Here is a 115343-nt window from a genome sequence, read left to right as displayed (position 1 = left end):
GGGCCCGGCGGCTGTGCTCGGATCCGTCCACGCCGACGACGACCGGCGGCTCGGACGCGGTGCTCGTGTCACTCATGCGGGAATGACTCCCGCGCCCGGCCCCGCGCCACACCGGTCGTGGCCGGCCCGCGGGAAACGACACCGGACCGGTCCGACGGGGAAACCGTCGGTACCGGTCCGGTGGGAGGCGATCGGGGAGGCGATCAGGCGTTTTGGTCTCCGCGCGCGGCGCGCTCCGCGTCGCGCTCCTTGATGCGGACGGTCTCCTTGCGGACCTCCGCCTGGGTGGCACGCTCCTTCTGCAGCCACTCCGGGAGCTCCTGCCTGAGCGCCTCGATCTGCTCGGTGGTGAGCGGGTCGGTGATGCCGCCGCGCGCGAGGCCGGCGATGGAGATGCCGAGCCGCTGCGCGACCACCGGGCGGGGGTGCGGACCGTTCTTGCGGAGCTCCTGGAGCCAGGCCGGCGGGTCGGCCTGGAGCTCGTTCAGCTCGGCGCGCGAGACGACACCCTCCTGGAAGTCTGCGGGGGTGGCCTCGAGGTACACACCCAGCTTCTTCGCCGCGGTGGCGGGCTTCATCGTCTGGGTGTTCTGGTGCGACGTCATGGTGTCAAGGGTATCGAGCGTGCGGGCGAGTTCCGACCACCGCAGCTACCGGTAACCTGGCGGGGTGACAGGCTCGGACGCTTCCCCCTCAGATTCCTCCCCTTCGTTCCGGCTCGCGTACGTCCCCGGAGTGACGCCCTCGAAGTGGGTGCGGGTCTGGAACGAACGTCTGCCCGACGTACCCCTCACCCTTCTCGCGCTGACGCCCGCCGAGGCCTTCGGGGCCCTTCGGGAGGGCACGGCCGACGCCGGCCTGGTCCGGCTGCCCGTCGACCGGGACGACCTCAGCGCCATCCCGCTCTACACGGAGACGACGGTCGTCGTCCTTCCCAAGGACCATCCGCTCGCGGCGGCCGAGGAGGTGTCGGCCGAGGACCTCGCCGAGGAGCTCGTCCTGCACCCCCTCGACGACACCCTCGGCTGGGAGCGGCCGCCGGGCCGCCCGGCGAACGAGCGCCCCGAGACGACCGCCGACGCGATCGAGCTGGTCGCGGCGGGTGTCGGTCTGCTGGCCGTGCCCCAGTCCCTCGCCCGGCTGCACCACCGCAAGGACCTCACCTACCGGACGCTGACCGAGGGCGCGCAGTCGCGGGTGGCCCTGTCGTGGCAGGCGGCGGACGAGGCTCCGGACCTGGTGGAGGAGTTCATCGGCATCGTGCGGGGCCGCACGGTGAACAGCACCCGGGGCCGTCGCGCCGAGGCCCAGAAGGGCCAGAAGCAGCCGAAGGACCAGAAGGACCGGAAGACGGCCAAGCCCGCAAGGCCGGGGAAGCCGGGCGCGGGCTCCCGTACGACGGGCAAGCCCGCGGCCCGCAAGACCGGCGGCGCCGCCGGCTCCGGCCGGGGCCGTACGAGCGGAAAGCCCCGCAAGAGGTCCTGACCGGCGCCTTCCGTACGGCGGCCCCCTTCCGGACGGTGGACGCAGACCCTTTCCGTACGGCGGACGCCGACCCCCTTCCGGACGGGCGCCCGCGGCCCCGTCCGTACGGCGGACGGCGCTCCCTCCGGTGGGCGGGCGCTCGGCATACTGACCCCTTCTGATATCGAGATCACCCAGGAGGAGCTTTGGCCGCCAGTTTCAGGACCGTTGTCGAGGTGGGACCCGACCATCTCGCGCAGGCCCGGTCCATCGACCGGGTCTTCCAGGAGGCGATCGCCCCGGCGACCGTCAACTTCGACTTCGAGGCGATACGGGAGGCCGCGGCGGCCGTCCCGGACAGCACCGTGGTGAAGATGGTGCGGGGCTGGGGGCTTCAGGAGTACGCCCCCGTCCTGGTCATGGTGCTCTCCCTCAAGGAGGCCGTCCGGCAGGCGCTCCCGCCGGAGTGCGCGGAGGCCGGCTTCTGGGCCACCGTCGAGCGGGAGCTCGTCCGGGCCTTCACCGGACTCGCCGCGCAGGAGGGGCAGCCCGGTCTCTCCTTCTACGAGGAGTCGGGGGAGCGGACCCGGTTCTACCGGGATCTGTTCTTCGCCCTCCAGGACGAGGAGACCGGGGAGCACATGTACGCCCTGGCCTTCTGCGTCGACGTGACGGTCGAGCTGCCGAAGGCGGAGGCCGTCGCGCTGGAGCTGACGGACGTGGTGCCGTTCGCGGTGCGGCTCAACGCGATCGTGGTCCGCCAGGCCCTGGGTCTCGCGGCCTGACGTCCCACGTCGCGGCAGTCCGCCGGCCCGCCGTCCCGGGCCGGACCCCCGACTCCGACGCTTCCGCTCAGCTCTTCGGGCGCCGCCGTCCGCCCCGCGCCGCCGCGACGAGTTCCGGCACCGTCGCCAGTTTGACCCGGGGACGCCCCGCGTCCTGCCCCCTGGCCCGCTCCGTCCGGTCGATGGCTGCGAGACCGCGCGCGTCGACGAGGTGCCCGCTGCGCCTCCGCGCCAGCCGTCGGAAGTCCTGGGCCGTGCCCGTCGGCGCCGGCAGTGTCCCGGCGACCGCGTCCGCGAGCAGGGTCCCGACCGTCTCCTCCGCGCAGGCCCGGTTGGCCCCGATGCCACCGGTGGGACCGCGCTTGATCCAGCCGACGACATAGCCTCCCCGCAGCCCCGTGATCCGCCCGGCCTCGTGCGGCACGGTGCCGGTCGCCTCGTCGAAGGGCAGCCCCGTCAGCGGGAGACCCCGGTAGCCGATCGCCCTGACGAGGAGCCCCGTCCCGATCTCCGTACCGGACGGCGCCCCGTCCTCCGTCACCCGGACCGCTCGTACGGAGTCGGTGCCGAGGGCCTCGACCGGGGCGGAGTGGAAGCGCAGCACGATCCGGCGCCGGTCCGGCGCGGGGGCCCGCGTCCAGTCCACCGTCTCCCGGGCCACGTCCCGCAGCAGCGCGGCCTTCTCGCCGGCCGCCGCCGTGTCGACGGCCGCCCCGGTCCGCGGGTCCTGGTCGTCGACGACCAGCTCGACGCCCGGCAGATGCTTCAGGGCGCGCAGTTCGGAGCTCGTGTACGCCGCGTGCTCGGGGCCGCGCCGGCCGAGCAGCACCACCTCGCGCACCGGGCTGCCGCGCAGGGCCGCGAGGGCGTGGTCGGCGATGTCCGTGCCGGCGAGGGCGTCGGGGTGCATGAGGAGGACCCGGGCGACGTCGAGCGCGACGTTGCCGTTGCCGACGACGACGACCCGTGCGGCGGCGAGCCGGACGGCGTCCGCGCCGGTCTCCGGATGCGCGTTGTACCAGGAGACGACGGAGGTGGCCGAGACGCTGCCCGGCAGGTCCTCGCCGGGGATGCCGAGCCGGCGGTCGGCGGGCGCGCCCACCGCGTAGATCACCGCGTCGTGATGGGCGGCGAGTTCCTCGACGGTGACGTCCTCGCCGATCCGCACGCCCAGCCGCATCCGGACCCGCGGGTGGGCGTGGAAGCGGGCGAAGGTCTCCCCGGCGCCCTTGGTCGCCGGATGGTCCGGTGCCACGCCGTACCGGAGGAGCCCGCCGGCCACCGGCAGCCGGTCGATGAGGGTGACCTCGGCGCTGGTGTGCAGGAGCAGGTCCTCGGCGGCGTACATGCCCGCGGGGCCGGTGCCGACGACCGCGATCCGCAGCGGGGCGAAGTCGGAGGGCAGGGAGCGGGGGAAGGCGGGCGCGCCCCAGCTGTGGAAGTTGGGCGAGGCGAGGACCGGCGCGGGGGCGCGGTCCGCGTAGTACTCCGCGTTGACCGCCTCGTACTCCCTCAGCCGTCCGGTGAGCCGGTCGACCGGGAAGATCGCGTCGACGGGGCAGGCGTCGGCGCAGGCGCCGCAGTCGATGCAGGCCTCGGGGTCCACGTACAGCATGTCCGTGGTGCCGAAGTCGGGCTCCTCGGGCGTCGGATGGATGCAGTTGACGGGGCAGACGGCGACACAGGTCGCGTCGCTGCAGCAGGTCTGGGTGATCGCGTAGGTCATGGCGTCGGCTCTGCTCTGCTCGGCTCGGAGGGGTCAGACGAGGTGGGCGCGCTGGTAGAAGAAGAGCGCGGGCCGGGTCAGCATCCCGACGTCGGCCAGGAACTCCATGAGTCCGGCGCAACTGGCGCGCAGCTGCGCCTTGTAGTGCTCGTTGGCGGCGGCCTCGCGGCGGGCCCGCTCGGGGTCGAGTCCGGCCCGCACGTACACCTCCGGGTTCACCAGGCTGGTGATGATGTAGTACGCGGCGATGGCGACCACGAGGGCCTGGAAGTGACGGCGGGTCCTGCCCGCGCGTGCGAGGTGACGGCGCGTCTCGTCCCGGGCGAACTTCATGTGCCGGGATTCCTCGACCACATGGATGTTGCTGATGGTGCGGACGAAGGGCACGACCCGCTCGTCGCGCATCCAGTCGCGCTGCATGACGTCGAGGACCTCCTCGGCGACGAGGATGCCGGCGTACGCGGCTTCGCCGAAGCCCACGGTCTTCATGAAGCGCCCGAGCTCCAGTACGGCGCGCCGGGGCCGGTACGCGGGCGCGCCGAGCTTCTGGGAGCCGCGGGCGAACATGATCGAGTGCCGGCACTCGTCGGCGATCTCGGTGAGGGCCCACTGGAACCGGGGGTCGGTGTGGTCCATGCGGTAGATGTCGCGGAGCACCATCTGCTGCAGGATCATCTCGAACCAGATGCCGGTGCTGGCGACCGAGGCGGTCTCCTGACGGGTCAGCTCCTTCTGCTGCTCCTGCGTCATCTCGTTCCAGTAGGCGGTGCCGTAGAGGGAGTTCCACTCGGGGCTCTGCCCGTGGAAGTCCTTGTCGAGGGGGGTGTCCCAGTCGACCTCGACGGCGGGGTCGTACGACAGCTTCGCGGCCGACCGGAGCAGCCGCTCGGCCGTGGAGCTGTCGTGCCGACCCTCGTTGTCCGGGCGAACGGTGCTGCTTGCCATGGTGCGGCTCCTCGGGTCACACGAGCGGCTCGGGCGCTTGTTAGACGTCGCGTCTAGCAAGGTTGTTAGACGGAACGTATAGCAAGGGGCATGGGCAGGCCTACCCCCCGGTACGGACTTCTTCCCCGGGCGCGCGCATTCCCCCGGGCATGCGAACGGGGCCGGAGCCCAGTCGGCTCCGGCCCCGTCACAGGGTCGCGTGAAGAGGTGACCCCGGCGTCAGAAGGTCAGGTTCCAGGCGTCGATCTTGCCCGTGTCCTGGCTCGCGTTGTCGTTCACGCGCAGCTTCCAGACGCCGTTCGCGACCTCCGCCGAGGCGTTGACCGTGAACGTCTGGACGATGTTGTCCGTGCCGCTGCCCGTCCGGTTGTGGACCGTGTACACGGTGCCGTCCGGGGCCACCAGATCGACCTTCAGGTCACCGATGTAGGTGTGCTTGATGTCCACGCCCACCTTGAGCGTGGCCGGCGCGTTGCCCGTCACTCCGGCGACCGTGATCGAGCTCTCGACCGTCGCGTTGTCGACGATCGTGACATCGGTGAGGTTCTCGAAGTACGCGCCGGGCGGCGGGGTGGTGCCGCCGACGGCCTTCAGCGCGTCGACCGAGCCCTCGCCGAAGAAGCCGTTCTTGGTCGTGGTGCCCTTGCAGCGGGTGTCCGAGGGGCACGCCTTGTCCGTGGCCTGGACGCCCAGCTGGTCCCGGATCTGCGCCGGCGTGAACGAGGGGTTGGTGCTCGCGATCAGCGCCGCGACGCCCGCCACGTGCGGGGAGGCCATCGAGGTGCCGCTCATGCTGCCGTACTTGCCGCCCGGCAGCGTCGAGTACACCTGGGTGGAACCGTCACCGCCCGGGGCGGCGATGTCGATCACACCGTTGCCGAAGTTCGAGTACGAGGCCTTGGCACCGCCGCTGGCCTGCGCGGCGACGGTCACGACGCCCGGCAGCTCGGTCGGGATGTCGATGCACGCGTTGGTGAGGGTGCGGGTGACCGGCGTCGAGTCGTTGGGGCTCTCGGAGTCGGTCGTCTTGTTCGCCAGGTCGTAGTTGGAGTTGCCGGCGGCGGCCACCTGGAGCGAACCCTTGCCCTCGGCGTACACCTGCGCCCGGCGGACACCCTCGATGATGGCGGCCTGGTCCACGTTGTCCGGGCAGTTGAACTGCCACGGGTCCGTGTAGTAGCTGTTGTTGGTGACCTTGAAGCCGTGGTCACCGGCCCACATGAAGCCGCAGATCGTGTTCTCGGCGAAGAACAGGCTGCTCGTCGGCTCCGCGATGCGGACGGAGGAGATCTTCACGCCCGGCGCGACGCCGATGACGCCCTTGCCGTTCTTGGCGGCCGCGATCGTGCCCGCGACGTGCGTGCCGTGGGTGCCGACGTCACGCCAGGCACCCGCGCGCGTGTCCACCTTGCCGTAGGCGCAGGAGGCCGAGTCGGCGGCGTTGAAGTTGGGCGCGATGTCCTGGTGCTGGTCGTCCACACCGGTGTCGAGGACGCCGACCTTCACGGTCGCCGAACCGGTGGTGACCGCCCAGGCCTGCTCGGCCTTGATCTGCGTCATGTCCCAGCGGTTCGACTCCGTGAGCGTGGTCGCCGACTGCGCGGGGTTGGCCGGGAGCGCCGGGTTGTAGGCGTCGGCGGGGACGTCCGAGGTACGGGTCGCCCCGACCTGCTGGACGCCGCCGACCGCGCGCATCGAGGCGGCGAACGACGAGGACGTCGAGTGCGCCACGATCACGCCGATCGCGTCATAGGTCGCGAAGACCGAACCGCCGTTGCCGGCCACGGCGCTGCTGACCGCCGAGGTGCCGCCGGGCGCCGTGATCACCAGGTACGCGCGGGTGCCCGCGGCCCAGGCGGACGGAGCCGCCGCGGCCTTCGTGGAGCCGGTGGTCTGCGTCGCCCCCGCCGAACGGGCCGCGACGGGCGCCGTGTCGGTCGGTGCTGCCTGGGCGAATCCCGCGGGAGCGGCGAGCGCCACGGTCGTACCGAGCGCCGCGACGGCTATGGCCGACGTTCTCAACCGGCTGGATATGAGGGAAAACAATGCGTCCTCCGATGGCCCGGTGGCGCGTGTGGCGCCCGCCGGGCCCTGTGATGTGTGGGGTGGACGCAAGATCCCAGACTCGTGAGGCGGAAGGAAGCATTCTGTCCGAGAAGCCCGTTCGCGTTACGCACTGTTGACCGAGAACGCCGACTTCCTGGACAGCCGTCCATGTATGCTGGACACCTGTACAGGAAATCCGGGGCGGGCGAACGCGGAGGAGACGACGGTGGAGACGACGGCGAACGTGCTGGTGGGCCTGGTGGCCGCCCTGCACACGTACATCCTGGTTCTGGAGATGTTCCTGTGGGAGAAGAAGCCGGGGCGGGGGCTCTCCGGCTTCGACGCCGAGATGGCGCGCGCCACCGCCCCGCTCGCCGCGAACCAGGGCCTCTACAACGGCTTCCTCGCCGCGGGCCTCGTCTGGGGCCTGATCGCCGACGACCCGACCGGCTTCCGGGTCCAGGTCTTCTTCCTGAGCTGTGTCGTCATCGCCGGTGTGTACGGCGGCGTCACCGCCAACCGCCGCATCCTGGTCGCCCAGGCGCTCCCGGGAGCGCTCGCCCTCGGCGCCGTCCTGCTGAGCCGGTGACCCGGCCGTGACTTCGGAACCGGGAGACCCCCGGGCGGCCAGGACCCGGGCCAAACTGCGCCGGGCCCTCCTCGACGAGTGCGCCGAACGCCCGCTCGCCGAGGTCGCCATCGCCACCCTCGTACGACGGGCCGGCGTCGGCCGCGCCACCTTCTACGTCCACTACGGCGACCTGGAGGCCCTCGCCGTCGACGCCTGCGCCGACGTGGTCCGCGACGCGGTGGACGCCCTGCACGCCTGGCGGGGCGTGCCCGACCCCGCGTCCCCGCCACCCGCGCTGCTCGGCTTCCTCGCCGAACTCGCCCCGCACGCGGGCCTCTACCGGGCCCTGCTGCGCCCGGGAGGCGGTGGTCCGCTCGGCCTGGTCCTCCACGAGGACCTGCGGGCCCGCAGCTTCCACGAGCGCAGTCTGGCCGGGGCCCCCGAGCCCGAGCTGATCGCATCGGCCGTGGCCGCGACCTTCGCCGGGGTGCTCGCCGACTGGCTGCACGGCCTGGTCGAGGGCGACTCCGACCGGATCGCCCGCCAGATCTGGCGGCTCCTCGTCACCCTCCACCGCACGCCGTTGGGGTAGCCGGATCCCCTGGACGCGGTGGGGGGCGGGAGTCTGCGCTCCCGCCCCCCAGGGTGCGCCGGGGGCGGCCTCGCGCCCCCGGCGGTACGACGGCTACTTCAGGTACGGGCCCGCGGCGCCGATCTTGCCGGGGCCGTTCAGGACGTACACCCGCAGGTTGCCCTTGCCGGGTGCGCCGACCGTGAGCGTGCCGTTGGTGACGGTCTTCACGTCACCGGTGACGGCGTCGGTGTAGGTGCCGTTCGGGATGCCCGTGTACGTGGCACCGCCCGAGATCGTGACGAGCGCGAAGCTGTCCGTCCCGCCGGCGGTGTAGCGGCGCTTGAACGCCATGCCGCCCGAGATGCCCTCCGTGGAGTACTGCCCCATCTGGAGGGCGGGGATCGCCCGGCGGATCTGGTTGAGCCGCTGGACGTGCTTCACCAGGGGCTGTTCGAGCGTGGTGGCGACCGCTCCGGAGGCCGAGGAGACCTGGGAGAAGTCGGAGGCCGTGACGGAGCCGGCGACATGGGCGCCGAAGTACGCGCGGCCGGTCGTGGCCAGCGGGCAGGTGGGCCCGCAGTCGATCTTCTTGCCGGCCTGGAACTCGATCTCGGAGCCGTAGTAGAGCGTCGGGATGCCGCGGAAGGTCCACATCAGGGACATGTTCTCGGCCCAGGCGTCGGTGCCGCCCGTGTACCGCTCGCTCGATTTGTTGGGACCGTAGTCGTGGCTGTCGACGTAGACGACGTTGTAGGTGGCGTCGTTGTAACTGTCGTCCGAATCCTTGCCGTTGTAGAAGGCGTTGGACGCGTCGCCGAAGTTCATGTGCATGCGCATGTCGATGACGTTCATGCCCGAGAAGCGGCTGTGGTCGGGGGTGTGGTAGCTGTTCCCGTTCAGGAAGGCGTTGGTGGAGGTGGGCTGGCTGCCGGTGCCCTGCTGCTGCTCGTAGTCGTACATCTCCAGGGCGGCCTTGGTGTCGTCGGCGTCGTACTCCTTGCGCTCCTTCCAGGTGAAGAACTGAGCCGAGTGGTTCACCGAGCCGCGGTTCCACTTGTCGTTCACGAAGGCCGCGACCTCGCCGAAGACGAAGAAGTTCTTCGCGGCCTCGGCGCCGTGGCTCTGTGTCACCCGCTCCTGGATGGCGGGCAGGAAGCGGCGGTTCCAGGTGGTGCGCGGGATGTGTACGGCGGTGTCCACGCGGAAGCCGTCGACACCCATGTCGATGTACTTGTTGTACGCGCCGATCAGGTAGTTCTGGACGGTCGGGTTCTCGGTGTTGAAGTCGGCGAGGTCCTCGTGCAGCCAGCACGAACGGGAGTCCTCACCCTCCCAGTTGCCGATCCAGCACTGGTGGAAGAGTGCCTTCGGGAACATCCCGGACGTCGGGCTCGGCCACTGGCAGTTGTAGACGGTGTAGCCCTCGGCGCTCTTGCCGCCGGTGGGCCTGCCCCAGTTGAGACAGGTGTTGCCGGTCGGCTCGGCCGTCGACCACAGGTCGCCGTTGTAGTACGACTTGCCGGTCTTCGCGTCGATCGTCAGGCCGTCGTACTCGAAACCGGGCTGCTTCTCGTCGTAGTACCAGCTCCACTGGCTGTCCCGCACGCCGTACACGGTCGGCGTGAACAGGCCCTTGGCGCCCCAGCGCGAGGAGTGGTTGTAGACGACGTCCTGGTAGATCTTCATGCCCTTGGCGTGGGCGGCGTCGATCAGGTCCTGGTAGGAGGCGCCGGCCGACTCCAGACGCGGGTCGACCTTGTAGAAGTCGTAGCCGTGGTAGCCGTGGTAGTCGTAGTCCGACCGGTTGAGGACGACCGGGGTGACCCAGATCGCCGAGAAGCCGAGGCCCTTGACGTAGTCCAGCTTCTGGACGAGGCCCTTGAAGTCGCCCCGGAACATGGGGTCGTCGTTGGCCGCGTTGCCCGACTTGGTGTGCTGGCTGCCGCCGCGGTTGTTCGACGGGTCGCCGTCGTAGAAGCGGGCGGTGAGGACGAAGTAGATCGGGTCCTTGCGCGGGTCGGTGCCGAGCGGCTTGCCGGTGGCGGGGTTCGCCGGCTTGTCCCCTGTGGTGGCGGTCGCGGTCGCCGAGGCGGGGGAGACGTTGCCCGCGGCGTCCACGGCCTTCACCGTGTAGGTGTACGCGGTCCGCTCGGCGAGGCCCGTGTCGGAGAAGACGGTGGAACCGACATCGGTCACGACCGTCCCGGCGGCGCCGCCGACCCGGGTGACCTGGTACTTCGTCACACCCTTGTTGTCGGTGGCGGGGTCCCAGGTGAGCAGCACCGAGACGCCGTCGGCGGCGGCGGTCAGCTTCGTGGGGGCGGTGGGGGCCTGGGTGTCGGGCACCTCGGCGGCGCAGGGGTCGGCGGCGTTCGCCGTCACCGCGTTGTTCCGTACGGTGCTGACGCCGGTGCCGACGGTGTAGTCGGCGCCGCCGTTGTTGTCCCAGGTGCCGTTGCCGTTGTTGAAGGCGGCCTTGACGGAGGTGGCCGTTCCGAGGTCGACCTCCCGCTTCCACCAGCCGGCGCAGGCGGTCTGCATGCCGACGCCGGGGGCCGTGGTCCAGGCTCCGCCCGCGGGCTGGTAGTGGATGTTGGCCGTCGTCCAGCCGAGCGCCTCGGTCGAGTAGTAGACGGTGGCCCTGGCGCCGGGCGTCGGGGTCGGGTCGGGTTCGGTGCCGGCGCAGGGGTCCGAGTGGGCGATCACCCCGTCCTTGACGGTGACGGCGCCGGTGCCCAGGGCGTAGTTCTTGCCCCCGTTGTTGTCCCAGGTGCCGCTGCCGTTGTTGAAGGTGGCCTGAAGTCCCGTGGCCGCGCCGAGGCTGACGGTCTTCTTCACCCAGTCCGTGCAGGCGGTCTCCATGGTCACGCCGGGGACGGTGGTCCAGGAACCGCCGTCCGGCGCCCAATGGAGCTTGTACTGCGACCAGTTCCTGGTCTTCGTCCAGTAGAAGACCGTCGCCGTGTTCTCGGCGGCGGCCGCGACCGGGGCGGTGCGCGGTGCGGTGAGCGTGCCGGACTCGCCGGACGGTGCGGTCACCAGGCCGAGGACGCCGGCGGCGACGCCCAGGGCGGCCAACGGCCTCAGTGGCAGCCGTCGGTGCGGGGGCGTCATCCGGCGGGCTGGGGAGGGCCTGCGGGTGGGTGTCATCCGAATCTCCAGACAGAACCGCGCGTCACCGGGCAGACCTCTGCCCCGGCGGGAGGCGAAGCCTTCTGGAAACGCTGTCGGAAACTTGCAGCAACATCTTGCGTGGCCGGAACGTATCGCTGCGCGACTGCCGCGTAAAGAGGTTCGACAGAAGTACGGACGTGCGGACGTGTGGAAAAGTGGTCGTCCCCGTGGCTCGCGCCGCCCGCCGAGGAAGGCATCGAATGAGGCTCCCCACCCCGCTCTACGTGTTCAACGAAGGGCTGGCGTTCCTCCTGGAGTTGGCGGCGCTCGCCCTGCTCGCGTGGTGGGGCTGGGAGAGCGCCGAGGCCTGGGCTCCGCGCCTCCTGCTCGCCGTCGCCGCGCCTGCGGCGGCAGCGGTCCTGTGGGGACTCTTCGCCGCACCGAAGGCCCGGGTACGCCTGCCGGTGGTGGGTGTTCTGGCGGTGAAGGCGCTGGTGTTCGGCGCCGCCGCGGCCGCGCTCCACGGGCTGGGGCGGCACGGCGGGGCGGTCGCCTTCGCCGTCGTGGCCGTGGTCGACACCGCCGTGGCGACGGTGGACCGCCGGGCCCGCGCGGCGGTCCCGAACGGTCGGTGACGCTCCCTCAGGGGCGCGGCCAGGGGCGCCCCTCCAGGCGCTCGATGTCCCGGTTGAAGCGTTCGAGGAAGCTCGCGAAGCGGGCCACGTCCTCGGGCGACCAGTGCTCCATGACCCGGTCGAGGCCCTCGACGTTCGAGGTCCGGTCGGCCTCCAGCCGCCGCTCGCCCTCCTCGGTGATGCGGAACTTGCGGGCGATCCCGCCGTCCGGGTCGGGGATGCGCTCCACGACACCGGCGCGCAGCATCGCCGCGGTCTGCCGGTTGAGGGTGGAGGCGTCGAGCCCGAAGGCCTCGCTGAGCTGCCCGATGGACATCGGCCCGTGCATCCGGATGCGGCTCAGCAGGACGTACGCGCTGCGGTCGAGGTGACCGCCGGCGGCCCGGGAGCGGGGCGCGTACAGATGGGCGTGCCGGCCGAGCAGCATGGTCTCGAATTCGACCAGGTGGAGGGGTTTGTCCTCGGGCTTGTCCATGGGGCCATTGTCTCTCGTCGCGATCATATGTGCATCGTGCATAGTTTGTGCATGAGGCCATCAGTGTGCATGATGCATATCGACCTGTGGTGGACGACACCACGGACGATCTAGGGAGAACACGTGGACGGCTCCAAGCCCGACGCCCGACCCGGAGGCGTCGTCGGCGTCCTCGCGCTCGCGGGCATCGTGGCCGCACTCATGCAGACCCTGGTGGTGCCGCTCATCGGCGACCTCCCGAAGCTGCTCGACACCACCCCGTCCAACGCCTCCTGGGTGATCACCGCCACCCTGCTCGCGGGCGCCGTCGCCACCCCCGTCGCCGGCCGGCTCGGCGACACCCTCGGCAAGCGGCGGGTCCTCCTCGCCTCCGTCATCCCGCTCGTCGCCGGCTCGGTGGTCTGCGCGCTCGCCTCCTCCGTCGTCCCGATGATCGTCGGACGCGGCCTCCAGGGCCTCGGCATGGGCGTCGTACCGCTCGGCATCAGTCTGCTGCGCGACATCCTCCCGCCCGAGAGGCTGGGCGGCTCCATCGCCCTGATGAGCGCCTCCATGGGCGTCGGAGGCGCCCTCGGCCTGCCCTTCTCCGCCGCCGTCGCCGAGAACGCCAGCTGGCGCGTCCTCTTCTGGGTCGCCGCCGGACTCAGCCTCGTGGTGGGCTTCCTGATCTGGCGGGTCGCCCCCGCCGGACGCCGTGCCGCCGCCCCGGGCCGCTTCGACCTGCCGGGAGCCCTCGGCCTCGGAGTCGGGCTCGTCGCCCTGCTGCTCGCCGTCTCCAAGGGCGCCGGCTGGGGCTGGGGCAGCGCCACCACCCTCGGCCTCCTCGCCCTCGCGCTCGTCGTCCTGCTCGCCTGGGGCCGCTGGGAGCTGCGGACCCGTGACCCCCTCGTCGACCTGCGGGTCACCGCCCGGCCGGTCGTCCTGATGACCAACATGGCGTCGGTCCTCGTCGGATTCGCGATGTACGCGCAGTCCCTCGTCGTCCCCCAGCTGTTCCAGCTGCCCGAGGCCACCGGCTACGGACTCGGCCAGTCGATGATGGCCATGGGCCTCTGGATGGCCCCGGCCGGCCTGATGATGATGGTCCTGGCACCCCTCGGCGCCAAGCTCTCGGCCGCCCGCGGCCCCAAGGTCACGCTCTCCCTCGGCGCCCTGGTCATCGCCGTCGGATACGGCTCCTCGCTCGCCCTGATGGGCTCCACCTGGGGCCTGCTCGTCGTGACCCTCATCTGCAACACCGGTGTCGGACTCGCCTACGGGGCCATGCCGGCCCTCATCATGGGCGCGGTCCCGCAGGAGGAGACCGCCTCGGCCAACAGCTTCAACACCCTGATGCGGTCCATCGGCACATCCGTCTCCGCCGCCGTGATCGGAGTCGTCCTCGCCCAGATGACCACGACCCTGGGCGGCCACGCACTGCCGTCCGAGGACGGCTTCCGCGTCGCCATGCTCATCGGCTGCGGGGTCGGCCTGGTCGCCGCCGTCGTCGCCGCCCTGATCCCCGCCCGACCCGCCGCGCCGGCCCCGGCCGAGGCGCCCGGTTCCGGTGCCGAGCCGGGGACCACGCCGCGCGCGGCCTCGGAGGCCACCGCCTGAGGCGAGCGAGCCTCCGACGGGCCCCTTGGGCCCGGCGCCCCTGGACCCTCGGCCCGGGGGCGCCGGGCCCAGCCTTCGCCGGCGCTGACACCGGCCCGCTTGCGGGTACGCGGCGGCAGCGCGCGGCCAGGGCAGCCGGCCGCCGCCGGGCCACCCACCGCCGGGCCACCCACCGCCGGCCGGCGCGGGGACGCGGGAGCGACCCGAGCCGCCCTCGCCCCGCAGCCTTCAGTCCTTCCGCCCCTCCGTCGCCTCCAGCGCGAAGAGCGCCCCCTCCGGGTCCCGCACCACCACCGCGCGGCGTCCCTCGATGTCGTCCGGGCCCCGCACACCGCCCCAGTCCCCGCCGGGCACGATCGAGCCGCCGTGGGACTCGGCCGCCGCCGCTGCCGCCTCCGGGTCGGGCACCCGGAACCGCACCAGCCACCGCGGACGCAGCTGCGGCCGGGGCGAACCGGCATCGACCGGCCCGCTGTTCAGCCGGGCGACCGCCTCGCCGTCGCGCCGCAGCACCACCTTGTCCTGCTCGTAGGACACCTCGAAGCTGCCGGGCTTCCCGTCCGCCCAGCGGAACACCTCCCCGTAGAACACGGCCGCCTCGAAGGCGTCGCGCGTGTGCAGCTCCAGCCAGGCGGGCGCCGATCGCTCGCCGATGTGCAGACGGGTCTCCAGCCGCCCCTCCCACACGCCGAACGCCGCGCCCTCCCGGTCGGCGGCGAGCGCCGCGCGGCCCTGGGGAGGGTAGGCGACCGGCCCGACGCCGACGGTGCCGCCGCGCTCCCGGATCCGCGCCACCGCCGCATCGGCGTCGTCCACGGCGAAGAAGGCGGTCCAGGCCACCTGCACGGACAGCTCGGCCGCCACCGCGGCGATCCCGGCCACCGGCGCGTCGCCCAGCTGGGCCACCGCGTACTCGCGCTCGTCACCGCCCCGCCGGAACGTCCAGCCCAGCACGGCCCCGTAGAAGAGCTCCGCCGCGTCGAGATCCCGCGCCGTGAGACTCAGCCAGCACGGCGCTCCCACCGCCTCACCGGTCGTCGGCCCCGACACCGGCACCACCTCCATGTCGTCCTGCTCGCTGCAAGCGTCGTGCGCCTTTTCCCCACTCCACCGCCCCCCATGCGCGCACTCACCCGAGTGCCGCCGATCACCACACGTCCGGGTGCGCAGGTCCCGGGGACATCGTCCGATCCGGAGGCGCGCCCAGCGCCTCCACGGGGCGGACCCGCGGACCCCGCGCGGGAGTCAGCGCGCCGCGCGGGCCGCCTACGCGCGCATGTCGGCGTCGTCGGTCTCGGAACATCGGAGTGGGGCCTTTCACCGGAGCAGGTAGGGGCATGTTGACGGTGACCGCGCCGGTGGGACAGCGAGCGGCGCACGGGCCGCAGTACCAGCACTCGTCCACGTGCATGTACGCCTTGCCGTCCTCCTGGCGGATCGCGAGCGAGTCCAGCGGACACATGTCGACGCAGAGGGTGCACCCGTCGATGCACTTCGACTCGTCGATGGTCACGGGCACGTCGGCACGCTGGGGGACCAGAGGCATGGCTGTCTCCAGGAAAGGGCTCGGCAGAGCGGGGAGGGGGTCAGAGGGAGCGGCGCAGGACGCCGCCCATGGTGATGCGGTCGCCGCGGAACCGGATGAACTCCAGGTCCACCGGTCGTCCGTCGGGCAGACAGGTCAGCCGCTCCAGCATCAGGACGGCGGCTCCGCGCGGGGCCTGGAGCACGGCGGCGGAGTGCGCGTCGGCGTTGACGGCCTCCAGAGTGATCTCGGCGTGCCCCAGCGGGCCGCCGGTCAGCTGCTCCAGGAGCCGGAACACATCCGTGTTCTCCAGGTCGCAGCCGAGGAGTTCACTCCCGATGTCCATCGGGAGATACGACAGGTCGAGGGAGAGCGGCAGCCCGTTGAGACGCCGCAGCCGCTCGATGCAGAGCACGTCGGTGTGCTCCGGCAGCCCGAGCCGGTGGGCCACCGGTCCCGGCGCGGCGACCGGCCCGACGGTCCGGACCTCGTTGGTGACCCGCCCGTGCTCACGCAGGGTCTCGGCGAGCCCCTGGAGCCGGTCCAGGCCGTGCGGATACTTCTCGCACACCACCACCGTGCCGACCCCGGGCTGCCGTTCGACGAGCTGCTCACCGCGCAGCAGGTCGAGGGCCTGCCGTACGGTGTTCCGGCTGGCCCGGTAGTCGGCCGCGATCTCGTCCTCGAGAGGCAGGATCCCGCCCGGGAAGCCACCCGCCAGGATCTGGTGGCGCAGCAGGTCGGCGAGCTGCCGTGCCCGGTCCGCGCGCAGCCGCAGACGGCGGGCGGCGGCGACGGGGCGGGCGGCGGAAGCGGGTTCGGCGGGCATGGGAAGGAACGTAGCGGCGGGGTGCCCCTGTTGGTGTTGCGGCAGCATTGCGCCACCTGACACATCGTACGCACGGCTCTGACCTGCGGAGACGCCGGGCAGGTGCGGAGATCCGCCACCCCGCCGCCCACCACGTGGACGAAAGACCGCCCACGATGAGGGAAGGGCGGGTCGGCCCGAGCATCGCCCCGTACGCGGAGGGCCGGCAGCCCGTGCCTGCCCCCCCCGTACGGGAAGGGCCGGTCGGCCCGCGCCTCGACCCGTACGGGAAGGGCCGGTCGGCCCGCGCCTCGACCCGTACGGGAAGCCTCAGCCGGCCCGCGTCTCGACCTGGACGTGGAGGGCGACGGAGAGGTGATGGTGAAGGGCGCCGAGGACCGGCTCGCCGGGAGGGAACAGTCCGGCGGCGAGCTTCCAGTAACGGTGGATCACGGGCCCGTCGCTCCTGGCGAGCAGCGGGAGGAGCCCGCGCCGGAAGTCCGGGGAGTCCACCTCCCCGCGCGCGAGCGCGTAGGCGGCGACGAAACAGTCCAACGCCCCGCCGCCCTGCGGCGCGCGCCCGGCCCGTACCTCCGCCGCGGCCAGCCCGTACGCCTCCGCCAGACCGTCGTACAGCACCGCCGGACGGTACTCCCCGTCCGGCAACGGCGGCGCCGGGCGCGACCCCGGACGGTCCACGCGCGGATCGGTCACCAGCGCGTGCAACCGGGCGAAGCCGAGCACCTGCGCGGGGCCGGGCTCCTCCGGCAGAGGGGGCACCACCGAGTCGAGGACCGCGGACACCACGCGCTTCGGCAGCCGAACCGGCAGGATCCGACGCCAGAACCGGGCGAGCGCCGCCGTGTCGGGCGGCACGGACACCGCGCCGATCAGACGCAGCCGCTCGGCCCGCTCCCCGGCCGGACAGTCCTGGAGCAGCCGCAGCGAGGCCTCGCGCCAGCGCAGCACGGCCAGCCGGGAACCCAGCTCCCGCAGTTGCCCGGCGACGACCTCCTCCAGGACCTCGTCCCCCGCGAGCACCCGCTCCACCTCGGGAACGGGCAGGTCGAGCACCCGCAGGGAGCGGATCAGCCGGAGCCGGTCCAAGGCCTCGGGCCCGTACCGGCGATGTCCGCCGGAGCTGCGCCCCGCCTCGGGCAGCAGCCCCCGGTCCGAGTAGTACCGCACGGTCTTCACCGTGGCGCCCGCCCGCTCGGCGAGCTCCCCGATGCTCCACAGCCCGTCGGACACCACGGTGTGAGCCCCCTTCCGTCGTCCGGCTCCCTATTGAATCTCCCGCAGGGGGAGTTCCTAGCGTGAGGGCCGGACAGTCCCAGGAGTCGCAAGGAGACGATCATGGCCGTGTTCGTGCTGGTGCCGGGCCCCTTCACCGGTGGCTGGGTGTGGGAGGAGACCGTGTCCCGGCTGCGGGCGGCGGGCTCGGAGGCGTACCCGGTGACCCTGACGGGGATGTCGGGGGCGTACGCGGAGCCCCTGACGGGGACGGGGGACCGGCAGAGGGGCGTGGCGCGACCCGCCGTCGATCTGGAGACGCACATCGAGGACCTGGTGCGGCTGATCGACCGGATCGGCGCACCCCGGGTCGTGCTCGTGGGGCACGGGTACGGTCTCCACCCCGTCCTGGGCGCCGCCGACCGGCGCCCCGAGCGCGTCGCCCGGATCGTCTCCCTGGACACGGGGCTGCCCGAGGACGGCGAGCCGGCGGTGCGGTCCGTACCGGACCCGGAGGTACGGGCACGGATCGCGGACAGGGCCGAGGTGGTGGGCGGAGGCGACACGGCCGACGGGACCGACGGACGGGTGCCGCCGCCTGGGCCGGGCCGCTGGTCCCGCTGGGGCAGCACCGAGGGAGTCCCCGCCGAAGCGCTGGAACGGCTGGAGCGCCTCGCGACACCCCAGCCGGCGGGCACCCTCACCCAGCCGCTGAGGCTGACCGGCGCGGCCGCCGCACTGCCGACCACCGGCATCCTGTGCACCGCCGGCGGGGCCGGCATCGACGTGGTGGAGATGCTGGTGGCAGTGGGGCCGCCGCAGTTACGGGCACTCGCCGACGACCGGATGCGCTTCCTGGAACTCGGCACCGGCCACTGGCCGATGCTCTCCGCTCCCGGGGAGCTGGCGGAGGTGCTGCGCCGGGCGGCCGCGGGGGAGGGCCACCGGGTGGTCGCGCCCGAGCGCGCCGACGAGCGGCCGACGCATCTCCTGCCCTTCCTCCTGGACGTACCCGAGGTGCCACGCGAACGGCGGGGACGAGTCGACTTCCACCTGCCGGACGCGGACGGACCCAGGCCCGCCGTCGTCTTCGTGCACGGCGGCCCGGTCGCCCCCGACCAGCGGCCGACCCCACGGGACACCTCCTTCCTCCTCGGATACGGGCGGTACGCGGCGAGCCTCGGCGCGGTCGGCGTGACCCTCGACCACCGGCTCCACGGCCTCGCCGACTACCCCCTGGCCGCCGACGACCTCGCCGAGGCCGTCGCACTCGTCCGCGCCGACCCTCGGGTCGACGGGGAGCGGATCGCGCTCTGGTTCTTCTCCGCGGGCGGGCTGCTCGCCGCGGACTGGCTCGCCGCACCCCCGCCGTGGCTGCGGTGCCTCGCGGCGACCTACCCCGTCCTGGCGCCGCCGCCCGGCTGGGGGACGGTGGAGTCCCGCTTCCGGCCGGCCGACGCGGTGGGTACGGCGGACGGGCCGCCGATCGTCCTGACCCGGGCCGGACGTGAGCACCCGGCCTTCGCCGCGACGGTCGAGGAGTTCCTGACCGCCGCTGCGGCCGGGAACGGGGCCGACATCGAGATAGTCGACGTTCCGCACGGCCACCACAGCTTCGAGCTGGTCGACCCCACCGAAGAGTCCCGTGCGGCCGTGGAGCGGGCGATGCGATCCGTCCTCGGACATCTGCGGTGATCCGTATCGCCGAGACAGGTCGATCGTGCGGACGCCCACCGCTGACATAGGGTCCCGGCATGGTCGAACGCGTGATCCCCGAAGGCAGCCGACGGCGGCGCCGCCCCACCAAACAGGGCGCCGTCCTCTCGGAACGCCTGATCGTCGAGACCGCCCTGCGACTGGTCGAGGAGCACGGCGCGGAAGCCCTCTCGGTACGCCGGCTCGGCGCCGCGCTCGGCGCGGACCCCACCGCCCTCTACCGCTACTTCCGCAACACCGACGCGCTGCTCCTCGCCCTCGCCGACGAACTCATCGGCCGCGCCCAGGACGGCTGGACCGCCACCGGCGACTGGCACGCCGACCTCCGCGCGATGGGCCACCGGATCCACGCCCGCTACCTGGCCCACCCGCAGGCCGCCCTCCTCGCGGCCCATCGCACCACGGGGCGCTCCCACGAGACCCGGGCCGTCGAACGCATCCTCGGCGTCCTGCGCACCGCGGGCTTCCCGGACGCCCTCGCGGTGCGGATCTACCACGCCTTCGTCGACCAGGCCCTCGCCTTCGCCGCCCAGGACGCCGCCGCGCTCGCCCTGCCGGCGGCCGCGAGGGTGGGGGAGGCGGAGGTCTGGCACGCGGTGTACGGCAAACTGCCGCCCGACACCCATCCCCACATCGCCGCGACGTTCCCGCTGCTCGCCGCGGACATGCGCGACAGCGGCTACCCCTTCGCCCTGGAACTCCTGCTGGTCGGGGCGGCGACACTCCACCCGGACGGGACCCCTACGCCTGCTCGGCCCGCACCGCCGGCACCCGCACCCGCGTCGACCGCGCAGCCGACCGCTGAGCCCGGCGCCTGCCCCGTCCCCGATCCCGGCTCACGATCCGACGGCCAGGGCGCGCTCAAGGGATCAGTCCTCCAGCGACCTCTCGAACAGGCCTAGAACCAAGGGCGGGTGTCCTGCGAGGGCAGCGGACGCAGTTTCGGCCAGCACACGAGCAGGCGGTCGGCCAGGGCGGAGCTGAGACGGCCGAAGGCATGCAGACGATCGTGGTCGCGGGTCATGTCGGCCACCACACCCAGGCGGTGGACGAGTCGCTCACGGGCGGAGACGGGACCCCACTCGAAGTCCTCGGTGGGCACCCGGGCGAGATGGTCGACCGTCCCGCGATGGGCCCGCTCGACGAGCGCGTCGCCCTGGATCAGCCAGCCCGCGCACGCGTCGGCGAGGTCACCCGGCACATCCGTCCCGGTGAGGCCGCGCCAGGTGCTCCGGTAGACGTCCTCGACCTCCGCGAGCGGGGCCGCGGAGACCGACAGGGCGCACCAGCAGGTGGGGAAGCCGATGCGGAAGTAGGCGAGTTCGACCAGGCCGTTGCCGAGCGAGGCCCGCTCGAAGTCGACGAAGCGGACGCCGTCGGCGGTGCGCAGATCATTGCCGGGGCACGGGTCGCCGTGCAGCAGCGCATGGTGCCGGGTGGGATCCAACCGCTCCAGGAGACCGGCGAGTTCATGCGAAACCGAGAACGGTACGGGCACCTCGAGCGCCCTGGCCAGGGTGAGGAAGGACTCCGCGTCGGAGGCCGTGGGCCCCGACAGGACCGGCAGCGCGCCCGCGTCGGCCGGCTCGGTCAGGGCGTGCAGCCGGGCGAGGGACTCGGCGTACCCCGGCATCCAGTCGTCCTTCTTGCCGAGGTCGTCCACGTATTCGAGGACCATCACCCGCGAGGACGGGTCCGTGGCAAGCACCTCGGGGGCCACGGCGGGCCCGGAGGCCCGCCCCGCCAGGCGCAGCCCGGCGAGCTCCCGCGCGAAGCGCGTGTCCGCGTCGGCGCCCGCGTCCCCGACGTCGGTGATCTGCTTGACGATCACCGGCCGTCCGTCGGCCGGCGTCACCCGCCACACCCGGGACCGCGGACTGCTGTCCAGGAGTGTGGCCTGCTCAGGAGTACCCACGGCGGCACGAAGCGCCTCATTGAACGGAACACGGTTCGGCATGCCGACGAGCGTATCCGCACCTTCGCACGAGTGAGCGAGCGCCCCGACCCCGCCTCGTACCTCCCGGTGTCGAGCGGCTCGGCCTGGGCGACGGGGTAGCCGACCCTCGCGAAGTGGGCGGCCATCGGAACGTTGGTCTGATCGGTCCCGGCCACGACGCGGACCACCACCTCGGCGGAGAGCATGTGCGCGGCCTCGACGCGAGATCCCCCGTCAGCGCGGCCAGGTGGAACAGGACGAGGCCGTGCGGGTGCAGTCCGCCCACGCGTGGCCCTTGTGGGTGTCGTCGTACGCGTCGATCACGACTTCGGTGATGCCGCCGGAGACCCAGCTGCCGTCGAGAGAGATGTCGCCGTACGAGTTCCACCACCCCGTCGACTGCGCGCACAGCTGACCGGTCTCGAAGGAGTCGACCATCGTGCCGCCCTGCCAGGCCTCGACGGTGAAGTGGGCGCACTCGTGCGGGGCGATGTAGAACTTGACCGAGGTCAGGGTGACCGAGCGGATGTACCAGGAGATCCCGCCCATCGCCTTGGCCCCCGTCGCGCCCGTCCCGCCGCCGTGGACGGACGCGGCGGCGAAACTGCCGGGGGCCGCGTGCGCCGTCGAGCCGATCCCGAGGAGGGAGGTCAGGACCAGGCCGATCGTGAATCCCGCCCGCAGCAACCGTCGTCCCGGCATCGGCCTCGGGGTCGCGCAGGCCGACGCAGTCGAAGGCCCAGAAGACGTCCGAGTAGACGAACGTGCCCGTCATCCACGGCTCGTGGGCGGACAGCCGGGCGACCTGAAACGCGGCTTCGGGGATACGCAGGGACGGCGAACGGAAGCCCACCGGGCCGGCGCCCTCGAAGCCGCGCGTGCCGTAGTAGTGCGGGGAACCCTCCAGGAACACCAACGGCACGCCCCGACGGTCGGCCGCGTCGAGGGCATGGGCGACGAGCCGGGTACCGATGCCCTGGCGCTGGAACTCCGGGACCACGCCCAGCGGTGACAGCGACAGGACGTCCACGACCCGTCGCGGAGCGTCCAACCGCGTCGCGCTCAGCAGGACATGTCCGACGACCCGGTCGTCGACGACGGCGACGAAGGACAACGGCGCCAGCGCGGCCTCCGCACCGCGAAGTGCCTCCACGAGCCCGGGAACCCGCTCGCCGTCACCGAAGGCGCGCGTATGCACCTCGCGCACATCTCGGTGATCGTCGGCGGTCTCTTGCCGGATCACCGGCCCGGCACCACCGGGAGCGGTCCGAGAGCCTTCAGGTGCCTCGTGTGACGTCATGGCCGGAAGGGTAGATCGCGGGGCGGCCCATGCGCGAAGGCAATGACGCACCCGGTGATGACCCGCAAGGGATGAGTACGCGTACTCGAGCGGCGACCGTGACGCGGTGACGTCGGCCCGCTCCGCGGATGGCGGCACCGCGGCGTGGCCCCACGCCCCACTTCCCCGGCTCCCGACGCCACCCACGCCAGGCGCCGCTGGCGGGGCCGGCCAGGCCTGCCCCGCCAGGGCGGCAGACCCGGAACGGGCCGACCGGGATCACGCGCCCCGCGTCTGACCAGCGAAAACGCCGCTCTCACGTGCGGTACGACACCAGCGACTCAGGCCTTCTCACCTTCGCCGCGGGGCTCTGGGCGCCGCAGGACAGGCGCGCCGCCTCCGGAGCCGGCTCTCCCGCCACCGCGATGTCGATCGGTGTGGAGCATTCCAGGATGCCCGAACCGTCGGTGGTCCAGCCGATCGCGCGGCCCGCCGCCCGCTTGCCGCCGCAGGTGTACTGGAAGTCGCCGGTGATCTGCCGAACCCAGGCGTACTCCACGTAGGTTCCGGCGTCGCTGACGGTGGTCGTGTTCGAGACGAGCTCGGGTGCGGGCCTGCGGACGTCCGCGAACCCGTAGCCGTCACCGTCGGTCGCGTTCGTTTCCCCGATGTGGTCGCCGAGCGAGCTGAGCGTGGCGTCCGGGTCGGCCCGTGGGCCCTTCTCGAACGTGACGGCGGTAGCCGGTGTACGGAGCGGCGACAGCCTGTTCGTGAGCGGACCGCCTCCCTTGCCGATCCTCTGCTTCTGACCGACGCCGGTCAGCACGTCCCGCCGGTCGATGTCGAACCATGTGTACGAGCCGCCGCGGCATGCCGTGTCGACGGTGTGCCGGGCGACGTCGGCCGCCCCGGCGCCGTCGGTGGTGCAGGCGACCGTCCCTGTGAGCAGCGCGGCAACGGTGCACGCGGAAAGGCGGATGCGTCCGAACCTCATGTGGTGTCCCCCTGGTACCTCGGGCCATTGGTCGATGGCGCAGCCCACCTTGCCGTCGACGGATTGTTCGGACAAGGGACTTGAGGTACTTCTGAGCTCGGTCGGAAACGCCTGGTCGGGAGAGGAAGGAGCGGTCGGTGCCGCAGCGGTGCTCGGCCCGGAGTCCAGTCCGGGCGGGGAAAGGAGGCCCCTGAGAGGGGCTACTGATCCTGTGACAGGCCTGTGACAGGCCTGTGACCGGCAGGGTGACTTCCGCCATGGACGGGTGGGCCCGGTCCTGATCGACTGTTCGAATGCGCCTCACCCGCCTCACCCGCCCCGCCGTCGTCGTCGCCGGGCTCCTCCTGTGCACCTCTTGTGGAACCGAACAGCAGGGAGCCGGCGGCGGTGAGGCCACAGCGCCGCCGGTGTGCGGGCCCGGCGCGCACACCCCCGCGCGTGACGCCGCCGTACCGGACGTATCCGCCTCACCCGCCCAGGACGGTGTCACGGTCATCGGTACCGGCGGCGGAGGAAGCGGCGCTTCCGCCCGCCCCTGTGCGTCGTACTCCGTCACCAGCCAGGAGACCGAGCCCTTCACGTACGTCGTCACGTTCGGGTTCCTGTCGGAGACGGGCCAGGCGCTCACGAACGTGGAGGAGACACTGCGGGCCGTCGCTCCGGGGAAGACCGTCCGGCGTACCGTCACCGCCGTCGGCATCCCTTCGGACGCGGGCGGCAAGGTGCGGGTGAAGGTCGTGCGGGTGCGGAGCTTCCCGACCTCCGAGGCCCCGAGCGAGGGCGGCGCCTGTCCGCCCGCGGGCGTGCGCGTGTACGCGGACGACGGCGACGCCGCGATGGGGCTGCGCGTCGTCGGTCTCCATCTGGAGAACTGCGGGACCCGGCCGTACCCGCTGCACGGCTACCCCCGCGTCGAGATCCGCGACGAGGAGCGCGACCTTGTCGGGGGCGTGTCGATCGTCCGGGGCGGCGATGCCGTCGCCGGGAGCACCGGGGCCGACGGGCCGCCGGAGCGGCTCGTGCTGAAGCCGGGCGAGCGCGCCCACGCCGGTCTGGTGTGGCGCAACACCGTCGAGGCCGGAGACGGCGACCCCGTGAACGCCCCCTACGCGCGCGTGTGGGCGAAGCCGGGCGCCGCTCCTGTCACGGTGGTCCCCGAGTTCGACATCGGCACGACGGGGAAGCTCGGCGTCGGCCCTTGGAAGAAGGACGATCCGCGCTGATCCACGCCTGCCCGATCCGACGGGCTCCGTTCCGGGGAATCCTCGTCACGGGTGCGAGAAGACACCGACCATCCTGGTGTCCGGGTTGCTGCTCATTCCGACGATCGCGCCCCCGTCGGCGCGGTTGGCCCGCGCGTGCGTGCCCGCGTACCCCTCGTCGGTGAGGAAGATCCCGAGGGCCGCGACCCAGTCGTCGACGGTTCCCGTCACCGGGTCGTACACCGGCTCGGGCCGTGGCACGACCCGCTCCTGCGCCACGTAGCCGCCGCGTTCGACGGCGATGCCCAGCGCCTTGTCCCACGCGGCGTCAGCGCTCTCCCAGCCGACGAACGTGTCCAGTCCGCCGTATCCGGCGCCCGGCTTGAGGATCAGCCGCTCCCTCCGCTCCCGGCAGAGGTCGACGAGATCGGAGGGACCGCCGGGCCCGCGGAGCGCGCGGCTCCACGGCAGGACGCGGTCGACCAGGGCCCGCTCGTCGGCGTCGAACGAACCGCTCCAGCGGGGGTCGGTGAGCAGCGCGAGGGCGCTCTTGTTCGCGTAGAAGCCGCTCTCCAGCGAGGTGAACAGCACCGTCCTGCCCGCCGCATGCGCCCGGAAGAACGGCTCCGCCACGTCCGGACCCACCGGGTCCTCGAACAGCTGGCTCGCCGCGAAGTTCCGCAACACCAGATCGAGCGGGGTGCCGTCCAGGGTGAGTTTGCCGTCGGGCCGGGTCCGTACGTCGCCGATCTCACCGATCCGCACGTCGAGGCCCTGCTCGGCCATCGCCTCCACGGTGGCCCGCATCAGCCGTCCGTACGGGGCGACTCCGCCGCGCCCCTCGATCAGCCCGACGACCGGCTCTCCCCCACCGGACAGTGCGGGCTCGGCCCGGTCGCGCAGGACGGCGGCCGTCCGCGCGGCGATGTCCACATGGCCGAGCCGGTGCACGCGCGCGAAGTCGGCGAATTCCGGCACCCGCAGCAGCCCTCGGTTGAACACGGCCATGTCGAGGCCACCGACCTCACTCCCGAGATTGAACTCCAGGAGCTTGTACGAGGAGCCGTCGTGGTACGCGTCGGCCCGGCCGAACTTTGCGGGGACTCCGGAACCGCCCCGGCGGAGGAGCTCCACGAGCGCCGGTCCGATCCCGACCTCCGACGCGTAACGGTCGAGGTCACCGTCGAAGAGCCGCTGCGGCAGTGAAACGAGCAGGTCGAACAGACCCTCCAGGTCCCGCGCGAAGGCGGCCGTCTCCGGGGCCCGTACGAACCAGGGCCGGGGCAGCAGGTGCGGGCGCCAGGCCGCCTCGAACGCCGGGGGCAACTCGGCCCGGGCCACGGCATCGGCGAGTCCGCCGCCGTCGCGCAGGCACTCGTCCACGTAGGTCCGGCTCAGCTCGGTCATCGGCTCCGCTCGCTTCACTGAAGGGATTCGGGTACGTGTTCGGAAAGGCGAGCAGACTACCGCCCGGCCCCTCGGCGCACCGGTGAACCCGGCACTCCGCATACGTGCGGACGGCTGCATACGGCTGCGGACGGCTGAGGGGGTTGCGCCCAGTGGGGCGAGTGGGTCGGGCCGATGACGCGGGCCCGGCGAGGCCCGAGGCGTTAGCGAAACGTGAGCGATACGTGAGTGGCGGAAGGGAAAGTGACGGACGAGCAGGTCCGACCGCCGCACAGACCGGACCCGGGGCGGGCCGTGGGGGCCCGCCCCGGGTCCACCCCCCCGCAGTGCCCCGAGATCCCGCTCCCGCCGTGCCCCAAGGCCGCCCCGTTGCCCCGCCCCGGGACCCGCTCGCGCCGTGCCTAACTCGTGGCCGCCACCACCGTGGCGGCCGTGACCGCGAGCATCGCGGCCTGCATGTCGCGGATCGCCCGGCGTACGCCCTCGGCGGCCCACTGGCCGGCCGTGAGCTCCTCCAGGCGCGGTACGAGTTCGTCGCGCGGTACGTCGGGGAAGGCCAGACGGTGCAGCTTGGCGCCGTGGATCAGCGCGAGGAGACCCGTGGTGCGGGCGTGGTGGGTGGGGCCGTCGCGGAGCACCGTGTGCAGACGGGTCCGCAGCTCGCGCTCGGCGGAGCCGTCCGCCTCCGGGTAGCGGGTGACGGGGAAGAGGCCCAGCACCCTGTGCTGCTCCTCGCGCACCAGACCGCGCTCGCAGAGGCTCTCGACCGTGGCCTTCACGGCCTTGGTGTGGTCCTTCGTCAGCCAGTCGGTGACCTTCGGCGCCCGGCCCTTCTTGGCGCACCAGGTGTCGAGCTGCCGCAGCCGCTCGTCGAGCAGCGGTATCTCGGTGGGCGTCGCGTCCGTCACGCGGATGCGCCCGTCGTCGACCGACACGCGCCCCGCGAGCACGAGATCGAGCAGCATGCCGCCGGAGACGGCCCATGCGGCGGACTGCCGTTCCTTCGCCGCCCCGGACTCGTCGTCCAGCGACAGCAGCATGATCTCCTCCGCGAGCGTGACCGCCACCCGTACCCCTTGCCTTTCGTAAGTGAGCGTCCTCCGCGCCCCGGACGTCCGACCGTCCATGGGCGCATCCGTACAGCTGTCCCTGCGTGGGCGGACATGCTCGCACACGTCCGTCCGGTGCCCTTCGCCCCTGGGGACGACGGGTGTACCTCGGCGGTTCCCCCGGTGCGGGGCGCCGTCGTCCTTCGTGACCTGGGCCGTTCCCCGCGACCTGAGGGCTCGGCCCGGTGGTCTGCCGCGCCGGCGTCCTCGCTCACGCCCTCCGCCCGGCGGAAGTGAGAGGAGGGGGCAGGCGAGGGGCCCGTGCGCTCGGCCGCGCTTTGGTCTGGACCGCCGGGGGTGGGGGCGTCAAGCTCTCGGTATGGACTTGGAGTTGAGGCACCTCAAGACGATCCGGGCCATCGCGGACGCGGGGAGCCTCACGCGTGCGGCGACCGCGCTCGGGCTCGCGCAGCCGGCGCTGAGCGCTCAGCTCAAGCGGATCGAGCGGGCTCTGGGCGGGGCGCTGTTCGAGCGGGGACGGGAGGGCGTCCGGGCCACGGCGCTCGGGGACCTCGTGCTCGACCGGGCCCGGGTGGTGCTGCCCGCCGTCTGCGAGTTGCAGGAGGAGGCGGTGCGGTTCGCCCGCGAGGGCGCGGAGGGCTATCGGCTCGGTGGTACGCACGGCCCGCTGCTCGGGGGCCTGGTCGACCGCATCGCGCGCACCGACCCGGGGGCCTCGGTGAGCACGTACATCTCGTGGTCGGAGCGTGAGATCGCCGGCGGGGTCGCCGACGGGCGGCTCGACTTCGCCCTGGTCGGCGTCTGCGGGGAGAGCGGCCCGCCCGAGGCGGGACGGCTGGCGTGGACGGAGGTGGCCCGGGACCCGGTGTACGTGATGCTGGCCGCCGACCATCCGCTGGCGCCGCGCACCGAGATCGACCTGGCCGAACTGGCGGCGGAGGCCTGGACCGACGTGCCCGGCGACGGCTGCTTCGGCGACTGTTTCGCGGCCGCCTGCGTACGGGCGGGGTTCACTCCCGCCTGTGTGTACGAGACGGACACCGCCTCCTGTGTGCACCTGGTGCAGGTGGGCCGGGCCGTCGGGCTGTGCCGGGCCACCTTCCCCGTCACCCCGGGTCTCGTCACCCGTCCCCTCGCCGGTGCTCCGCTCATGTGGCGCCACCTGCTCGGCTGGCATCCCGAGGGGCGTGCGGCGGGCCGGTCCGCCGCGGTCCTGGGGCACACCCGGGCCGCCCACGCCGAGGCGCTGGCGACCAGCGCGGGCCGGATGCCCGCTCCTTCGGCCGGGGAGGGCGGCCGCGGCGACGCGTCCCTCGTGCCGCCGGCGGGGGCGCCCCCGGCATGACCCATAACGCCATGGCAGGGGCCGGCCGACAGCTGCCGCCCCCTCGTCGCGATGCCTACGGTTCCAGCAGATCCCCACCCGGAACCCCGTCTCGACGACCGAGGAGACTCCCCATGCTCCGACGACACGCCCGCGCGGCGTGTACCGCCCTTGTCGCCGCCGGAATGGCGCTGGCCGGGCTGCAGGCCGGGGCCGCCGCCGCGGCCCCGGACGACGGACACCGCACCCCGGCCGTCAGGACCGCGGCGCGGGCTCTCGGCGCCGAATCCGCCCGGCCCGAGCTGCTCGACGCCATGAAGCGTGACCTGGGACTCAGCCGCTCCCAGGCCCTGACCCGCCTCGCCAACGAGGCCGAGGCGGGTGCCACCGCCGCCCGGCTCCGCCAGGGCCTGGGCGGTGCCTTCGCCGGGGCGTGGGTGGACGGCGCCGAGGCCGGCACCCTGACCGTGGCCACCACCCGCGCCGCCGACGCGGCCGCGATACGGGCCACGGGCGCCCGGGCCCGGCTCGTGACACACAGTCTGACCGCCCTGGAGCAGGCCAAGACGGCCCTGGACCGGTCGGCCACCACCGACGCGCCCGTCCGCTATGTCGACCTCCGCGCCAACGTCCTGGTCGTCGAGGAGATCAGGGCGGGCGCCGGGGCACGGCTGGTCACGGCCACCGGGGTCCCGCGCGGGCTGGTGCGGATCGTCCGCAGTGGTGAGGCCCCCCGCCCGCTGTACGACATCCGGGGCGGCGACGCGTACTACATGGGGGGCGGCGGCCGTTGCTCGGTCGGCTTCCCGGTGACACGGGGCACCACGCAGGGCTTCGCCACCGCAGGTCACTGTGGCCGCGCCGGCACCACGACCAGCGGCTTCAACCAGGTGGCCCAGGGCAGCTTCCAGGGCTCGGTCTTCCCCGGCAACGACATGGCCTGGGTCGCCGCGAACGCCAACTGGACCTCGACCCCGTACGTGAAGGGCTCTGGCGGCGCGAACGTCCAGGTGACCGGCTCGGTCCTGCAGCCCGTCGGCTCCTCCGTGTGCCGCTCCGGCTCGACCACCGGATGGCACTGCGGCACCGTGCAGCAGCACAACACGAGCGTCACCTACCCCGAGGGCACCATCTCCGGCGTGACCCGTACGACGGTCTGCGCCGAACCCGGCGACTCCGGCGGCTCGTACATCTCCGGGAGCCAGGCCCAGGGGGTGACCTCCGGCGGTTCCGGCAACTGCTCCAGCGGCGGCACCACCTTCTTCCAGCCGTTGAACCCGTTGCTGCAGAACTACGGCCTCACCCTGAAGACCACCGGTGTCGACCCGGGCCCCGGTCCGGGCGAGCCCGAGCCGGGCGGCACGTGGGCGGCGGGCAAGGTCTACGCGGCCGGGGACACGGTCACCTACGGCGGCGCGAGCTACCGCTGCCTCCAGGGCCACCAGGCCCAGACCGGCTGGGAGCCGTCGAACGTTCCCGCGCTGTGGCAGCGCCTGTGACCCTGGCCGAAAAGTGACGGAGGGTGCCGCGTACCCGAGGGGGGTGTCGCGGCACCCTCTCCGCGTGCCCGTATGATCACCGCGATCTTGATCATCGTTCCGGGTCAGCGCCACTTCGCGGGGGAGTCGCCACATGAGCAGGGTTCGGGCCGTCGTGGCCGCGGTCGTTCTGGTGTCCGCCGTGGCGGGATGCGGTTCCGGCGGACAGCCGGACGGCAGACCCTCGGACGGAAGGCCGCCGGCCGGGAAGGCGTCCGCGGGGCAGCCCTCCGCAGGAGAGGCGGGCGGGGCTCCGCCCGCCGGAAAGCTCGCCGCCGACCCGGGCACCCGCTACAAGGCCATCGCCGTCCCGGCCCTGGAGGGCCTCGTCTGCGACGAGGGCGACGGCGGCTTCCACTACGGCAGCGGCCTCGACATGAGGATCAGCGGCGACGACGACCTCAAGGAGATCAAGGTCGACAGCAACGACGTCGCCGACGAGGTGTCCTGCTTCGGCAGCCCGCGGAACGTCCTCCGCAAGGGCACGATGTCCGCCTCCGCGCCCATGTTCACGGCCAGGACCCACCTGTACGAGAAGGTGGCCGACCCCGCCGCCGCGCTGAAGAGGATCTTCGCCGCGTCCACGGACAGCGCGACGAGCGACGGCCGTGACTTCACCGGCGAGGCCCGGACCGTCACGGACACCGCCCTCGTCGTCACCTGCAGACAGAACGTCACCGACACCTTCCCCATGACCACCTGTTTCTGGGCGAATTACGGGGCGGCGGGGGTCGTCGACTTCTTCCCGGCGGACGACCGGTACATCCCGATCGAGTCGGCCGTCCCGTGGACCCGGAACTTCGTCGCAGGCGCGCTGCGGACGTAGGACCGGGCACCCGTACGGCTCCTCAGGCCTCCTTCTCGAGCCCCCCTCTGGCGATGACCTCCGCGTACCAGCGCGCACTGTCCTTCAGGGTGCGGCGCTGCGTCGCGAAGTCCACGTGCACGATGCCGAACCGCTTGCTGTAGCCGTACGCCCACTCGAAGTTGTCCAGGAGCGACCAGAGGAAGTACCCCCGGACGTCCGCGCCGTCCGCGAGGGCGCGGTGCACCGCCGCCAGATGCGCGTGGAGGTACGCCACCCGCTCCGGGTCCTTCACCTGGCCCGAGGGGTCGGCGTAGTCGTCGTAGGCGGCGCCGTTCTCGGTGATCACCAGCGGTACGTCCGGCAGCTCGTCGCGCAGCCGGATCAGGAGCTCGTGCAGCCCGTCCGCGTCCACCGGCCAGTCCATCGCGGTCCGCGGCCCGGGAATCGGCTCGAACCGGACGTGCCGCTCCGCGCCCGCCCACGGTGAGGGCGACTCGGAGGTGCCCGCCGCGGCGACGCTGGGGGAGTAGTAGTTGATGCCGAGGGAGTCGATCGGCGCGGCCGCCGTCGCCAGGTCGCCGTCCGCGACGAAGGACCAGTCCGTGACCGACGCCGTGTCACGGATCAGGTCCTCCGGGAGCCGGCCGTGGAACACGGGGTCGAGGAAGATCCGGTTGCCGACCGCGTCGATCCGGCGGGCCGCGTCCACGTCCTCGGGGGCCTCCGAAAGAGCCCGTACGGCATGGAGGTTGAGGGTCAGGGACACCTCCGCGGCGCCGGGGAGCGCACCCCGCAGGGTGCGCGCCGCGAGCCCGTGCGCCAGGTTGAGGTGGTGGGCGGCCCGCAGCGAGGCGAGGGCGCTGGTGCGGCCCGGGGCGTGGACGCCGTTGCCGTAGCCGAGGAAGGCGGAGCACCAGGGCTCGTTGAGCGTGGTCCAGGTCGCCACCCGGTCGCCGAGGGCCTCCGCCATGATGCCGGCGTACTCGGCGAACCGGTACGCGGTCTCCCGGTGCGGCCAGCCGCCCGCGTCCTCCAGCTCCTGGGGCAGGTCCCAGTGGTAGAGGGTCGCCACGGGGCGGATGCCGGCGTCGAGGAGGCGGTCGACGAGACGCCGGTAGAAGTCCACGCCCTGGCGCACGGCCGGGCCGCGTCCGGTGGGCTGCACGCGGGGCCAGGCGATCGAGAAGCGGTAGTCGGTCACTCCGAGCCGGCGCATCAGGGCGACGTCCTCGTCGAGCCGGTGGTAGTGGTCGGCGGCGATGTCGCCGGTGTCGCCGTTGCGCACCTTGCCGGGCGTACGGCTGAAGGTGTCCCAGATGGAGGGGGTGCGGCCGTCCTCGGCCGCGGCCCCCTCGATCTGGTAGGCGGCCGTGGCGGTGCCCCAGCGGAAGCCCTCGGGGAAACGCAGAGCGGTCGTGGTGTCGGTGCGGGCGTCGAGCGCGGTCATGGGGTGGGAACTCCCTGGAGTGAGAGTGGGATGTCTGGGGAGGCGTGAGGAGCGGGACGGGTCGGGGTCAGCCCTTGACCGCGCCCTGCATGATTCCGCCGACGATCTGCCGGCCGAGCAGGCCGAAGACCAGCAGCACGGGCAGCGTGCCGAGCAGCGTGCCCGCCATGATCACGGACTGGTCGTGGACATAGCCGCCGCCGAGCTGGCGCAGGGCGACCTGGACGGTGGGCTCGGAGGAGGTGAGGGCGACGACCGGCCAGAAGAAGTCGTTCCACGCGGCCATGAAGGTCAGCAGACCGAGCACGGCCATGCCGGGCCGGGCGATCGGTACCACGATCGACCAGAAGATCCTCGCCGTGGACGCGCCGTCCACCCGCGCGGCCTCGATCAGCTCGTCCGGCAGCGACTGCATCAGGTACTGGCGCATGAAGAACACGCCGAACGCCGACACCAGACCCGGCAGGATCACCGCCTGGAGCTGATTCACCCAGCCCAGCTCGGCGATCAGCATGAACAGCGGGATCACCCCCAGCTGCGGCGGGATCATCATGGTGCCGACGGTGATCGCGAGGAGCGCGCCCCTGCCCCGGAAGCGGAGCTTGGCGAAGGCGAACCCGGCGAGCGTGCAGCACAGCACGGTGCCGAGCGTGATCGAGCCGGAGACGATGAGGGAGTTGAGGAGCGCCTTGCCGATGTCCGCCTCTTCGAGGACCGCCTCGAAGTTGCGTATCAGGTTCGGGCCGGGCAGCAGCGTCGGCGGGACCTGCGCCAGCTCGGAGTTGGAGCGGCTCGCGGCGACGATCGTCCAGTAGAAGGGGAAGGCGGAGAACAGCACGGCGACGATCAGGATGCCGTACGCGAGCGGACCGGCGTGCATGGTGCGGCCCGCCCCGGACTTCCCGCGCCGAGGCACGAGCGCGCGTGCCGGGGCCTCGGGTACGGTCGGCCGGTCGACGGGCACGGGCGAGGCCGAGGTCGTCTCCGGGCCGATCGGCGCGGTCATCGGCCGGCCTCCTTGCGGGAACGGCGGCGCGCGATCAGGGCGTTCGCCCCGACCACCGCCACGATGAGAAGGAACATCACCCAGGCGATGGCGGCGGCCCGGCCCAGGTGGAAGAAGCCCCAGCCCTGCTCGTACATGTAGAGGCCGAGCGTCTGGTACTGGTGCGAGATGCCGCCCGAGATCGAGCCTTCGAGCAGCAGCGGCTCACCGAACAGCTGGGTCGCGCCGATCGTCGAGACGATGACGGTGAAGAGGATCGTGGGCCGCAGCCCCGGGAGCGTGACGTGGAAGAACTGGCGCCACCTCGAGGCCCCGTCCATCGCGGCGGCCTCGTACAGCTCGTCCGGGATCGACTGCATGCCGGCCAGGTAGATCAGCGCGTTGTAGCCGGTCCAGCGCCAGATGACGACCGTGGACACGGCGATCTGCGAGGCGACCGTGTCGTTCTGCCAGTCGACGGGGTCGATGCCGATCACGCCGAGCGCGTAGTTGATGAGCCCGAAGTCCCGCCCGAAGAGCTGGGCGAAGACGAGGGTGGCGGCGGCCACCGAGGTCGCGTACGGCAGGAGGACCGCCGTCCGCAGGAAGGTGCGGCCGCGCATCCGGTAGTTCAGCAGGTGCGCGAGCCCGAGGGCCATGACCAGCTGCGGCACGGTGGAGAGCACACCGATGGTGAAGGTGTTGCGCAGCGAGAGCCAGAAGTACTCGTCGCCGAGGAGCGCGGTGTAGTTCCCGAAGCCCCGCCACTCCATGTCGCCGGGCGTCTGGAGCTCCACCCGGTACAGCGAGACGAAGGCCGTGTAGATCAGTGGGAAGAGGCCGAAGGCGGCGAACAGGGTGAAGAACGGGGCGAGGTAGGCGTACGGCGAGAACGTCTGCCAGGCCCGCCGGGCGGAGCCCCGCCGCGTGGGCGGCGGGACCGGCCTCGGCGGCGCCGGGCTCTCGGATGCGGTGAGGGTCACGGTGCGGCCCTTCGGGGAGTGGAGGAGTCGTGGAGAGAGCGGGTCCGGCGGCCAGGGGTCAGCCGATGGTGTTCTCGACGCCCTTCTTGGCGTTCGACCAGGCCTTCTCGGGCGAGGTCCCCTTGCGCTCCACCTCGCTCAGCGCGTTCGTGATCTGCTGCGCGATGTTCTGGTCGTGCACGCCGAGCACCTGGACCGGGGCCGCCTTCGCCGCGTCGCCGAAGATCTGCCCGATGGGGGCGTCGGAGAAGAACGGGTCCTTCGCGGCGGAGACCTTCTCGATCGCGCCGGTGGCGGAGGGGAAGTTGCCCTGCTTCTGGAAGAGCTTCGTCTGCTGCTCGGGCGCGGTGAGCCACTTCACCAGCTCGTACGCCTCCTTCTTGTGCTCCGCGGCCTTCGGCACCGACAGGTAGGAGCCGCCCCAGTTGCCGGCGCCGCCGGGGAGTGCGGCGACGTCCCACTTGCCCTTGCCGGACTCACCGGCCTGTCCCTTGATGTAGCCGAGCATCCACGCGGGGCAGGGGATGGTGGCGAAGGAGCCGGCCGCGAACGCCTGGTTCCACTGCGGGGACCACTGGTCGAGCTTGGCGCTCAGCCCGCCCTGGGCGACCTGGACGGCGTGGTCCCAGGCGTTGCGCAGGGCGGGGTTGTTCTCCCAGATCAGCTTCCCGGAGGCGTCGTAGTACCGCTCCTTCTCCTGCCCGATCATGATCGAGTAGAGGCTGCCGGTGCTGTCGATCCAGGCGCTCTTGCCGGAGGACGCCTTCGCCTTGTACTGCTTGCCGAGGGCCAGGTAGCCGTCCCAGGTGGCCCACTTCTTGGCGAGCTCGTCGCGGTCGGTCGGCAGACCGGCCTTCTTGAAGAGGTCCGTGCGGTAGCACATGGCCTCCGGGCCGACGTCCGTGCCGAGGCCGAGGACCTCGCCGCTCTTGCCGGTGGCGGCCGCCCACTTGGCCGGGGCGAACTGGTCCTTGAGGGTGTCCGCGCCGTACTTCCGCAGGTCCTCGAAGCGCTCGGACTGCTGCTGGGCGACGGAGGCGATCCGGCCCACCTCGATGCCCTGGATGTCGGCGAGGCCGGCGTTGCCGGCGAGGCGGGTCTGGAGGGACTTCCAGTAGTCGGCCTCGTCCTCGGTGTCCGTCTGCTTGATGGTGACGCCCGGGTGGAGCTTCTCGTACTCGGCGTACAGCCCGGCCTCCTTGTATCCGAAGGAGCCGAACAGGTCGACGGTGATCGTGACCTTGCCTCCCGCGCCGTCGGCGGACGTGTCGTCCGACGCTCCTCCGCAGGCGGCGAGCAGGGCCCCGGTGAGCGCGACCGCTCCCAGACGGACAGCGGCTCTCCTGGCGGCGGTCGTGGTGGCGGCTCGGGCGATGGGCATGGGAAGCCTCCTTGGCTCCGGAACGGACGAGAGCGACTGAGAGCGCTCTCAAGCATGCGGGTGGAGCGTGCCCGTGATGGAGTCCATCCGTCAAGGCTCGAAGGCGTAACGGACGAGAAGAGCCGTCAAGTCCCGCCTGTGTTCAATCTCTTGACACACTCGTTTCGGCGGTTTTACGTTTCCGGCGACTTGAGAGCGCTCTCTTGGCGCTCCCCGCCCCTCTCCCCACGCATTCCCTCCGTGCCCCCACTCGTCTCGACGACATGAGGTGCCGTACACATGTCAGCCCCCCGCACCAGGCCGGCCGCAGCGCTGATCCTGGTCTCCTCGCTCGCCGCCCTGGGACTCGGCCCCGCCGCCGCACCCGCGGCAGCGGCCACCGTCCCCACCGGCGCCGGAAGCTACTCCGACACCCGCCCCGCCGGGACCTCCGGCCCCACCACCAACACCGGCGCACCGGTCACCCCCAAGGTCACCCCCGCCGCCCAGGGCAAACCCGTCCCCACCAACGACTGGTGGTCCTCCCTCGCCTTCCAGCGGTACGGGGACAACCCCTACTCCACCCCCATGTACGGCCACCCCCTCACCTACCAGGCCGTCGCCGGCGGCCTCGAGGTCGGCTACCCCACCAGCCCCGCCGTCGTCGGCGACGGGCGGCAGTACGAGTTCGCCCACAAGGCCGACCTCACACTCGGCCTCACCGGGCTCAACTCGCCCGACACCAAGGCCGACGCCTGGTCCGACTGGACCGTCACCCCCTACTGGTCCGACGGCGCCCGCACCCTGCGCACCACCATCGGCCACGGCATGCCCTTCGTATACGCCAAGGGCACCGGCGGCGACGCCCGGATCACCGCCGCCGCCGCACCCACCGTCTTCGCCGACCAGGGCAACGTCCTCGGCATCACCGTCGCGGGCCACCACTACGCCCTCTTCTCGCCCACGGGCACCGACTGGAACGTCTCCGGCTCCACCATCACCGCCGGCCTCGGCGGCAAGGACTACTTCTCCGTCGCGGTCCTGCCGTCCACCGACGCGCTCGCCACCTACCGGAAGTACGCCTACAGCTTCGTCACCGGCTCCACCGTGAACTGGAGCTACGACGCCGGCACCGTCCGCGCCACCTACGCCCTCACCACCGAGGCGAAGGAGGGCACCGAGCGCGGCGCCCTCCAGGCCCTCTACCGGCACCAGTGGCTCCACACCACCGACCCGCTCACCCCGTACACCTACGTCTCGCCCCGCGGCACGATGAAGGTCCGGGAGTCGGCGAGCTTCACCACCACCCAGCAGGCCGCCGCCACCCTGCCCGGACTCCCGGGCGGCACCGGCGCCGACACCGCGCGCCTGCGCGGCTACCTGAACGAGGTCGCGAACTCCGCCGACCCCTTCTCCGGAGCCGTCGACACCTACTGGACCGGCAAGGCGCTCGGCAAGCTCGCCCAGCTGGTCCCGCTCGCCGACCAGATCGGTGAGACCGCGACCCGCGACAAGCTCCTCGGCCTGATCAAGGGCCGGCTCCAGGAGTGGTTCACGGCGGGCGGCGCCACCGAGTTCTCGTACGACAACGCCTGGAAGACCCTCACCGGCTACCCGGCCTCGTACGGCAGCGACACCGAACTCAACGACCACCACTTCCACTACGGCTACTACGTGTACGCCGCCGCCGTCGTCGCCCAGTACGACACGGCCTGGGCCGCCGACTCCGCCTGGGGCGCCATGGTCAAGACCCTGGTCCGCGACACCGCCAACCCCAGCCGCACCGACACCGCCTTCCCGTTCCTCCGCGGCTTCGACGTCTACGCGGGACACAGCTGGGCCAGCGGCCACCAGGGCTTCGCCGCGGGCAACAACCAGGAGTCCTCCTCCGAGTCGACCAACCTCAGCGCCGCCCTCGTCCTCTGGGGCTCGGCCACCGGCAACACCCAGCTCCGCGACCTCGGCACCTATCTGCTCACCACCGAGGGCGAGGCCATCGCCCAGTACTGGTTCGACGCCGACCAGCAGGTCTTCCCCGGCTCCTTCCAGCACGACACCGTCGGCATGGTGTGGGGCAGCGGCGCCGCCTACTCCACCTGGTGGACCGCCAACCCCGAGGAGATCCACGGCATCAACGTCCTCCCGGTGACCGGTGGTTCGCTCCACCTCGGCGGACACAAGGACGCCGTCCGGCGCAACATCGCCGAGATGGAACGCGAGAACGGCGGACCCGCCGTCGAATGGCGCGACATCCTCTGGGAGTTCCAGTCCTTCGCCGACCCCGCCGCCGCCAAGGCCAAGTGGGACGCGGGGAACGCCGGTTACACCCCTGAGGCGGGCGAGTCCAAGGCCCACACCTACCACTGGCTGACCGCCCTCGACACGCTCGGCGCACCCGACGCGACGGTCACCGGATCCATCCCCACGTCGGCCGTCTTCGCCAAGAACGGCACACGGACGTACGTGGCCCACAACCACGGCTCGACGGCCCGTACCGTCACCTTCTCCGACGGCAAGTCCCTCTCCGTGCCCGCGCGTTCCACCGCCACCGGCACCGGAGCGGGCGGCCCCGGACCGGACCCCGAGCCGGAGCCGGGCACCGGGAACACCTTCCAGCTCCGCACCGGCGGGACGCTCACCACGGCCACCGGCGCCACGGCCGGCAGCGACACCGTCGCCTCGGCCCAGGGCGGCAACTACGACGGCGCACCGAACCGGCCGCTCGTCTACGAGGCCAAGGGAGTCAACGGCACGCTCAAGGCGGGCGGCGCCACCGCCTTCCGGCTCCAGGTGGACGCCGGTACGGCCGTCGGGCTCGGCCAGCAGGCCCGGATCAGCTACGACCTCACCGGTGACGGCACCTTCGACCGGACGGAGACGTACCAGTACTTCGCGACCGACCCGGTGACCGGCTGGGAGGAGTACGCCCAGTCCCGCGGCCTCAAGTCCGCGACCGGCACGCTCGGCAACCTGAAGGGCGGGACCGTACGGCTGGAGGTCTGGGGCGCGATCGGGAACGGGGACGCACGCGTCCAGACGGGCACGGACCGGTCCGTGGTCGTCATCCCGTTCGACTGACCCCGATCCTCGGGGGACTCCTTCGGGGTAAGGCGGCGGGTCCGGGTTCCTCCTCACCCGGGCCCGCCGTCCCCGCGTGGTCCCGCGCCTGCTCCTGCTCCGTGCCCTGTGCTACGTGCTGCGTGCTGCGTGCTCCGAGTTCCGTGTTCCGGCCTCGGGCCTCGGGCCTCGGGCCTCGGGCCTCGGGCCTCAGGCCGAGTCGCGGCGTACCAGCGACGTCGGGGTGATCACGGAGGGCGGGATCTCGGGCCCGGTCCCGTCGAGCAGCCGCATCAGGAGCTTCACCATCAGCCGGCCCATGCCCTCGATGTCCTGGTGCACCGTCGTCAGGGCCGGAGAGGTCCTGCCGACCACCGAGTCCATGTCGTCGAAACCGACGACGGCCACATCCTCGGGCACCCGCACACCGCGCTCCCGCAGGGTCAGCAACGCACCCGAGGCCATCAGGTCGTTGGCGACGAACACCCCGTCGACGTCCGGACGCCGGTCGAGGAGTTCCGCCATGGCCCGGGCGCCGCTCTCCTCGGTGAAGTCGCCCCGGCACAGCAGGGTGGGATCGGCGTCGATGAGGACGTCGCGATAGCCGTGGATCCGGTCGAGCGCGGACGTCTGGTCCTCGGGACCGGAGATGTGGGCGATGGTCCGGCGGCCGAGATCCACCAGGTGGCGTACCGCCTCCCGGGCGCCCCCGCGGTTGTCGCAGTCGACGAAGGGCACGGACGGACTCGTACCCGTCGCGGGCCGGCCCCCGAAGACGACGGGAATGCGGGTCCGGTCGATGACGGCCGGCAGCGCGTCGTCGTTGTGCAGCGAGAAGGCGAGCGCGCCGTCGACGTGACCGCCGCCGAGATAGCGGGCGATCCGGTCGTGGTCGCCCGGGCCCTCGACCCACAGCAGCACCAGCTGGGCGTCGTGCGCGGTGAGCTCGCGGCTGATGCCCCGTACCTGCTGCTCGAAGAACGGGTCCGAGAACACCCGGAACTCGGGCTCCGCGATGATCACCGCCACGGCGCCGTTGCGCCGGGTGACCAGGGTGCGGGCGGCGTGATTCGGTACGTAACCGAGCTCCTCGACGGCCTTGCGCACCTTCTCGACCAGCGGAGGGCGCACGCCCGCGCCCCCGTTGACGACCCGGGAGGCCGTGGCGCGGGACACGCCGGCGCGAGCGGCGACGGCTTCCAGCGTGGGGCGGGGCCCCGTGGTCTGCTCGGGCAAGGCGGGCGCTCCTCGGCTGTGTGGGCTCGGCTGGGCTGCGGTGTGCGGTCTGCGGCGTGGAGTGTGCGGCGTGCGATGTACGTTCCGGTGCGGATCAGGATATCTGTAGCCCCCACGCTCTGAGAGCGCTCCCAGCCCGATTGCCTCCCACCGACTCCCGAGGGCCTCGGGAAACCCCGTTGCCGCACCTCCGGCGGGCTGACTACCGTCTGGGCCCTACGACGTGTAGCTCAGCAGCAGAGCGCCGGGCTCGGGACCCGGAGGGCGCGGGGGCGGAACCCGCCACGTCGGCTTATGGACACCAACGCTGACAAGCAGCCACCGATCGTGTCGGGCTCCTACGCCGAGGGGCAGCTGGCCCGTGCCTTCGTCACCGCGCTCACCCACGAGGACCCCGCCACGCGGGCGCGTGCCGAGGCGCGGGCCGGCGGCTGGCGGCGCGTGCTCGCGGGTATGACCGCGGGCACACTGAAGGTCGGCTCGCGCACACCGGTGCGCGATCTGCCCGCCTGGGTGACCCTCGAAGTGCTGCACGGAGGCTTCGCCACGGGCGCCGCCCGGGCCGGCGGCCCGCTGCTGCCGTACGAGGCCGAGGCGGCGCGGAAGGCCGGTGTGCCGGAGGACAGGGAAGCCCTCTTCGCCCACTGCCTCACCGCGGAGGGCCTCGCGGAACTGTGGGCCCTCCTCGACAGCACCTGTTACGAGGTGACCGTCCCCGAGGAGGCCGCGCTGCTCACGGTGGCCTGGCTCGTACGTGCCGGGGAGTCCGACGCGGCTCTCGAACTGGTCCGGGAGATCGGCCCGTTCGCGGCCACCCTGCGGTTCACTCCGCGGCCGACCGCGTCCCCGGCGCCCGCCGCCGACGCCGTGCAGCGCCGTACGGTAGCGGAGGCCGGGGCCACGCTGGCCGGCCGAGGCCCGAACGGCGCCGTGGAGACCCAGCGCGAGGCGCTCGGCGTCTGGCGCCCCTTCGAGGACGAGGTGCTCCGGCACTGGCTGGAGACGGCCGGGCCCGACCACCGGGTCCTCGACCGCGAACCCGGAGACGGGTGGCACGAGCGCGGTGCCGCCCTCCTCGCCCGCTACCGGGTCCTGGCCCGGGAGCACACCCTCTGCGGTGGGCACCGCGACCCCAAGGGCAACCCCGGGATCCTGCGCGGAGCCCTGGAGGAGACGGCGGCCGGGCGGCCGCTCGACGCGCGGCGGCTCGGGCTGCTGCGGCACGCCGTCGCCTCGATGGTCCGCAAGAGGGGCCTGCCCGGCTCGGAGCGGCACACGGCGATACGGAGTGCCCAGGCGGCCCAGGCCGCCCTGCCCTCCCACCGGGACGTCGCCCATCTCGTCGCCCACCGGATGTCCGGCCTCCCGCAGGACTCCGGCGCGACCGATGTGGCCGCGCTCGTCGTCCCGGTGACCGAGGCCGAGCAGCGGCGGTCGGGCCTGCCCGCGGGGACGGCCGTGCCGCCCGCCCTCCGCCGGGTGGTCGAGGCGGCACGCAGCGCGCCCCTCCACACCCTGGTGGAGCTCGGTGTGGTGCCCTCCGCCGAGGTGATGGCCGAGCTGGTTCCCCAGCTGGTCGCCGCCGAGACCGCCGGGGCCTACCCCGACGCGCCGCTGCGCGCCCTGACGGCCGCGAACTACCGGGCGTTCCGCAACCGCCGCTCCCTCCTGATGCTCAACCTGGAGCGGCAGGTCAGGCCCGAGGAACTGCCCTGGGTCCGCGCGGTCTCGGCCCACCGGGTCTCGGACACGCGCGTGCGTGCCTCGGCGCACACGACGCTGCGCCGCCTCGCCGAGGTCGCCGTGGACGGCTTCCCCGGCACGCTGCTGCCCAACCCGCTCGTCCGCGAACTCGCCGTGCTCACCCGCAGGACCGACCTGGACGCCCCCCTGGTCGAGGAGCTGGCCGCGGACATCTTCATGGGCACCTTCAGCCCGAAGTTCCAGGCGGCCGCCGTGGTGGCCGGGGAACTGCTCGGCGGCGGATCGCTGTACGAGCGGTACTACGGCATCGACTACGCCGCCGTGCGTGCGTCGGCCGACGGCAGGGGCGGGCGCGGGGCGGCCCGGAGGCGCGCCCCGCGGGACGCGCCGGAGTTCGCCGCGCTGTGCCACGAGCGGGCCGGAGCCCCGCACTCCTACGGCGTCGCGGAGAACGGCACGGTGATCGAGCAGGCCCAGATCCTCACCACGCACAACCTCGCCACCCTGGTCCACCGGGTCGGCATCGCTCCCGCCGCCGGCTGGGCGGACCTGGCCGGGCGCTGCTTCGTCACGGTGTGCCGCCTGACGGCCCGGGCACAGCACGAGCGGCGCCCGCTCGGCACGGTCAAGGACGCGGCGTACGCCTGGCGCCAGATGCTGTTCCACCTGTCCCTGTGCGACGACGGCGAGGTGGCCGGGGTGCTGGCACGGACGCGTGGGGAGGCGGCGGGCCACCCCGCGCGGGTGGCCGCCCGACTGGCACCGGCCCTGGCGGGTCTGCGCCTGGTCGTCGACGGCGGGTCCTTCGCCGCCGACGGCACGGCGGACTCCGGACGGGCCCGCAGGCTGACCGGCTGGACCGCCACGGGCGACCACTGGCTGTGCGCCGGACCGACGGGGCCGGGGCGCCGCTGAGCCTTCTCCGGCGGGGGCGGCCCGGGGCTCCCGGCGGAGAGGGGCGGCGGTGAACACCCGCCGCCCCGGGCGGTGTCAGTGGTGCGTGCGACGATCCCGTGCATGATCGCCTCGCTCGAAGCCCTGTTGCCCGTCACCGTCCGGACACACGTCTCGACCACGTACGCCGACTGGGCCGCCGCCCACGACCCGGCCGCCGCCGCGGCCGCGCGCGACCTCACGGAGGCCATGGGGTCCGAACTCAGCCGGTCCTGGACCAAGCCCGGCGCGTTCGTCGACTCGATGGCGTGGCACGCGCGACGGCTCCCGACGGCCCACCTGCCGTGGTTCTGGGACACCGTGGGCCACCGGCTGATCGGTTACGGGAGCCGGCCGGGCGGCAGGGCGTACGTGGCGGCGCGGGCGGCCGAGGCCGAGCACGGTCTGCCGGTGGATCCCGCCTACCGCCGGGCCAACGGGCTGCTGTTCGCCGGGGGCGGGGCCATGCCGGCCAAGGAGTTCGGGGCCCATCAGCGCTTCCTCGCCGACACCCTGGCGCCGGTCGAGGCGTACGCGGCCCTGGGCGCGTTCCTGACCGCCTGGGCGGGCTCCAAGGCCGACCTGCCCGCGGACCTGGTGCGCCGGGTGCGGGCCTCCGCCAAGGCCGCCGGACACGGCGACGCCGAGATCGCCCGGGTGGTGGCCGCCATCGTCTCGGTCACCCGGAAGAAGTCGGTGCCGGACGCGCTCCTCATCGCCGCCGAGCCGCTCCTGACGGCCCATCCGCCGACACAGGAGATCGCCGCGGGACTCGTCGAGGTCTTCCCCGAGAGCGTCACCGACGGCGGGGCCTGGCTGAGGGTGCTGACCGGATGCGGCGCGACGGAGGCGATGGAGGCCGGACGGGTGGTCCCGGAGGGCGGACTGCACCACTGGGTCGGGCACTTCGTGCACATGTACCAGTACGCGCAGCAGCCCCGCGGCGGAGTCGGCCGGCAGCAACTCCCGCCGGAGTTCCTCGACCTGGTGGGCCGGCTGGGGCCGCGGCTGCGGGCGGCGGGCGAGCCCGTGACCGTGCACACCACCCGCCACCACTACAAGGGCTTCGACGCGGACGTCCTCGACGCCTGTCTGGCGGCCGGGGTCGCGGTCGTCGACCCGGGTCCCGAGATCCGGATGCGCTTCTGGGGCGAGCGGTCCCGGCGGGACCTCGCCGCGCTCGCCGCCGACCCGGTGTTCGGTCCCCGTCTCGAAGGAACCGTGCACGCCGGAATGACGCCGAACTGGTACGGCGCGCCCCGACGCAGGGCCGGCTCGGCCGTGACGCTGCTCCCGGGCAACGAGGGCATCGCCCAGGAGGTGGCCGGGCGGGTCGGCAAGCTCGTCGACACCGTCGGGGGCGGCGGCATGGCGGGAGCCGAGGAGGCCGTCGCCGAGCTGGAGACGCTCCTCGACCGGCCCACGGTCACGGCACTCGGCGGCGTCGGCGACGCCCTCGCGGACAGCTCCGCCGCAGGCGCGCTGCGGCGCTCGCTGGCGGCCGGCCTGCCCGAGGAACTGGCCTGGCCCGCGCTGGAGGCGGTGTACGAGGAGTTCGCCGCGGACGCCGTGCGCGCCGCGGCGGGAGACGGCACGGCTCCGGACCGGACGGCGACGGCGGACGCGACGGCCACGACGGGCGCGCCGGAGAAGACGGCGGGGACGGACGAGGCGGAGGCGGCCGGCGTGGCCGATCCGGTCGGTGCGGTCGGGCTGCCCGGAGTGGCCGGTGTGACCTCCACCTGGCCGGTGCTCACGGTCTTCGGACGCGACCGGGCCGTGGCCGTCGCCCCCGACGGGGTGCGCGGCTCCTGCCGCTTCACGGTGCCGGAGGACGCGACCATGTTCGCCGTCCACTACGCCGGCGGCTCCTTCCTGGTGAGCTGGAGCCTCAAGCCGAACCCGTACTACTGCGACACGGCCTTCTGGGCCGAGCGGCCCGACGAGGTGTTCACCCCGGAGGAGCACGGCGGTCTGGTGCCCTTCGGCGGCAGCCTGGACGGGGCCTACGGCTTCCAGTTCGAGACCGCCGACGGGGGAGGGCGGCACGGCGGTCTCCGCGTGATGCGTCCGGGCGACACGCAGGGGATCGACCGGGAGGAACTGCAGCTCGGCGACGGCTCCCGCATCTGGACCAACGCCGTCTACGGGCAGGGGTGGCAGGCGGTGGATCCGGTCACCGGCACCCGCACCGGCGCCACGCCACTGCCGGACTTCCCGGGCCGCGCCGCGAGCACCGATCCGTCCGTCCGTCCGGCCGAAGCCGACATGACCCTGGCCCGCGAGGCCCTTCAGCTGGCACCGCTGCCGGCGGGAGTGGCCGACTCCCCGCTCGGCAGCCGGGACGGGCTCGTCGGGACCCGGATCCTGTTCCGCACCCGGTACCGCGGCAACGCTCCCGACCACTACCTCCTGGAGAGCGTCGACGGGCGCACCGCCCGCTTCGGCATCGACCGGCCGGGGCAGGAGCCCTGGGGTCTCTGGGCGCCGCCCGAGGGCGCGGCGGAGGACGTCGTCCTCGCCGAGGCCAAGACCTCGACGGGCGTCCGCGCCTACGCCGCCGACGGCACCCTGCTGTGGGAGTTGGACGGACACCACTCGCCCCGGCACCCCCGGGTCAAGCCGGTACGGCAGGTCGGCGTCTCCCACGGCGTGGCCCTGCCGCCCGCCTTCTGGTACCTCCTGCGGACCCGGGACACCGCAGGGTCCAAGGCACTGCGCTCCGTGGAACGGCACACGGCGGACACGCTCCTGGCCGCCGCCTTCGAGGGCAAGGAGGCGCTGCGCGCCGCCGTGGCACGGGAGCTGCCGGACGTCACCGAACGGGTGCTCGTCGAGGCCGTCGTGGCGGTGACCGAGCGGGCCGCCCGTGTGGAGGAGCGCCGGCGCGCCCTGCACCGGCGCGTCAGCCTGCTCTCCGAGGCGCCGCCGGTCCTCCCGAGCCGCGCCGTGCCGGACACCGAACTGATGCCCGCGCTGTTCGGCCTTGTCGTGGACGGAGAGCGCGACCCCTGGCGCCGTACCCCGGACGGCGCCCAGCCGGCGACGCTCAGCGCGCTCGCAGCCGACGGTGCCTGTCTGGCCGGGACGATCGTCGAGGAGGTGCGGCGGCTCTCTCCGCCCGCCGTGCCGCACGACTGGTCGCAGCTGCTCGGCGCGATCGACGCGGTCGCCTGGCGGGCCGCCGTGGCGCCGACCCCCGACCCGGAGCGGGCCGCCCTCCTCGCGCTCCTGGAGACCTGGGCCGACCAGCCGTTCGCCCGGCCCGGCAGCCGCTGGTGGGTGGGCCGCACCTCCGACGACGGGGCTCTGGACGGGCTGCGGCAGGGCGGTGCGCCCGTGGCGTCGGCCGCGGTGTGGGACGGCGGGAAGACCAGCTGGTTCGTGGCGCCCGCCGGTCACGAGACGGGCGGCGACCCCGTCCCGCGGGCCGTTCCCGAGGCCCGGCTCGTGCGGGTGGAGCGCGATGACGCGGCCCGGCTGCGGGCCCTGATCGCGGCGATCGACGCGCACGGCCCCCTCGCGGTGCCGGAACCGGCGGCCGCGCGCTTCGCCGAGCTGACGGGCGTCCGCCGATCCGTGGCCCGGCTCGTGGTCGCCGGTCTGGTCGGCCGCGACGACCGGGACGCGGCCCGCTCCCTCGCCCGCAAGGCCCCGTACAAGGCGAGCCCGATGACGGCCGAGGCGTACGAGAAGCTCCGCGCACGGCTCGGCGGCGGCGGCCGGCGGGCCGTCCTGGCCGCCGCGCTGCCCGGGGACCCGGCCGAGCTGTGGCGGCCCGGCGGGATCGAGGCGGCCGTGGAGCGGATGGCAGGGGTCTGGCGCGAGCGGATCGGGACGCTGTCCGCCGTGCACGACGAGGCGGCCGACGCCCTGGAGGCCGACCTCGGCCTCTCCGAGGTGTGGGCCCGGCGCCTCGCGGGCGGCTACGAGGCCGCCGAGGACTCGACCGTGCCCGCGGCCGGCTGGGACCTCGCGGCGCCCCGGTACGGCCGGGGGGTGGAGGTGAGGGCCCTGCCGCCGGCGGGACACGAGCTGCGCTACGGCACCCCCGTGGGCCTCGCGATCGGAGAGACCGCGAGCGCGTTGGTGTGGGCGTGGACCGACCGGCCCGTCGGCGATCCCGCGGTGACCGGAGCGCCGGCCCTGTACGCGCGCCTGCGCGCCGAACTGTCCCGTCCGGAAATGCTCCTCGACCTTCCCGGTGGGCGCATCCAGGACTCCACGGTGCCGATCGCCGAGCGGTTCGGGCCCGCCACGCTGCCCGTGTCGCAGGAACGCCGGAAGGAGGAGGGGGAGATGCCTCCGACGACCGCGTACGACTCCGGCCCGCTGATCGTCTGCGTCCCCGGCGGCGACGCCTTCCTGCGGCCCGCCGAGGTCGCCGACCCCGAGGTGTGGCGCCGCGTCCGCGAGATCACCGATCTCGCGGAGGAACTCGACCGGTTCGCGCCGCTGCTCGTCGGCGGCGGACTCCACCGGATGATGCGCCGGGCGGGCTCGGGAGCCGTACCGGACGGCGCGTACGAGGCGGATCCCCGGCAGTCCTGCCCCGAGCTGGTCGCCCGCGTGGCGGAGGAGCTCGGTGTGGGGCCGGACCCGGCCGCCCTGTACCTCCAGCTGGCGGCCCTCGCCGCGCCCACCGACCGGAACGTACGGAGGTGGAACGGCTGGACGACCAAGCGGCACACGGAGGTCAGGGCGGAGCTGCTCGCCACCGGCGCGGTCCTGGAGGCCAAGCGGGCAAGGGCGGGCCGGACCCTGTTCCTGCACGGCGAGTGGACCGAGCTGAAGTCCCCTCACCTGCCGCTGGAGAAGGTGAAGCTGGCGAGCCACCGGGTGCGCCCGATGTACGGCAACCAGCTCCGTGCCCCGTTCGTACGGGTGCTGCCGACGGCGCCGCTGCACGAGATGTTCGCCGAGGCGTGGGAGCGCGAGCGGGGACAGGACGCCTGACGAGGGCCGAGGACCGAGGGCCTCCGGGCGGTGCGGGCACCGTGTCCGCACCGCACCCGGAGACCCCCGCAGGGGTTCCTCCGCTCAGTCCTCGTGCAGCGCGGCGACGAAGGCGTGGGCCAGGGTCCGCGTGTGGGTGAGGGTGATCAGCCAGGACCGCACCCCCGCCTCGTCGGCCAGGGCGGCGGCGCGGCCCGTCAGCCGGACGGACGGGCTTCCGGACGGGGCGCGCACCACCTCGATCTCGGTGAGGACCGAGCCGGTGAGTCCCACGCCCAGGGCCTTGAGCACCGCCTCCTTGGCGGCGAAGCGAACGGCGTACCGCTCGGCGGCGTCGGTGGCGATGTCGCAGTAGGCGCGCTCCTCGGGGGTGAACACCCGTGCGGCGAAGCGCGGTTGGCGGTCGAGGGCGGCTCGCATCTCGTCCACCTCGACCAGGTCCGTGCCCACCCGGAGGACCCGTCTGCCGACCAGCCCGTGCGCCGTGGAGACGGTGGCCTCGCCGATGGCCCCGCCGTCCGCCCCGAGTTCCTCGCAAACCCTTTCGAAGGTCTCTCCGCCGTCCACCGAACCGATCATCATGCCAAGATCCAACTCTCTTGCTCCGTCGAGCGATCGGCCGATATGGTGCCGAGCCGTCACCCATGATGGAGCACGCGCGCGCCGTATTCGAGCGCCGACCGAGAGGGTCCCGCGATGAGTCTGCGGTTCACGCTTCAGCCCAACCCCACCCCCGCGAGTCCCGAGCGGCGCGCGGAGATCCTCGCCGACCCGGGGTTCGGCCAGTACTTCACCGATCACATGGCGCGCGCGGTGTGGACGGCGGACGGCGGCTGGAGCGACGCCGCCGTGGTCCCGTTCGCGCCGGTCCCCATGCACCCGGCGGCGGCGGTTCTGCACTACGCGCAGGAGATCTTCGAGGGGATGAAGGCCTACCGGCACGCGGACGGATCCGTCTGGACGTTCCGGCCGGAGGTCAATGGTGAGCGGTTCGTGCGCTCCGCGCGGCGCCTGGCCCTTCCCGAACTCCCCCTGCCCGCCTTCCTCGACTCGGTCACCGAACTCGTCCGGGCGGACCGGGTGTGGGTGCCGACCGGGGAGGAACAGAGCCTCTATCTGCGGCCGTTCATGTTCGCCTCCGAGCCCTTCCTCGGTGTGCGGCCCGCCGCCGAGGTCACGTACATGGTCATCGCCTCGCCGGTCGGCCCGTACTTCTCCGGCGGCGTGAAGCCGGTCTCGATCTGGCTCTCCACGGACTACACCCGCGCCGGGCGCGGCGGGACCGGCGCCGCCAAGTGCGGCGGCAACTACGCGGCCAGCCTGGCCCCGATGCTGGAGGCCGGCGAGCACGGCTGTGACCAGGTCTGCTTCCTCGACGCGGCCGAGGGCCGGTACGTCGAGGAGCTCGGCGGCATGAACCTGTACTTCGTCACGGACGACGGCCGTCTCGTCACCCCGGAGCTCGGCACGATCCTGGAGGGGGTCACGCGCGCGTCCATCCTCGCCCTCGCCAAGGAGATGGGGCTCGACGTGGAGGAACGGGCCGTCGAGATCACCGAATGGCAGGAGGGTGCGAGGAGCGGCGCGATCCGTGAGGTCTTCGCCTGCGGCACCGGCGCGGTGGTGACTCCCGTCGGGCGGCTCGCCTGGACCGACGGCGAGGTCGTGGCCCCGGACACGGGCGCCGAGGACTCGGTGACGATGCGTCTGCGCCGCCGTCTGGTGGACATCCAGTTCGGCCGTTCGGACGACCCCCACGGGTGGATGCGGCGCCTCGTCTGACCGGACAGGGGAACACCGGGGGCCCGCCCGCCGAACGGCGTGCGGGCCCCTGCCGTCCACTCTCCCGCCGATCGGTTCGGTCCCAGCCGCACGGCCCGCCGCCCCCAGGTCCGTACGCCTCCCGCCCCAGCCGCACGGCCCCGCCCTCAGCTCCCGGACGGCCCCGCCGTCAGCAGACCCAGGCCGACCGCCTCGTTCGGGCACACCCCGCCGCACCCGTCCCCGGTGGACGTGGCTCCCTCGGTGACCGGGAGGCAGGCGTCCGCCAGGTCCTCGGCGCGCAGCGCGCGGCCCTCGCCCACGCCCCGCTGGACGGCGAGCGCCACCACGCCGGCCGCGTACGCGGTCGCGCCGGACGTGCCGCTGGAGACCAGCCAGCCGTCGTCGGGGGCGGTCCCGTCGTAGGCACTGTTCCGCCGGTCGAACAGACAGCCGGGCTGGGTCGGGAAGACGATGTAGTCGCCGTGCGGCAGCGTCCCGCAGGGCCCGGACAGATCGGGGACGTTCCGGCCGGGGAAGACCGCCGAGCGGTAGCTCGACGCCAGGTCGGAGGCGCGCCGCCGCCCGCCCGGACCGACATGGACCCCGCCGACCGTCAGGGCACCCGGGGTGGCCACCGACTGGAACATGGCACTGGGCCGATCGGTGGAACCGTTGCCCGCGGCGAACAGGACGGTGATGCCCCGCCGGACCGCGTCGGCGACCTCCAGGTGCAGATGCGGCTCCTCCCGCAGGGTGCCCCAACTGCACGAGATGACGTCCGGAGCGAGGCCCACCGCCCGCTGGAACGCGGCGAGCGGGAAGGAGAAGGCCTCGCAGGCCATCTTGACCATGGTGAGCTCCGCCCGGGGGGCGACCGCCAGGAGCAGCGCCGACATGGCGGTGCCGTGCCCGCGTTCGTCCGCGGCCGGGTCGAGGCCGGTGACGGCGGGCACCACGGAGGTCGCGTAGCCGTGCGCCCGGTGGTGCGGATGCGCGTACAGCCCGGTGTCGACCATCACCACCCGTACCCCGTCCCCCCGGATCCCGGCGGCGTGCAGCGGCTCGGCGCCCGCCACCCGCACGGCGTCCTCGGGCAGTCGCAGGTAGCGGTCGGTGCGGGGCAGCGGAGGGGCGGTGCTGACGGTCAGCTCGAAGCCGGAGCGGGGGACCAGGACCTCGGCGATCAGTTCGGGGCGCAGCCGTGACCGGAGTGCGCCCGGGGCGGTGAGCTCGTAACGGACTGATCCCCGGATGTACTTGTTGCGCACGGGGACGACGGGGCTGCCGAAGACCTCCGAGAGCAGCGCGTTGTCCCCGGCGACGGTGAGGCCGACGGCCGTCCGGGCCTCGACGTCCAGCCCCTCGCGGGTGAACGCGTCGGCGAGACGGTCGACGGCGCCGGGGGCGGGGAGGAACTCCTCCACCGGCAGCCGCGACAGCTGGGCGGGATCGCCGCCCAGCCGCCGCCCGCCGGCCGAGCGGGGGACGACGGTGACGACGCCGCGCCGCTCGAAGCGGGCGAGCTCCTCCTCCACCATGCGGAGTCTTCCCTTCAGCTGTTGGCGAGTGCCCGCAGGCGGTGCCGGTCGAGCTTCCCGGACGGGGTCAGGTTCACGTCCTCGTCGAGGAGGAACTCGATCCGGGCCGGGAGCATGTAGTCGGGCAGCCGGAGGGCCAGCTCCCGCCGCAGCCCGGTCTCACCGGGACCGGAACCGTCCCCCCGGCCCAGGACGAACAGGGTGATGGCCCTGCCCGTCACAGGGTGTTCGGCGGGCACCGCGCAGCAGTCCGTCACCCCGGTCACGGCGAGCGTCGCCGCCTCCACCTCGGAGAGATGGACGAGATTTCCGTTGATCTTGAGGGCGTCGTCGCGACGGCCCAGGAACACCAGCGCGCCGTCGTCCCGCCGCCGGACGTAGTCGCCCGAGCGGTAGTACCGGCCGCCGGCCGGCCCCGGCAGTTCCACGACCGCCCGGGCGGTGCGGTCGGGCTCGCCGCAGTAGCCCGCCATCACCTGCGGACCGCCGATCAGCAGCTCCCCGGTCCCGCCGTCCGGAACCGGCCGGAGAGCGTCGTCGACGACGAGGAGGTCGACATTCGGCAGGGCGAAGCCGATGGGCAGGAACTCCTCCGTGTATCCGGCGATGTCGTCGGTGAGGAAGAGCGTCGCGCTGTGGGTGGTCTCGGTCGGCCCGTACCCGTGGACGTACGTGAGTCCCGGAGCGAAGGCGGCGAACGCCCGCAGGACCGGGACCGGGCAGGCCTCGCCCCCGAACCAGAGCCGCCGCAGCGAGCTCAGGTCGCGGCGGCCGGCGTCGCTGAAACGTCCCACGAGCATGCGGATCACCGAGGGCACGAGCAGCGTGTCGGTGATCCGCCACTGCTCGACGGCCCGGGTGATCTGCGTGGCCATCCGCAGCCGGGGCAGCAGATGGACGCTGCCGCCGACCAGGAACGTCGACCAGAGGTCGACGACCGAGGCGTCGAAGAAGAGCGGCGCCACGTTCAGGAAGCGCATGCCGTCCTCGAAGCCGACCGTCTTCTGCACGCCTTCGAGGAGGGCGCAGAGCGAGCGGTGGCTGATCACGACGCCCTTGGGCGAGCCGGTCGAACCCGAGGTGAAGACCACGTACGCGGGGTCGTCGGGGCTCCGGTCCACGGGGTCCGCGGCGCGCACGTCGCTCTCGGCCGCCGGGTCCCAGGTCCCGTCCCCGGGCGCGTCCCCGACGGTCACCACACGGCCCGCCGGCGCGCCGTCGAGCAGCCCCCGGTGGTCCTGCCCGGCCACGGTGACGGTGGGCTCGCACAGGCCGAGCAGTACGGCGATCCGCGCGGCGGGCAGCGACTCGTCCACCGGCACGTACCGGGCGCCGAGCCGCAGCGCGGCCCACATCACCGTCACCGAGGCGACGGACTTGTCCAGCACCATCGCGACCGTGGAGCCCCTGCCGACGCCGAGCCCGGCCAGGAGGTCGGTCAGCGTCTGCGTCCGGCGGGCCAGGGTGCGGTACGAGACCACCTCGCCGGTGTCGAGCGCCACCACGGCCGTGGCGTCGCTCTCGCACCGGCGTTCCAGGATCATGTCGGCGAGCGCCGGTACGCCCCCGTCCGGGTACGCGTTCATCCGTCCTCCTGCCGGGTGAGAGGGGACTCGAGCCGCCGCCGGATCGCGTCGAGCAGTTCCGGGAACGTCTCCATCTTCTGGTCGTACGAGCCGAAGTGGCCCATGCCGTCGAGCACCGTGAAGTCGCTGCCCGTCAGCCCGTGCAGCTCCTCGGCGACCTCGAAGGGGACCCAGGGGTCGTCCTTGGAGTGGAACTGCGCGATGAACCGCTGGTTGGCCCGGATGGCGTCCCAGTCCCACGGCCGGTCGAAGAACCCGCTGCGGCGCTCCAGCTCGAAGCCGCAGTCGGTGTGGTGACCGGCCACGGCGAAGGTCCCGAGCAGCGGCGCCGTCTCGGCGTACCGGAACGCGGTGAGCGCGCCCGAGGAGTGCCCGACGATCACCGTGTTCTCGTCGGGCCTGATGACGTCCGTGAGGTACGGCAGCCAGAACCGCATCCGGCCCTTGATCGGGTCCGGAAAGGTCTCGGCCACCACCTGGTGGCCGAGGGCCTCCAACTCCCGTCTGAGGTACGGGAACCAGATGCCCTCGACGCTGGCGCCGGCGTTCCCGTGGATCAGGACGATCCGCACGTCCGCCCGGGGGCGGGGCCGGACCGGCCCCGCCCCCGGCCCCGTCGTGGAGATCTCAGACAGGGGACACCTCGTCGTCCAGGAGCTCTTCGAGCAGCTCGGACAGCGAACCCAGGGTCGCGAAGTTCTCGACGGTCAGCAGCTCGGGTTCGAGCTCGATGTCGTAGTACGTCTCGAAGGCCAGGGTCAGTTCGATCATCTGGGTCGAGTTCAGCGAGAGCCCGCCGTTGAACAGCGGGGTCCCGGAGGACAGTTCGACCTGTTGGTGCGGGAAGATCTCGGCGATGACCTTGCGGAGGTCGTCCTCGATGTCCGCCCGGGTCTTGCGGTCGCTCACCCTCGGTTCAGCTCCTCTCGGGCGCCGCGGTGCCCTCGTCCTGCGTCTTCGCCGCCGTGACCTCTTCCGGCGACTTCGGGCGGGTCTGCAGGAAGAGCGGGGTCCGCGGGATGTTCTGCGCGTCCTGGTGGAACGGGTTGCGCTTGTTCTTCAGCGACAGGTACATGGTGCGGCGGGCGCGCGCCTTCTCCTCGTCGGAGTAGAAGAGGAACGCGATGTTGCCGGCGTTCTCCCGGCCGACCTCGGTGAGGGTGACCTCCTCGTCGGTCTCCACCGCGTAGCCGCCCTCGACCAGCCAGTCGATCTCCCGGCGGTACTTCTCCAGGTTGGCGACGTCCGCCTTCCTCACGGTTCCGAAGACCGGGAAGAAGACCATGACGCGGTTCTCGACCTCGTCCTCGCTGCAGATACGGCCCTGCTCGATCGGGATGATCCCGGCCTCGACCTCGCGCATCCACCGCTCGACGTCGGTGTGGTTGCGGTAGCTGCGCTCGCCCATGTAGTTCTCGGCGGCCGGACCGATGCCCAGCGTGTAGCTGGCGCGGTAGCCGTTGCCGCCGCAGGCGTGGTTGAGGCCGATCTCGCCCGGGTCGTCGAGCCGGGTGAAGAAGTTGATCAGCAGCTGCTTGTCGTAGCCGTACGACGCGAGCCCGTCCTTGATCTGCCGGTACTGCTCGCGCTCGATGGCGCCCGACGGCTTGACGTCGGCGACCTTGCCGGCGCGGATCTGCTGGTCGAGCCGGGTCCCCTCCCACTGGTTGAAGCGGTAGGTCTGCACGAAGCTGGGGCGCAGCTCGGCACAGATGCCCTGCAGGTCCTTGCCCAGGACCTCGTCGTCCTGCCCCGGCAGGTTGTACATCAGGTCGAGCGCGAAGGTGCGGATGCCCGCCTTGCGGATGTTCTCGGCCGTCTGGTGGACCTGCTCGACGGTGGCCTTGATGGTGAGCTTCTTGCGGATCTCCGGGTCGAGCGTCTGCACGCCGAAGGAGATCCGGGTGATGCCGAGCGACTTCAGCATCTCGATGTAGCCGTCCTTGGAGAGCCCGAGCGGGCTGCCCTCCAGGGAGATGCCGTCGACCTCGCTGAGGTCGAACTCGCGGTGCACGGCCTCCAGGATGGTGGCCATGGAGTCCTGTTCGAGCGCGGAGGGCGTACCGCCGCCGAACTGGACGTACTTGATCTTCGTCCCCTGGAAGTACTTCGAGCGCGCGTTCCGCTCGATCTCCTTCACCATCGCCTGGACGAACCGCTTCTGCCGCTCGCCCTGGTACTTCGCCGCGGACTCCTTGAAGCACGCGCAGAAGTTGCAGAACGCCTCGCAGAACGGGATGTGGAAGTAGAGCAGGATGTCCGTCTGCTCCGGGTGCGACTGCCGGTCCAGGAAGGAGAAGTACTCCGCCTTCTTCGCCTCGTCGTCGAGGGAGTCCTGGAAGGCGCAGATCTTGGGGTAGAACCAGGTGACGTTGGTGCGCTTCTCGGGGCTCTCGAACTCGTCCTTCAGATAGAAGTTCGAGTCGAGCCCGAGCATGAAGGGGTTCTCGACTTGGGTCGTCATGGCCTCGGCTCCCGCTCTCTGATCAGGAAGGCTGGCTGGAGGGCTCCCCGTGGGGACCCCGGCTCTCGTGGAGGACCGGGTACGTGGCGCTCATCTCTCCATTGATCTCGATCCACTGGAGCTTGTCCTCCGGCAGGTCGACGTCCGCCCAGATGGCCTCGGGCGGGCACTCGGCGACGCACGCGTTGCAGTCGATGCATTCCTCGGGGTTGATGTAGAGCATCTCGGGGCCCTCGTGGAAACAGGCCACGGGGCAGACGTCCACACAGTCCGTGTACTTGCAGCCGATGCACTCGTCGGTGACGACGTACGCCATGTTCTCGGTACCTCCGCGCTCTGTGTTCCCGGCGATTCCGGCGTTCCCGCCGGGCTCGTGTCACAAGGGGTGTGACGCCCTCACGCGTGGACCGGCGGGACCTCGGTCAGCCGCCGCATCCAGCCGAAGCGGTCGACCGCCTCGCCCCGGTGGATGCCGTCGAGCAGGGCGCCGAAGCGCGCGGTCACGGGACCGGCCCCCTCGCCGGCGAACCGGTACTCCTCGCCCTGGTGGCCGAGCCCGGTCACCGGCGCCACGCCCGTCTCTGTGCCGGTGGCGAAGCACTCGGTGACGGTGCCGTCGGCGATGCCCTTGAGCACCTCCGCCAGTTCCACCGGCCGCTCCACGACCGCGGTCCCGGAGTCCCGCGCCAGCTTGACGACGGAGTCACGGGTCACACCGGGCAGGACCGAACGGTCGAGCGCCGGAGTGGTCAGGACCCCGTCGATCACGAAGAAGGCGTTCAGGTTCCCGATCTGCTGCACGAAGCGGCCCTGCGGCCCGTCGAGCCACAGCACGTGGTCGTAGCCGTAGTTGGCGGCGACCTCGCCGGGGACCACACCCGCCGCCAGGGACCCGGCGTCGTTGATGTCGCCGGTGCCGCCGGGCCAGGCCCGTACATAGCCGTCGAGGGTCATCGCCCGGACCGGCTTCCCGGCCACCCCGGCCGGGTCCCCGACGGAGGCGAGGACGTAGAAGAGGCAGTTGTCGGCGGGGGAGGGGGTGAGCCCCGTGCCGTCGGCGGCGAGCACCGCGCGCAGGTGCAGCGCGGAACCGGCCTCCTCGGGGAGCCACGCCCGGTCGAGCTCGACCAGGGCGCGCACGGAGGTCCACACCCGGTCGAAGTCGACCTGCGGCAGGGCGAGACGGCGGGCGCCGTTGTTGAGCCGCTTGATGTGGCTGTCGGGACGGAACACGGCGACCGTGCCGTCCGCCATGCGGTACGCCGTGAACGCGTCCACGACGGTCTGGCCGCCGAGTACGGCGGCAGCGGTGGGCCGCAGCGCCGGGATCGTGTCCCGGTCGGCCACGGTCAGCCCCTGCCAGGTACGGCGCTTCCCGGTCCGCATGAAGAAGGCGTGATCGGTGAGGACCGGCGCGGTCGACCCGTCCGCCTCCGGCCGCGGTCGGGGGGTGGCGGTGGGTGTGACCACCAGTTCGTTGCTCATGCGCGGACACCTTCCTTGTCCTTGAGGTCGACGCCCTCGATGTCGACCTCGACGTCTCCGATGACCGAGGCGACAAGACGCTCGACCTGGTCGAGGGCTCCCTCGAAGTGGATACGGGCGACCCTGTTGCTGAAGATGTCGTCCGGGTCCAGAACCGCTCCCGGCTCCGCCTCCGGGACGAGATCACGGAACTCCGCGGCCCCGGTGAACGGCTCGGCACCGCTCAGCGTCCCGGCGAACGCCCCGGGCCGGTCGGTGGTGACGAACGCGAGGCCCGCGCTCACCGGAGAGAGGGGCCCCGGCTCGTGCCGCAGCCCGCGCGCGGCGTCCGCCGCCGCGGCGCACAGGTCCACTCCGGGCCCGGCGAGCACGAGTTCGGGGATGTTGTCACCGGCGAGCCGGGCGCCGACCTCGATCAGCACGGGCCCCCGGTCACGGGCGACGCGGGTCTCGATGTGGAAGGGGCCCACCGACAGTTCGAAGGCCTTCACGACCCGCCGGGCGAAGTCCTCCAGGAGGACGCCGTGCGGCGACTCGGCCGGCGCGGTCGCGATGTGGCCCATCTCGAAGAAGTCGGGCTCCGCGGAGAGGAACTTGGTGGTGACGCTCGCGAGATGGGGCCCGTCGGCGTCCACCCAGCCGTCCAGGGAGAACTCCGGCCCCTCGACGTACTCCTCCACCAGGGCGGCCCGGCGCGGGTTCGGATGGAACTTCACCTCGCCGGGGCCGTGCACGGTCGCGCAGGCGCGGGCGTACTCCTCCTCGTCACGGCAGAGGCTCACCATCAGGCTCCCGCCGCAGTCGACGGGCTTCACCACGACCGGGAAGGGCAGCGGAGACGGACCCGCCGCCCCGGGCTCCACGAGCACCGAGCGCGGGAAGGCGACACCCCGCTCGGCACACCAGCGGCGCATCACGTCCTTCTGCCGCACCGCCTCGGCCGCGTCCGCGCCGAGCGCCGGAAGTCCGAGAGACCTGGCCAGCTCCGCGCTCTCCGGCACCACGTACTCGAAGCCCGCGACGACACCGGTCGGCCGGACGCCGGACTCCTCGACGAGACGGAGCAGCTCCGGCACGCCGCGGTCGGGATGCCAGTCGACGACCGTCGCGCCCGCCAGGACCTCCGGCGGCAGCAGTTCGGGGAACTGGGTGGGGATCAGACAGGGCACCCCGGACTCCACCACCCGGGCGGCGAGCCGGACCCCCGCCGACAGGGGCTGGACGACGATCAGCACGGCAGGACCTCCGAGGACGCTCCGGCGAGGAACCGCTCGTCGTCCCCGAGGAAACCCCAGTCGGGAGCGGGAACGGGCGGACGCCGGTCAGAGCGGGACATGAACAGGGTGTGGCGCGCGTGGAGTTCGGCCCCCCGCAGCGATTTCGCACGGTACGAGGTGACACCGAGGTGGACGGCGTCGAGACCCCGCTCCAGGGCCAGCCGCAGCGGTCCGTAGACCGTGGCCTCGAAGTACTCGCCGGAGGAACCGTGCCCGCCCGCGTAGTCACAGCCGAAGACCCGCATGTGCAGGGTGCCGCCGTGGACGATCCCGAGGGCGAAGGCGGCCGGGTGGCCCCGCTCGTCGAGCACCTCGGTGATCACCACGTCCTCACCGGCCGCGCCCTCGCCGCCACCGCCGATGCTCAGACAGCGGTGCAGATAGCGCACCGCGCCCTCCTCGCTCAGCTCCTCGCCGTGCCGGGCCTGCACCTGGACCACGAGCGGCGCGTACCGCTCCAGGTCCGCCGGGTCGGCGGCCACGCTCCGCGACCGGTAGCCGCCGCCGGCGAGCCGCTTCAGATCGCGGCGTACCAGGGAACGGCGCGAGGAGGGCAGCGCCGCCACGTGCTCGTCGAAGGTCGTGCCGCGCGGCCGGACCACCGCCGTCGGCGGACAGGGGGTGGCGACGGTGGCGAATCCGGGCAGTGCGGCCAGCGCGCGGGACTCGTCCTCCGGCAGGTACCACCAGGAGACGTGTCCGGCGCCCCGCTCCTCCGCCCGGTCCAGAAGACGGTCGCAGAGGGCGGTGAGGAGCAGGGTCCGGTCCGCGTCGGACAGTCCGGGGCTGAGGAGCAGCCGGTTGTCGTACCCGGTGCGCGAGCCCGCGAGGACCTGGACGTCCGGGGTGTACCCGAGCAGGGTCGTCTCGTTGTAGAGCGGATTGCTGTCGCCGCCGGACGCCGTGTGGAAGGGCACGAGTCCCCCGGTCCGGCCGCTCGCCCCGTCCCGGCCGACCAGATAGGCGGTGTCGAAGCCCCGGTCGCCCTCCTGGGAGACCGTCCAGCGCCGGGACGAGTAGAACCCGCCCTCGTCGAGCCATGACTCGTCGGTGCCGGAGGGGCCGAGCTGCGACCGCTCTCCCACCACGAAGGGCGTCAGGGTGTCGTCCATGCCTCGTCCTGCCTCTCGGTCGTGTACGTCCCCCTGGCGAGCACCCACGTGGCGACGACGCTCAGCACCGCCACGAGCGAGGCCGCCACCGGGGCCGAGGTGATGAGCAGCAGGAGGGCGGCGGCGCCCGCGCCGATCGGGATGGTCCCGAAGGCGAACGTCCGGTAGACGGCGTTCACCCGGCCCAGCATCCCCTCGGGCGACACCAGTTGACGTCGCGTCAGCGAGTGCACGTTGTAGAACGCCATGGCCGCGCCGTAGACGAGCATGCTCGCCAGGAAGGCCGCCGCACCCCAGGAGCCGAAGCCCAGCGACCAGAGCGCCGCGAGCAGCGCCGCCTGGGAGACGAGCAGTGCCCACACCCAGGACCGGGCGCCGTCCCCGCCGCCGTACCGGGCCGTGGCCCTGGCGCCGATCACACTGCCGACCCCGGCCGCGCTGAAGCCGAAGCCGAGGAACGCGACCGAGTGGTCGGCCTCCTGCACCACGGCGATGAACAGCACGCTCAGGGCGACCTGTTCGGCCAGGTTGAAGAGGGAACCGGCCGCCACGAGCCGGCGCAGCGGATCGGACGCCGCCACGGCCGTGAACCCGGCGCGGATGGAGGCGTTCTCCCGGCCGGCCCGGTTCCGCGAGGGCTTCGGCCGGGCCCGCACGGCCGCTCCGCCGAAGAGATACGAGACGGCGTCCAGGGCGATGGCGAGCGCCGGACCGAGACCGGAGACGACCAGACCGCCGATGGCCGGCCCCGCGGTCTGCGAGACCGCGTTGACCGCCGCCAGCTGCCCGTTGGCACGGGTCAGGTCCTCGGTGTCGACGGTGTCCGGGACGTACGCGAGGAGGGACGTGTCGAACAGCGCGGTGAACGCGCCGAGCAGCACCGCCGCCGCGAACAGCGTCGCGTAGTTCAGCCATGCCGCCGCGGCCAGCGTCACCACCAGGAACAGGACGACGGCCCGCGCGAAGTGGGACGCGTACAGCAGTGGAGCCCGGTCCCGCAGATCCGCCAGCCTGCCCGCGAACGGGGTGACCAGGAGGACGGGAACGAACTGCGCGCCGCTCAGCAGGGCGATCTGCGACGGAGACGCCTCCAGATCGGCGGCGGCGAGGACCGGCAGGGCGACCAGGGTCAGCTGCGATCCGGCCGAGGACACCGCCTCGCTCACCATCAGCGCCTGGAACGCGCCGGGGAGCCTGCCGCGCCCGGCCGCCGGCGCCCCCTTCCGTGCTGTCCCGCGCATCACACCGTCCCGGCGGTGGAACCGGCGACGGGCTTGCCCACGTGCAGGGTGAACACCATCGGGACCGGCCCGAAGTTCTCCAGGACCCGCAGCCCCTCGGCCTGCGCCGCGCGGCCCGTGGTCACACAGGCGTCGAACTCCCCGGCCGCGCAGAGGGCGGCCGCCCGGGAGTTGCTGCTCGCCAGGGTGACGGTCCCCCGGTCGGCCACCAGACAGCTGGGAGCCGGGTGGGAGACGATCGTACGGACGGCCGTGTCGTCGTCCGGCCGGCCCGCGAGGACCATGTCGTGGGTGTCCAGGATGAAGCTGTCGACCATTTCGAGGCGGTGCAGGTTCCCGAAGACGAGGTCGTGCAGCCGGGGATAGACGGCGCACGCCAGGATGGCCTCGCTGCCGTCGAAGCCCATGACGTCGAGCCCGTCCTCCACCTCGGAGTGCAGCAGGACGGTGCCGGCGACCCCCCGCTCGGCGAACCAGTGGTGCGCGGCCTTCTCCAGATTGGTGCCGGAGGGGCCGAGGGTGTGGATTCTGGTGACTCCCGACAGCGCCCCGTCACGGTCGGCCTTCAGCGCCGTGCTCTCGCTCATGCGTGTCGTCCCTCGCCCTCGATCGCGAACGCTCCGGCCGCGCCGGTGACCGGCAGCAGCCAGCCGTGCGTGTCAGGTGTACGTGCGTGCTGGACGTCCAGGAGGGCGCCGCGGAGCCGTTCGGTCACCGGGCCCTCCTTGCCGTCACCGACGAGCAGGTCCCCGCCCGCGGTTCCGAGCCGGCCCACGGCGACGACGACACCGGCCGTCCCGCACGCGAACATCTCGGCCAGCGCGCCCGAGCGGATCCCTTCGTGGACGGCGTCGATCGCGGTGGGTTCCTCCGCGGCCGGCAGACCGAGCCCCTCGGCCAGGGTGAGCAGCGAGTCACGGGTGATGCCGCGGACGATCGTCCCGTCGCACGGCGGAGTGCTCAGCCGGGGCCCGTCCTCGCCGCGCCACACGAAGAACACGTTCATGGTGCTGAGCTCCTCGACCCACCGGCGTTCGACGCCGTCGAGCCACAGGGCCTCGTCGTACCCGGCGGCCTGGGCCTCGGTCCGGGTCAGCAGGCTGGCCGCGTAGTTCCCCGCGCACTTCGACTCGCCCGTGCCGCCCCGTACCGCGCGCACCGTCTCCGTCGCGGCGGTGACCGCGAGCGGACGGAAGTCGCTCCCGAAACAGGGGTCGGCGGGGTAGGCCAGGAAGACGCACCGGTAGCTGCGCGAGGGCCGCAGCCCCATCTCGGCCTCCGTGGCGAGCAGCAGCGGCCGGATGTACAGGCTCTGCCCGTACCCTCCCGGCACCCAGTGCTCGTCCGCGGCGACCAGCTCGGCGCAGGCCCGGGTGAACAGCTCGGGGGGCATCTCGGCCATCGCGAGCCGCGCGGCCGAGCGCCCCAGCCGGCGCCCGTGGTCGGCGGAGCGGAACAGGGACACCGATCCGTCCGTGGCGCGGAAGGCCTTCATCCCCTCGAAGACGGCCTGCCCGTAATGGAGCCCCAGGGTCGCGGGATCCATCGGCAGCCTGTCGTACGGCTCGATCCGCGGCTCGGACCAGCCGCTCCCGGCCTCCCACTCCACGACGGCGACCCGGCCGGTGGAGTGACGGCAGAAGCCGGGGTCCCGGAGGATCCGGTCGAGTCCGGGCGGCGCGGGCTGTCCGGGTATGCCGGACGGCACTGTCTCAGACATGGACCTCGGAACCCCACAGACCGATCGGTGCCAGCGGGCCGCCGTACCGGTCGGGCTTGCTCTCCGGGCGCCGCAGGAGCGTCCCGTAGAGGAAGTCCACGGCGCCCGTGCGGTAGGCGTCGTCGTCCTCGACCGTCTCGATCTCCTCGATCCGCCGGACGAGTTCGCGGACGCACTCCACGATCTCCGCCTTGGACCCCAGGGCGCGCCGGCCGCGGCCGTCGTCCGTGAACAGCCCGTGCGCGGCCAGCCAGGTGCCGAGCGCGAAGCCCGTACCGGAGTCGAAGTTCCGCAGCGGCTCGGGCTGTGCCGGATAGCGGAAGAGCCGTTCGAGCAGGATGTACTCGAAGATCACGGGGCCGTACGGCACCTGCTCCTCGAAGCAGGCGATCGCCGACCTCATGTCGACCTTGAGCTCCTCCAGGAGCCCGGGGCGCCACTTCGTCTTCAGCGACAGATGCTGGTCGAGCGGCCGGGGGCCGGTGTGGTGGAAGTAGTCGTGCATATAGCCCCAGACGCACCGGGCCTGGTACACGTCCTCGGGATCGATCCCGGGCGAGACGAGACCGCTGTCACCGGCGAACGGGGACCCGGGACCGCACAGGCGCTCGGTGATCGCCAGGGTCTGGGCGTAGATGTCGACATGACGGTTGAAGAAGAACCAGGCGAAGTTCTGGTGCGTGCACCGGCTCGCCGCCGGGATGTTCTCGGGGAAGAACACTACGCAGTTGCCCTCCCGCAGCCCCCGCGAGGCGGAGAGCAGCCGGGTGGACTGGAAGACGGCCTTCGGATGCGGATAGACGTCCTGGAGGTACGGCGTGCAGTCGGGGTCCTGGCGGACCACCGAGAACGCCTCGACGTGGATCTCGTGGCGGTCGCTGTTGGGGAGGATCACCGGCCCGATGTACGCGGCGGCCTCACCGTCCTCCGGCGCCGGCACCGCGTCCCGGGTCGCGTCGAAGTCGGGAACGCCCTCGCACCCGGCCTTCGCCCAGTCCGCCAAGTCGGCGAGAGTGGCCGATATCTGACGCTCCGGCAGAAGACCGGAGAGTCCCTCCACGGCCGCGCGGACCTCGGCGAGGGCCACGAGCGGATCGCCACCCCTTTCGCCGCTCCGCACCTCGCGGAGACGGTCCACGGCGGGCACGACCCGCCGTTCGAAATCCAGTAGCTCGGCAACGGTACGCGGACCCACTCCACCCCCCACAGCAATGGCCCCATCCACGGAGCCGCTGGGCTCCGCTTGTCACACCTACGTCACAGCACTGTCGGTCGCCTGGGACGCTAACACTCCAACTCGACAGGAAACAATGGATGTTCGAAGATCGGTGCGTCGACTCCTCGACCTGCATAGATGCGCCGGGGCGCAGCGGGACGCGCCGGTGCTCCACCGTTCGCGGCACCGTCAGCTCCGCGCCGCGGCGCGCAGCGCCGTACGGGCCGCCCGGTACGCCGCGGCGGGGTCCGCGTGCGGGGCGGCGGCCGGTTGCCAGGCGCCGTGGCGTTCGATGTACGGGTGCCAGAACAGGTCTGGCCCGTACCGCAGTTGGACGCGTGCGAGCGCGTCGGTGAGGTGGTTGTGGCGGCGCTCCATGGGGGCGGTGGGGGAGGGGCGGAGCGGCTGGACGGCGTGCTCGGCGGCGGCGAGGACGTCGGGGTCGGCGGGCCGCGGCGCGAGGCAGGTGGCGACGGCGGGCCGGCCGCCGAACCGGTGCGCGATGGCCAGAAATCTCATCTGGCGCACACTCACCCCGAGTTGGCCGGCGGCGAGCTCCAGGTGGATGTCGCCGCCGACAGCGACGAAGCGGACGATGTCGGCGGTGGTGTCGTCCACGCCGTCCGCGTCGGCGACGCCTTCGGAGCCCGCGGCGGCCTCGCCGGAACTGCCTCCGCCGGGAGTGCCCTTCGCGTCGTCCAGGAGGGCGGCCGCACGCCTCGCGGCGTCGGCGGCGAGCGCGCGCAGCACGATCAGGCCCGGGAGCGGCGCCGGCGGCGGATCGGTGAGGGAGTCCAGGACCGGGACGGCCTGGGGGCTGTCCGGGGCGAGGTCGCCGCGAGCCGGCGGACCGGAGGTCGAGGAGGTCACGCGGGGCCTCCCAGACCGACGAGGTCCGCGAGTTCACGGTCGGAGAGACGGACGAGTCCGGTGCCGCCCCCTCCGAGGACCGTGTCCTGCAAGGCCCTTTTGTGCGTGAGGAGTTGGTCGATGCGGTCCTCGATCGTGCCGCGGGTCACGAGCCGGTGGACGGTGACCGTCCGCCGCTGTCCGATCCGGTGCGCACGGTCCGAGGCCTGGTCCTCGACGGCGGCGTTCCAGCTCCGGTCGAAGTGCACGACATGACTGGCCCTGGTCAGGTTGAGACCCGTGCCACCGGCCTTGACGGACAGCACGAACAAGGGTGAGCGGCCCGCCTGGAAGGCGTCGACGAGCTCCTGCCGCTGCCGGGTGTCGAGTCCTCCGTGCAGGAACAGCGGGCGATGGCCGAGATGCGCCAGATGCTCGGTGAGCAGCCGGCCCATCGTCACATAACTGGTGAAGACGAGCGCCGCCTCTCCGCGCGCGGTGATCGCCTCGACGAGCTCGCCGAGTGCCCCCAGCTTGGCCGATCGGGCGGTGAACTCCCCTGCCCGGGAGGGTCCGGGATGTTCCTCGCCCCAGTAGTGCGCCGGGTGGTTGGTGATCTGCTTCAGGGCGGTGATCAGCTTGAACACCAGGCCGGACCGTGCCAGCGAGGGGGAGTGAGCGAGCTGCTCCATCGTCTCGCGGACGACCGCCTCGTAGAGGGTGACCTGCTCGGCGGTGAGCTCGACGATGCGCCGGCTCTCGACCTTCGCCGGCAGTTCGGGCGCGACATGGGGGTCGGTCTTCCGGCGGCGCAGCAGGAACGGCGCGATCAGCCGCGCGAGGGCGCGCGCGGCGGGTCCGTCCGGTTCGCGCTCGGCGGCGGCCGCGTACCGGGACCTGAAGGCCTTCAGCGGCCCGAAGAGGCCCGGGTTGACCCAGTCGAGCAGGGTCCACAGCTCGGAGAGGTTGTTCTCGACCGGGGTCCCGGTCAGGGCGAGACGGGTGGTGGCGGTCAGCGCGTGCAGACTGCGGGCGGTGGACGAGGCGTGGTTCTTGGCGTGCTGCGCCTCGTCCGCGACGACCAGGTCCCAGGTACGGGAGGCGAGTCCGGCGTCACGGCGCAGGACGCCGTACGTGGTGAGGACGACGGTACGGTCCCCGGCGACGTCCAGGTTCCGCCGGGTGCCGTGGTAGACGGTCACGTGGAGACGCGGGGCGAACCGGCGGAACTCCCGCTCCCAGTTGGTCACGAGCGACGAGGGGCACACCACGAGGACCGGGCCGCGATGCCCGTTCTCGTACCGGTGCAGGGTGTACGCGACGGCGGTCAGGGTCTTGCCGAGTCCCATGTCGTCGGCGAGGACCGCGCCGAACCCGGTCCCGCCGGTGTGCGCGAGCCAGGCCAGGGCCCGTTCCTGGTAGGCGCGGAGGGTCGCGTCGAGCCCCGCCGGCGCCGGGACCGGAGCCGCGTCCTCGCCCCGGCGGAGGATGTCGACGACACCGGCGAGGCCGCCGCCCGCGCGGCACGGCACATTCCGGCCGTCGACGGTCACGGTGCCGGTGAGGGCGGCGGTGAGCGCGTCGATCCCGGTGAGCCGGCCGATCTCCCTGCGGCGGACGCGCGCGACCGTGACCGGGTCGAGCAGCACCCACCGCCCCCGCACCCGGACCAGGGGACGTGCGGCCTCCGCGAGCGCGTCCATCTCGGCCTCGCTCAGCACGTGGCCGCCGAGCGCGAGCTGCCAGCGGAAGTCGAGCAGCGCCTGGAGACTGAACCGGGGCGCACCTCCGGCGGCGGAGTCCGTCCCGCCGCCCGGGTCCGCGCCGACCACGGTGTGGGTGGACAGCAGGTCGCGCAGTCCGGCCGGCCAGCGCAGCACGAGACCCCCGGCAGCCAGGGCGGATTCGGCTTCGAGGAGCCGCGCGATCCCCGCCGCGTCCACCACCAGCCGCTCCGGCGAGGAGAGCAGCGCCGACAGCGTCCCGCAGTGCCGGGCCGAGCGCTCCAGCCGGCTCCGTACCCGCTCCCGCAGGTGGTACGGCTCGACGTCCCCCTCCGGCTCCACCAGCAGACGGCCGGTCAGTCGCCCGGTGGCGGCCTCCTCCTCGGTCGGTGCGGCGAACTCGACGACGAGTCCGGGCGGTGGACCGTCGTACAGCCGGTCCTCGACCGCGTCCAGCCACGGCCGTACCCGATCGGCCTCCGCCGCGGGCAGCGGGCTGCCCGCCGGTGCGAGGAACGGTCCGGTGCCGAAGAGGACCGCGGCCGGCGGCCGCAGCAGGGAGTCGGCCAGGGCGTCCAGGAACGCCGGTACGGCCGCCCGCGCGGTCAGGGGGCGTCCCCCGTCCACCACGGCGTGGGCCAGGGGGGACAGACGGCGGGCGAGGTCCTCCACGGCCCGTGCGGTGGCGACCGGCAGCGGGCCCAGCCGCCAGCGGTCCACCCCGTCCGTGGTGAGCGACGGGTGGACGAGCCCGGCGGCGACGGCCCGCAGCCCCAGCCGGGCCGCGTGCCCCCACTCCGCCGCCGTCGGATGCCACCCGGCGGCCCGGTCCCGCCGCAGGAGTACGGGCAGGGCGTGGGCCAGCGGAATCCGCCACCCCACCACCGGGGCGGGAGCGGGCGCCGGGGGAACGAGCAGCGAACGGCGCGCCACGGACAGGGGCGCCGGCAGTGCGGCGTCCGGCATCGGAGCGCCGTCGGCCCGGTGGAGCAGCAGTCCTGCAGGCTCGCCGCCGCCCGGGAGGAAGGAGACGGCGCACCCGGCCGAGAGGGCTTCTCCGAGGACGTCCACGGCCGGGATCCCCTGGGCCGGGATCTCCGGGGCGGGCGCCGGGTGCGGTGGGACGGACGAGGTGGAAGGGGCGGCAGCGGCAGGCCGAAAGGGAGGAGCGGCCGGGGCGGGGCGAGGCCGCGGCAGGGCACCCGGCGTGACGGAGGGAGCCGGGGAAGGCACGGGCGCCGCCGCCGGGGGAGTGCGCTCGGCGTCGCGGGCGACCAGCTCCTCCATCAGCGCCGACGCGGCCGCGCGGCGCGCCTCGGCCCGGGTCTTCGCCCGGCGGCTGACCCCCACCTCCGCCCCGGTACGGACGAGCGTGCAGGTGTAGGAACAGGCGACGGTCTTCGGGGCGGCCGTGAACGTCGACTCGGGCTTGGAGATGACCTCCAGCTGGGTGTACTTGTTCAGGTACTTCACCGGATCCTGGCCCGGCGGCACCGGCTGGATCCGCGCCGCCCGGGAGGGTCCGCCGCTCTCCGACCCCCGTTCCTCACGGGGTTCGGGAAGACCCGTGAGGACCGCCAGGAGCGCGACCGCGCCGAGATGGACGGCCTGCCGCCGGTCGTGCCCGGTGCGTTCGGGGCCGTCGACCGTTCGGCCCTCGTCCTCCTCCCAGCTCCAGCGGCAGGAGAACCCCCCGGTGGACGCGAAGACCGAGTGCCGGGGCTCCGCGCCCCGCGCGTCCGCGTGCCAGCGCAGCAGCGTGGCCGCCGCCGACTGCATGCGCGCGGTGAGCCGAAGGGCGCACAGGCGCAGCTCCTGCCACGCGGGTCCCCGCGCGCCGAACAGCAGGAGCTGGACGTCCCGGTGTCGCAGCCGTGCCGCTCCCGCCCTGCGGACGACCTCGGCCGTCAGCTCCTCGCCCGGTTCGTCCGCCGCCGTCACCCGGGAGTGCAGCAGCGCGGCGAAGGCCTCCGTGCCCATACCGGGCAGGGACAGCCGTCCGCCCCCGGTTTCCCCGTCCGGTCCCTCGGTCCCGGCGAGCCGGAGCAGCATCGCCCGCGCGGCGGACCGGCGGGCCAGGGCCGAGGTCGGCGCGCTGCGGGCCGGGCCGGTCACCTGGGCGTCGCCGGGGCCGATCCGCACCGCGGCCGTGTGCAGGACGTGCCCGTTCGGCAGATGCTCGGCGGACTCCTCGTACGTCGGCGGCGGCCAGAACTCGAGCTGCGCGTGCGCCACGAGCACCTGTTGCGGCACCTCCGGCGTGCTCTCCATCCCCTCGACCGCGAGCCGGCGGGCGGTCCGCCACGCCGGGTGGTCGTCGGTCACCAGGAGCAGCATCCGCAGATCCCGCTGCGTCAGCCGCCCCGACCGCGCCAGGCCTTCGGCCTCGGACACGATCCCGGCGTCGAACCGGCCCGTCACGACAGCCCGTTTGGCCCGCTCGTGCCACGCGGGCCGCGCACCGGCCGTCCTGAGGGCGCCGGACTGCCGGACACCGTCGATCTGCGGGGGACGACCACCCAAGAGGAGACCCTTCGAACGCGTACCGTGATGAGCTGTGTGCGCTCAGTATACGGAGCGGGCCGGACCTTGATCGTCCAACGGTGGCCGGACCGGCCGCAGTTGCCCGGAACGCGGAACCGCCCCGTACGCCGGGGGCGTACGGGGCGGTTCCGCCGGGAGCCGTCCGGCCGGTCAGCCGGGGATCGGCGCTCCGACCGTGGCCGTACTGTCGGCCCCGGAGGGCCGGCCCGCCAGGACCTTCTGGGCGAGGGCGCCGAAGACCACTCCGAACACCGCCCAGAGGACGGCCTGGACGGCCAGCGAGGCCAGTCTGAACTCCCACAGCAGCGCGGCGGGGAAGCCCGCCTGGACCGCGTCGTCGTTCGCCGGGAGCAGTACGAAGGCCACACCCGTCACGACGAGGAACCCGGCCGCGGCGGCGAGGGTCGCGTTCCAGTTGCCCAGACGCGGTGCGAGGCGTCGACCGGCGATGACGGCCGCGAGCCCGAGGAGCACGCTGAGCAGGATCATCAGGAAGAACAGCGTGGTGCGCTTCCCGATCGTGTCCGGGTTGCCGACGGCCGGCGGAGTCGCCGGATACTTCAGGAACGGCACCAGATAGACGGTGGTGAACGCCGCCGCAGCGGTCAGCGCCGCGGTCGCCCGCGGGCTGAACCGCCCGACGCGGCCCAGCGCGAAGGAGAACGCGAGCGCGGCGATGCCGCCGAGCGCCACTCCGTAGACGAGGACACCGGTGGCCAGGCCGAAGGTCGACTGGACGGGGCGGCTGACCGCCTCCTCCTCTTCCCCGGCCGCCTCCGCGCCCGCCGCGCCACCGTGACCGGCGTGCGCCTCCTGGGCGGCCTGCGCCTCCTCCACCGCGATGGAGCCGTTCACGGGAGGCTCACCCACCACGTAGGCGACGGCGAAGGCGAGGAGACCGGCGACCAGACCCGCGAGCATGCCGCGGACCAGCAGGGATCTCACAGTTGAGGCGTGCATGTGCGTATCGCCTCTCAGTGGCAGGGGAAGCCGAGCAGATGACGGCCGTCGTGCACCCACTCGTGGACGTCGGAGCCCGCGATCAGGGACGTGGCGCCCTGCTCGGCTCCCACGAAGTACAGCGCGATCAGCGCGAGAAGGCCGACGAAGAACGCCCAGGGAAGGACGGCTCGTACGGGCAGCGGAGCCGGAACGGCCACGGAAGGGGCGGAAACGGCAGCGGAGACGACAGCCTCGGCCATGATGGAACCTCCTGGGGAACTCGCGTCCCTGACGGTGGTGCAGGACGACGGTCCACGGGTCTGACTCGCCGTGACACCACCCCTGGGGGGTGCCCGGCTCACAGTGGCGCGACCGTGCCGGATTCTCACCGGACTTCCGTCTCGCCGTCGTCACGCTGTTCAAATGTCGCCTGAAGGTACCGCGCACCGGGGCCGCCGCCAAGGGCGTGAGGCCTGAATCACCTTCGCACGCCCCCCGGGTGGGCCGCGGCACGGGGATAGCCTTGCGCCGCCCCAGACGCCGACCGAGAAGGAAGCCGATGACCGTCCGGCTGACGCTGATCTCCCCCGCCGCGAGCGGAGCACTGCGCGACGTCGCGTTCGACGACGACAGCCCGCTCGACCCCGCCGGAATCGCCCGGGCGCGGTCCGTGGCGGCCGCCGTCGACCCGTCCTCGCGCGCCTACTCCTCGCCGTCGGAACGCTGCCGGCGGACGGCGGAGGCCCTCGGGCTGACGGCGGAACCGACGGTCGCCCTCGCCGGCTGCGCCATGGGGCGGTGGCGAGGACAGACCCTCGCGGCCGTGGCCGCCGCCGAGGAGGCGGCCGTCGGTGTCTGGCTGTCCGATCCGGCGGCGGCGCCGCACGGCGGGGAGTCCCTGCGCGAGCTGCGGATACGGGTCGGCGCCTGGCTCGACGCCCTGCGTGCCGGCTCCGGGCGCGTCACGGCCGTCGCCGAACCGGACGTGATCCGCGCGGCGCTCGTCCACGCCCTCGGGGCACCGGACGAGGCGGCCCGGCGTCTGGACGTACGCCCCCTGACCGCCGTCCACCTCAGCGGACGCGCCGAGCGGTGGAACCTGCGCGTCGGCGACCCGCTCGGGCCCGCGTAGGTCCCGCCGCAGGGCGGGACCCACACGGTCAGTCGGGGCGCTTCCCCCACTCGCGGAGCAGCAGGTATCCCAGGTACGCGCCACCGACGGCCATCGTGTACAGACCGACCGGCAGGTTGTCGAAGAGCGGCAACTGCTGGGCGGCGAGGTCGGCGAGGACCAGGAGCAGGGCCCCGAGCAGGGTGGACATGACCAGGTGCGGGCCGCCGCTGCGGGTGACGCGCTTGGCGATCTGCGGCGCCGTCAGGGAGACGAACGCGATGGGTCCGGCCACGCTGACGGCCCCCGCGGACAGGACGATCGACAGCGCGACCGCCCAGGTCGCGGTCCGGCCGGGGCGGGCACCCAGGCCGGTGGAGAGGTCATCGCCCATCTCGCCGATGCTCAGGGGACGCGCGAGGAGCGCCGCGAAGGGCACGGAGACGAGGAGGACCGTCCAGATGACCGCCGCGTCGTCCCAGGAACGGGCCGAGAGGCTGCCGTTGATGTAGGCGGTCAGCGCACTGGCCTTGTCGCGCTCGACGGCGTACACCACGTACTGGGTGAGCGCCGTCGCCATCGCGGCCACGCCGATGCCGGCGACCACGAGCCGCCCGGGGCTGCGGAAGCCGGTTCCGGTCGCGAGGAAGACGACCGCCATCGCGACGACCGCGCCGATCAGGGCGCCGACGGCCACCGGCATGACGTCGGGCAGGAACAGGGCGGCGGCCGCGGCCCCCGCGCCGGCGCCGGCGCCGAGCCCGATGACATCGGGGCTGCCGAGCGGATTGCGGGTCACGGACTGGAACAGCGCGCCGGACAGGCCGAAGGCCGCTCCGGTGGCGATGGCCACGACCAGCCGCGGTCCGCGCAGCCTGTTCAGGACGAAGGCGTTCTTGCCGGTGGCGTCACCCGCGAGGGCCGACGGCAGATCGGGCAGGTCGATGCCGAGCCTGCCCGTCGTCAGCGTGGCCACGGCCGCCCCGCAGAGCAGCAGCAGCGTCACCGCGGCGGCGATCACGGAGGTGCGGCGCACGGGTACGGCGACCCAGGGGCCGATCCGCAGCACACCGCGGCCCGCGGGCCGTACCGGGCGCCGCCTCGTCTCCTGGGGGCTGTCCGGAGTGCTGTCCGGGATGTCGGTCCGGTCGGCGGTCTTCATCCCGCTCCCCTCATACGGCGGACGGCGAAGAGCAGGGCGGGGGCACCGACGAACGCGGTGACGACCCCGACCATCAGCTCCTGCGGGCGCAGCACGATCCGGCCGATCACATCGGCGAAGAGCAGCAGCGTGGGTCCCGCGAGGGAGGTGAAGAGGATCTGGGACCGGAAGTCGGCTCCCACGAGAGCCCGGACGACGTGCGGGACGGCGAGGCCCACGAAGGCGATGGGGCCGACGGCCGCCGTCGCGGCGGCGGCGAGCAGGGTCGCGGCGAGCAGCCCGGCACCCTTGACGCGGGCAGGGCTGATGCCGAGGGAGGCGGCCTTGTCGTCGCCCATCGCCATGGCGTTGAGCCCCGGGGCGAGCAGCAGGGCGAGCACGAAGCCGACGGCGGCGAACGGCAGGACCGCCCAGAACGCGTCGAAGCCGCGGCCGCCGAGCGCGCCCACCACCCAGTAGCGGTACGTGTCGAAGACCTGTGGTCGGGACAGCGCGACGGCCTGGATGAAGGCGGCGAGGACGGCGGAGAGCACCGCGCCGGCGAGCACCAGACGGACCGGTCCGCCACCGCCGCCGGCGGTGCCGACGACATGGACGACGACACCGGTCAGCAGTGCGCCGGCCAGGGCCCACCAGATGGTCTCCCGCTGCCCCGAGGCGCCGAGGAAGGCGGTGGCGGCGACGATGCTCGCGGACGCGCCCGCGTTGATGCCGAGAAGTCCCGGCTCGGCGAGCGGATTACGTGTGATGCCCTGCATCAGGGTGCCGGCGACGGCGAGGCAGAGACCCGCGAGCACACCGAGGACGGTGCGCGGGTAGCGGCTCTCGATGACGGTACGGGTGTACTCGTCGCCGCCGCCGGTGACGACCCGCAGGACGTCGGCCGCGGACGTGGGCCTGCTGCCGAACATCACGCTGGCGAGCAGCGCCAGAGCGAGCAGGACCAGACACAGGACGGCGGCCGTGACATGCCGGGCAAGGCCCCGCCGTGCTACGGCGGGGCCCTGTCCGATCCGGGAGAGAGTGGTCACGCTGGGGACCCGGTGCTACTTCCCGGCCTTGGCGACGGCCTTGTCGATCATGGGCAGGTAGCGCTCGATGCTGTACGGCACCGTCAGCGGGTTGATCATCGACGAGGCGGTGACGAACGGCGTGTCGTGGCTGTAGACGAGCGCGTTCTTCTTCACGGCGGGGATGGCCGCGTACAGCGGCTGGGCCTCGACGGCCTCGCGGGACTTCTCGTCCATGTAGAAGGTGAAGGCGATGTCGCTCTTCGCCAGCTTGTTGGCGTTCTCCAGGCCGATCAGGGCGGAGTCGGTGCCCTCGGTCTCCTTGAAGGTGTTCACGACCGGGTCGACCTTGAGGCCCAGCTTGGAGACCATGGCCACGCGCTGCTCCTCGGGCTTGAAGATGCCGAGGGTGCCGGGGCCGGTGTTGTAGATGTACGAGAACGTGACGTTCTTGTACTGGGGGCGGGAGGCGGCCGCGTCGGCGAGCTGCTTGTCGATCTTCGACTCCAGCTCCTTGGCCTTCTCCGGCTGACCGAGCGCCTTGGCGATGATCTCGATCTGCTGGTCCCAGTTGGTGCTCCACGCCTTCTCGGGGTAGGCGACGGTCGGCGCGATGTCCTTCAGGATGTCGTACTGCTTCTGCGTGAGACCGGACCACGGGGCGAGGATGACATCGGGCTCGAGCTCGGTGATGGCCTCGATGTCGAGCTCCTCGCCACCCTTGAACTGCTTGGGCAGCGTGGCGCCGGACTTGGTCACGGCCTCGTGGATCCAGGGGAGGTAGCCGGACTTGTCGCTTCCCCAGGGGTACTCCTCGATACCGACCGGGACGTTGCCGAGGGCGATGGCGGTCTCGGCGGAGCCCTGACCGAGGGTCACCACGCGCTTCGGCTCGTCCTTGATGACGGCGTCACCGAGGGCGCTCTTGATCGTGACGGGGAAGGCACCGGCCGGGGCCTTGTTCGTCGACCCTGCCGCGTCGTCCTTTTTGTCGTCCGAGCCGCACCCGGTCACCATCAGGCCGAGCGAGACCGCGGCGGCGCCCGCCACGAGAACGCGACGGCGAAGGGGGGTGAACACAGAAGGCATGGTGGATCCTTGTCTCCGGGCAGGGGGATGTACGAGGCCCCGACTGACGGCCCCACAGACGGATGCGTGCGGGGGCGGCGATCAGCTCGGCGCTTGTTAGGTGAGCCTAACCTATTCCTGTCCGTGGCTGAGCACCAGGGGTTCGGTCCCGGCGTGATCGGCGCGGCGCCCGGCCGGAGCCCCTACGGTGCGACGGCCTTCCGCAGGGTCCGCAGGCACAGGGAGAGGGCCGTGTGCTTGGGGGTGCCCTGGTCGCGCGCCCGCATCCAGGCGGCGTACAGCAGCGCCCACATGACGTCCTGGAGCCAGCTGACGTCGACCTCGGGGTCGAGCGTCCCGTCCTTCTGTCCGCGCCGGACGAGGGCGAGCAGGGCCAGGTCGGCAGGGGACTCCTCCTCGATGCCGGACCACGCCACGAACTGCGGCACGTCGTACAACAGCAGCATCCGGTCGCCGAGTTCGAAGTACTCCAGGCAGAGCCGCTCCATCGCCTCGGGCGCCGGCCCGTCGTCGAGCCGCGCCCGTTCGGACGCCGCGGCGACCCGGTCCCGCACGTCCGTACCGATCGCGGCGAGCAGGTCGGAGCGCTCGGGGAAGTAGCGGTGGACGGTGGTCCGTCCCACCCCGGCCGCCTCGGCGACATCGCCGAGCGAGGCGCCGTGGTCGGCGGTGAGCACAGAGACGGCGGCGTCGAGGATCGTGCGCCGGGTACGGGCGCGCGTGGCGCTCTCGCGGGTGACCGCGCCGGGCGCGGGAGTGTCGTCGGACCCCATGCGCACACGGTATCCCTTGATGCCGTTTGGGAAACTCTTTGACCTTTCTGGAACAGAGGTGTTCCATTATAGCTATGGCCGCCTCCCTCATGCCCCGCCTGAGCATCCTGTGGTCCTTCGCCCGCCCGCACCGGCGCACCCTCCTGCACGGCCTGCTCCTCGCCCTGGTCGCCTCCGCGCTCGTCGGCCTGATCAACGGGGCGGTCATGCTCGTGGGCAGCCTCGTCCTCATGGGGGTGCTCGACCTCGTCCTGCTCGCCACCACCCCCTCGCCGCGGCGAACGTGTCGGGCGGCGAGCGGCAGCGCATCGCGCTGGCCCGCGCGCTCCTCGCCGCCCCCGACGTCCTGCTCCTGGACGAGGCCACCGCGCAACTGGACGGGCTGACCGAGGCGGCGGTCCAGGAGTGCGTCCGCGCCCGCGCCGGCACCGGCGCCGTGGTGACGATCGCCCACCGCCTGTCGACGGTGGTCGACGCGGACACGATCGTGGTCATGGAGGCGGGGCGCGTCCGGGCCCGCGGCCGCCACGAGGAACTGCTCGTCTCGGACACCCTCTACCGCGATCTGGTGGAATCCCTCCGGATGGTCGCCGGTTAGGTAAGGCTTACCTGAATCCCTATGGTGGGGTGGAGTCACGCCGGTCGGCGCGCCCCACGGGTGACCCGCCGCCGCCCAAACCCCCGAGAGTGAGAAGCCGTTGACCACAGTCATGCCCCGCCCGGGCCTCCGGCCCGAGCCCGTCGCGGTGCTGCGCCCCGCCGGGACGGCCGACGCCGATGCCGTGCATCGGTTGTCCGTGCCCTTCGTGCGCGAAGGAGCCCTGCGTGACCGTTCCGCCGCCCAGTACGCCCGCGACGCGGCGGACTTCCTCGTCGCCGAGACCGCGCGCGGAGAACTGGCGGGATGCGTGGCGCTGTGCCGCCGGCGGGATGCCTACGGTGGCCCGGCCGCCGTGCTCTACAACTTCTGCGTGGCGCCCGGGAACCAGGGGCGCGGCATCGGCTCCGCGCTGCTGCTGGCCGCCCTCGCCGAGGCCGCGGCCCGGGGCGCGTCACGGGTGTTCACGGCGACCGCCGGCAGTGGACTGCTCTTCCTGCGCCACGGGTTCACCGCGGCCGACGAGGAGGCGGCGCCCCCGGGGTGGCGCTCCTCGCTGGACCCGGCGCGGGGCTCCCGGGTTCTGGTGCGGGCCCTGAGGTGAGTGGGGAAGGGCCGGACGGACGCCGTCCGTCCGGCCCTTCCCCGGATACCGTCGACGCCGGGGGAGTGGTGGTGGGTTCGCTCCCAGGCGCGGGCCGCGAGGCTCGCCGGGCGCATGTCCGACCGGTGGGCGTCGACGTCCACGCCCTCTCCGGGGCCGCCGGGCCGCAGGGGGTCCCTCAGTCCAGGTCGACGAGCACGCCCGCGGCGCGGAAGTGGTCCCGCGCGGGGATCTCGTTTCCCTCCTCCGTGCGGACGAGGGTCGGGACGAGCCCGTGGTTCCCGCCCGTGTGGGCGTCGGTTCCGGCGACGATGACGACGCCCTCCTCCTCCGAGTGGAGCACCAGGCCCGGAGTACCGGCGTACGGGCGCCCGGAGACCGTGGCGGCGAGGATCTCGATCCGGCGCCCCTCGTGGCGGGTGTAGGCGTGGGGACGACGCGATCGCCCGTCGGCGACGAGCCGCGCGATCTCCTCGGCGGGACGGGTCCAGTCGACCCTGCCGTCCTCGACGGAGTCTGCCTGTGCGGGGAGTCCGGGCTCGGAGCCCGGGGTCCGCGTGCCGCCTCGGGCTTCGTGGACCACGCCGGCCGGCGCGGGTTCGAGGTGGCTGTGCACCCGGCGCAGCAGGGAGGCCAGTTGTTCGCGCTCTCCGGCGTCGAGGGGGGCCAGGATCTCGTCGTCCGTCGAGGCGATCTCCGCGCTGAGGCCGGCGAGGTACGTCCTGCCTTCCGAGGTGAGCCGCACGACGACGCGGCGGCGGTCCGTCTGGTCGCGGACGCAGTCCACCTGCCCGATGCGGGCGAGGTCGTTGACGATCTTCACCAGGTCGCTCGCGTTCATGTCGAGCCGGGACGCGAGGGCCGTCTTCATCTGGGGGCCGAGGTCGGCGAGCAGTGTCATCACGGTGAGGTGCCAGAGGCGTAACCCGCGGGCCTCCAGCTTGTCCGCGAGCCGTCGGCGGGCCACCTTGCCGAGCGCGTACATGAGGTAGGCGTTGAGGTTCAGCACACTGGGGGGCGTCATGCTCATGGAGCGCGCGCCGGTGACGGCGGCGGGGCGTGCCCCGCGGTCCGCTCCGGTGCCGGTCGCCTCGGCGACGGCGCTCAGCACGGCCGGATCCGGGCCGGCGGCCGGGTCGAACGTCAGGTCGGTGTTCGCGAGGGACCTGAAGACCTTCGCCCAGTCGGTCGGCGCGTTCGCTATGCCGACGATGGCGAAGGTCGCGCCCGAGGGGTCGCACGCGAAACCGTTGACGACCGGCTGTTCCATCGCTGTTCCTCGCTGTCCGCTGGCTGTGCGGCGTCAACCGCCGTGCCACGCAATCGGGTTGGGTCAACCTACCCAACCACCACGGAGGGGCCGCCACGCATGCGCGCCTGGCGGCCCCGGTCGACGTGTGAGCGGCTCCGGGCCGTCAGGGACGGCCGGTCAGGTAGCCGCCCATGGAGGTGAAGTACTCGGTCGCGGGCAGCTCGCGGCCGTCCTCGGTCCTGACCCGGGTGATGGCCAGACCGTGGTTGCGTCCGGTGCGCGCGTCGGCACCGGCGACGATGACGACGCCCTCGCCCTCGCGGTAGAAGACACGGCCGGGGGTGCCGCCGTACCGGCCCTCGGACACCACGGCGGAGAGGACTTCGAGGCGCTTGCCCCGGTGGAAGGTGAAGGCGCTCGGGTACGGCGCGGACTGGGCCCGGACCAGGCGCTCCAGGACGTCGGCGGGCCAGTTCCAGTCGATCCGGATGTCCTCCTCGGCCCGCTTGTGGAAGAAGCTGGCCTGCGAGCGGTCCTGCCGGGTGAACTCGGCGGTGCCGGAGGCGATGCGGTCGAGGGCGTCGACGGTGACCGGGGCGATGAGGTCGACGGTCTTGTGGAAGAGGTCGGTCGTCGTGTCCTTCGGACCGACGGGGACCGCGTGCTGCTGGACGATGTCGCCGGCGTCGAGGACCTCGTCCATCATGTGGGCGGTGACGCCGACTTCGGACTCGCCGTTGACGAGGGCCCAGATCAGGGGCGAGAACCCGGCGTACTTGGGCAGCAGCGAGTCGTGGATGTTGAGCGTCCCGTGGCGCGGCAGGTTGTAGATGTGCGGCGGGATCCACGTACGCCAGTTGTTGGCGACGATGATGTCCGGGTCGGCCTCCTTGAGGCGCGCGAACAGCTCTTCGTCGTCGGGCCTGTTGCGGATGACGACGGGGACGCCGTGCTCCTCCGCCAGGTCGGCGACCGAGTCGCTCCAGATCTTCTCGTAGGCGTGCTCGCTCTTGGGGTGCGTCACGACGAGCACGACGTCGTGTTCGGAGTCCAGGAGCGCTTGGAGGGTGCGATGGCCCCAGGTCTGATAGCCGAACATGACGACCCGCATCGGGTTCCTCCTCGGAAGAGCGATTGACCGTCAGCAAGTAAAGCAAGCCTTACCTAACAGTGCAACCGGCTTGATTTATGCGCTTGTTCGGACCGCGCTTCTTCGCCTCGTCCGTTATGTCCCGTCGACAGCATCGTCAGATCAGGTTAGCTTTACCTAAGTTCCGCACGGCTGCCGGCACCACCGGTGTGCCCGATGCCCCTTTCCCCCCAGCCTCTTTCCCGCACGATGGGAGTGACATGTCGCAGGTTCCTCCTGGTGACGCACCTCTGGTCCACGACCTCATAGGCATCGGCTTCGGGCCGTCCAATGTGGCCTTGGCGATAGCGCTCAGCGAGCACAACGCACGCGTCGGAAGGCAGGAAGCGGTCACCGCCCACTTCTTCGAGCGCCAGCCGCGTTTCGGCTGGCACCGCGGCATGCTGATCGACGACGCGACCATGCAGGTGTCCTTCCTCAAGGACCTGGTGACGCTCCGCAACCCGACCAGCGAATACAGCTTCCTCTGCTACCTGCAGAGCAAGGGCCGGCTGATCGACTTCGTCAACCACAAGAACCTCTTCCCCCTGCGCGTCGAGTTCCACGACTACTTCGAGTGGGCCGCCTCCAAGGTCGACGACATGGTCTCGTACGGCCACGAGATCATCTCCGTGGAGCCCGTCGAGCGCGACGGCGTCGTCGAATACCTCGACGTGACCGCCCGCTCCGGGGACGAGCTGGTCGTCCACCGCGCCCGAAACCTCGTCCTCGGCACGGGACTTCGCCCGAAGATGCCCGAGGGCGTCGAGCGGAGCGACCGCGTCTGGCACAACTCCGACCTGCTCGCCAAGGTCGAGGGCCTGGAGGGGACGAACCCCGAGCGGATCGTCGTCGTGGGCGCCGGACAGAGCGCCGCCGAGAACGTCGCCTATCTGCACCGCCGCTTCCCCGAGGCCGAGATCTGCGCCGTCTTCTCGCGGTACGGATACAGCCCCGCCGACGACAGCGCCTTCGCCAACCGGATCTTCGACCCCGAGGCCGTCGACGAGTACTTCACCGCCCCCGAGGACATCAAGCGCAAGCTGATGGACTATCACGGGAACACCAACTACTCCGTGGTGGACATCGACCTCATCGACGACCTGTACCGGCAGGCGTACCAGGAGAAGGTCCTCGGCACCGAACGGCTGCGCTTCATCAACATCTCCCGGCTCACCGGCGTGGAGGACGGCCCGGACAAGGTCCGTGCCTTCGTGACCTCCCTCGTCACCGGCGAGGAGTCCGTCCTCGAAGCCGACGTCGTCGTCTACGCCACGGGCTACACCCCCGCCGAACCCCTCGGCCTCCTCGGCCCGGTCGGCGACCGCTGCCACCGCGACGACTTCGGCCGGGTCCGTGTCGAGCGGGACTACCGCCTCGCCACCGACCCCGAACTCCAGTGCGGGATCTACCTGCAGGGCGGCACCGAGCACACCCACGGCATCACCTCGTCGCTGCTCTCCAACACCGCGATCAGGGTCGGCGAGATCCTCGCCTCCGTCCTCGACAGGGCCGGCGCGGCCGGCGCGGACGAGACCGTCGTCACGGCCTCCGCCGAAGCGGTCTCCCTGGTCGACGGCGTCGGAACGTCTCGCTAGCGTCACCCCCCCGTCCCATCCCCCACGCAAGAAACGCCACGTCCCGCCGGGCGGTACCGTCCGCACCCGGCCGGCGCGGCAGCACTGTGCATCCCCGAAAGGAACGTCCGTGTCCGCTGGTACACGTCCCGCTCTGGCCCGGTTCGCCAGATCCGCTCCCCGTGTGGCCGTCCTCGCGGTGGCGGCCCTCGCCCTCGCCGCCTGCGGCGGCGGGACCGAGAAGTCCGAGTCGCCGTCCGCCACCACCTCCTCCGCCGCGGCCGACGGGGGAGCCAAGCCCGCCGCGTTCCCCGTCACGGTCGAGCACAAGTACGGCTCCACGACGATCGACACGGAGCCGAAGACGATCGTCACCCTCGGCCTCTCCGACCAGGACGCCGTGCTCGCACTCGGCGTCAAGCCGGCCGGCGCGGTCGACTGGTTCAAGGAGACGCCGTACGGCAAGTGGCCCTGGACCAAGGACAAGTGGGGCTCGGACAAGCCGCAGATCGTCGGTGAGCGCGACGAGTACAACATCGAGAAGATCGCGGCGCTCAAGCCCGATCTGGTCATCGCCCAGTACTCGGGGATGAAGAAGGAGCAGTACGACACGCTCTCCAAGTTCACCAAGGTCGTCGCCCAGCCCAAGGACCACCCGGACTACGGCGCTCCCTGGCAGACGATGACCCAGCAGATCGGCAAGGCGCTGGGCAAGGACGCCGAGGCCGCCAAGCTGATCGCGGACATCGACGCCCGGTTCGAGGCCGCCCGCGACAAGCACCCCGAGTGGGCCGCCAAGACGCTCGCCGTCGCCGACAGCTTCGAGGCCGGCAAGTACTCGGCGTTCACGAAGACCGACCCCAAGTCGATCTTCTTCCAGGAGCTGGGCTTCAAGCTCAAGCCGGAGATCGACGCCCTGGCCAAGCCGGGCTTCAACGTCGCCGAGCTCAGCGCAGAGAAGCTCGACGTCCTCGACGTCGACCGGCTCGTCTGGGTGACCTCCAGCACCGAGGCCAACGACCGCATCAAGGCCGAGCCGCTCTACAAGAAGCTCAAGGTCAACCAGGAGAAGCGCGACCTGTTCGTGCCGTACCAGAACCCGGACATCGGCGCCGCGTTCTCCTTCAACACCGTTCTGTCGATCCCGTACGCCATCGACGCGATCGAGCCGCTGCTCGCGGCTGTCAAGTGACGCCCACCAGCTGACGCGCCACCAGCCGGAAGACCACCCGACCGACGGCGTGGCGGAACCCTCGCCACGCCGTCGGCGCCTGTGCCGTCACCGCCAGCCACGCACCCCCAGGGAAAGGCCACTTCGTACGATGTTTGACGTCGAGCCGTCGGACCGGAACACCACCTCCGGCCTCCCCGTCACCGGCGGGCAATCCGGCATCTGGCTGGCCCAGCAGATCGAACCGGACAGCTCCGCCTACAACATCGTGTTCGCGCTGCATCTCCGCGGCGCCGTCGACCTCGCACGCCTCACCGCCTCCGTCCGCCGGGCCGTCGAAGAGGCCGAGTGCCTGCACGTCACGGTCGCCCCCGGCGCCGACGGACCCCGCCAGACCTCCCGTACCGCCCCCGTCGTCGTCACCGTCGTCGACCTGCGCGCCGCCGAGGACCCCGAGGAGGCCGCCGCCGCGTGGATGGCCGCCGACCGAGAGCGGCCCGTCGACCTCACCCACGACACCCTCTTCGCCCACGCCCTGCTGCGGCTCGCCGACGACCAGGTCCTCTGGGCCCAGCGCTACCACCACATCGTGGCGGACGGCATGGCCGTCGCCCTCATCACCCGCCGCGCCGGCGCGTACTACACCGCCGCCGAGGAGGTACCCGCGCTCCGCGACGGGTCCCTCGCCGACCTCGTCGCCGCCGACCGCGCCTACCGCACCTCCGAACGGCACGCCGCCGACCGCGCCTGGTGGCTGGAGCGGCTGGCCGGCCGTACCGAGCCCGTACGGCTCGTCGACCGGGCCGCCACCTCCATGACCCGACGGCTGCGCCGCACCACCGAACTGCCCCCGGAGACCGTCGAGCGACTGGACACCGCCGCCGCGACCACGGGCGTCCGAACGTCCCGGCTCCTGCTCGCCGCCGTCGCCGCCTACCTGCACCGCGTCAGCGGCGAGCAGGACCTCGTCCTCGGCCTGCCCGTCGCCGCCCGCGACGACGAGGTCTCCGCCCGCGTCCCCGGCATGGTGTCCAACATCGTCCCGCTGCGCCTCGACGTCCGCCCCGGCACCACCGGAGCCGCCCTCGTCGACCAGGTGCGCGCGAGCGTCGCCGACGCCGTCGCCCACGGGCGGTACCGCGCCGAGGACCTCGCCAGGGAACTCGGCCTCGTCGACGGCGTACCGGAACTCGTCGGCCCCACCGTCAACGTACTGCCCCGCTCCGCGGACCTGGACTTCGGCGGCCACGCGACCGAACTGCGGCCCGTCTGGCTCGGCCCGGTCAGCGACCTCGCGTTCAGCTTCGCCGAGGGCGCGGGCGGCCGGGGCTACGCCGTCCACCTCGACGCGGACGCCGACGCCTGCGACGAGGCCGCCCTCGCCGGCCACGAGCGCCGCTTCCTCGCGCTCCTCGACGCCTTCGCCGACGACCTCGACCGCCCCGTCGGCCGGATCGAGCTGACCACCGACAGCGAACGGGTACTCCTTCTGGAGGAGTTCGGCACCTCCCCCCGGCAGTCGCCGGAGCTGTCCTGGCCCGCCGCCTTCGAGGCCCAGGTCGGCCGCACCCCCGACTCCGTCGCCCTGGTCTGCGAGGACCGCGAGCTGACGTACGCCGAGCTCGACGAGGCCGCCGACCGGCTCGCCCGGCTGCTCCGTACCCGGGGCGTCGGCGCCGAGGACGTGGTGGGTGTGGCTCTGCCCCGCTCGCCCGAACTGGTCGTGGCGCTCCTCGCCGTGATGAAGGCGGGCGCCGCCTACCTGCCCCTCGACGCCGACCACCCGCAGGACCGCATCGCCTACATGCTGTCCGACGCCGGTGCCCGCACCGTCGTCACCGACCGCGAACTCGCCGGGGAACTCCCCGAGCTGGAGGGCGTCGGGCACCTGCTTCTCGACGACCCCGCCACCGTCGAGGCCCTCGACGGGCCCGCCGGCCTCGACCCGGCGCCGCCGGTCGCGCTCGACCAGGCGGCGTACGTCATCTACACCTCGGGTTCGACGGGCCGCCCCAAGGGCGTCGTCGTCTCGCACGACGGCGTCGGCAGCCTCGTCGCCACCGCCACCGACCGGATCGGCATCACCGCCGGGAGCCGCGTCGTGCAGTTCGCCTCCGTCGGCTTCGACGTGACGGTCTGGGACCTGATCATGTCGCTCTGCGTCGGCGGACGGATCATCGTCGTCCCTGCCGAGCGCCGTGTCGCGGGCCCCGCGCTCACCGAGTACATCGCGCGCCACCGCGCCACCCACATGATCCTGCCGCCCTCACTCGTCTCCGCGCTGCCGCAGGAGTGCGAACTCCCCGAGGGCGCCGTGCTGATCGTCGGCACCGAGGCCGTCCCCAGCGAGCTGATCGCCCGCTGGGGCGGCAGGCTCCGGGTCGTCGTCGCCTACGGCCTCACCGAGGCCACGGTCAACTCCACCCTCTGGCTCGCCGACCCCGACCGTCCCGGCCCCGCCCCCATCGGCGAGCCCGACCCCAACACCCGCGCCTACGTCCTCGACGCGGCGCTGCGGCCCGTCCCCGTCGGCACGGAGGGCGAGCTGTACGTCTCCGGCCGCGGCCTCGCACGCGGCTACCTGGGCCGCCACGCGCTGACCTCGGAGCGGTTCGTCGCCGACCCGTACGGAGAGCCCGGAACCCGGATGTACCGCACCGGCGACCGGGTCCGCTGGGGCGCCGACGGCAACCTGGAGTTCCTCGGCCGCGCCGACGGCCAGATCAAGATCCGCGGCCACCGCGTGGAGCCCGGCGAGGTCGAGAGCGCCTTCATGGCCTGCGAGGGCATCGCCCAGGCCGCCGTCCTCGCACGCGAGGACCACCGGGGAGTCAAGCGCCTCGTCGCCTATCTGGTCCCCGAGGCCGAGAGCGCCGACGCCGGCGCGGACACCGAGGCGGCGGTGACGGCCGCACGGGCGCGCGTGACCGACGCCCTGCCCGACCACATGGTGCCGTCCGCCGTCGTCGTCCTCGACGGCCCGCTCCCGCTCACCCCGAACGGCAAGCTCGACGCCAAGGCCCTGCCCGAACCCCGCTGGACCTCCCTGACCGGCACCGACACCCCGAGCACCCCGGCGGAGACGGCTCTCGCCGCCCTGTTCGCCGACGTCCTCGGCCTGCCGGCCGTGGGTGTCCACGACAGCTTCTTCGAACTCGGCGGCGACAGCATCGTCGCCATCCAGCTGGTCAACCGCGCCCGCGAGGCCGGTCTCGCGCTCACCCCGCGCGACGTGTTCCGCGGCAGGACCGTCTCCGCCCTCGCCAGGACCGCGGGGGAGACCGTGGCCGCAGCCGCCCACCGGGAGGTGGCGCTCGACGCGGACGCCCTGCCCGTCTCCCCGCTCCAGGAAGGTTTCTTCTTCCACGCGGAGTACGACCGGCAGGCCGCCGACCTCTACATCGTCCAGGAGCTCCTCGACCTGGGCGGACCGGTCGACCCCGACCGCCTCCGCTCCGCGCTCCAGCTCCTCCTCGACCGGCATCCGCTGCTGCGCGCCTCCTTCCGCCAGCTCCCCGGCGGCCAGGTCGTCCAGCGGCTCGCGGACCGGGTCACCCTCCCGTGGCGGGAGGCCGACGCCACCGTCACGGGCCCGGACGCCATCCTCCGCGCCGACCGCGCCGAACCGTTCGACCTCGACCGGCCGCCGCTCCTGCGCGCCACCCTCGTCAAGGACGGCCGGCGCCACCGGCTGCTCCTCACCCTGCACCACATCGTCGCCGACGGCTGGTCGGTCGGGGTGCTCCTGAGGGAGCTGACCGAGGCCTACCGGGGCGCCGAACTGCCCGCGCCCGTGGCCCCGGAGCCGTACCTCTCCTGGCTCGCCGGCCGCGACCGGGACGCCGCCCGTGAGGCGTGGCGCCGGGCGCTCGCCGGAGTGGAGGGCCCGACCCGGCTCCCCGCGCTCGCCGCCCCGGGCGGCGCCGGCACCCCCACCCGCCCCGAGCACGTCGACACACGCCTCCCGCGCGACCTCACCGACGCGCTGGCCACCTACGCCAGGACCCGGGGCCTGACCCTCGGCAGTGTCCTGCACGGCACCTGGGGACTGCTCCTGGGCGGCCTCACCGGAGGCCGGGACGTCGTCTTCGGCACCACCGTGTCCGGCCGGACCACCGAGGTCGCCGGACTCGACTCCGCCGTCGGCCTCTTCATCAACACCGTCCCGGCCCGGGTCACCCTCCGCCCCGAGGAGACCCTCACCGAGCTGCTCCGCCGCGTCCAGGACGAGCACTCCGCCCTCCTCGACCACCAGCACCTCGGCCTCGCCGACATCCAGCGCGTCGCCGGCGGCGGCGAACTCTTCGACACCCTCGTGGTGTTCGAGAACTTCCCGAGCGGCGGCCAGGGCGGAGACGCGCCGCTCGTCACCGGCGCCGAGGTCCTCGACGCCGTGCACTACCCGCTCGCACTCGTCGTCGAGCCCGCCGAGGCCGGCCTGCTGCTCCGCTTCAAGCACGACGCCGCCCGCCTCGACCAGGTCGCGGTGGCCGTCCTCGCCAACCGGTTCACGGCCCTGCTGCGGACCGTGGCCGCCGACCCCGACCGCCTCGTCGCCCGCACCGGCCTGCTGTCCACCCGCGAGCGCGAACACCTCACGGAACTCAACGCCACCGCGCACCCGGTCCCCGAGGCCACCCTCGCCTCGCTCTTCGCCGCCCGGGCGGCCCGCACCCCGCAGGCCCCCGCCGTCGTCTTCGACGGCACCACCCTCAGCTACGCCGAACTCGACCGGCGGGCCGAGGCCCTGGCCCGGCGGCTCCGCGCCCGCGGCGCGGGTCCCGAGCGGTACGTGGCCGTCGCGGTCCCGCGCTCGGCCGAACTGATGGTCGCGCTCCTCGGCGTCCACAAGGCGGGCGCCGCCTACCTGCCCGTGGATCTCGACTACCCCGCCGACCGGGTGGCGTTCATGCTCGCCGACTCGGGTGCGCGTCTCGTCGTGACGACCGCCGAGGCCGCCGGACGGCTCCCGGCCGTGTCCGGCCTCGAACACCTCGTCATCGGCGCGGGGGAGCCCCGGGAGACCCCCGCCGACAGCCCCGTACGGGCCGCCGGCCCCGACCACCCCGCGTACCTCATCTACACCTCGGGCTCCACCGGCCGCCCCAAGGGCGTCGCCGTCACCCACCGGGCCGTCGTCAACCGGCTCGCCTGGATGCAGGGCGCGTACGGACTCACCGCCGACGACCGGGTCCTCCAGAAGACCCCGTCCAGCTTCGATGTGTCGGTGTGGGAGTTCTTCTGGGCCCTCACCGAGGGCGCCACCGTCGTCCTCGCCCGCCCCGACGGCCACCGCGACCCCGAGTACCTGGCCGGCCTCATCGCCGAACAGGCCGTCACCACCACCCACTTCGTGCCCTCGATGCTGGCCGCTTTCGTCCGGGTCATGGAAGCCGCCCCGGACGCCCCCGACTGGGCGGCGAGCCTGCGCCGGGTGTTCTGCAGCGGCGAGGCGCTCACCGGAGCCGACGCCCGGCGCTGGTGGGAGCTGACCTCACGCTCCGGCCGCACCGCCGTACCGCTGCACAACCTGTACGGCCCCACCGAGGCGGCCGTCGACGTCACCTTCTTCCCCTACGAGGGAGGCACCGAACCGGCGGTCCCGATCGGCCGGCCCGTGTGGAACACCCGGCTGCACGTCCTGGACCCGTTCCTGCGCCCGGTGCCGGACGGCGTGCCCGGCGAGCTGTACCTCGCCGGCGTCCAGCTGGCCCGCGGCTACCACGACCGCCCCGGCCTCACCTCCGACCGGTTCGTCGCCGACCCGTTCGGCGCACCGGGGGAGCGGATGTACCGCACCGGCGACCTGGTGCGCCGCCGCGCCGACGGAGCCGTCGCATACCTCGGCCGCACCGACCGCCAGGTCAAGATCAGGGGCAACCGCGTCGAGCTGGGCGAGATCGAGACCGCCCTCGCCGCACTGCCCGGCGTGGCCCGCGCGGCCGTGACCGTCCGCGACGGCGCCCTCGTCGGCTACGCCGTCCCCACGGCCGGTGCCGCGCCCGTCTCCGAGGCCCTGCACACGGCGCTCACCGAGGCGCTCCCGGCCGCGATGGTGCCGAGCGCCGTCGTCGTCCTCGCCGAACTGCCGCTGACGCCCAGCGGGAAGCTCGACCAGAACGCCCTGCCCGCGCCCGAGGCCGCCCCCCGGACCGGCGGCCGCGCCCCCCGCGACGACCGCGAGCGCGCCCTCCGCGAGATCTTCGCCGAGGTCCTCGGCGTCCCCGGAACGGGCGTCGACGACGACTTCTTCATGCTCGGCGGCGACAGCCTCAGCTCGATCACCGTCGCCACCCGCGCGCGGGACAAGGGGCTGACGCTCAGCCCCCGCGATGTGTTCGAGCACCGCACCCCGGCCGCCCTCGCCGCCGCGGCCGCCCACAGGGACGCCGCGGCACCCCGGACCCCCGACTCGCCCGACACCACCGAGGTACCCGTGCACTCAGACGGTGTGACCGTCTCCGCCTCCGACGCCGGACAGGCCGCAGCCGCCCTCCAGGCCGTTCTGGCGCTCCAGCAGCAGTCCGGCGCCGCCGTCGACCCCGCTCTGCGCGCCCTCCTCGACCAGCTTGCCGCCGCCGCCCCGGCCGCCCCGGAGCCCCAGGCCCCCGCGCCCCTGGGCGGACCGGAGCTCACCGCCGAGGAGACCGCGCGCGTGCACGCCGTCGCCGGGCTCCCCGTCGCGGACGTCTGGCCGCTCTCCCCGCTCCAGGAGGGCATGTACTTCCACGCCACCTACGACGCGGGCGACGCCCTCGACGTCTACCAGTCCCAGGAGACCCTGGACCTCGACCGCCGGATCGACGCCGACCGGCTCCGCGCCGCCTGCCGGACCCTCCTGGACCGCAACACCGGACTGCGCGCCGGATTCACCAGCGACGGCCTGCCCCGTCCCGTCCAGTTCATCGTGGACGGCGCCGAGTTCCCGCTCGTCGAGGCCGACCTCTCCGGCCTGCCCGCCGAGGAACAGCGGACCCGCACCGAGGAACTCCTCGCCGCCGACCGCAGGCAGCGCTTCGACCTGTCCGCCGCGCCGCTCTGCCGCCTGCTCCTCATCCGCCTCGGCGACGGCCGCGACCGGCTCGTCGTCACCCACCACCTCATCCTCTGGGACGGCTGGTCCGCCTGGCTCTTCCTGGAAGAGCTGTTCACCCTGTACGAGCGGAACGGCGACCCCACCGGTCTGGAGCAGCCCGGCTCCTACCGCGACCACCTGGCCTGGCTGGAGGCGCAGGACACCACCCTTGCCCTCGACGCCTGGCGCGGGGCGCTCTCCGGATTCGACGAGCCGACCCTGCTCGCCCCCTCCGGACGCGACACCGGCCCCGTCATACCCGTGGACTTCGACGCCCTCCTCACCCAGGAGACCGGCGAGCGGCTGCGGACCGCCGCCCGCAGGCACGGACTCACCCTGAACACCGTCCTCAACGCGGCCTGGGCCCTGGTCCTCTCGGCCATGACGGGCCGGGGCGACGTCGCCTTCGGCACGGCCGTCGCCGGACGCCCGGCGGACGTCCCGAACGTCGCCGGCATCATCGGCATGTTCCTCAACACGATCCCCGCCCGCGTCGCCTTCGCCCCCGACGAGCCCCTGCTCGACCTGCTGCGCCGCATGCAGTCCGAGCGCGCCGCCGTCATGCCGTACGAGTACGTCGGCCTCGGCACCCTCCAGCAGGAGTCCGGCCACCGCCGGCTCTTCGACACCCTCTTCGTGCTCCGCTCGGCCGACGGCGAGGACCGGGCCGCCGCCCTCCGCGAGCGCCACGGCATCACCGACGTGTCGAACGTGGACGGCACCCACTTCCCGCTCACGCTGATCGTCACCCCCGGAGCGCGGCTGCGGGTCACCCTGGCCGCCCGGCCCGACCTCTTCGACGCGGAGGCCGCCACCGCGATCCTCGCCCGCTTCACCACGGTCCTCGACCGCCTCGGCGAGACCCTCGCCGGGCCGGCCGCCGCGTCCGCCCGCACCGTCGGCGTCGACCTGCTGCTCGCGGACGAGCACGCCGGCCTGGCCACCGGCCGGGAGGCCGGCCGTGAGCCGGTGCCGGACGAGACCGTCGCCGACATGCTCACCGCCCAGGTCGCCCGTACCCCCGACGCCGTCGCGCTGGTCTTCGGCGAGCGCGCCCTCACCTACGCCGAACTCGACGCGCAGGTCAACCGGCTCGCCCGGCTGCTGCTCGCCCGGAGCGCCGGGCCCGAGAAGGTCGTGGCACTCGCCCTGCCCCGGTCCATCGAGATGGTCGCCGCGCTCTTCGCCGTCCTGCGGACCGGCGCCGCCTACCTGCCGCTCGACCTCGACCACCCGGCCGACCGGCTGCGGCTCATGGCCGAGGACACCGGACCGCTCTGCCTGGTGTCCACCACCGCCGTCGCCCCGACGCTCCGGCGCGAGGACGGCCCCGTCGCCCTCGAAGTCCTCCTCGACGACGAGGCCGTGACCGCCGAGCTGGCCGCGCTGTCCGGCGACGGGATCACCTACGCCGAGCGGCCCGCGTTCGCCCACGGGGTGCCGGACCGCCTGGAGCACCCCGCGTACGTCATCTACACCTCCGGCTCCACGGGCCGCCCGAAGGGCGTCGTCACCCCCTACCGGGGCCTGACGAACATGCAGCTCAACCACCAGAAGGAGATCTTCGACCCGGCCATCGCCTCGGTCGGCGGGCGACGCCTCCGCATCGCGCACACCGTGTCCTTCGCCTTCGACATGTCGTGGGAGGAGCTGCTCTGGCTCGTCGAGGGCCACGAGGTCCACGTCTGCGACGAGGAACTCCGCCGCGACGCCGAAGCCCTGGTCGCCTACTGCGACGAACACCGCGTCGACGTGGTCAACGTGACGCCCACCTACGCCCAGCTGCTCATCGAGGAGGGCCTCCTCGACCAGGACGAGACCGCGGGCAGGCACCGCCCCGCGCTCGTCCTGCTCGGCGGCGAGGCCGTCTCCGACACGGTCTGGACGCAACTGCGCCGCACCGAAGGCACGTACGGGTACAACCTCTACGGCCCGACCGAGTACACGATCAACACCCTCGGCGGCTCCACCACCGAGAGCGCGACACCCACCGTCGGCCGGCCCATCCGCAACACCCGCGCCCATGTCCTCGACGCGATGCTGCGCCCCGTTCCCCCGGGCTGCCCCGGCGAGCTGTACATCGCCGGCACCGGCCTGGCCCGCGGCTACCACGACCGGGCCGCGCTGACCGCCGAACGGTTCGTCGCCGACCCCTTCGGCGAGCCCGGCGAGCGCATGTACCGCACGGGCGACCTCGTACGGCAGCGCCCCGACGGCCTCCTCGACTTCCTCGGCCGCACCGACGACCAGGTCAAGATCCGCGGCTACCGCATCGAACTCGGCGAGATCTCCACCGCCCTGTCCGACCATCCCGCGGTCGCCCACGCCGCCGTGGTCGTCCACGAGACCGCCGGCACCAAGCGCCTCGTCGGCTACTTCGTCCCCGAACAGGGGACCCCCGGCGGCGAGGAGGACGACAGCCTCGTCCAGCGGCTGCGCGAGCACCTCAAGACCGGCCTGCCCGACTACATGGTCCCGTCCGCCCTGGTCCCCGTCACGACCCTGCCGCTGACCGTCAACGGCAAGCTGGACGTCAAGGCCCTTCCCGCCCCCGACCTCACCGGCACGGGCACGAGCCGCGCGCCGCGCACCCCGCGGGAGGAGACCCTGTGCGGTCTCTTCGCGGAGGTCCTCGGCCTCGCCGAGGGCGCCGTCGGCATCGACAGCGACTTCTTCGAGCTCGGCGGACACTCGCTCCTCGCCACCCGGCTCATCAGCCGGGCCCGCACCGCGCTCGACGCCGAGCTCGCGATCCGCGACCTGTTCGAGGCACCCACCGTCGCCGAGCTCGTCGAGCGCGCGGCCGCCTCGCGCGGCGCCGCCCGCCCGGCGCTCGTCGCCACCGAGCGCCCCGACGAACTGCCGCTCTCGCACGCCCAGCAGCGCCTGTGGGTCATCCAGCAGATCGAATGCACCTCGGCCGCGTACAACTTCCCGCTCGTCATGCGGCTGAACGGCACCTTCGACCGCGAGGCGTGGCGCGCCGCCCTCGCCGACGTCACCGACCGTCACGAGGCGCTGCGCACGCTCTTCGCCGAGCGCGACGGCCAGGCGTACCAGCGGATCCTGCCGGCCGGCTCGGCCGCCCCGGCCGTGGAACACCTGCGCGCCACCGAGGACGAGATCCGCGGCATCGTGGACGCCGCCGTCCGGCGGCCCTTCGACCTCGCCGCCGAACTCCCGATCCGCGCCACGGTCGTGGAGGTGGCGCCCGACGAGCACGTCGTCGTGCTGCTGCTCCACCACATCACCACCGACGAGTGGTCCGACCGCCCCTTCCTGCGCGACCTGACCACCGCGTACACGGCCCGCCTCGGCGGCGCCGCACCCGACTGGGAGCCGCTGCCCGTCCAGTACGCCGACTACGCCCTCTGGCAGCAGAAGCTGCTGGGCGACCCGTCCGACGCCGACAGCCTCGCCGCCCGGCAGCTGGAGCACTGGCGGACGACCCTGGCCGGAGCCCCCGAGGAACTGGAGCTGCCCACCGACCGCCCGCGGCCCGCCCGCCCCGCGTTCACCGGCTCCGAACTCGACATCACCTTCGACCGCACCGTCCACGAGGGGCTGCGGAGGCTCGCCCGCGACACCGGCGCCAGCATGTTCATGGTCGTGCACGCGGCCGTGGCCGCCCTGCTGCACCGCCTCGGCGCCGGCACCGACATCCCGCTCGGCGCGCCCATCGCGGGCCGCGGCGACGAGGCCCTGGACGAGCTGGTCGGCTTCTTCGTCAACACCCTGGTGCTCCGCACCGACCTCGGCGGGGACCCCAGCTTCACCGAACTCCTCCGCCGGGTCCGGGAGACCGACCTCGCCGCCTTCTCCCACGCGGACGTGCCCTTCGAGGCGGTCGTGGAGAAGCTCAACCCGACCCGCTCCCTCTCCCGGAACCCGCTGTTCCAGGTGATGGTCGGCCACCACGCCCGGACGGACGACGCACTGCGCCTGCCCGGGCTCCGGGCCGGCTACCTGCCGCACCGGACGGGCACCGCCAAGTTCGACCTCGTGTTCAGCTTCACCGAGCACACCTCGGCCGACGGCGCCGCCGACTCCCTCGGGTGCCGCCTCGAGTTCGCCACCGAGCTCTTCGACCACGAGACCGCCGCACACATCGGCGACCGCCTCCGCCGACTCGTGGGGACGCTCGTCGAGGCCCCCGACCAGCCGCTGTCCCAGGCACGGATCCTCACCGACGAGGAGCGGAGTCTCGTCCTCGACGGCTTCAACGGCCTGCCCCGCGAGGTCGACGAGGAGACCCTGACGGCGCTCTTCGCCCGATGGGTGGCCGAGCGCCCCGACGCGGTCGCCGTCGTCGAGCGCTCCCGCTCGGTGACGTACGCCCAGCTCGACGCCCGTGCCAACCGCCTCGCCCGGCTGCTCGCCGCCCGCGGCGTCGGCGCCGAGAGCGTCGTCGGCGTGGCCGTGCCGCGCTCGGTGGACATGATCGCCACGGTGGTCGCCGCCCTGAAGCTGGGCGCCGCGTTCCTGCCGCTCGACCTGGTCCACCCCGGCGACCGGCTCAGCTACATGATCGAGAACTCCGGCGCCGCCGTCGTGGTCGGCACCGAGCCCGTCGCCGGGAAGATCCCGGACGTCGCCGGCGTCCCGGTGGTGCTCCTCGACGCCCCCGACACCGCCGCCGCACTGGCCGCCCTGCCGGAGACCCCGCCGGCCGCCGGCCCGGCCGGTCTCGACCAGGCCGCGTACGTGATCTACACCTCCGGCTCGACCGGCCGCCCCAAGGGCGTCGTCGTCCCGCACGAGGGCGTCACCAGCCTCGTCGCCACCGCCGTCGACCGGATGGGACTGGAACACGACAGCCGGGTCCTCCAGTTCGCGTCCATCGGCTTCGACGTCTTCGCCTTCGAACTGGCCATGGCGCTCTGTCACGGCGGACGGCTCGTCCTCATCACCGACGAGGCCCGGGTCGCCGGACCCGCCCTCACCGACTTCCTCGCGGACCAGCGGATCACCCATATGATCCTGCCGCCGTCGCTGGTGTCGGCCCTGCCCGCCGGCTGCACCCTGCCCGAGGGCTCCACCGTCCTCGTCGGCACCGAGACCGTGCCGCCGGACCTCTTCGAGCGCTTCGGTGCCACCGCGAACCTGATCTGCGCGTACGGACTCACCGAGGCGACCGTCAACTCGACGCTCTGGCCGGCCCGTGAACACGGCGGCCGTGCCACCGGCCGGGTGCCGATCGGCCGCCCCGACCCCAACACCCGCTGCTACGTCCTCGACGAGCACCTGCGGCCCGTCCCGCCCGGCGTGATCGGCGAGCTGTACGTGGCCGGGCGCGGCCTCGCCCGCGGCTACCTCGGGCAGGCCGGGCTCAGCTCGCAGCGGTTCGTCGCCGACCCGTACGGCGCACCCGGCAGCCGGATGTACCGCACCGGCGACCGGGCCCGCTGGCGCGCCGACGGAAACCTCGACTTCCTCGGCCGGGTCGACACCCAGGTGAAGATCCGCGGCTTCCGCATCGAGCTCGGCGAGATCGAGGCCGCCCTCGCGGGCCACCCGTCGGTCGCCCAGGCCGCCGTCCTGCCCGACCGCGACGGCGACATCGTCCGCCTCGTCGGCTACGCCGTCCCCGAGCCGGGCACCGGCCTCGACCTCGACCTCGACCCGCGGGAACTGCGCGCCCATGTCGCCGCGCTGCTCCCCGAGTACATGGTCCCCGCGCTCGTCGTCCCGCTGGACGGCCCGCTGCCGCTCACCCCGAACGGCAAGCTGGACCACAAGGCACTGCCCGCGCCCGACTGGTCGGCCATGACCGGCGACGCCCGGCCCGCGACCGGGACACAGGCGCGGATCGCCGAACTCTTCTGCGAGATCCTCAAGCTCGACGGCGTGGGCGTGCACGACAGCTTCTTCGCCCTCGGCGGCCACTCCATGGCCTCGATGCGGCTCCTCGGCCGCATCCGCGCCGAGTTCGGCGTCGAGCTGAGCATCCGCGACGTCTTCGACGCGCTGACCGTCGCGGGCATCGCCGGGAAGCTGGAGGGCGCGAGCGCCGCCCGGCCGGCCCTGCGCCCGGTCGAGCCCGGCGCCGCCGACGGAACCGGACCCGGGACCTTCGACGGTACGGACGGCCCGGTGGCGCCCGTACAGCAGTGGCAGTGGCAGGCGTACCTGCGGAGCCCCGGCTTCGACCACGCCCTCGTGCTGCGCTCTCCCGGCGGACTCGACGCCGAGGCCCTCGCCGCCGCCCTCGACGATGTGACCGCCCGCCACGAACCCCTCCGCACCGCCTTCACCGAAGCCGGGGGCAGCCTGAGCCGACGGGCCGTCGCGGCCCCGGCGCTGGCCGTGGAGCAGTGCGCGGACCTGGACACCCGACTGGCCGAGCTGGCCGCCGGAGCACCGGACCTGGAGCAGGAGGCCCCGCTGCGGGCCCGGCTGCTCACCGACGCCGACGGCGCCCAGGCGGTCCTGCTCACCCTCCACTACCTCGCCGTCGACGAGTGGTCGGTGGTCCCGCTCTTCCGCGACCTCACCACGGCGTACGGCGCGCGGACGGCGGGCGGGGCACCTGAGTGGACACCGCTCCCGGTCGGCTACGGCGACTACACCCGCTGGGCGCGCGAGGTCCTCGGCGACCCCGCGGATCCGGACAGCCGGAGCGGTCGGCAGCTGGCGTACTGGCGGGCGACCCTCAAGGACGCGCCGCGCGAGCTCGCCCTGCCGACGGAGGTTCACACCTCCGGGGCCCGCCCCGCGGGCCGACAGGCGGCCGGAGTCGTCGAGTTCGTCCTCGACGAGCGGCTGCACGCGGACGTCGACCGGCTCGCACAGGCTACCGGCACCAGCATGTTCATGGTGCTGCACGCGGCCCTCGCGGCCCTGCTCACCGGCCACGGCGCCGGCACCGACCTGCCGATCGGCACGATGGTCGCGGGGCGCACCGACGACCAGCTCGCCGACCTCGTCGGATGCTTCTTCAACACGGTCGTGCTGCGCACCGACACGGCCGGCGACCCGACCTTCGCGGAACTGCTGACCCGCGTACGGGAGACCACCCTCGGCGCCCTCGACCGGCAGGACGTCCCCTTCGACGAGGTCGGCCGGACGGCCGGCCTGCGGCCCGAGGGCCCCCAGGTCATGGTGATCCACCACGAGCAGGCGGACCTGGAACGTCTGCAGGGCGGCGTCGGCGACCTCGTGGCCGTTCCGACCGGCTCGACGAGGGCGGAACTGACCCTCAGCTTCTACGAACCCCGTGGCGAGGGGCCCGTGCACTGCGGGCTGATCCACGCGACCGAACGCCTCGGCACGGCGAAGGCCCACCGGCTCGCCGAGGAACTCCAGACCCTGCTGCGCACCGTGACAGCCGACTCCGAACAGCCCCTGTCCCAGCTGTTCGGCGTGACACACAAGAGGAGTGAGAACGCATGAGCACCAACCCGTTCGAGGACCCGCGGGGCCGTTTCCTGGTTCTGGTCAACGACGAGAACCAGCACTCGCTGTGGCCCTCCTTCGCCGAGGTCCCCGCCGGATGGCGGTCCGTCTTCGGCGAGGACACCCGCGAGGGCTGCCTGGCCTACGTGGAGTCCCACTGGACGGACCTGCGCCCGGCGAGCCTCGCCGCCCTCCAGGACTGACCGCCCGGCACCGGCCCGGCACCGACCGCCGCCCGCGAGGGGAACTCCCCTCGCGGGCGGCGGTGTGTCCGGGGGCGGTCCCCGCCGGCGGTTCGCGGAGGCGGCCCGTGGCGGTGGGCCGTGCCGGTGGCCCTGTGCCGACGGCCCGTGTCGATGACCTGCACCGACGGTCCCTCCCGGTGGCCCCGCGCAGACACGGTCCGACGGCTCCGTGCCGACACGGTCCGACGGCTCCGGCCGGCGCCGGGGAGGACTCGGGCGGCCTGTCCGGCGCGCGGCCTGTCGCGGACAGCGGAAGGGGGCGGCACGACAGGGTGTCGTGCCGCCCCCGTCCCGCGAGGCCCGGAGGTCGCGGGGGAGACCTCAGCCGATCCGCGAGACCGGGACGTCCGAGCCGGCCGTCGGCCGCGGCAGCTTCTCGCCGGGCTCTCGGCGGCTGTCGGACCACGCGGCCCACAGATCGGCGTACCGGCCGCCCGCCGCCACCAGCTCCTCGTGGGTGCCGGTCTCGACGACCCGGCCCTGGTCGAGGACGACCACCCGGTCGGCGGCGGCCGCCTGCGGCAGCCGGTGCGCGACGACGAGACCCGTGCGGCCCTCCAGCGCACGCTCCGCCGCGTCCTCCAGGACGCGTGCGCCGGCGCTGCCGGCGTCGGCGGTGGCCTCGTCGAGGATCGCGATCGGAGGGTCCGCCAGCACGAGCCGGGCCAGGGCGAGATGCTGCGCCTGGGTCACCGTCAGCCGGTGTCCGCCCTCGCCCACGACCGTGGTCAGGCCCTCCGGCAGGGCCAGTGCCCACTCCAGGGCGCCGACGCGGTCCAGTGCCGCGTGCAGCGCCTCGTCGTCGGCCTCCGGCCGGGCGAGGCGCAGGTCGTCGGCGAGGGTGCCGGCGAAGACGTGCACCTCCTGGCTGATGAGCGCGACCGCGCGTCGGACCCCGGCCGGGCCGAGCTCCGCGGCGTCGACCCCGCCGAGCGCGATCGAGCCCCCGGTGGGGCTGTGGACGCCGGCGACGAGCTTGGCCAGGGTGGTCTTGCCGGCCCCGCTCGCCCCCACCAGGGCCACCCGTTCCCCGCCGCGGACACGGAGGTCGACCTGGTGCAGGACCGGGGCCCCGGAGCCGTACGCGTGGCTGAGCGCGGACACCTCGACCGAGCCGTCCACGAGGGTGTGGTGCCCGCTCGGCGCCCGCTCGGCGGGGAGGCCGGAGACGCCGACCAGCCGGGCGAAGCTCGCCCCCGCCGACTGGGCGTCGTCGAGGAGGAACAGCGTCGCGTTGATCGGGTTGAAGAGGCTGTGGAAGTACAGTGCGGCAGCCGTGGCCGTACCGATGCTGACCGAGCCGCGGTCGACCAGGACGAACCCGGTGCCGAGCATCGCGGCGAGTCCGATGAACTCGGCGAGGTTGAGCCGGGAGAAGAAGCCGGTGACGATGTGGATGCCGCGCAGGCCGAGGTCGCGGGCGGCCGCGGAGCGCTTCTCCAGCAGGTCCGTGTGGGTTCCGTTCAGCCGGAAGGCCCGTACGGTCCGGACGCCGCCGACGCTGTCGAGCAGCTGGTGCTGCAACGCGCCGGTGGCGACGCGGTGTTCGCCGTACACGGGGGCGGCCCGGCGCAGGTACCAGCGCACCGAGAGCGCCTGGACCGGCGCCGCGATCAGCGCCGCGAGCAGGAAACGCCAGTCGAGCACGGCGAGTCCGACGAAGGTGAGCAGGATCGTCAGGGCGGAACGGCTGAACTCGGGCAGGGCCTGGCGCACCGACTTCCCGATCACGGACACGTCGCTGGTGACCCGGGAGACGAGGTCGCCCGAGCCGGCGGCCTCGACACGGTCGAGCGGCAGCCGGAGCGCCCGCTCGATGAACTGCTCCCGCAGCGTGGCGAGTACGGTCTCGCCGAGCCGGGCGACCAGGGTGCTGCCGACGGCCGCGGCCGCGCCGCGCGCCACCGCGACGACGACGAGCAGGACCAGCGGCAGGGTGAGGGCGGACGCGCCCCGGTGCTCCACCACGAGGTCGACGATGTGTCCGAGCAGGGGAGCGGTCAGCAGCCCGATGGCGGTTCCGGCGACGAGGACGGCGAACGCGGCCACGGCGAGGAGCCGGTGGCCGTGCAGCATGCCGCGGAGCGCGGTGAGCGACTCGGCGCCGGTGGCGGTCGGCAGGAGGACCCGGTCCGGGCTGGTTCCGCTCATGGTCTGTTCCGTCTCCCCCGTGGCCGTCTCCCTCGTACGTCCTTCGTTCCTCGGTGCCGGGCTGTCCTTCGGCGCCGGGCTCTCGGTCCTCGTCTCGTCCGCGAGCGTCATGCGAGCACCGCCGCACGGTACGTCGCGTCGGTGGCGAGCAGTTCGGTGTGGTGCCCCGCGGCCCGTACGGCGCCGTCCTCCAGGACCACCACCCGGTCGGTCACGGCGAGGAGCGCGGGGCTCGTGGTGACGAGGACGGTGGTGCGGTCGCGGCGGATCTCGCGCAGCCGGGCGGCGATCCGCGACTCGGTGACGGTGTCCACCGCGGTGGTCGGGTCGTGGAGGACGAGCACCGGCCGGTCGGCGGCGAGTGCGCGGGCGAGCGCCACGCGCTGGCGCTGGCCGCCGGAGAGGGAGCGGCCGCGTTCGGCGAGCAGGGTGTCCCCGCCGTCCGGCAGGAGCCGGGCGACGTCGTCGGCGGCCGAGGCCTCCAGGGCGCGGTCGACCGCGGCGGGGTCGTCGCCGTCGGCCCCGGCCCGTACGTTGTCGAGGAGCGTGCTCTCGAACAGGTCGGCGTCGTGGTGGGCGACCAGGACCGCCCGGCGCAGCGCGTCGGGGTCGAGCGAGGTCAGCGGTGTGCCGTCGAGCTCGATCGCTCCCTCGGCGGGGTCCGCCTCGCGGGCGAGGCAGACGAGGAGGTCGTTGGCGGCGGCGGGGTCCCGGGCGACGACCCCGGTCAGGCTGCCGGCCGGCAGGTCGAGATCCATGCCGCGCAGCGTGCCGTGTGTGACGCCGCGCAGGGCGAGACGTCCGGCGGCCCGGTCGGCGGGCAGGTCGTGGCCGGCCTCGACGGTGACCGGCGAGGCGAGCACCTCGGCGATCCGCTTGGCCGACGCCCGTCCCTGGGCGAGCTCGGCGTTCACGTAGGTCAGCAGCTGGAAGGGGCCGAGGAGGAACTGCGCCAGGCCGACGGCGGCCACCAAATCGCCGACGCTGATGCTGCCGTCCATGGCGAGATAGGCACCCACCACGCCGATGACGGCGATGAAGACGCCGGTCAGCGCGAGGATCGCGCCCTCGTGCCCGGCCCGGCTGCGGGCGGCCCGCAGCGCGGCGGACAGGGAGCCCTGGCTGGTGGTGCGGTAGCGGGCCACGGCCGCCGACTCGGCGCCCATGCCCTTGAGGACGCGGAGCCCCGAGACGAGGTCGGCGGCGACGCCGGAGGCGTGCGCGGCGCGCTCCTGTTCGGTCTCGCTGCGGCGTTCGAGCGGCCGGCTGATGCGGTGGCCGAGCCACAGCAGCGGCGGGATGCCGAGCAGGACGAGCAGGCCGAGGGGGACGGAGATCCGCAGGAGGGCGATCGCGCTGATGACGAGGGCGGCGACCGCCGACACCCCGTAGGAGATGACGGTGGCGACCGAGCCCACGCGGCGGGCGTCGTTGGTGGCGATGCTGGTCAGCGCGCCGGGGAGCCGGTTGGCGTCGGCGCCGCCCCGGGGGTCGAGGACCCGTGCGGCCAGGTCGAGGCGCAGCTTGTGCGCGGCGAGTTCGCCGGTGCCTTCCCCGATCCGGGCGCTGGTGCGGTAGCAGGTCGACAGGACCAGGAAGAGGACCGCGAGGACGATCAGCAGCCGCAGCAGTGCCTCGGAGGAGCCGGTCGCCACCGCCGTGTCGATGGTGGCGCCGATGACCACCGGCACGAGGGCCTCGCAGCCCTGGTGGGTCATGCCGAGCAGTGATGCCGCGATGATGCGGCGGCGTTGTCCTCTGATCGTCTGGCGGAGGACAAGTCCCCCCGTCGGTCCGCCCGTTGACATGAGACTCCTTCACGGAGGTCGATGATTGGTTAGGTAAGCCTACTCTGACTTGACGGCAGGGTGGTGCGGTCCGCCGGGAGTGCCGGCGCGGTCCGCTCCGGGGTGGCCGACGGGTGCCGTCCGGCGCGTTGACCGCTCGACACGCTTCGGTTAGCCTCACCTAAGTCGTGATCCGTCGGTCCGTGCGCCGTGGGGCTCTCGCCGTACATCTGGACCACCGCCAGGGGGAGTTGTCGTTGTCCGTCGAATCCCGGGTGGTGTCGGGACAGCAGACCGAGGAACACTCCGCGGAGAAGGGCGACGATCCCGCCCCGCCGCCACGAACGAGCCGCGCCGGGACCGCGTACCGGGGACTGGGCCTGCTCCTCGGCCTCGCCGCCCTCGTCCTCGTCGGACTCCTCAGCATCTGGGTGGGCACCCGGGGCATCCCCTTCACCGCCACCTGGAACGTCCTGTGGCACCCGGACGGTTCGGAGACCTCGGTGATCATCCACGACTACCGCATCCCCCGGACACTCCTCGGACTCCTCGTCGGCACGGCGCTCGGCCTGGCCGGTGCCCTGATGCAGGCCCTGACGCGCAACCCGCTCGCCGACCCCGGCATGCTCGGCGTCAATCTGGGCGCCTCCGCCGGTGTGGTGATCGCCATCGCCTTCTTCGGCGTCGCGGCGCCGCTCGGCTATGTGTGGTTCGCCCTCGCGGGCGCCGCCGCCGCGTCCGTCGGCGTCTTCCTGCTCGGCTCCTCCGGGCGGAAACTCGCCTCCCCCGAGCGGCTCGTCGTCGCCGGCGCCGCCGTGACCGCCGTGCTGTACGCCTTCAACTGGGCGATCCTGCTGCTCAACCCGAGGGCCTTCGACCAGTTCCGCTTCTGGACCGTCGGCTCCCTCGCCGGCCGCTACTACGACATCGTCCTGATGGCCCTCCCGTTCATCGCCGTCGGCCTCCTCGTCGCCCTCGTCCTCGCCCCCTCCCTCAACGCCCTGGCCATGGGCGACCAGATGGGCCGGGCCCTCGGGGTGCACGTCGGCCGGACCCGCGCGCTCGGCGCCGTCGCCGTGATGCTCCTCTGCGGAGCCGCCACCGCCGCCGCCGGACCGATCGGCTTCGTGGGCCTCGCCGTGCCGCACATCGCCCGCTTCGTCGTCGGCCCCGACCAGCGGTGGGTGTTCGCGTACTCGATGCTGATCGCCCCCGTCCTGCTCATCGGCTCGGACATCCTGGGCCGGGTGCTCGGCGCCCCCGGCGAGGTACAGGTCGGCATCGTCATGGCGTTCGTCGGAGCCCCGCTGTTCATCGCCCTGTGCCGTCGCCGAAAGCTGGTCATGCTGTGACCGCCGTACGGGAGGCGAAGGCCTCCGCGCCCGATCCGGCACCCGTGCCCGGAACCGCGACCACCCCGGGTCGCCCCCGCGTCATCAGCGGCCGGGTCGTCCGCACCCGGTCCGGGGGCGTCTCCCTGCGCGTCCAGGGCCGGACCCTCGCCGTCACCGTCGCCCTCCTGGCCGCACTCGTCGCCGTCGCGGGCGTCACCCTGACCACCGGGGACTTCGACCTGTCCGTCGGGGAGGTCCTCCGGGCGCTCACCGGCGAGGGATCCGGCATCGCCGACTTCGTCGTCAACACCCTGCGCATGCCGCGTCTCGTGACCGCGCTGTGCGTCGGCGCGGCCCTCGCCGTGAGCGGGGCCATCCTGCAGAGCATCACGGGCAACCCCCTGGGCAGCCCCGACATCATCGGCTTCACCAACGGTTCCGCCGTGGGCGCGCTGGTCGTCATCGTCGTGCTGCACGGCAGCATGACGCAGATCGCGCTCGGCGCCCTGGCCGGCGGCCTCGCCACCGCCCTCGCCGTCCATCTCCTCATGCTCGGCCGAGGAATCCAGGGTTTCCGGCTGGTCGTCGTCGGCATCGGGGTCAGCGCCCTGCTCCTCGCCGTCAACTCGTACCTGATCACCCGCGCGACCTTCCAGGAAGCCCTGGAGGCGCAGTCCTGGCTGATCGGCAGCCTGGGCAACCGCCTCTGGACGCACGCCACCGCGATCGGCGTCGCCGTCGCCGTACTGCTGCCCCTCGCCTTCTTCCTCTCCCGCCGCCTCTCCATGGTGGAGATGGGCGACACCACCGCGACGGCCCTCGGCGTCGACGTGTCGCGCACCCGCACCGTGCTCCTCGTGATCAGTGTCGCCCTGGCCGCGTTCGCCACGGCCGTGACCGGCCCCATCTGGTTCATCGCCCTGGCAGCGCCCCAGGTGGCCCGCAAGATCACCGGATCGTCCGGCCCCGCACTGCTGCCGTCCGCCCTCATGGGCGCGGTCATGCTCGCCCTGAGCGACCTCGCCGTGCAGCGCCTCTTCGCCCCCGCGCTCCTCCCGGTGGGTACCGCGACCGGCTGCGTCGGCGGGCTCTACCTCATCTGGCTACTGGTCACCGAGTCGCGAAAGAGCCGCGCATGACAGCAACGAACCGACCCGACTCCCGCCTGCGCGCCGAGGGCCTCACGCTCTCCTACGACCAGCGGACGGTGGCGACCGACCTCACCGTCGGCATCCCCGACCACTCCTTCACGGTGATCGTCGGGCCCAACGCCTGCGGCAAGTCCACCCTGCTCACCGCCCTCGCCCGGATGCTCAAGCCGCGCGCCGGACAGGTCTACCTCGACGGCGCCGCCATCGCCTCGTACCGCTCCCGCGAGGTCGCCCGCCGGCTCGGGCTGCTCCCGCAGACCTCGACCGCGCCCGGCGGCATCACGGTGGGCGACCTCGTGGCCCGCGGCCGCTACCCCCACCAGGGCATCCTGAAGCAGTGGTCCGCGGAGGACGAGACCGCCGTCGTCGACGCCATGCGGCAGACCGGAGTCCTGGACCTCGCCGACCGGCCCGTCGACGATCTGTCCGGCGGCCAGCGCCAGCGCGTCTGGCTCTCCATGGTCCTCGCCCAGCAGACCTCGATCCTGCTGCTCGACGAACCGACCACCTACCTCGACATCGCCCACCAGGTCGAGGTCCTCGACCTGTGCGCCGAACTCCACGCCCACCAGGGCCACACGGTCGTCGCGGTCCTGCACGACCTCAACCAGGCCTGCCGCTACGCCACCCACCTCATCGTCATGCGTCCCGGCGGCGTCATCGCGGCCGAGGGCGATCCCAGGACGGTCATGACGGCGGAGCTCGTGGAGGACGTCTTCGGGCTGCCCTGCCGGATCATCCCCGACCCCGAGACGGGGACGCCGCTGATGGTGCCCGCGGCACCCAGGTGGTACGCCCCCGCCGACGCGACGAGCCGTACCGACGCGGGGAAGGAACCGGCCGAAGCGTCCGATCACGACATCGCGATGGCCAGGACCTCCTGACGCCGCAGGGACCGACGCCGGGGGTCGACACCGAGACCGGCGGCGCCATCGACATCGACAGTGACATCGACAGCGACCGGAACGGACCGCCCATGCTCTGTACGAGGCTGACGAACGCGCGCATTCTCACCATGGACCCGGACCACCCCGTCGCCCACGACCTCGGCATCTGGCGGGGACGGATCGTGGGCCTCGACGCGGCCGTGACCTCGCTGCCCGCCCGCGAGGTCGTCGACCTCCAGGGCGCCACCGTGCTGCCCGGCTTCATCGACGGCCACGTCCACCTGTCCTGGGCGGGCCTGAAGGCCGGCACACCGAGCATCGCCCCGTGCGAGCGCGTCGAGGACATCCTCGGCGTCATCCGGGAAGCCGTCTCCCGGAAGGCCGAGCCCGGCACCTGGGTGGACATCGCCGGCTACGACCAGCGGGCCCTGGGCCGCCATCTCACCGCCGCCGAGATCGACCGGGTCAGCCAGGGCCACAAGATCTTCCTCATGCACGACTCCGGGCACGCCTGCGTCGTGAACAGCGCCGTCCTCGACCTGCTGCCGGCCGAGGTGCCGCACCAGGACGGCTTCCTCGCGGAGAGCGCCATGACCGCCGTACGACGGCTCCGGCTGCCGTACTCCCAGGAGGAACTCGCCGACGCCGTCGAGCGCGCGGGCCGTGCCTGCCTCGCCGAGGGCATCACCGCCTGCGCCGAAGCCGGCATCGGCGGCGGCCTCCTCGGCCACAGCCCCGTCGAACTCGGCGCCTACCAACTCCTCAGGGACCAGGGCCGGCTGCCCCTCCGCGTCCAGCTCATGGCCGCCGGCGACACCCTCCACCCGCTCGCCGCGCACCGGGACGACGGCATCCCGCGCGCCCTCGACCTCGGCCTGCGCACCGGCTTCGGCGACGACTGGCTCTCCCTCGGCGCCCTCAAGATCTACACCGACGGCGGCATGATGGCCCGCACGGCGGCGCTCACCGAGCCGTACGAGGGCATGTCCCACACCGGAGAGTTCCAGGACGACCCCGAGCGGATCGCGGAGCTCGTCGTCGACGGCCATCTCGCCGGGTGGCAGCTCGCCGTCCACGCCATCGGGGACCGCGCCGCCGACCTCGCCCTGGACGCCCTGGAGCGGGCGCAGCGGCGCAGGCCGCGGCCCGACGCCCGGCACCGCGTGGAACACGCCGGCCTGATCCGCCCGGACCAGCTGCCGCGGTTCGCACGGCTCGGCGTCAGCGCCGTGGTCCAGCCCGACTTCCTGCGCTGCTTCGGCGACGACTACGCGGACGTCATGGGGGAGCGCCGGGCGCCCTGGATGTACCGGGGCCGGGGATTCCTCGACCACGGCGTCACCCTCGTCGGCAGCTCCGACCGGCCGGTCACGGACGGCTCACCGCTGCGGGCGATCCAGTTCATGGTCGAACGGGCCTCCACCTCCGGCCGGCTCATCGGACCGGACGAGGGCATCACCGTCGACGAGGCCCTGCACGCGTACACCACCGCCGGCGCGTACGCCTGCCACTGGGACGACAGCGCCGGCAGCCTCGCGCCAGGGAAGCGCGCCGACCTGGTGGTCCTCGGCGACGACCCCCGGAGCGTCGACACCTCACGCATCGGGGACATCGAGGTCGTCGCCACGTACGTGGACGGGCACACCGAGAAGGGGAACCTGTGAGTACGGGAGAGAACCACCTCGACACCTTCGCGCCCCTGTGGGACGCGCCCGCCTCGCCGCCCCGGTGGGTGATCTGGCACCCGGACGCGGACACCATGGTCTTCGACCGGGAGCTCAACCTTCCCGTGCACGTCGACGACGCCTCGCTCGGCGAGGTCCTGCGCCGGATGCGGGAGGCCGGCGTGCCGGAGGGCGAGGAGTACCCGGGGCGCGCGTGCGGATGACGGCGCACCCGCCGGCGCGGGCGGGCACGGACCCGCTGCCCGCGCCTTGGCGGCACGGCTCCGGCCCCCGCCTGTGGACCGTGCGGGTCGGCGACCACGCGGACCGCGCGACGGTACGGGAAGGGATCCTCGACGCCACGGAGTCCGAGCGGGCGGGGAAGTTCGTACGGCCCGCGGACCGCGACCGGTACCGCGTCGCGCACGTGGTGCTCCGGGAGCTGCTCGGCGCGTACCTGGGAGAGGACCCCGCGGCCGTCCGCCTCGTCCGCGAACCGTGCCCGGGCTGCGGCGACGACCACGGGCGGCCCGCCGTGGCGGGGACCCCGCTCCACTTCTCCCTGTCGCACTCCGGCGGCGCCGTCCTGCTCGGCTTCGCGGACACCCCGATCGGCGTCGACATCGAGGAGGAGCCCGCGCCCCGTGTCGCCGATGAGGTGGCCGCCGCGCTCCACCCGCGGGAGCGGACGGAGCTGGCGGCCCTGCCGGACGCGCTCCGCCCGGCGGCGGTCGCCCGCTGCTGGGCCCGCAAGGAGTCGTACCTGAAGGGCGTCGGCATCGGCCTGGGCGAGGACCCGTCCCGTACGTACGTGGGAGCGGGCCCCGCTCCGGGCGAGATCCCCGGCTGGACCCTCACCGACGTCCCGGCCTTCCCGGGGTACGCGGCCGCCTGCGCGATCCGTGCGACGCACTCCGCGGACGGCGCGCGCGAAGCCTAGGTCCGGTCCGGGACGGTGTCCTGTCGCTCGGGCCGGGCGCGATCGACAGGACGCCCCTGGCCGCGAGCCGCGTCGAGGATCGCCGGAAGCGCCTCCACCAGTTTCCCGACCTGACGCGCCGAGACCGTCAGCGCCGGAGCCAGCCGTACGGTCGCCGGACCGACGGCGTTGACGAGGAACCCGGCCTCCTGGGCGGCCCCCTGGACCCGAGCGGCGACCGGTTCGGTCAGCACGACGCCGAGCAGCAGCCCCGCACCCCGTACTTCGCCCACGAGCGGGTGCCCGAGCCGCTCCACTCCGATCCGCAGCAGCCGGCCCGTGCGGACGGTGTGCCCCAGGAGGCCCTCCGAGGCGATGGTCTCCAGGACGGCCGAACCCGCCGCGCAGGCCACCGGATCGCCGCCGAAGGTGGAGCCGTGCTGGCCGGGACCGAGCAGGTCGGCCGCGGCGCCGAAGGCCACCGTGGCGCCGATCGGGAGCCCGCCGCCCAGCCCCTTGGCCAGGGTCACCAGGTCCGGGTCGACCCCCGACTCGGCCTGATGGGCGAACCAGTGCCCGGTCCGCCCGATCCCGGTCTGCACCTCGTCCAGGACGAGCAGGCTCCCCGTGGCACGGGTGATCTCCCGGGCGGCCCGCAGATACCCGTCGGGGGCGGGGATCACGCCCGCCTCCCCCTGCACGGGTTCGACGAAGACCGCCGCCGTCTCGTCCGAGACGGCCGCGCGCAGGGCTTCGACGTCCCCGAACGGCACGTGCGTCACCTCGCCGGGCAGCGGCAGGAACGGCTCGCGCTTCGCCGGCTGCCCCGTGAGGGCGAGGGCGCCCATGGTGCGGCCGTGGAAGCCGCCCTCCATCGCGACGACCCGGGTGCGCCCGGTCCGGCGTGCGGCCTTGAAGGCCGCCTCGACCGCCTCCGCCCCGGAGTTGGCGAAGAACACCCGGCCCGGCCAGCCGAGGAGCCCGAGCAGCCGTTCCGCCAGGGCGACCGGCGGCTCGGCGGCGAAGAGGTTCGAGACATGGCCGAGCCGCGCGACCTGGTCGGTGACGGCGGCGACCACGGCGGGATGGGGCGTGGCCGAGGGTGCTGACCGCGATGCCGCCGGTGAAGTCCGTGTACGCGCGGCCGGATTCGTCCCAGACCGTGCAGCCCTCACCGCGGACCAGGGCCAGCGGGGGCGTGCCGTAGGTGTCCATCATCACGGCACGCCAGCGGTCCGCGAGTGGGCGAGCGGGTGCGACGGCGGGTGCGACGGCGCGGGCCGAGGACGGTGCGGGGGCGGGCGTCGCGGGCGGTGCCGGAGCTTGTGCCGGGCCGGGAACGGTCATACGGGGTTCTCCTCTTCGTCCCGCGCGTCGTCGGGCAGGACCGTGGTGCCGGGGCTCTCCTCGGTGAGGACGCTCCGGAGGACGGCGTGCGGCGTCCGTCCGTCGAGGACGTGGACGCGCCCGACCCCCGACCTGACCGCCCGCAGGCAGCCCTCCATCTTCGGCAGCATCCCGCCCTTGAGCCCGGGCAGCAGCGCGTCCAGTTCGCCCGCGGTCAGCAGGGGGACGACCTCGGTGCTGTGCGGCCAGTCCGCGTAGAGCCCGGGGACGTCCGTGAGCATCACGAGCCGGTCGGCGCCGAGGGCGACGGCCAGGGCCGAGGCCGCGAGGTCGGCGTTTACGTTGTAGATCTGCCCGTCCCCGCCGCGCGCGACGGGGGAGAGCACCGGGATACGGCCCCCGGCGAGGAGGTTCCGTACGGTGTCCGGGGCCACGGTCACGATGTCGCCGACGAGACCGATGTCGACGGGCCGTCCGTCCACCCAGGCCGGGCGGCGTTCGGCGGTCAGCGTGTGGGCGTCCTCGCCCGACATGCCGACGGCGAAGGGCCCGTGGGCGTTGATGGCGCCGACGAGGTCCCGCTGCACCTGCCCGGTGAGCACCATCCGGACCACGTCCATGGCCTCCGGGGTCGTCACCCGCATGCCCGCCTCGAAGCGGACCTCCAGGGCGAGGCGGTCGAGCATCGAACTGATCTGGGGACCGCCGCCGTGCACCACCACCGGGTGCAGGCCCGCGTGCCACAGTTCGACGACGTCCTGGGCGAACGACCGCCGGAGGGCCTCGTCCACCAGGGTGCTGCCGCCGCACTTGAGAACGACGGTCCGGCCCCGGAGCTCCTCCGACCACGGGACGTCCCGGGCCGGCAGCTCCACGGGGGCCACGACGGGCTCCCCGACGGGCCGGCCGAGGGGTGCCCGTCGCGCCGTCATGGGTGTGCTCATCCCTGTTCCCCCCGCGCTCATGAGCTGTAGGCGCTGTTCTCGTGGACGTACGCGGCCGTCAGGTCGTTGGTCCAGATCTCCGCCGACGCCAGTCCGGCGCGCAGATCGACCGTGACCGTGATCCGGCGGCCCGACATGTCGACCTTCTCGCGCGGCTCCCCGGCCGCACCGTCCCGGCAGACCCGGACGCCGTTGATCGCCACGTCCAGGCGGTCGGGGTCGAACGCCGCGTCTGTCGTGCCGATCGCCGAGAGCACCCGGCCCCAGTTGGGGTCCTCCCCGTGCAGGGCGCACTTGAGGAGGTTGTTCCTCGCCACCGAGCGGCCGACGGTCACGGCGTCCTCCTCGGACGCGGCGCCGACGACCGCCACCTCGATCTCCTTCGACGCGCCCTCGGCGTCCGCGACCAGCTGCCGTGCCAGGTCGAGGCAGACGGCGTGCACCGCGTCGGCGAGTTCCCCGTCCTCCGGGGTCACACCGGAGGCGCCCGAGGCGAGCAGCAGCACGGTGTCGTTCGTGGACATGCAGCCGTCCGAGTCCACCCGGTCGAAGGTGGTCCGTACGGCGGAGCGCAACGTGGAGTCGAGCAGGGGCCCGTCGGCCACGGCGTCGGTGGTGAGGACCACGAGCATGGTGGCGAGACCGGGGGCGAGCATGCCCGCGCCCTTCGCCATGCCGCCGACGGTCCAGCCGGCCCGGGTGACGGCCGCGGTCTTGTGTACGGAGTCCGTCGTCTTGATCGCCACGGCGGCCTCCCGGCCGCCGTCGGAGGACAGCCGCCGTGCGGCGACGGCGATCCCGTCCCCGACCTGGTCCATGGGCAGCGGCACACCGATGAGGCCGGTGGAGCAGACGGCCACGTCGTCCGGGGTCACCCCGACGGCGAGGGCCGTCAGTTCGGCCATGGTCCGCGCGTCGTCGGCGCCGGCCGGCCCGGTGCACGCGTTGGCGCCACCGGAGTTCAGGACGACCGCCGAGACGCTGCCGTGGGCGAGGGCCCGCCGGGACCAGCGGACCGGCGCGGCCTGGATCCGGTTGGAGGTGAAGACTCCCGCGGCGGCCGGGGCGGGACCCCGGTTCACCACCAGGGCGAGATCGGGATCGCCGGACGTCCTGATGCCGGCGGTCACCCCGCTGGCGAGGAATCCTCGGGCGGCGGTCACGGTCACGGAGCCACTCCATTCGTGGGCAGGCCGAGCCCTTCGGGCAGGCCGAGGGCGACGTTCATGCTCTGCACCGCTCCACCGGCGGTGCCCTTCGTCAGGTTGTCGATCGCGCTCACGCAGACGAGGCGGCGGGCGGCCGGATCGAGGGCCACCTGCACCTGCACCGTGTTGGAGCCGAGCACCGAGGCCGTGGACGGCCACTGGCCCTCCGGTAGCAGCCGGACGAACGGTTCGTCGGCGTACGCGGCCTCGAACGCCTCGCGCACCTCGGCGACACCGCCGTCGAGGGCCACGTGCGGGCGCAGGCGGGCGGAGCAGGTGGCGAGGATGCCGCGGGGCATGGGCGCGAGGGTCGGTGTGAAGGACACGGTCACCGGCTCGCCCGCCACCAGGGACAGGTTCTGGGTGAGCTCGGGGGTGTGCCGGTGCCCTTCAACTCGTCCCGGGCTCCGGGCATCTCGGGGAGCCCGTACGGCCAGGTGCCGGCGTGCTCGGTGCCGTAGAAGCGTTTCCACTCGTCCGGGTCGCGCAATCGGAAGTCCGCCCCGCAGTCGACGATCAGGGTGTCGCCGCCCAGCCGCGCCGCGAGTGCTCCCGACTGCCCGTGCGGCAGGGCGAGGAACACGACATCGTGCCCGTCGAGCGCCGCCGCCGACGTCTCCGTCAGCACCCGGTCGGCGAGCGAGGTCAGCTGCGGTTGTACCTGGCCGAGGGGGAGCCCGGCACTGCTGTGCGCGGCCAGGGCACCGACTTCGACACCGGGATGGGAGGAGAGCAGGCGGAGGATCTCCCCGCCGGCGTACCCACTGGCTCCGGCCACCGCGACCCGTAAGGTCATGTTCTTCCGTCTCTCCTGGTGAGTGGGGACGTGGTGCGCACCCGGGGCGACACACCCCAAGTCGGCGCACCGAAACTTAACTTAGCCTAACCTAAGTACTTCTGGTGCGGAATCGCTACGATGTCGCGCGCCCGAGGGGCGAACGATCGCAACTGCTCAACGGGTGGGACGAGTTGGAGAGAGGTACGGGTCGGCGCCGGAGGTCGCCGGTGGGGCGCCGGAGGTCGCCGGTGGGGCGCCGGAGGTCGCCGGTGGGGGTGCCGGATCGTCAGACCGGGGAACCCCATGCCGTCGTCAGCCCGTCCAGCCACGCGGGCGGGAGCTCGGCCGCGTCCCACTCCTCGTGCAGGGCCGACGGTGTCTCGGCCAGGCGTTCCAGGACGGCGACGCTGGTGGGGGAGTGGACGAGGGAGTAGCGGCCGTGGATCGCGATCGGGCTGCCCGGCCCGTACTCGGCGTACAGCCGCTCCAGATGCGTGTGGTGGGCCTCGGCGAACGCGGACAGCCGCCCCGGATATCCGGCCCGCTGCCGCGGGCTCATCGTGCGGAGGACGGCGCCGAGCACCTGATCGGTCACCTCGGGGTCGAGGTCGGAGACCTCGGCGAACGAGAGGTAGAGCGGTGTGATCGCCACCTTGGCGCGCTCCATCTCCGCCCTCCGGACGGGAGAGGGCTCGTCGGGGGAGTCGGCCGACGGCCCGGAGGTGACGGCGCGGACCAGCGCCCGCTCGGCCAGGGCGCCGAGTTCCTCGGTGACGGCCAGCGCGCCCTCGGACCAGCCGGCCGCGTACGCCTCCCCCTGCTCCCCGGGAGCGCTCGGCCGGGCCTCGGTCTCGCGGATCTCGGTGTACGCGCCGGCGAGGGCGCCGGCCTCCACGAGCCCGATGAGCTCCTCCGCGTCGCCGATGTAGACGCCCCCGCGGGCGAGCAGCTGGAGGAGCGTGCTCTTCGCGTTGAGGACGCTGGCCGCGTCGAGCCGCTGCCGTCCCTCGTCGGCGGTGGTCATGGGAGGTCCTCCTCGTCGTGCGGCGGCGCGGTGCGCGTGCGCGGAACGCTCTGTTCGAGCCTACGCAACGCCCGTTCCCCCGAGGCCCGCATCCCCCCTTCGTCGCGCGCGTCGCGGAAGTGCGACGGGTCGTGGGGACGTCGGGCGGGCGGACCTTTCCACGCCGGCTCCGGCCCTACCGGCGCACCGTGCGACGGGGCAGCCCTCGCCGGCCTCCTCGGCGCGCCCTTCAGCGCCGGTACACGCGCAACTCCGCCACCTCGTACGACATCTCCGACTTCTCGGGGTCGGGCGCGGGGTGATAGCGGCCCGCGCAGACCGAGAGGTTCACGATGAGATGGGCCCGCCAGGAGCGCCCCACCCCGCTCCGGTCGTCGAAGACCCGCGCGCCGTTGACCCACCAGACCACGTTGCGGGCGCCGAACTCGACCCTGAGGTCGACCCACGCGCCCGGCCGGACGGCGGGGTCGCGGAAGTAGAGGTGGCGCCCCCGCACCCGGTTCGACAGCTCCAGGAGGTCGGGGTTGTCGGGGTGGTACTCGAAGACGTCGATCTCCTGCCCGCCGTCGAGCCAGGTCCAGATCGCCGGCCACGCACCCGCCTCCACGGGCAGCCGCACCCGCGCCTCCAGCACGTCACCCGCCCGGACCAGGAAGCCCTCCGGGCTGCCCTCCGTGGTGAGCAGTCCGGCGTCCCAGAGGCCGTCGGGCCGGCGGGTCGCCCGGAAGACCCCGGTCCTGCTGTACGCGGGGTCCGCCACGAGATGGTCGAGCTTGTTGTCGCCGCGGTTGGTGGGACCGCCGTTGGGATAGGCCCAGGAATGGCCCGCGATCCACTGGGTGGCGGACGAGAAGTCCGCGTCGAGCACGATTCTTCCCGGTGGCCCTGTTCCCGTCGTGGATCCCGTACGGGATCCGGTACCGCGCCTGAAGAGCCGGTCGAAGAGGTCGGACAGCACGGCACGCTCCTTCCCCGCGGGCAGGGGCCGCCCGCGAGCGATGTCCCCAACCTGCCCAGTTCATGGGGGGAAATACGCTTTTTGGCGACAAGTCGTCACGAGGGGAGCCACCGGCATGGTCGGTGGGGCGTAGGCGGGTTCAGAGCTGGAAGGGCATCGTCCAGCAGTTGGAGGCGGACGGTTTGCCGGCGAGACGGTCGGTCAGCCAGGAGACGGCGTCGCCCTGGTCGGTGATGAGCGGCACGAGGTGGTTGGTGAGGATCTTGTCGCCGAGGTTCGGCAGCGCGATGGCGCCGTAGTTCCTGCTGGACTTCGTCACGCGATCGCTGCGGGCCGGCGAACTGCCCGCCGCGTCCGAGTCTTCCGGCGACCCCGACTTCCCGGCTTTCGGATACGCTGTATCCATAAAGATTGAGGTGGGCGCACCCCTGCGCACACCCGGGGGACAGCGAGGAGCTTCGGACATGCCGGAATCGAACGACACCGTGACGGCGGTGACGGCCGTCGACACCGCCGTCACCGTCATCGGCGCGGGACCCGTCGGTCTCGCCCTCACCCTCGACCTGGCCCGCAGAGGGCTCGCGGTACGCCTGCTGGAACGTGACGACCGGCGGTTCGAGGGCTCGCGGGCCAAGGGAATCCAGCCCCGCACCCTGGAAGTCCTCGACGACCTGGGCCTGGCCGACGCCGCCCGGGCGGCCGGCGGCGCGTACCCCCCGATGGGCCTCCACCTCGGCCCCTTCACCAAGGCCTGGCGCATGCACGCCACCGCCCCGGAGACCGTCGGCACCCCCTACCCCGACGTCCTCCTGCTCCCTCAGTACGCCACCACCGCCCTCCTCCACGAGGCCGTCGAACACCTCGGGGTGCGCGTCGACTTCGGCGCCCGCGCCGTGGAGATCACGCAGGACGACGAGGTGTGCACGGTGCGCCTGGAGGACGGCCGCCTGCTGAGGAGCCGGTACGTCGTGGGCGCCGACGGCGGCTCCAGCACCGTCCGCAAGGCGGCGGGCATCGCCTTCGAGGGCAGCACCGACGAGACCGACCGGATGATCCTCGTGGACGCCGCCGTCGACGGCCTTTCCCGCGACCACTGGCACATCTGGCCCCGCCCCAGGGGCCGCAGCGTCGCGGCCTGCCCCCTGCCCGGCGCGGGCGACCGCTTCCAGATCATGATCAGAATCAGCCCCGGCGACCCGGCCGACCTCACCCCGACCGCCCTCACCGCCCTCCTCCGGCGCCGGGTCGGCCCCTCCCTCAGCCTGCGCGACATCAGCTGGTCCTCGGTCTTCCGCCCCAACATCCGCCTCGCCGAGCGCTACCGGGACCGGAGGCTGCTGCTCTGCGGCGACGCCGCCCATGTCCACACCCCCGCCGGAGCGCAGGGCCTCAACACCGGGGTTCAGGACGCCCACAATCTCGGCTGGAAACTCCAGCTGGTCCTCGCCGGAGCCGACGACGCACTCCTGGACAGCTACGAGCACGAGCGGCGCCCCGTCGCCGCACAGGTCCTCGGACGCTCCACCGAGCTGTACGAAGGGCTGCGCCGCACCCGCCCCGGCGGGCTCACCCGAGGCCCCGACGAACACCAGCTCGGCATCTCCTACTTCGGCGGCCCCCTCGCCCCCGCCGGCGCGCCCCGCACGGCCACCCTCCGCTGCGGCGACCGCGCCCCCGACGCGGCGCTGCCGGAGGGGACCGGCCCGGCCCGGCGCCTCTTCGACCTCTACCGGGGCCCGCACTTCACCGCCCTCGCGTTCGGCGCCCGCGCGGCCGCCGCCGTCGACCGTCTGCCCTGGCCGTCCGGCGGCGTCCCGTTGCACCGCCACACCGTGCCGACGCACACCACATCCCGTACGCCGGTCGAGGCCGCCCTGCTCACGGCGTACGGGATCACCGAGGACACCGTCCTGCTGATCCGCCCGGACGGCTACGTGGGCCACATCGCCCATCCCGGTCGCACCGCCGATACGGCCGACGGCACCCACGGTCACGGCGGTGACGGCAGTCCTCGCAGTCCCCAGGGTCCTCACGGGCGCGACGACGACGCTCTCCCGTCGGCCGTGATCGATCTGCTGACCGCCGGCATCCGGGTCACTGCCTGACACCGCCGCCCGCACCGCTCGCGGACGGGGTACGTGAACGGGGCCGGGCCGTCACAGCGGCCCGGCCCCCGCCCCCGCCCGGCCCGGCGACGGCCGACCGGTACGGTGTCACCGCACCGACGAAGGACGTCGGGAGCCGCGCGCAGGACGGCGGCGACCCGGAACAGCGAGAGAGGGCCCCACCCCATGGCCGCCACCCCGCCGCCCCCCGGCAGCCCGGCCTGGTGGGCCGCACGCCCCGCCGGCTCCGCCCCCGCCGAGCCGAGGCGAGGCCGTCCCTCCCTCGACACCGCGCACATCGTCGGTACGGCCCTGCGCCTCGTCGACGAGCACGGCACCCAGGCGTTCTCCCTGCGGATGCTCGCCGAGGCCCTGAACTCCGGGACGGCCACCCTCTACCGTCACTTCGAGGGCAAGGACGAGATCCTGGCGTACGTCGTCGACCGCGTCCTGGGCGAGGTCGACCTCGACGCGCTCGCCGACTCGGCCGACTGGCGCGAGACCCTCACGGTCACGGCCCGCCGGTTCTACACCACCCTGAGCCGCCACCCGCACACGCTGCCGCTGCTCATCGCGTACGTCCCCGTCGGCCCCCACGGACTCGACCGGCGCGAACGCGTGCTGGGCGCGCTCCTGGCGCACGGCCTGCCGGCCGACCTCGCCGCCCGCGCCTTCACCGCCGTCACGCACTACGTCATCGGGTTCACCGCCCAGCAGCACGGCCCCGCCGCCGCCCCCGAGCACGGCGCCGAACTCGCCGCCTTCTACGGCGGGCTCGATCCGGACTCCTACCCCGCCCTCCTCCGGGCCGCCCGGTCGCTCACCTCCGTCGCCGTCGACGAGGAGTTCGCGTTCGGCCTCACCCTGCTCGTCCAGGGCCTGGCGCCCCTCGTCCCGGCGTAGCCGGCCGTACCGACAGGCCGTCCCGACCGCGCGGCTTCCTCGGCTCTCACGAGACCAAGATCATCCAGGTGCCGACGGGCGACGCCACGTACAGCACCACCCCGAGCGGCGGATACACCCACGGGGACCGTCCGCGCCGCCGGACCGGGCGGGGGGCGAGCACCGCCGAGATCACCGCGGCGACGCCGAGTCCGATCCAGGGCAGTGCCCGTGGGAGCGGCGGACCGGGCGGGGGACGAGCACGGGTGCTCATCCGCCGGTGAGTGACGCAACGATCGCCGCCGGGGCTCGTTGATCACGCCATGACGAACGACCACACCCGCCGCCGGCTCCGCCTCCCGGTCACCGGCCTCGCCGCCCTCGTCCTCGGGATCACGGGCGCACAGAGTACGCACGCGAGCCCCGTCGACGACGGTTGCCGGACGGCTCCGGCGGCGGAGATCTTCGCGACCGACAACACCGCCGTCATCACGGACCCGGACGACCCCCGGCTCCGTACCCGGCTGACCCGCTTCGACCACGAGGTCCGCGCGATCGTCCGCGCCCACGGCGCCCGGCCGGCCGCCTCGACCCTGCTCGACGGGGTGTTCTGGTCCGACGCGCTCAAGCAGGCCACCTACGAACGGTCACGCGAGTTCGACGTCAACAGGGTCGGCCGCGACGGGCTCCACCACATCGCCGGCGTCATCGCCAAGGAGTACGGGCAGGAGGCCGTCCTCACCTTCCGCTGTCTGCCCCGTACGTCCCCGGAGACCGACGCCGTCGAGATCGAGGTTCCCGGCGTCCGGCCGAGCGGCCTGCGCGAGGCGCTCGTCGCGGACCCCGAGGCCCGCGAGAGGCTCGGTGGCGGTTCGGTCACCCTCGACGGCACGCTCGTCCTTGTCGCCCCGGTCGCCGATCTGGCCCTGGCGCGGAAGTTCACGGCCTCGCTCGGCGCCGACTGGAACGAGGCACGGGTGCGCTACGGAGACCGGGAGTTCGTGAGCTGATCCGGCGGCACGCGCGCAGGCGGATGCCGGTCCGGGTCCGGGGGAGACGACCCCGTACCCGGACCGGCATCCGGACCGGCATCCGGACCGGCGTGCCGACCGGTGGATC

The 115343-nt window shown here is 73.1% G+C and carries 84 protein-coding genes, 1 tRNA gene, 6 pseudogenes and 1 riboswitch (1 of these 92 cut by a window edge); of the genes and pseudogenes, 35 read left to right on the top strand and 56 right to left on the bottom strand.

What is annotated here, in order from left to right:
• Together ACH4MY_RS12225 and ACH4MY_RS12220 are read right to left on the bottom strand one after the other, a co-directional pair.
• Positions 1–76 carry the 5' end (the start) of a universal stress protein gene (locus ACH4MY_RS12225; protein ID WP_398001249.1) on the bottom strand. It extends 893 nt beyond the left edge of the window, so 76 of the gene's 969 nt are visible here — the first part of the coding sequence; it begins with the start codon at positions 74–76; its stop codon lies beyond the left edge, outside the window.
• Positions 77–203: 127 nt separating this feature from the next.
• Positions 204–605 (bottom strand): DUF5997 family protein, encoded by a 402-nt coding sequence (locus tag ACH4MY_RS12220; protein ID WP_398001246.1) that lies wholly within the window; start codon positions 603–605, stop codon positions 204–206.
• A 64-nt stretch (positions 606–669) separates the two neighbouring features.
• Between ACH4MY_RS12220 and ACH4MY_RS12215 the strand changes: the two genes are divergently transcribed.
• Together ACH4MY_RS12215 and ACH4MY_RS12210 are read left to right on the top strand one after the other, a co-directional pair.
• Entirely contained in the window at positions 670–1485 is an 816-nt protein-coding gene (locus ACH4MY_RS12215) for a LysR family substrate-binding domain-containing protein (RefSeq protein ID WP_398001244.1), read from the top strand.
• A gap of 185 nt (positions 1486–1670) precedes the next feature.
• Positions 1671–2249: a Type-2Aa cytolytic delta-endotoxin gene (locus ACH4MY_RS12210; protein WP_398001241.1), complete on the top strand. Its 579-nt coding sequence runs from the start codon at positions 1671–1673 to the stop codon at positions 2247–2249.
• 67 nt (positions 2250–2316) lie between these two features.
• Here the strand turns inward: ACH4MY_RS12210 and ACH4MY_RS12205 are convergent, their stop codons facing one another.
• From ACH4MY_RS12205 to ACH4MY_RS12195, 3 genes are all read right to left on the bottom strand, one after another.
• Entirely contained in the window at positions 2317–3975 is a 1659-nt protein-coding gene (locus tag ACH4MY_RS12205) for an FAD-dependent oxidoreductase (protein ID WP_398001238.1), read from the bottom strand.
• A 33-nt stretch (positions 3976–4008) separates the two neighbouring features.
• Positions 4009–4920: a diiron oxygenase gene (locus ACH4MY_RS12200; RefSeq protein WP_398001236.1), complete on the bottom strand. Its 912-nt coding sequence runs from the start codon at positions 4918–4920 to the stop codon at positions 4009–4011.
• A gap of 219 nt (positions 4921–5139) precedes the next feature.
• A complete protein-coding gene (locus ACH4MY_RS12195; RefSeq protein ID WP_398001675.1) occupies positions 5140–6927 on the bottom strand; it encodes a S8 family peptidase in 1788 nt (595 codons plus the stop codon).
• Between the two features lie 265 nt (positions 6928–7192).
• On the opposite strand from ACH4MY_RS12195, the gene ACH4MY_RS12190 reads away from it, so the two are divergent.
• Positions 7193–7555 carry a DUF1304 domain-containing protein gene (locus ACH4MY_RS12190; RefSeq protein ID WP_398001233.1) on the top strand — a complete coding sequence of 121 codons (363 nt, stop codon included), beginning with the start codon at positions 7193–7195 and terminating at the stop codon, positions 7553–7555.
• A gap of 7 nt (positions 7556–7562) precedes the next feature.
• Entirely contained in the window at positions 7563–8129 is a 567-nt protein-coding gene (locus ACH4MY_RS12185; protein ID WP_398001230.1) for a TetR/AcrR family transcriptional regulator, read from the top strand.
• Positions 8130–8222: 93 nt separating this feature from the next.
• On the opposite strand, the gene ACH4MY_RS12180 is transcribed toward ACH4MY_RS12185, so the two are convergent.
• Entirely contained in the window at positions 8223–11225 is a 3003-nt protein-coding gene (locus ACH4MY_RS12180; protein WP_398001672.1) for a carbohydrate binding domain-containing protein, read from the bottom strand.
• A gap of 260 nt (positions 11226–11485) precedes the next feature.
• Here ACH4MY_RS12180 and ACH4MY_RS12175 point away from each other — a divergent pair, with 260 nt between their 5' ends.
• Positions 11486–11860 (top strand): YrdB family protein, encoded by a 375-nt coding sequence (locus tag ACH4MY_RS12175; RefSeq protein WP_398001228.1) that lies wholly within the window; start codon positions 11486–11488, stop codon positions 11858–11860.
• Positions 11861–11867: 7 nt separating this feature from the next.
• Here ACH4MY_RS12175 and ACH4MY_RS12170 read toward each other — a convergent pair whose 3' ends face one another.
• On the bottom strand, positions 11868–12335 hold the full coding sequence (locus ACH4MY_RS12170) for a MarR family winged helix-turn-helix transcriptional regulator (protein WP_398001226.1): 468 nt from the start codon (positions 12333–12335) through the stop codon (positions 11868–11870).
• 123 nt (positions 12336–12458) lie between these two features.
• Between ACH4MY_RS12170 and ACH4MY_RS12165 the strand changes: the two genes are divergently transcribed.
• Positions 12459–13931 carry an MFS transporter gene (locus ACH4MY_RS12165; RefSeq protein ID WP_398001223.1) on the top strand — a complete coding sequence of 491 codons (1473 nt, stop codon included), beginning with the start codon at positions 12459–12461 and terminating at the stop codon, positions 13929–13931.
• A 228-nt stretch (positions 13932–14159) separates the two neighbouring features.
• On the opposite strand, the gene ACH4MY_RS12160 is transcribed toward ACH4MY_RS12165, so the two are convergent.
• From ACH4MY_RS12160 to ACH4MY_RS12145, 4 genes and pseudogenes are all read right to left on the bottom strand, one after another.
• On the bottom strand, positions 14160–14996 hold the full coding sequence (locus tag ACH4MY_RS12160) for a VOC family protein (RefSeq protein ID WP_398001220.1): 837 nt from the start codon (positions 14994–14996) through the stop codon (positions 14160–14162).
• 252 nt (positions 14997–15248) lie between these two features.
• A pseudogene (locus ACH4MY_RS12155) lies at positions 15249–15477 on the bottom strand (indolepyruvate ferredoxin oxidoreductase subunit alpha).
• A gap of 40 nt (positions 15478–15517) precedes the next feature.
• Entirely contained in the window at positions 15518–16285 is a 768-nt protein-coding gene (locus ACH4MY_RS12150; RefSeq protein WP_398001217.1) for a GntR family transcriptional regulator, read from the bottom strand.
• Positions 16286–16594: 309 nt separating this feature from the next.
• Positions 16595–17518 carry a MerR family transcriptional regulator gene (locus tag ACH4MY_RS12145; protein WP_398001215.1) on the bottom strand — a complete coding sequence of 308 codons (924 nt, stop codon included), beginning with the start codon at positions 17516–17518 and terminating at the stop codon, positions 16595–16597.
• Between the two features lie 102 nt (positions 17519–17620).
• On the opposite strand from ACH4MY_RS12145, the gene ACH4MY_RS12140 reads away from it, so the two are divergent.
• Entirely contained in the window at positions 17621–19192 is a 1572-nt protein-coding gene (locus ACH4MY_RS12140; protein ID WP_398001213.1) for an alpha/beta fold hydrolase, read from the top strand.
• Between the two features lie 59 nt (positions 19193–19251).
• A pseudogene (locus tag ACH4MY_RS12135) lies at positions 19252–19944 on the top strand (TetR/AcrR family transcriptional regulator); the annotation flags it as partial.
• 167 nt (positions 19945–20111) lie between these two features.
• Here ACH4MY_RS12135 and ACH4MY_RS12130 read toward each other — a convergent pair.
• Both ACH4MY_RS12130 and ACH4MY_RS12125 read right to left on the bottom strand, forming a co-directional pair.
• Entirely contained in the window at positions 20112–21170 is a 1059-nt protein-coding gene (locus tag ACH4MY_RS12130) for a phosphotransferase (RefSeq protein ID WP_398001211.1), read from the bottom strand.
• 213 nt (positions 21171–21383) lie between these two features.
• Positions 21384–21851, bottom strand: coding sequence for a hypothetical protein (locus tag ACH4MY_RS12125; RefSeq protein WP_398001695.1), 468 nt, complete (start codon positions 21849–21851; stop codon positions 21384–21386).
• 82 nt (positions 21852–21933) lie between these two features.
• On the opposite strand from ACH4MY_RS12125, the gene ACH4MY_RS12120 reads away from it, so the two are divergent.
• A complete protein-coding gene (locus tag ACH4MY_RS12120; RefSeq protein ID WP_398001692.1) occupies positions 21934–22161 on the top strand; it encodes a hypothetical protein in 228 nt (75 codons plus the stop codon).
• Here ACH4MY_RS12120 and ACH4MY_RS12115 read toward each other — a convergent pair.
• Together ACH4MY_RS12115 and ACH4MY_RS12110 are read right to left on the bottom strand one after the other, a co-directional pair.
• A pseudogene (locus ACH4MY_RS12115) lies at positions 22075–22449 on the bottom strand (GNAT family N-acetyltransferase); the annotation flags it as partial. The gene ACH4MY_RS12120 and the pseudogene ACH4MY_RS12115 overlap by 87 nt on opposite strands.
• A gap of 295 nt (positions 22450–22744) precedes the next feature.
• The gene (locus tag ACH4MY_RS12110; RefSeq protein ID WP_398001208.1) at positions 22745–23422 is read right to left on the bottom strand and encodes a hypothetical protein; all 678 of its coding nucleotides are present in this window, start codon (positions 23420–23422) and stop codon (positions 22745–22747) included.
• Between the two features lie 293 nt (positions 23423–23715).
• On the opposite strand from ACH4MY_RS12110, the gene ACH4MY_RS12105 reads away from it, so the two are divergent.
• Complete coding sequence (locus tag ACH4MY_RS12105; protein WP_398001206.1) at positions 23716–24645, top strand: DUF4232 domain-containing protein; 930 nt, start codon at positions 23716–23718, stop codon at positions 24643–24645.
• Positions 24646–24690: 45 nt separating this feature from the next.
• Here ACH4MY_RS12105 and ACH4MY_RS12100 read toward each other — a convergent pair whose 3' ends face one another.
• Entirely contained in the window at positions 24691–26031 is a 1341-nt protein-coding gene (locus ACH4MY_RS12100; RefSeq protein ID WP_398001203.1) for a hypothetical protein, read from the bottom strand.
• Between the two features lie 401 nt (positions 26032–26432).
• On the bottom strand, positions 26433–27098 hold the full coding sequence (locus tag ACH4MY_RS12095; protein WP_398001200.1) for a GPP34 family phosphoprotein: 666 nt from the start codon (positions 27096–27098) through the stop codon (positions 26433–26435).
• A gap of 361 nt (positions 27099–27459) precedes the next feature.
• Here ACH4MY_RS12095 and ACH4MY_RS12090 point away from each other — a divergent pair, with 361 nt between their 5' ends.
• The 3 genes from ACH4MY_RS12090 to ACH4MY_RS12080 all read left to right on the top strand — a co-directional run bounded on the left by ACH4MY_RS12090 (position 27460) and on the right by ACH4MY_RS12080 (position 30789).
• Positions 27460–28446, top strand: a complete 987-nt coding sequence (locus ACH4MY_RS12090) for a LysR family transcriptional regulator (RefSeq protein WP_398001197.1) — start codon at positions 27460–27462, stop codon at positions 28444–28446.
• Between the two features lie 113 nt (positions 28447–28559).
• The gene (locus ACH4MY_RS12085) at positions 28560–29924 is read left to right on the top strand and encodes a carbohydrate-binding protein (RefSeq protein ID WP_398001194.1); all 1365 of its coding nucleotides are present in this window, start codon (positions 28560–28562) and stop codon (positions 29922–29924) included.
• Between the two features lie 133 nt (positions 29925–30057).
• Entirely contained in the window at positions 30058–30789 is a 732-nt protein-coding gene (locus ACH4MY_RS12080; RefSeq protein WP_398001191.1) for a hypothetical protein, read from the top strand.
• 22 nt (positions 30790–30811) lie between these two features.
• Here ACH4MY_RS12080 and ACH4MY_RS12075 read toward each other — a convergent pair whose 3' ends face one another.
• From ACH4MY_RS12075 to ACH4MY_RS12060, 4 genes are all read right to left on the bottom strand, one after another.
• Complete coding sequence (locus ACH4MY_RS12075; protein ID WP_398001189.1) at positions 30812–32218, bottom strand: GH1 family beta-glucosidase; 1407 nt, start codon at positions 32216–32218, stop codon at positions 30812–30814.
• 67 nt (positions 32219–32285) lie between these two features.
• Positions 32286–33224, bottom strand: a complete 939-nt coding sequence (locus tag ACH4MY_RS12070; protein ID WP_398001186.1) for a carbohydrate ABC transporter permease — start codon at positions 33222–33224, stop codon at positions 32286–32288.
• Entirely contained in the window at positions 33221–34186 is a 966-nt protein-coding gene (locus ACH4MY_RS12065) for a carbohydrate ABC transporter permease (RefSeq protein WP_398001183.1), read from the bottom strand. Before ACH4MY_RS12065 ends, ACH4MY_RS12070 begins: the two co-directional genes overlap by 4 nt.
• A gap of 58 nt (positions 34187–34244) precedes the next feature.
• The gene (locus ACH4MY_RS12060; protein ID WP_398001181.1) at positions 34245–35567 is read right to left on the bottom strand and encodes an extracellular solute-binding protein; all 1323 of its coding nucleotides are present in this window, start codon (positions 35565–35567) and stop codon (positions 34245–34247) included.
• A 279-nt stretch (positions 35568–35846) separates the two neighbouring features.
• Here ACH4MY_RS12060 and ACH4MY_RS12055 point away from each other — a divergent pair, with 279 nt between their 5' ends.
• Positions 35847–38624, top strand: a complete 2778-nt coding sequence (locus ACH4MY_RS12055) for a glycosyl hydrolase (RefSeq protein ID WP_398001178.1) — start codon at positions 35847–35849, stop codon at positions 38622–38624.
• A gap of 189 nt (positions 38625–38813) precedes the next feature.
• Here ACH4MY_RS12055 and ACH4MY_RS12050 read toward each other — a convergent pair whose 3' ends face one another.
• The gene (locus tag ACH4MY_RS12050) at positions 38814–39839 is read right to left on the bottom strand and encodes a LacI family DNA-binding transcriptional regulator (protein ID WP_398001177.1); all 1026 of its coding nucleotides are present in this window, start codon (positions 39837–39839) and stop codon (positions 38814–38816) included.
• Between the two features lie 219 nt (positions 39840–40058).
• Here ACH4MY_RS12050 and ACH4MY_RS12045 point away from each other — a divergent pair.
• From ACH4MY_RS12045 to ACH4MY_RS12035, 3 genes are all read left to right on the top strand, one after another.
• A tRNA-Pro gene (locus tag ACH4MY_RS12045) sits at positions 40059–40130 on the top strand.
• Between the two features lie 3 nt (positions 40131–40133).
• Complete coding sequence (locus ACH4MY_RS12040) at positions 40134–42458, top strand: hypothetical protein (protein WP_398001175.1); 2325 nt, start codon at positions 40134–40136, stop codon at positions 42456–42458.
• Positions 42459–42560: 102 nt separating this feature from the next.
• Positions 42561–47432, top strand: a complete 4872-nt coding sequence (locus tag ACH4MY_RS12035; protein WP_398001173.1) for a hypothetical protein — start codon at positions 42561–42563, stop codon at positions 47430–47432.
• An 84-nt stretch (positions 47433–47516) separates the two neighbouring features.
• Here ACH4MY_RS12035 and acpS read toward each other — a convergent pair whose 3' ends face one another.
• Positions 47517–48014 carry a holo-ACP synthase gene (gene acpS / locus ACH4MY_RS12030; RefSeq protein ID WP_398001170.1) on the bottom strand — a complete coding sequence of 166 codons (498 nt, stop codon included), beginning with the start codon at positions 48012–48014 and terminating at the stop codon, positions 47517–47519.
• Positions 48015–48128: 114 nt separating this feature from the next.
• On the opposite strand from acpS, the gene ACH4MY_RS12025 reads away from it, so the two are divergent.
• Complete coding sequence (locus tag ACH4MY_RS12025) at positions 48129–49214, top strand: branched-chain amino acid aminotransferase (RefSeq protein WP_398001167.1); 1086 nt, start codon at positions 48129–48131, stop codon at positions 49212–49214.
• 146 nt (positions 49215–49360) lie between these two features.
• Here the strand turns inward: ACH4MY_RS12025 and ACH4MY_RS12020 are convergent, their stop codons facing one another.
• From ACH4MY_RS12020 to ACH4MY_RS11940, 17 genes are all read right to left on the bottom strand, one after another.
• On the bottom strand, positions 49361–50734 hold the full coding sequence (locus tag ACH4MY_RS12020) for a S8 family serine peptidase (RefSeq protein ID WP_398001164.1): 1374 nt from the start codon (positions 50732–50734) through the stop codon (positions 49361–49363).
• A 14-nt stretch (positions 50735–50748) separates the two neighbouring features.
• A complete protein-coding gene (locus ACH4MY_RS12015; RefSeq protein ID WP_398001161.1) occupies positions 50749–52320 on the bottom strand; it encodes an amino acid adenylation domain-containing protein in 1572 nt (523 codons plus the stop codon).
• Positions 52317–52892 carry an RBBP9/YdeN family alpha/beta hydrolase gene (locus tag ACH4MY_RS12010; RefSeq protein WP_398001159.1) on the bottom strand — a complete coding sequence of 192 codons (576 nt, stop codon included), beginning with the start codon at positions 52890–52892 and terminating at the stop codon, positions 52317–52319. The genes ACH4MY_RS12015 and ACH4MY_RS12010 overlap by 4 nt, the downstream gene beginning before the upstream one ends.
• A gap of 55 nt (positions 52893–52947) precedes the next feature.
• Complete coding sequence (locus ACH4MY_RS12005) at positions 52948–53229, bottom strand: acyl carrier protein (protein ID WP_398001156.1); 282 nt, start codon at positions 53227–53229, stop codon at positions 52948–52950.
• Between the two features lie 7 nt (positions 53230–53236).
• A complete protein-coding gene (locus tag ACH4MY_RS12000) occupies positions 53237–54784 on the bottom strand; it encodes a coproporphyrinogen-III oxidase family protein (protein WP_398001153.1) in 1548 nt (515 codons plus the stop codon).
• Between the two features lie 22 nt (positions 54785–54806).
• Positions 54807–55100, bottom strand: a complete 294-nt coding sequence (locus tag ACH4MY_RS11995; RefSeq protein ID WP_398001150.1) for a ferredoxin family protein — start codon at positions 55098–55100, stop codon at positions 54807–54809.
• Between the two features lie 80 nt (positions 55101–55180).
• Positions 55181–56269: an aminotransferase class IV gene (locus tag ACH4MY_RS11990; protein ID WP_398001147.1), complete on the bottom strand. Its 1089-nt coding sequence runs from the start codon at positions 56267–56269 to the stop codon at positions 55181–55183.
• Entirely contained in the window at positions 56266–57504 is a 1239-nt protein-coding gene (locus tag ACH4MY_RS11985) for an acetyl-CoA carboxylase biotin carboxylase subunit family protein (protein ID WP_398001145.1), read from the bottom strand. Before ACH4MY_RS11985 ends, ACH4MY_RS11990 begins: the two co-directional genes overlap by 4 nt.
• Positions 57498–58658 (bottom strand): GNAT family N-acetyltransferase, encoded by a 1161-nt coding sequence (locus ACH4MY_RS11980; protein WP_398001142.1) that lies wholly within the window; start codon positions 58656–58658, stop codon positions 57498–57500. Before ACH4MY_RS11980 ends, ACH4MY_RS11985 begins: the two co-directional genes overlap by 7 nt.
• Positions 58643–59899, bottom strand: coding sequence for an MFS transporter (locus ACH4MY_RS11975; RefSeq protein ID WP_398001139.1), 1257 nt, complete (start codon positions 59897–59899; stop codon positions 58643–58645). The genes ACH4MY_RS11980 and ACH4MY_RS11975 overlap by 16 nt, the downstream gene beginning before the upstream one ends.
• Positions 59899–60486 carry a bacilysin biosynthesis protein BacA gene (locus tag ACH4MY_RS11970; protein WP_398001137.1) on the bottom strand — a complete coding sequence of 196 codons (588 nt, stop codon included), beginning with the start codon at positions 60484–60486 and terminating at the stop codon, positions 59899–59901. The genes ACH4MY_RS11975 and ACH4MY_RS11970 overlap by 1 nt, the downstream gene beginning before the upstream one ends.
• Positions 60483–61619, bottom strand: coding sequence for a branched-chain amino acid aminotransferase (locus ACH4MY_RS11965; RefSeq protein WP_398001134.1), 1137 nt, complete (start codon positions 61617–61619; stop codon positions 60483–60485). The genes ACH4MY_RS11970 and ACH4MY_RS11965 overlap by 4 nt, the downstream gene beginning before the upstream one ends.
• Positions 61612–62757 (bottom strand): DUF6421 family protein, encoded by a 1146-nt coding sequence (locus ACH4MY_RS11960; protein ID WP_398001131.1) that lies wholly within the window; start codon positions 62755–62757, stop codon positions 61612–61614. Before ACH4MY_RS11960 ends, ACH4MY_RS11965 begins: the two co-directional genes overlap by 8 nt.
• A gap of 267 nt (positions 62758–63024) precedes the next feature.
• The gene (locus ACH4MY_RS11955) at positions 63025–63705 is read right to left on the bottom strand and encodes a hypothetical protein (protein WP_398001128.1); all 681 of its coding nucleotides are present in this window, start codon (positions 63703–63705) and stop codon (positions 63025–63027) included.
• The gene (locus ACH4MY_RS11950) at positions 63702–67931 is read right to left on the bottom strand and encodes an SNF2-related protein (protein ID WP_398001125.1); all 4230 of its coding nucleotides are present in this window, start codon (positions 67929–67931) and stop codon (positions 63702–63704) included. Before ACH4MY_RS11950 ends, ACH4MY_RS11955 begins: the two co-directional genes overlap by 4 nt.
• 171 nt (positions 67932–68102) lie before the next feature.
• Positions 68103–68912 carry a CbtA family protein gene (locus ACH4MY_RS11945; RefSeq protein ID WP_398001122.1) on the bottom strand — a complete coding sequence of 270 codons (810 nt, stop codon included), beginning with the start codon at positions 68910–68912 and terminating at the stop codon, positions 68103–68105.
• Positions 68913–68926: 14 nt separating this feature from the next.
• The gene (locus tag ACH4MY_RS11940) at positions 68927–69154 is read right to left on the bottom strand and encodes a CbtB-domain containing protein (protein ID WP_266899951.1); all 228 of its coding nucleotides are present in this window, start codon (positions 69152–69154) and stop codon (positions 68927–68929) included.
• A 58-nt stretch (positions 69155–69212) separates the two neighbouring features.
• Positions 69213–69292, bottom strand: a riboswitch (cobalamin riboswitch).
• 161 nt (positions 69293–69453) lie between these two features.
• Between ACH4MY_RS11940 and ACH4MY_RS11935 the strand changes: the two genes are divergently transcribed.
• On the top strand, positions 69454–70026 hold the full coding sequence (locus ACH4MY_RS11935; protein WP_398001119.1) for a histidine phosphatase family protein: 573 nt from the start codon (positions 69454–69456) through the stop codon (positions 70024–70026).
• Positions 70027–70054: 28 nt separating this feature from the next.
• Here the strand turns inward: ACH4MY_RS11935 and ACH4MY_RS11930 are convergent, their stop codons facing one another.
• The 4 genes from ACH4MY_RS11930 to ACH4MY_RS11915 form a co-directional block, all read right to left on the bottom strand.
• On the bottom strand, positions 70055–71167 hold the full coding sequence (locus ACH4MY_RS11930; protein WP_398001116.1) for a FecCD family ABC transporter permease: 1113 nt from the start codon (positions 71165–71167) through the stop codon (positions 70055–70057).
• On the bottom strand, positions 71164–72198 hold the full coding sequence (locus ACH4MY_RS11925; RefSeq protein ID WP_398001114.1) for a FecCD family ABC transporter permease: 1035 nt from the start codon (positions 72196–72198) through the stop codon (positions 71164–71166). Before ACH4MY_RS11925 ends, ACH4MY_RS11930 begins: the two co-directional genes overlap by 4 nt.
• 15 nt (positions 72199–72213) lie before the next feature.
• The gene (locus ACH4MY_RS11920; protein ID WP_398001111.1) at positions 72214–73266 is read right to left on the bottom strand and encodes an iron-siderophore ABC transporter substrate-binding protein; all 1053 of its coding nucleotides are present in this window, start codon (positions 73264–73266) and stop codon (positions 72214–72216) included.
• Positions 73267–73448: 182 nt separating this feature from the next.
• On the bottom strand, positions 73449–74039 hold the full coding sequence (locus ACH4MY_RS11915) for a TetR/AcrR family transcriptional regulator (RefSeq protein WP_398001108.1): 591 nt from the start codon (positions 74037–74039) through the stop codon (positions 73449–73451).
• A gap of 74 nt (positions 74040–74113) precedes the next feature.
• Here ACH4MY_RS11915 and ACH4MY_RS11910 point away from each other — a divergent pair, with 74 nt between their 5' ends.
• The 3 genes from ACH4MY_RS11910 (at position 74114) to ACH4MY_RS11900 (ending at position 75241) form a co-directional block, all read left to right on the top strand.
• Positions 74114–74425: a hypothetical protein gene (locus ACH4MY_RS11910; protein WP_398001105.1), complete on the top strand. Its 312-nt coding sequence runs from the start codon at positions 74114–74116 to the stop codon at positions 74423–74425.
• On the top strand, positions 74323–74637 hold the full coding sequence (locus ACH4MY_RS11905) for an ATP-binding cassette domain-containing protein (RefSeq protein ID WP_398001102.1): 315 nt from the start codon (positions 74323–74325) through the stop codon (positions 74635–74637). Before ACH4MY_RS11910 ends, ACH4MY_RS11905 begins: the two co-directional genes overlap by 103 nt.
• A 100-nt stretch (positions 74638–74737) precedes the next feature.
• On the top strand, positions 74738–75241 hold the full coding sequence (locus ACH4MY_RS11900) for a GNAT family N-acetyltransferase (protein WP_398001099.1): 504 nt from the start codon (positions 74738–74740) through the stop codon (positions 75239–75241).
• A gap of 178 nt (positions 75242–75419) precedes the next feature.
• Here the strand turns inward: ACH4MY_RS11900 and ACH4MY_RS11895 are convergent, their stop codons facing one another.
• Both ACH4MY_RS11895 and ACH4MY_RS11890 read right to left on the bottom strand, forming a co-directional pair.
• Entirely contained in the window at positions 75420–76511 is a 1092-nt protein-coding gene (locus tag ACH4MY_RS11895; RefSeq protein WP_398001096.1) for a hypothetical protein, read from the bottom strand.
• A 145-nt stretch (positions 76512–76656) separates the two neighbouring features.
• Complete coding sequence (locus ACH4MY_RS11890) at positions 76657–77604, bottom strand: methionyl-tRNA formyltransferase (RefSeq protein WP_398001094.1); 948 nt, start codon at positions 77602–77604, stop codon at positions 76657–76659.
• A 239-nt stretch (positions 77605–77843) separates the two neighbouring features.
• Between ACH4MY_RS11890 and ACH4MY_RS11885 the strand changes: the two genes are divergently transcribed.
• From ACH4MY_RS11885 to ACH4MY_RS11870, 4 genes are all read left to right on the top strand, one after another.
• Entirely contained in the window at positions 77844–79220 is a 1377-nt protein-coding gene (locus tag ACH4MY_RS11885) for a lysine N(6)-hydroxylase/L-ornithine N(5)-oxygenase family protein (RefSeq protein ID WP_398001091.1), read from the top strand.
• A 109-nt stretch (positions 79221–79329) separates the two neighbouring features.
• Complete coding sequence (locus ACH4MY_RS11880) at positions 79330–80391, top strand: iron-siderophore ABC transporter substrate-binding protein (RefSeq protein WP_398001088.1); 1062 nt, start codon at positions 79330–79332, stop codon at positions 80389–80391.
• A 130-nt stretch (positions 80392–80521) separates the two neighbouring features.
• Positions 80522–94837, top strand: a complete 14316-nt coding sequence (locus ACH4MY_RS11875; RefSeq protein ID WP_398001085.1) for an amino acid adenylation domain-containing protein — start codon at positions 80522–80524, stop codon at positions 94835–94837.
• On the top strand, positions 94834–95043 hold the full coding sequence (locus ACH4MY_RS11870; protein WP_398001083.1) for an MbtH family protein: 210 nt from the start codon (positions 94834–94836) through the stop codon (positions 95041–95043). The genes ACH4MY_RS11875 and ACH4MY_RS11870 overlap by 4 nt, the downstream gene beginning before the upstream one ends.
• 363 nt (positions 95044–95406) lie before the next feature.
• Here the strand turns inward: ACH4MY_RS11870 and ACH4MY_RS11865 are convergent, their stop codons facing one another.
• Entirely contained in the window at positions 95407–97236 is a 1830-nt protein-coding gene (locus ACH4MY_RS11865) for an ABC transporter ATP-binding protein (protein ID WP_398001080.1), read from the bottom strand.
• 107 nt (positions 97237–97343) lie between these two features.
• On the bottom strand, positions 97344–99044 hold the full coding sequence (locus ACH4MY_RS11860) for an ABC transporter ATP-binding protein (RefSeq protein WP_398001077.1): 1701 nt from the start codon (positions 99042–99044) through the stop codon (positions 97344–97346).
• A 257-nt stretch (positions 99045–99301) separates the two neighbouring features.
• Here ACH4MY_RS11860 and ACH4MY_RS11855 point away from each other — a divergent pair, with 257 nt between their 5' ends.
• From ACH4MY_RS11855 to ACH4MY_RS11830, 6 genes are all read left to right on the top strand, one after another.
• Positions 99302–100375, top strand: coding sequence for a FecCD family ABC transporter permease (locus ACH4MY_RS11855; protein WP_398001669.1), 1074 nt, complete (start codon positions 99302–99304; stop codon positions 100373–100375).
• Positions 100372–101496: a FecCD family ABC transporter permease gene (locus ACH4MY_RS11850; protein WP_398001074.1), complete on the top strand. Its 1125-nt coding sequence runs from the start codon at positions 100372–100374 to the stop codon at positions 101494–101496. Before ACH4MY_RS11855 ends, ACH4MY_RS11850 begins: the two co-directional genes overlap by 4 nt.
• On the top strand, positions 101493–102392 hold the full coding sequence (locus ACH4MY_RS11845; protein WP_398001072.1) for an ABC transporter ATP-binding protein: 900 nt from the start codon (positions 101493–101495) through the stop codon (positions 102390–102392). The genes ACH4MY_RS11850 and ACH4MY_RS11845 overlap by 4 nt, the downstream gene beginning before the upstream one ends.
• A 92-nt stretch (positions 102393–102484) precedes the next feature.
• Positions 102485–104059, top strand: coding sequence for an amidohydrolase (locus ACH4MY_RS11840; RefSeq protein WP_398001069.1), 1575 nt, complete (start codon positions 102485–102487; stop codon positions 104057–104059).
• Entirely contained in the window at positions 104056–104283 is a 228-nt protein-coding gene (locus tag ACH4MY_RS11835) for a hypothetical protein (protein WP_398001066.1), read from the top strand. Before ACH4MY_RS11840 ends, ACH4MY_RS11835 begins: the two co-directional genes overlap by 4 nt.
• The gene (locus ACH4MY_RS11830) at positions 104280–104999 is read left to right on the top strand and encodes a 4'-phosphopantetheinyl transferase family protein (RefSeq protein WP_398001063.1); all 720 of its coding nucleotides are present in this window, start codon (positions 104280–104282) and stop codon (positions 104997–104999) included. The genes ACH4MY_RS11835 and ACH4MY_RS11830 overlap by 4 nt, the downstream gene beginning before the upstream one ends.
• Here ACH4MY_RS11830 and ACH4MY_RS11825 read toward each other — a convergent pair.
• From ACH4MY_RS11825 to ACH4MY_RS11795, 7 genes and pseudogenes are all read right to left on the bottom strand, one after another.
• Positions 104996–106196, bottom strand: a pseudogene (locus ACH4MY_RS11825) (acetylornithine transaminase). The gene ACH4MY_RS11830 and the pseudogene ACH4MY_RS11825 overlap by 4 nt on opposite strands.
• Before the next feature lie 125 nt (positions 106197–106321).
• Positions 106322–107269, bottom strand: a complete 948-nt coding sequence (gene argB / locus ACH4MY_RS11820; RefSeq protein WP_398001060.1) for an acetylglutamate kinase — start codon at positions 107267–107269, stop codon at positions 106322–106324.
• Positions 107270–107286: 17 nt separating this feature from the next.
• Positions 107287–108438, bottom strand: coding sequence for a bifunctional glutamate N-acetyltransferase/amino-acid acetyltransferase ArgJ (gene argJ, locus ACH4MY_RS11815; RefSeq protein ID WP_398001057.1), 1152 nt, complete (start codon positions 108436–108438; stop codon positions 107287–107289).
• Positions 108435–109273, bottom strand: a pseudogene (locus ACH4MY_RS11810) (N-acetyl-gamma-glutamyl-phosphate reductase). Before ACH4MY_RS11810 ends, argJ begins: the two are co-directional and overlap by 4 nt.
• A 268-nt stretch (positions 109274–109541) precedes the next feature.
• Positions 109542–110279, bottom strand: a complete 738-nt coding sequence (locus tag ACH4MY_RS11805; RefSeq protein WP_398001055.1) for a hypothetical protein — start codon at positions 110277–110279, stop codon at positions 109542–109544.
• A 229-nt stretch (positions 110280–110508) separates the two neighbouring features.
• Positions 110509–111150 (bottom strand): beta-glucanase, encoded by a 642-nt coding sequence (locus tag ACH4MY_RS11800; protein WP_398001666.1) that lies wholly within the window; start codon positions 111148–111150, stop codon positions 110509–110511.
• Between the two features lie 226 nt (positions 111151–111376).
• Positions 111377–111535 (bottom strand): annotated as a pseudogene (locus ACH4MY_RS11795) (lipase family protein); the annotation flags it as partial.
• 166 nt (positions 111536–111701) lie between these two features.
• On the opposite strand from ACH4MY_RS11795, the gene ACH4MY_RS11790 reads away from it, so the two are divergent.
• Entirely contained in the window at positions 111702–113342 is a 1641-nt protein-coding gene (locus ACH4MY_RS11790; RefSeq protein WP_398001052.1) for an FAD-dependent monooxygenase, read from the top strand.
• Positions 113343–113528: 186 nt separating this feature from the next.
• Complete coding sequence (locus ACH4MY_RS11785; RefSeq protein WP_398001049.1) at positions 113529–114245, top strand: TetR/AcrR family transcriptional regulator; 717 nt, start codon at positions 113529–113531, stop codon at positions 114243–114245.
• Positions 114246–114291: 46 nt separating this feature from the next.
• Here ACH4MY_RS11785 and ACH4MY_RS11780 read toward each other — a convergent pair whose 3' ends face one another.
• Positions 114292–114498 (bottom strand): hypothetical protein, encoded by a 207-nt coding sequence (locus tag ACH4MY_RS11780; protein WP_398001046.1) that lies wholly within the window; start codon positions 114496–114498, stop codon positions 114292–114294.
• 49 nt (positions 114499–114547) lie between these two features.
• On the opposite strand from ACH4MY_RS11780, the gene ACH4MY_RS11775 reads away from it, so the two are divergent.
• Positions 114548–115234 (top strand): hypothetical protein, encoded by a 687-nt coding sequence (locus tag ACH4MY_RS11775; protein ID WP_398001043.1) that lies wholly within the window; start codon positions 114548–114550, stop codon positions 115232–115234.
• The last annotated feature ends 109 nt before the right edge of the window (positions 115235–115343 follow it).

Origin of the sequence: Streptomyces sp. NPDC017246 (assembly GCF_044331325.1) — a bacterium.
Lineage (GTDB): Bacteria > Actinomycetota > Actinomycetes > Streptomycetales > Streptomycetaceae > Streptomyces.
This window is presented reverse-complemented; position numbering and strand designations above follow the sequence as displayed.

What these genes read in the sequence shown, in the direction of transcription:
- ACH4MY_RS12220 (WP_398001246.1), bottom strand. Translation starts at nt 605, where the DNA reads ATGACGTCGCACCAGAACACCCAGACGATGAAGCCCGCCACCGCGGCG.
- ACH4MY_RS12205 (WP_398001238.1), bottom strand. Translation starts at nt 3,975, where the DNA reads ATGACCTACGCGATCACCCAGACCTGCTGCAGCGACGCGACCTGTGTC.
- ACH4MY_RS12200 (WP_398001236.1), bottom strand. Translation starts at nt 4,920, where the DNA reads ATGGCAAGCAGCACCGTTCGCCCGGACAACGAGGGTCGGCACGACAGC.
- ACH4MY_RS12180 (WP_398001672.1), bottom strand. Translation starts at nt 11,225, where the DNA reads ATGACGCCCCCGCACCGACGGCTGCCACTGAGGCCGTTGGCCGCCCTG.
- ACH4MY_RS12175 (WP_398001228.1), top strand. Translation starts at nt 11,486, where the DNA reads ATGAGGCTCCCCACCCCGCTCTACGTGTTCAACGAAGGGCTGGCGTTC.
- ACH4MY_RS12170 (WP_398001226.1), bottom strand. Translation starts at nt 12,335, where the DNA reads ATGGACAAGCCCGAGGACAAACCCCTCCACCTGGTCGAATTCGAGACC.
- ACH4MY_RS12160 (WP_398001220.1), bottom strand. Translation starts at nt 14,996, where the DNA reads ATGGAGGTGGTGCCGGTGTCGGGGCCGACGACCGGTGAGGCGGTGGGA.
- ACH4MY_RS12150 (WP_398001217.1), bottom strand. Translation starts at nt 16,285, where the DNA reads ATGCCCGCCGAACCCGCTTCCGCCGCCCGCCCCGTCGCCGCCGCCCGC.
- ACH4MY_RS12140 (WP_398001213.1), top strand. Translation starts at nt 17,621, where the DNA reads ATGGCCGTGTTCGTGCTGGTGCCGGGCCCCTTCACCGGTGGCTGGGTG.
- ACH4MY_RS12130 (WP_398001211.1), bottom strand. Translation starts at nt 21,170, where the DNA reads ATGCCGAACCGTGTTCCGTTCAATGAGGCGCTTCGTGCCGCCGTGGGT.
- ACH4MY_RS12125 (WP_398001695.1), bottom strand. Translation starts at nt 21,851, where the DNA reads ATGCCGGGACGACGGTTGCTGCGGGCGGGATTCACGATCGGCCTGGTC.
- ACH4MY_RS12110 (WP_398001208.1), bottom strand. Translation starts at nt 23,422, where the DNA reads ATGAGGTTCGGACGCATCCGCCTTTCCGCGTGCACCGTTGCCGCGCTG.
- ACH4MY_RS12105 (WP_398001206.1), top strand. Translation starts at nt 23,716, where the DNA reads ATGCGCCTCACCCGCCTCACCCGCCCCGCCGTCGTCGTCGCCGGGCTC.
- ACH4MY_RS12100 (WP_398001203.1), bottom strand. Translation starts at nt 26,031, where the DNA reads ATGACCGAGCTGAGCCGGACCTACGTGGACGAGTGCCTGCGCGACGGC.
- ACH4MY_RS12090 (WP_398001197.1), top strand. Translation starts at nt 27,460, where the DNA reads ATGGACTTGGAGTTGAGGCACCTCAAGACGATCCGGGCCATCGCGGAC.
- ACH4MY_RS12085 (WP_398001194.1), top strand. Translation starts at nt 28,560, where the DNA reads ATGCTCCGACGACACGCCCGCGCGGCGTGTACCGCCCTTGTCGCCGCC.
- ACH4MY_RS12080 (WP_398001191.1), top strand. Translation starts at nt 30,058, where the DNA reads ATGAGCAGGGTTCGGGCCGTCGTGGCCGCGGTCGTTCTGGTGTCCGCC.
- ACH4MY_RS12075 (WP_398001189.1), bottom strand. Translation starts at nt 32,218, where the DNA reads ATGACCGCGCTCGACGCCCGCACCGACACCACGACCGCTCTGCGTTTC.
- ACH4MY_RS12070 (WP_398001186.1), bottom strand. Translation starts at nt 33,224, where the DNA reads ATGACCGCGCCGATCGGCCCGGAGACGACCTCGGCCTCGCCCGTGCCC.
- ACH4MY_RS12060 (WP_398001181.1), bottom strand. Translation starts at nt 35,567, where the DNA reads ATGCCCATCGCCCGAGCCGCCACCACGACCGCCGCCAGGAGAGCCGCT.
- ACH4MY_RS12055 (WP_398001178.1), top strand. Translation starts at nt 35,847, where the DNA reads ATGTCAGCCCCCCGCACCAGGCCGGCCGCAGCGCTGATCCTGGTCTCC.
- ACH4MY_RS12040 (WP_398001175.1), top strand. Translation starts at nt 40,134, where the DNA reads ATGGACACCAACGCTGACAAGCAGCCACCGATCGTGTCGGGCTCCTAC.
- ACH4MY_RS12035 (WP_398001173.1), top strand. Translation starts at nt 42,561, where the DNA reads ATGATCGCCTCGCTCGAAGCCCTGTTGCCCGTCACCGTCCGGACACAC.
- acpS (WP_398001170.1), bottom strand. Translation starts at nt 48,014, where the DNA reads ATGATGATCGGTTCGGTGGACGGCGGAGAGACCTTCGAAAGGGTTTGC.
- ACH4MY_RS12025 (WP_398001167.1), top strand. Translation starts at nt 48,129, where the DNA reads ATGAGTCTGCGGTTCACGCTTCAGCCCAACCCCACCCCCGCGAGTCCC.
- ACH4MY_RS12020 (WP_398001164.1), bottom strand. Translation starts at nt 50,734, where the DNA reads ATGGTGGAGGAGGAGCTCGCCCGCTTCGAGCGGCGCGGCGTCGTCACC.
- ACH4MY_RS12015 (WP_398001161.1), bottom strand. Translation starts at nt 52,320, where the DNA reads ATGAACGCGTACCCGGACGGGGGCGTACCGGCGCTCGCCGACATGATC.
- ACH4MY_RS12000 (WP_398001153.1), bottom strand. Translation starts at nt 54,784, where the DNA reads ATGACGACCCAAGTCGAGAACCCCTTCATGCTCGGGCTCGACTCGAAC.
- ACH4MY_RS11995 (WP_398001150.1), bottom strand. Translation starts at nt 55,100, where the DNA reads ATGGCGTACGTCGTCACCGACGAGTGCATCGGCTGCAAGTACACGGAC.
- ACH4MY_RS11990 (WP_398001147.1), bottom strand. Translation starts at nt 56,269, where the DNA reads ATGAGCAACGAACTGGTGGTCACACCCACCGCCACCCCCCGACCGCGG.
- ACH4MY_RS11980 (WP_398001142.1), bottom strand. Translation starts at nt 58,658, where the DNA reads ATGGACGACACCCTGACGCCCTTCGTGGTGGGAGAGCGGTCGCAGCTC.
- ACH4MY_RS11975 (WP_398001139.1), bottom strand. Translation starts at nt 59,899, where the DNA reads ATGCGCGGGACAGCACGGAAGGGGGCGCCGGCGGCCGGGCGCGGCAGG.
- ACH4MY_RS11970 (WP_398001137.1), bottom strand. Translation starts at nt 60,486, where the DNA reads ATGAGCGAGAGCACGGCGCTGAAGGCCGACCGTGACGGGGCGCTGTCG.
- ACH4MY_RS11965 (WP_398001134.1), bottom strand. Translation starts at nt 61,619, where the DNA reads ATGTCTGAGACAGTGCCGTCCGGCATACCCGGACAGCCCGCGCCGCCC.
- ACH4MY_RS11945 (WP_398001122.1), bottom strand. Translation starts at nt 68,912, where the DNA reads ATGCACGCCTCAACTGTGAGATCCCTGCTGGTCCGCGGCATGCTCGCG.
- ACH4MY_RS11940 (WP_266899951.1), bottom strand. Translation starts at nt 69,154, where the DNA reads ATGGCCGAGGCTGTCGTCTCCGCTGCCGTTTCCGCCCCTTCCGTGGCC.
- ACH4MY_RS11935 (WP_398001119.1), top strand. Translation starts at nt 69,454, where the DNA reads ATGACCGTCCGGCTGACGCTGATCTCCCCCGCCGCGAGCGGAGCACTG.
- ACH4MY_RS11930 (WP_398001116.1), bottom strand. Translation starts at nt 71,167, where the DNA reads ATGAAGACCGCCGACCGGACCGACATCCCGGACAGCACTCCGGACAGC.
- ACH4MY_RS11920 (WP_398001111.1), bottom strand. Translation starts at nt 73,266, where the DNA reads ATGCCTTCTGTGTTCACCCCCCTTCGCCGTCGCGTTCTCGTGGCGGGC.
- ACH4MY_RS11915 (WP_398001108.1), bottom strand. Translation starts at nt 74,039, where the DNA reads ATGGGGTCCGACGACACTCCCGCGCCCGGCGCGGTCACCCGCGAGAGC.
- ACH4MY_RS11910 (WP_398001105.1), top strand. Translation starts at nt 74,114, where the DNA reads ATGGCCGCCTCCCTCATGCCCCGCCTGAGCATCCTGTGGTCCTTCGCC.
- ACH4MY_RS11895 (WP_398001096.1), bottom strand. Translation starts at nt 76,511, where the DNA reads ATGGAACAGCCGGTCGTCAACGGTTTCGCGTGCGACCCCTCGGGCGCG.
- ACH4MY_RS11890 (WP_398001094.1), bottom strand. Translation starts at nt 77,604, where the DNA reads ATGCGGGTCGTCATGTTCGGCTATCAGACCTGGGGCCATCGCACCCTC.
- ACH4MY_RS11885 (WP_398001091.1), top strand. Translation starts at nt 77,844, where the DNA reads ATGTCGCAGGTTCCTCCTGGTGACGCACCTCTGGTCCACGACCTCATA.
- ACH4MY_RS11875 (WP_398001085.1), top strand. Translation starts at nt 80,522, where the DNA reads ATGTTTGACGTCGAGCCGTCGGACCGGAACACCACCTCCGGCCTCCCC.
- ACH4MY_RS11870 (WP_398001083.1), top strand. Translation starts at nt 94,834, where the DNA reads ATGAGCACCAACCCGTTCGAGGACCCGCGGGGCCGTTTCCTGGTTCTG.
- ACH4MY_RS11865 (WP_398001080.1), bottom strand. Translation starts at nt 97,236, where the DNA reads ATGAGCGGAACCAGCCCGGACCGGGTCCTCCTGCCGACCGCCACCGGC.
- ACH4MY_RS11860 (WP_398001077.1), bottom strand. Translation starts at nt 99,044, where the DNA reads ATGTCAACGGGCGGACCGACGGGGGGACTTGTCCTCCGCCAGACGATC.
- ACH4MY_RS11845 (WP_398001072.1), top strand. Translation starts at nt 101,493, where the DNA reads ATGACAGCAACGAACCGACCCGACTCCCGCCTGCGCGCCGAGGGCCTC.
- ACH4MY_RS11840 (WP_398001069.1), top strand. Translation starts at nt 102,485, where the DNA reads ATGCTCTGTACGAGGCTGACGAACGCGCGCATTCTCACCATGGACCCG.
- ACH4MY_RS11830 (WP_398001063.1), top strand. Translation starts at nt 104,280, where the DNA reads ATGACGGCGCACCCGCCGGCGCGGGCGGGCACGGACCCGCTGCCCGCG.
- argB (WP_398001060.1), bottom strand. Translation starts at nt 107,269, where the DNA reads ATGAGCACACCCATGACGGCGCGACGGGCACCCCTCGGCCGGCCCGTC.
- ACH4MY_RS11805 (WP_398001055.1), bottom strand. Translation starts at nt 110,279, where the DNA reads ATGACCACCGCCGACGAGGGACGGCAGCGGCTCGACGCGGCCAGCGTC.
- ACH4MY_RS11790 (WP_398001052.1), top strand. Translation starts at nt 111,702, where the DNA reads ATGCCGGAATCGAACGACACCGTGACGGCGGTGACGGCCGTCGACACC.
- ACH4MY_RS11785 (WP_398001049.1), top strand. Translation starts at nt 113,529, where the DNA reads ATGGCCGCCACCCCGCCGCCCCCCGGCAGCCCGGCCTGGTGGGCCGCA.
- ACH4MY_RS11780 (WP_398001046.1), bottom strand. Translation starts at nt 114,498, where the DNA reads ATGAGCACCCGTGCTCGTCCCCCGCCCGGTCCGCCGCTCCCACGGGCA.
- ACH4MY_RS11775 (WP_398001043.1), top strand. Translation starts at nt 114,548, where the DNA reads ATGACGAACGACCACACCCGCCGCCGGCTCCGCCTCCCGGTCACCGGC.